Here is a 111,763-nt window from a genome sequence, read left to right as displayed (position 1 = left end):
TAGGTTGCCTGCGATTCAGGCCAGGAAAACGTGCCGCGGTCGGTCGGCCAGCACGTCCCGACCCCAGTCGACCGTCTCCGAGAAGTCGTCGGAGCGGAAGAAGGCCATCGCGTCCTCCTGTGAGTCCCACTGGCTCGCGATGAACATGTCGTTCTCGTCGTCGTGATTGAACAGCAGCGAGGTCTCGCGGTGGCCGTCCATCTCTTTGAGTAGACCACCGACAGTGTCGAACTTCTCGACGAAGTCCTCGTGGTATTCTGGCTTGACCGTGTAGAACATCCCCATCGTCCCGAACCCGTCGCCCTCGCCGTGGCGGCCGACGACGCCGGGGAGGTCAGTGAGGTAGTCGCTGGCAGTCTGGGCGGCGTCCTCGGTGTCCCACAGCGACGCGACGGCCGAGAGATCGCCGTCGGTATCGCCGTACACCGTCGTCTGGACGTGCGTGTCGTAGCGCTCGAACGCGCTCCGGAGGTCCGCGACTTCCGCGTCGAGTGTTTCGGCGTCAGCCTCGGAGTACACTACGAGGGCGTACACGTCCTCGCCGTGCGGTTGCCCGGCGTAGACGCCCGCCGATTCGAGCGTCTCGCGGATCGACTGGGACGATTCAGCGGTCTGGGCGTCGCTATTGTCCACGGTCTCGTCGCTCTCGGCATCCTCACCGAGGGAGCCGCCGAACTGTTCGTCGACACCATCGATATCCTTCAGGAAGCCGGCTGCCGTCTCAGCGGCGTCTTTCGCCGTCCAGATGCTGACGAGGTGCGTCTGACCGCTGTCGGCGCGCACGGCCGTCTGGACGTGGCGGTCGTAGTGGTCGAAGTTGCTTTCGAGGTCGGACACATCGTCGACGATGTCCTCCGCATCGGCCGAGGAGTGGAACACCAGCGCGTAGTCACCAGCGTCGTACGCGTCGCCTTCGTGCAGTCCAAGCCGACCGAGCCGCTGTGCGGCGTCGTCTATCTCCTCGAAGTCAGCTGAAACGTCCGGCCGGCCGCCTGAGCTACTCGACGACCCCGAGTCGTCCTCGTCGGACGACTCCTCGGAATGTGGATGGTCGCCCTCGCTGGCGCTCCCGGGGTGGGTACCGCCGTGGTTGTCGGTGTCTCCGCCGGCGTGTGCCCCCGTCTGTGCGCCGCCCGTCGTCGGCTCTCCGTCGTGGCTGTGACTCGTGCTGGCATCAGCCGGCGCGTGCTCGTGTTCCGCGACGTCCGCCGGCGTCTCCGGAACCGACTCGTCGTCGGTCGGGACTCGCTGGCCGGCCATCACAGCCGGTAATTCGGCGGGATCGAACTTCCGGCCGACGTAAAAGGGGCCAAACTCGGCGAACTGGGAGGTCGAGGGGTCAAAGCGCATCTCGGTCAGCAGCTCCTTGATGTGGCGCATATCGTCGCTCCAGAGTGTGATGCCCCACTCCCAGTCGTCGAAGCCGATAGAGCCGGCGATCATCTGGTTCACGTCGCCGCCGTAGGTACGGCCGATGTCGCCGTGCCGCTTGATGTGGGCTGCCCGTTCCTCGAAGGATGTGTCGTACCAGTTCTGGTCGGGCTGGCGGCGCTTGCTCATCGGGTAGAAGCAGACGAACTCCTCGTCCGGCACGTCGGGGTGGAGCCGGGCCTGAATGTACTGGGCCAGTCCGGAGTCGTCGTCTACTTCGCCCTCGAAGTACTCGCGGGACTTCTCGGTGTAGCCCGACGCCTCCGTCACGGAGACGTAGGAGAACTCCTGCTCGGTGAAGGCGGCGAACTCCGTCTGCTCGAAATGGCGCTCGGCCGCATCGAGGTCGCCCATCGTCGGCCGCAGATGGAGGATCATGATGTCGGCCTTGTGGCCCATGACGGTGTACACCGCCGTCTGCCCCTCCTCGGCGTCTTCGACGGCTTCGTACGCGTCGAGGAAGCCGATCCCCTCCGAGAGTGCACGATCGCGGACTCGCTGGGGGGCCTCGCGCCAGGCGTCCCAGTCGATACTCCGGCAATCGTGCAGCGCGTACCAGCCCTCTTCCGTGGCTGGCGGCTTGCGTTGGTCCATAGATCCCGATTGCAGGTCGACAGTAAGGAAACTTCTCATGTCGTCCCGGGACGGCGACTTCTGAGCCAGCAGTTCAGGCTATCCTTTTATTAGCCTAACGTGACAGCGAATCGATGTTGTCGCATGACTAACCCAATCGATAGACGGGTCGCAACTGCCCTCCAGTCGTACACGGTACTTGCGGTTATTGCCATTCTCATTGGTGCCGCCGTCGTGCCGTATGCGGCGTCGGTCGCCGAGGGTGACGAACAGTACGTCGCTGTAGTGAATGTCGACGAAACAATTTCCAGTTCTAGCGCACAGGACACGGTACAGGAGCTCCGTGAACTCCGCAGCAACGAGTCGGTGGAAGCGGTCGTTCTCCGGGTATCGAGTCCCGGCGGTAGTGCCGCCGCCAGTGAGTCGATGTATCTGGCCGTCAAGCGGCTCTCAGCGGAGAAACCGGTGTACACGAGCGTTGACCAGTACGCCGCCTCCGGCGCGTACTACACCGCGGTCCCGAGCGACCGCATCTACGTGACGCCGGCCAGCCTCGTTGGCCACGTCGGCGTCATCGGCACCGCGCCGAGCGACGGCCTGAGTGCATCTGCAACCACTGGGCCCGACAAGGCCCATCGAGGGATGACGCGTGACCAGTACTACGCGAGCCTCGAATCGATGAAGCGAGCATTCGTCGGTGCGGTCATGACTGAACGCGGTGACAGGCTCAACGTCTCCCGCGAGACTGTCGCTGAAGCGTCAGCCTATCAGGGCGGCCGCGCGGTCCAGACCGGCTATGCGGATGAAGTCGGTGGACTCGAAGCCGCGATAGCCGGCGCGGCCGAAGAGGCTGGTCTCTCAGAGTATCAGGTCGTATACCACAACCCCGCGGATCCACGAGGGCTGTTCCTCCTCACTGGCGGGAGTGGAGCCAGTGGGAACGCCACCATCGCCGCCGAAGGCGCCCCGTACACGTTCCAGGGCGTCGACACGGTCCACTTCCTCATGATATACGGCACGCCGGAGAATCAACAGGTCGTCTACAACAGCACCGCACAGGGAGGTGCCTGAAATGGCAGCCGATAGCTCACGTTCGAGTCCGGTCATCCGAGCAGGGTTTTTCATCGGGATACTCGTCCTCTCGGTGATTGTCGGCACCGTCGCGATTGGTGGCGGTGTGCAATCGGCCCCCGATGTAAGTCAGGTGAATGCCCCGTCGTTCAACAGCGGCGAGGGCGTCGCAACTCCGGCGGACGAGAGCGGTGACCTCTCGATGTCGGCCGACGCATCCGGGAAGGTTGTCGTTATCGACGTCGCTCACGCCGGCGATATCGACCGCGAAGCACTCACGCCGCTCGTCTCGACCCTGACCGAGAACGGAGCGACAGTGCGATACCACGTCGGTGAGCGACAGAGCGGGAGCGCGCTCAACGAGTCACTCCGTTCGGCTGACGCCCTCGTCGTTCTCGGCGCGGAACAGCGCTACACCGAGAGCGAACTGAACGGCCTCTCCGCGTTCAGTGACGCAGGCGGTCGCGTGCTCTTGCTGAACGAGCCGTCGCAGGCGAGCCCCGCAGGGCTGGGACTGTTCGGCCCGATTCGATCGGACAGCGTGACCATGCCGATGGCGCCGCTGGCAAGCCAGTACGGTCTCTCGTACGGGAACGGCTACCTGTACAATATGCACGAGTACGACACCAACTACCAGAACGTCTACGCCACGCCAACGGGAGATACGGAACTCACAGCGGGCGTCGACCGAACGGTCTTCTACGCCGCAATCCCCGTTCATGGCGGCAACACCGCGCTCACGACGACGGAACAGACAACGCTCTCGAAGACCCGGCGACAGGACACGTACGGCGTCGTTGCCCGCTCGGGGAATGTCGTCACCGTCGGTGACACGAACGTTTTCACGCAGGAGTTCCTCTACCGGGCCGACAACGAGCAACTGGTCGGGAACCTGCTTGATTTCCTCGTCACGGGCGAGAAATCACCCGCAGACGCGCCACAGACCGCAGAGTCTGGTGAGTCCGGACCTGGCGGATCGCTCCCCGGTACGGGAATCGGTGGCAGCACGTTGCCGTCCGAACCGGATTCAACCCCAGCCCCCGAGCCGAATGAGACCATGACGTCCGACGAATAGGGCGTCACCGGGCGTTTGCGTTGGTATACTAGCAGAACAGAACCGTAGCAATCGTTCGCGGCGAGTACAGTCAGTCGTCGAGATTGAACACGCGGCGCAGTTCGTGCTCGATTTCATCAATATATTCGGAAAGCACGGTGTCGAGTTTCTCGTCGTCGACGATGACCGCTGAAAGCCGTTCTGTCGGGTTCTCGGGTAATTCGACACTGAACTCGCCGTCCTCGTAGAACGGCTCTGACTCATTGAGGATCTGCTGGTCGATCGCGTGGACCAGTTCGGAGTCGTACGTGTCGTTCATCCGCTCGAAGGCGTTCTTGTAGGCCTTCTGCAGTTCCGGGAAGTAGTTCGCGTACTTGTCCTCAAACTTCTCGGGATCGAACTCTGTCATTGCCAGAACGGTATGGGGCTGGGGATAAAGATGGCCCGATGTTCAGCGTTGTATCGTGCGTGCGTCCTTCTGCGGGAGATACATCGTGAGGTACGCGACGAAACAGATGCCGAAGATGCCACCTAGGACGAGAAAGACGCGGATGTCCAGCCCGGCAATAGCTGCGATAATCTCCTGTAGCGTCGTCCGTGGGTTCGCGAAGCCGAACGTCTCAGTGTAGGCTAGCAGGCCGGCGACGACGACGAGTGCAATATCGAACAGGCCCCGAGAGTCCATCGTGGGGTGTTCGGAGAAGCGGACGTATAGCTTTTATTGCTGATACTGGCGGTGGAAGTCGTACGTTGCGCCGTCGCGCGTTCCGGGCTGTCGTCGCTACGACAGTTGGTCGCTGATAATTTCGTCAGCCGCTTGGATAAACGCCGACTCCTCTCCAGACGGGATAGTCGCACCCGCTGCGATATCGTGACCGCCACCGTCGCCGCCGACGGACTGGGCGGCGTCACGCATCACGACCGACAGGTCGACGCCCCGGCCGACCAGCGGGCCGGTCGCCCGTGAGGACACTTTGGTCTCGTCCTCGTCGGTGCTGGCGAAGGCGATGATAGGCTTGTCCGAATCAACACCATTGGTCCCCAGCGCCATCCCGGCAACGATGCCGACGATGGTCTCGCGGATGGCATCGCCTGCGTCGAACCACTGGACGGTCCCCGCCGGCGTGACGCCGCGCTCCTTGACGAGCGTGAGGCCCTCCGAGAGGTTCCGGCGGTGGTTCGACAGCAGCGTCCGCGCCCGCTCAAGCGGCGCGTCACGCTCGCCGAGACAGACGGCCAGTCCCACGTCCGCCCGCTCGTAGCGAGCGGTGGCGTTCAAAAGCGTCGAGAACTCGCTTGCGTCCCGGAGTTCCGTCCCGCGTGGTTCCGCGGTCAGCGTGTAGGTCGTGCCGATGAGCGTCTCTATCTTGTCCGCTGGGACGCCGCGCTCGACAGCTCGCTGGACCAGCCCACTGGCGACAGTCTGGCGCTCGTCATCGGAGAGGTCGGCCCACGTGCGCCAGTCATCATCGGATTTGAGATCCAGTCCGAGGCCTTCGAGGAACCGCGTCGCGCCGGCCTGATCGTTCGAGATGCCCGGTATCGGGACTTCCGTGGCGTACTCGAGCAGTTTCGGCAGCGGCCGGGTCTGTTTGCCATACAGCGAGAGATCGGTCCCTTCCTCAAGCACATCGGCGGCGATTCCATCCTCGACGAGCCCGGCGTTGGCCCCGACGAGTTCACCGCCGACGGCCTGCATGTCCCCGACCGCGCCGACGACCGCCAGCGCGGCGAGGTCTCGGTTGTCCGTCTCTCCGGTCGAGAGCGCACGGGCGAGGACGTATGCCGCGCCTGCACCCGAAAGCTCCGACGCGCCATTGATGCCTTCCAGCAGCGGATTGAGATGCGTCTCGAAGTCGGCGTAGCCGTCGGTGTCGACAACCGCGTCCGGGTGGCAGTCGCCCGGGTCCGACGGCTGGTGGTGGTCGGCGACGATTGCCTCAAAATCGCCTGCGGCGACATGCTCGGAGATCACGTCTAGCTGGCCCGAGCCGAAGTCGGTGAATAAGACGGTGTCGTACTCACGGGCCGCGATACTCTCAATTTCGGCGGCGTCGAGTTGCTTCTTGAAGACGGTCTCGACAGGGATCCCGGCCCGCGATAGCGCCGCGGTGGCGATGGCGGCGCTGGTCAGCCCGTCGGCGTCGATGTGGGAGGCCAGCAACACGCGGTCGGCCGCCCGGAGTCGGTCAGCGCAGGCGGCCGCGCGGTCGGCGAGCGCTGGAACAGGGCCGGTCGTAGTCATCGTACCGGGGATAGGTGCGCTCCGGCATAAAAACGTTCAGACGCACGGTTGTTCACGCCAGTGCGGCGTGCCCCATCAGATGACATCCCGCTGGTCGCTGATGGTGACGGTCTGGTCGGCTGTCTCGACGGTCGTTCGGATAGTTATCCAGCCATCCGCCTGTTCGATAGCGTAGGCGTCACTGAACGCCAGATCGACGCGCCGGGTCGTGGTGTAGGATCCGTCTGCTTCGAGTGTGCCAACGTCCTCGGAGCCCTGCCAGACTACGTCACCGTCGGTAGTGTTCCCGGCGTAAATCCGTGTGTAAACGGTGATATCATCCGCCGTGCTGTTCTGCTGGTTTGTCAGCGTGGAAGTCACATCACGACAGGTCCGGCCGCACTCCTCGATGGAGTCGACGGTGAACGCGAACGGCGGGGTGCTTGCTGCGCCGCCGTCAGAATCACCAGTATCGGTAATTGCGGTGTCGCTCTCAGTGGCTTCAGTTGTTTCCGTCGGGAACTCCGAGAGGTCCTCGCCGCTGCTTTCCGCCTGGAACGGGCCGAGATTGGTGACGAACGCCCCGCCAACACCCGCGAGCAGGAGTACGACGATGCCGATGACGGCGAGTAGCTTACCATCCATCTTAGCCACCGTTCTCGCCAGCCACGCCACTCACGGCCCCTTCAGGGCTGGCGCCGCTCTCATCGGTGAGGAACACCTGAATCGCTTCGATGATCGCCGTCACGAAGTCAGGGACCTGATCCGGGAAGCTGCCGGGCGGGCCGACGGCGTTCGTCGTATCGCCCCCACCAGCTGTGGGTACGGCCGCAGCCACGCCGATGAGGTGTGTCAGTGCGAGTGCCAGCGTCCCGGCCGTACGCAATAAGGATCGTGTCATCTTCACGTATTCGTTGCTCCCAGCACCCCTCAAGTAGCCAGACAGTAAGATCAGATAGTCACGGATCTCAGTTATGTTAGCGGATTAAACTCGGCTTAAACGGAGTGGTACCCTGTTATTATAATGCGTTCATTCATACTAGATAACATGAGTGCTGTCACGTCCGAGCCACAGTCGGAACCGAATCGAGTTATCTGTCTGCCGGAGCGGTCCCGATGAGCTTCCTCCAGCGGTTCGCGTTCGCTATCCGTGCCAAGCTCAACGCCCTCTTAAACCGAACCTCGGACCCAGCGGCGGAACTGGACTACTCATATGAACAGATGCGGGGCGAACTACAGGACGTGACGCGCGGTATCGCCGACGTGACGACCCAGAAGAAACGGCTGGAGATATACCGAACCCGGTTGCGGTCGAACGTCGAGAAACACGACACGCAGGCCCGGGCCGCCCTGCAGGAGGGCCGTGACGACCTCGCGCGCCGGGCGCTGGAAAAGAAGCAGGTGAACGTCAGCCAGATAACGGAGCTAACAGGGCAGATAGACGGCTTACAAGAGACACAGGACCGGCTGGTCGGCAAGCGGGCCGAACTCAGCAGCCAGATAGAACAGTTCCGGACGAAAAAAGAGACGATGAAAGCTCGCTATCAGGCCGCCGAAGCGTCGGCGCGGGTCTCGGAGGCGTTTACCGGCGCTGGCGATACGATGGCCGATGTACACCGCTCCATCGAACGCGCCACGGAGCGCACGGAACAGATGGAGGCACGTGCGGCCGCGCTGGAGGAACTCGAAGCGAGCGGCCAGCTCGAATCCGTACTCGACGAGGGCGATTCAATCGACCAGGAACTCGACCGCCTCTCCGGCGAACGGGCCGTCGAGAACGAACTGGCGGCGCTGCGGGCCGAGATGGACGAGCGCGAAGCCGTCGAAGAAGCCGCAGAATAGCTCGGGGGAAACGCCGAAACCGTATCGGAGCCGTTACTCGTGGTGGGTCGGCGCGGCCGCCTCAACGGCGTCGCAAGCCAGCGCCTCGAAGTCGGCTTGGTCGGGAACGACGTCGACCGAGATACCGGCGGCCTCGGCCGTTTCTCGCGTCGGCTGGCCGATTGCGCCGACGGTCGCCTCGTTCAGCCCGTGGATCGCAGCCTCGCGGACACCGAGGTCCGCAGCCGCATCAAGGAAGTGTTCGACGGTGAGCGAGGACGTGAACAGCGCCGCGTCGAGGTCACCACTTGCTGCCAGCTCCGCGGACTCGCCTGATTCCGGGGGCTGGATAAGCCGGTACAGCACGGTTTCGTGGACGTACGCGCCAGCGTTCTCCAGTCCGTCAGTCAGCACTGCGGAGCCGTGGTCCGACCGGGCGACTTCAACTCTCGTGCCGGCCACCGCTCCGGACAGCGTTTCGACGAGTCCCGTCGAAGAGTACTCCGCGGGAATTATGTCGACGCCATAACCGGCCTCGTGAAGCGCCTCGGCGGTCGACTCGCCGATGGCACACACCGTCGCCTCGCCGGGGTCCCAGCCGGCTTCGGCGGCGAGTTCGACACCGGTCTTGCTTGTCAGGACGACGTAGTCGGCGTCGGTACGGGGCGTTACTTGGCTGTCGGTGGCCTCGGAATCATCGGCCGTCGCCGGTTCGATCGCAAGCATCGGGTCCGGAACCGGGTCGGCACCGAGCGATTCGATGAGCTCGACTGCGTCGTTCAGGCGCTCATCATCGGGCCGGAAGGCGGCCACGCGTAGACGCGGTTCTTCGCGCATCAGTACCCCTCCAGGAACTCCACCACTTGCTCTCGCTCGCCGGCTACCTCGCCGATGACGGTGATAGCGGGCGGTTCGATGCCGGCCTCGTCACGAGCGGAGACGATGGTGTCAAGCGTCCCGGTGGCGACCTGCTGGTCCGGCCAGGTCGCGCGCTCAACGAGTGCAACCGGCGTGTCGGGGTCCATCCCTGCCTCACGCAGGGCTTCGGTGTACTGCGGGAGCTTGCCGACGCCCATCAGGACGACGAGCGTGCCGCCGGTCGCGGCCAGCGCCTCCCAGTCGACAGCCGATTCGTCCTTGGTGGGGTCCTCGTGGCCGGTGACGAAGGAGACCGAGGACGTGTAATCGCGGTGCGTGACCGGAATCCCGGCGGCTTCGGGGCCGGCGATAGCGCTCGTGATTCCCGGAACGATCTCCACGGGGATTCCGTGCTCCGCGAGATGGGCCAGTTCCTCGCCGCCGCGACCAAACACCATCGAATCGCCGCCTTTCAGCCGGACGACGGTGTTTCCTTCTTCGGCCAGTTCGACCAGTCGGGCGTTGGTATACTCTTGGGGCGTCCACTCGCCGCCGGCGCGTTTGCCCACGTCCTCACGTTTCTCCTCGGGGATCATCCCGATGATTTCCGGGCCAGGGAGCTTGTCGTGCAACACCACGTCGGCCTCCTCCAGCAGGCGCTTTGCCTTGACCGTCAGCAGGTCCGGGTCGCCGGGCCCGGAGCCGACCAGATACACTTTGCCGGGTGCAGCGTCCGTCATTCCTCGTTTTCCTCCCGCGCTGCCGAGGCGTCATCGGCGTCCGTCGAGTCCCGCTTGGCCTCGGCAATGAGGTCGTCAGCGCCCTGCTCGGCGAGTTCCGCCGCAAGGTCCTGTGCCGCGTCGATATGGTATTCAGCCGGGATGTCGCGACCGACCGAGACTTCCTCAGTGCCGTCCTGTGAGAGGACGCGAACTCGCGTATGGACAACGCCACCCTCTAGCTGGGCGTGGACGCCGATTGGAGCGACACAGCCACCGCCCAGTTCTTCGAGAATCGTTCGCTCGACGGTCGTCTCGACACGTGTCTGGGGGTCATCTAGCCGGTCTTTGATATCCAGCGCGAGGTCGCCATCGACGGCGGTCACCGCTAGTGCGCCCTGCCCCGGGGCCGGCACAAACCGGTCGGGGTCGAGATCAGACAGCCCGACGTAGCGCGTGAGCCCGGCGCGGTGGAGCCCCGCCTTCGCCAGCACGATAGCGTCGTATTCGGTGTCTGGGTCCCGCTCCATCGCCCGCCGTTCGAATTCGGTGAGGTCGTCGAACCACTCCTCGACCGTTCGGTCGTAGGGGTGTTTCTCGTCCCCTTCGTCGGAGTCCTCGGCGTCGTCCGTCTGCTCCTGTTCGGCCTCGTGGCGCTCCTGATGTTCCTGCTGGAGCGACGGAGCCAACAGCTTCGCAAGACGCGTGTCGACGTTGCCCCGGAGCGGTTCGACAGTGAGGTCGTCGCGCTCAGCGAGCAACTGCGCCTTGCGGCGCAGGCTCGACGTGCCGACGGTCGCGCCCTCGGGCAGTTCTTCGAGCGAGCGGCCGTCGGGCGTCACCAGCACGTCCTCGGCGGCGGCCCGCTCGGGGACCGCCGCGACAACGAGGCGCTCGGGCCGTTCGGTCGGCATGTCCTTCATCGAGTGAACCGCCGCGTCGAGTTCGCCGTCAAGCACCTTCTCGTCAAGGCTGCGCACGAACGCGCCGGTTTTCCCCAGTCGGTGAATGAGTTCGTCCCGTATCTGGTCGCCCGTCGTCTCCACCTCGACGAGTTCGACCGCCAGTCGGCGACTGCTCAGTGAATCCCGAACCGTCGCCGCCTGGCGCAACGCGAGGTCCGAGCCCCGCGTCGCCAGTTGCAGTGTCTCCCCGCGTGTTGTCATACCCGACATTCCTCGGTCAGCGCGTAAAAACGCACTTCTTCGTCGATTCGATGTCGTTACGCAGTCGTCTCAGCGAACACAGTTCCGAGCACGCACTGCGAAACGAAGCCCGCTATGAACGTTGTCGCGCCCCCGGCGACGAGGGCAAAGTCGATCAGTCTGTTGAGCGTGTCGACGGGACCGACACTTACTGTGAGCACTACGAACGCGTGCAGGAGCACGTACATGGCTGGCAGAAAGACCGCCGTACAGAGCACGCCGGCAGCCGTCGCGCGCCGAATGACCGGCGGGACACCGACCGGGAGGGAACTGGTCAGGGCCATCGAGTACGGCTTTGTGGTGGGTACACGTATTTCTGTGGTGCAGTCCGTGAGTCCATGCAGCGCGTTACCACGGCTCGTTTTTCAGGCCGAGCAGGTAGGCGATGCCGTTGGTCACGACATGTAGCACCGGCGTCGCGATGACGACCACGACTAGCACCGGGAGGGTGAACGTCTCGGTGAACCACGACGGCGCGGCCACGAGCGCACAGAGCAACGCTCCGACGACGAAGTCCAGCTGGTCCAGCCCGGGGAACGCGGCCCCGCGCTCACGGCCCGTCCGGCGTTTGAGGAAGGACGCGCCGATGTCCCCGAGCATCGCACCGAAGGCGAGTCCGAGTCCCGCACGGAGGGAAAACGTCGGGAGGTCGGTTCCCAGTGCAGTGCTCACGCTGGGCGCGACCTGCGTCAGTCCGAGCGCGAGTAGCGTCCCGGCGGCGGTGCCGATGAGCGTCCCACGCCAGGTCTTGCCGTCACCCAGCACTCGCCGCCCGCCCCACGTTCGGCCACCGTCTATCGGTCTGCCGCCACCGGCGAGTACCGCGGCGTTGTTCGGGATGTACGCCGGCAACATCGCCCACAGCGCCCAGACAACCGTGTCGACCGTCTCCATATCCCCGCCGTCTGCCCCCGTCGTCTTAATGTGTGTGACTCGCCGCTGTGGGGTTAGCGAGAGTGGCCACAGACTCCGGGACTTACACGGGCACGCCTATACGCGTTGCTGGTCAACGAGTCTAAAAAAGATCGAGAACTGGCCTCAGAACGGCGCTTCGGGGCCTTCGTCTTCGTCGCCGCCAACGTCGCCGCCGCGAGACTCACCGGGGAAGGACGGACTCATGCCGCCGCTTCCGCCGGACATGCCTTCCTGCTGTTCCATCCCAGTTCGGGCGGTGACCTCGTTGATCTCCGGGATCTCCTTGGTCATGCGCGTCTTGATGGCCTGAATGGTCATCGGCGAAATGCCACAGCCGGAACAGGCACCGCCGAGGCGGATCGTGACGCTGCCTTCCTCGCGGTCAATTTCCTCGATGGCCGCGCTTCCGCCGTGCATCTGGATCTGGGGGAAGTTGCGGCGCAGGAAGTTCGTGATTCGCTCGCGCAGGTCGTTGGCGTCCTCTGTCTCAGTGCTCATAGTGAATTGTATTCCGTCCCGGGAGGGCTTAGACCTTTGGACTAACATCTATATCACGAGGGAGAAACCGCGGCCCGCGGGCACCTGTCCGTAGTTACCCTGAACATACCTGAACCTTCTACGAGCGGGGCGAGTAGCCCGTGGTATGACACCCTCCGCTGATGAAGCGCAGATGTTCGAGTGCGCGACCTGTGGCGGCGTCGGCATCGGCGACAACCGGCCGGCGTGCTGCGGCGAGCCGATGGCGGCGACCGAGACAGGGGAGACGGCAGTCAGCGAGCCGTCGCTCGAAACCCTGCTGCAGACCGTCTTCGATATGTCCGGGACCGAGCTGGACATCTGTCTCTGCGTGATGGAGGGCGGTGAGTTGACCGTTGCAGCACTGGCCGAGCAGATCGGCTACGACCGGAGCGTGGTCGCACGGCATCTCAACCATCTCGCGGAGTTCGGCGTCGTCGAGAAGCGCCGGCGAATCAGGCCGGAGGGTGGGCACGTGTACGTCTACACGCCACAGCCGCCAGAAGTAGTGCGTGAGCGGCTCCGCGGGGCGTTCCTGTCGTGGGTCCGGCTGGCGACCGCGCAGTTGGACGACCTACAGCGTGAGAAGGTCGAGGCGATAGCCGACGCCGAAACCGACGAGCGGCAGTGGACCGTGTTTCAGGAGCGGTAGTGGCGACCGCGACAACTCAGGAACAGTCCGCTCTCAGATGCGGTCGGCAGTCACAGCGTAGACGACCGCGAGGACAGCACCGTAGACGACATGCCACAGCAGCGACGGCGGCGCGAAGTTCGGGAACGGGGGCGAGGCCGGTGAGCCGACCGCGCCGAGCCAGACTGGCATCAGAAGCGCGGCGAAGAGTACCCAGGTGGCGACGCCCCAGCCGACACCGAGTCCAAACAGTTTGCCGGACGATTCTAGACTGAGGACCCTCGCTAGCCCGGCGAACATTACGCCCATCACAGCCCCGTGTGAGAGGTGGACGACGAGGCCGGCCCCCGGACTCGGCGGCGGTGCGAGCCCGTACAGGGACGGGATTGCGACGGCGAGCGTCGCAGTGTTCATGACGAGAATCAGCGCGCCCATGACGGCGCTGCCGGCGATACCGCCGAGAACGCCGGCTTTCCAGTTGCCGGTACTGACATCGTACGTCTGTGTCGTTTCTGTCGTCGTTGACATGCAGGCGAACGGTCACGCCGTCTAGCAAAAGAGCCGGCGTGGCTGTTCGGCCTCGTGCCACGTCCCCGGAAGAACTATACGCTGGCTCCCGCCGGCCATGGCCAGACAGGCAACCAACTTTCAAGCCGGGGCCGGACGGACAGGTGGTATGGCAGACTCCGACACAGTGATGGCTCGGTTCGATACCCCAGACATCGACGACCTCCCCGAGGACCTGCAAGAGCGTATCGCGGAGGAAACCGACCGCGCCGGCTTCACGCCGAACATTTTCTCGGCGATGGCGTATCGCCCCTCGCATTTCCGGGCGTTCTTCGCGTACCACGACGCCTTAGTAGAGGAGACGGCGCTCGAACGCGAAGAAGTCGAGATGATAATCGTCGCTGTCAGCGGCGTCAACGACTGCCTTTATTGCATCGTCGCCCACGGTGCGCTCCTGCGGATCTACGCCGACGCGCCCAAGCTCGCTGAGCAGGTCGCCGCGAACCACCGGACGGCCGAGATTAACGAGACGCACAAGGCGATGCTCGATTTCGCCGTCAAACTGACCGAATCGCCCGCCCGTATCGAGGACGCGGACCTCGAACGGCTGGAGGAACACGGCTACAGCCGCCGTGCTATCTGGGACATCGGCAGCGTCGCCGCCTTCTTCAACCTCTCGAACCGCCTCGCACAGCTCGCCGACATCCGCCCGAACGACGAGTTCTACAACCTGGGCCGCTGATACGGTCGGCGTGCTGGACGCCCGCTCTCACGCCGCCTCGGCCGGCCGTACCGTTTCAGCGCCACACTCCGGACAGGTCAGGTCTTCGACTGTCGCCGCGCGCTGTGCGAACTCGGTCCCGCAGTCATCACAGCGGAACCTGTAGGGCCGTTCTCCGGAGCCGAACAGCTCGGAGACCGTGTCAAGCACACCCATACTAGTGTACTCAACGTCGAGCCCCCAAAATCTTCCGGCTGAAGTACATTTCCGGTGTGGTTTGATACATATAGCATGCATCACAGCGCGTATCTATACACCTAGTAGTTCTGGTCTTGCCTATCAGGGGCATCCACAGGTGTATGAACAAAACACTCTATCTGATGCAGAAGGACAGCGAAACGCGGATCGAAGTTGACGACGATGGCTACGACCGAATCATCGAGAACGGCAACGTTGTCGGCCACCACATGAGCAACCCCATCGTCAAGCTGACGTAAGCGCAACGCAGTCCCGAAGCATCGCTGCTGACGCACAACATCCGGGAGTTTTTGCCGCTGGCTGTTGAATCGGTGTCCAATGAGTGACGCCGACGGCGGTCCGAAACAGGTCTCGGACCCGGCCTACCACAGCGAGAACCACACGGCCGCCCAGACCTGCGGCTGGACAAAAAACGCCCTCCGCGGCGAGGGGAAGTGTTACAAGTACATTTTCTACGGTATCGAATCACACCGCTGCATCCAGATGACGCCGGTCGTGAAATGTAACGAGCGGTGCGTGTTCTGCTGGCGCGACCACGCTGGCCACGCTTACGAACTCGGTGACGTGGAGTGGGACGACCCGGCGGCAGTCGCCGACGCTTCCGTGGAACTCCAGCGAAAACTGCTGTCGGGCTTCGGTGGCAACGATGAGGTCCCGCGCGAGGTGTTCGATCAGGCGATGGAACCGCGCCACGTCGCCATTTCGCTGGACGGCGAACCCACGCTCTATCCGCACCTGCCGGAACTCATCGAAGAGTTCCACGACCGCGACATCACCACGTTCCTCGTTTCCAACGGGACCAACACGGAGATGCTAGAGCGGTGTGACCCGACCCAGCTGTACATCTCCGTCGACGCCGCCGACCGGCAGACGTTCGACTCGACGGTGCAGGCGATGGAGGACGACGCCTGGGACTCGCTCATCGACACGCTAGACGTGCTGGCCGAGAAAGACGACACCCGCACCGTCATCCGGACGACGCTGGTCAAGGGCCACAACATGCACCACCCCGAGTGGTACGCGGCGATGTGTGACCGGGCCGACGCGGATTTCGTCGAGATGAAGGCGTACATGCACGTCGGCCACTCGCGTGGTCGTCTCGACCGAGACTCGATGCCCGACCACAGCGAAGTCAGGGAGTTCACACGGGAGATGGGCGAGTACCTCCCCGACCATGACGTGCTGAAGGAGGTCGAAGACTCCCGCGTGGCGATGCTCGCCGAGGACGAGAACACCTGGGTCCCGAAACTGGAGAAGTCGAGCGATTTTTGGGAGCAGGACGCGCTTGTGGAGTACTGACTGCATCGTACAGCAGGGGACGCCCAATCACAGCAGTGTGATGGGCTGAACGTGTTAGGCAGCGGTTTAAATTGTATCCAGCAGGAACAGTAAGACGCGCTTCTGCTACCAACCCCGTACCAGTTTTCTACTGTTCCAAAAGTGGAATGCATTCCACCTTCGGTATGCTTATCCGGCGGGAATCCCTACTGCAGTGCATGGCTGAATCAATGGGACAGGGCGTCGGTCGGGACGAGTTGGCGACGCTAAAACTGCTCGCCCTCGACGGTGCGCTCGACGAGTCGACGAAGGTGTCTTGTGCCGATCTCGCCGAACGACTGGACGCCTCGAACCAGACCGCCTCGCGGCGGCTCCAGCGGCTCGAAGACGCCGGGCTGCTGGCCCGTGATATCGTCAGTGACGGGCAAGAGGTTGAACTGACCGGAGACGGTGAACGACGCCTCCAGTCCGAATACGCCGACTACCGACGGATCTTCGAATCCGACGCCAGCGTCGATCTGACCGGCGTCGTCACCTCGGGGATGGGCGAGGGTCGCCACTACATTACGCTCCCGGGCTACATGGAGCAGTTCATCGAACGGCTGGGGTACGAGCCGTTCGCGGGCACGCTCAATCTCGAACTCACAGCCGAGAGCGTCCGCAAGCGAGCGCGGATGAGCGCTATCGAGCCGGTCACCATTGAGGGCTGGGAGGACGACGAGCGGACGTACGGCCCCGCGTACTGCTACCCTGCCTCGATAGAGGGGAGCGACGGCGAGTACGAGCCGGCCCACGTCATCGCCCCCGAGCGGACCCACCACGGCGAGGAACAACTCGAAGTGATCGCGCCCGAGAAGCTCCGTGGCGTGCTAGAACTGGCCGACGGTGACGAGGTGATCGTGCATGTCTCGGAGTGAAGAAACCGCTGCCGACGCCGACAGCGTGGCCGACGCCGTCGCCGCATTCGCTCGGGGCGAGCCGGTGCTGATCCACGACGCCGCCGACCGCGAGGGCGAGACGGACCTCGTCTATCCGGCCGGTGCCGTCACGCCCGAAGCCGTCGCTCGGATGCGAAACGACGCCGGGGGCCTCGTCTGCGTCGCGCTCTCGGACCACGTTGCCGAGGCGCTGGAACTCCCCTTCATGCAGGAGGTCCTCGACCATCCGACAGCGGCCGACCACGACCTCGCGTACGACGAGCGCTCCTCGTTCTCGCTGACGGTGAACCATCGCGATACCTTTACCGGCATCACCGACGAGGACCGCTCGCTGACCATCCGGGAACTGGCCGCCGTCGCGGCGGACCCGGACCCGGACGCGTTCAGCGATGCCTTCCGGTCACCGGGCCATGTCCATCTCCTCCGCGCGGCTCCGGACGGGCTTTCCGACCGCGAAGGTCACACCGAACTCGCGCTCGCGCTCGCGACCGCGGCCGACCAACCCGAGGCCGCCGTGGTCTGTGAGATGTTGGACGACGAGACGGGTGCAGCGCTACCCCCGGCAGCAGCACGGACCTACGCCGACCGCGAGGGACTCGTGTACGTCGAAGGTGCCAGCCTGCTAGAGCGCTTCGACTGATACTGGCGGCTGTAGCTGAGACATAGTTAGTCGTCACTCCGTAGCGTCGGGATTATTGAGGGACGTACGTCCGACACCATGAGAAGCGGGCAGCCAGTGTTTATGTCCGACAATCATGGGGCTGGACCGGGTCGCGGGTCAAAAGGGGGTATCCGCGGCCGCGGCAAGTTGTCTGAGACCGCTGGCGACGAGGTACAGCGTCGCTCCAGTGAACAACGCGATACCCACCGAGAGAGCCCGGGGACCGGTGATTCGACGACACCGGAGAGATTGCGCGTGATGACCTCGGCCTGAATCAGGAGCAGGCCCAGCGGAAGCAACAGAACAGCGACGCTACGGTGGAGCGACCGCTTCAGGGAGGACATATGCGGTGCAGACGACCAGATTTCACTAAAGCGTTTGCGCTCACGGGAACAGTGATCCGTACTGGATGTGTCAGGCAGCGCGACCCTGACCCGCGGGGGTATCGTCAACACTCTTAACCAAGGGAATCAATGGGGTAGATATGACACACGACGAGACAGCAGGAGGCACCACCCGCGGACATCGCGACTGGCAACTCACTGGAGGGGTCGTGCGATGAGCGACCGTCCGGAGATGTTCGAGGGAACCGACCGTATCTGGATGGACGGCGAGTTCGTCGACTTCGAGGACGCACAGACCCACGTTCTCACGCACGCGCTGCACTACGGGACCGGCGTTTTCGAGGGTGTTCGCTGTTACGACACTGAACAGGGACCGGCAATCTTCCGCTGGGAGGAACACTTAGACCGCCTGTACAAGTCCGCGAAACCCTACGACCTCGACATCGAGTTCAGCAAAGACGAACTCACCGAGGCGACGACAGAACTCATCGAGACGGAAGGGTTCGAGTCGTGTTATATCCGCCCCATCGTCTACTACGGCTTCGACTCGCTCGGCGTGAGTCCGAAAGACTGCCCGACGAAGACCACCATCGCAGCGTGGCCGTGGGGCGCGTATCTGGGCGAGGAAGCGCTGGAGGAGGGCGTCGACGTGATGGTGTCGTCCTGGCGCAAGCACGCCTCCAGCCAGATTCCGACCAACATCAAGACGACCGGCCTGTACGTCAACAGTATGCTCGCCGGCGAGGAGGCTCGCCGCAACGGCTACACCGAGGCCATCGTCCTGAACAAGGAGGGCAACGTCGCCGAAGGGCCGGGCGAGAACATCTTCATGGTCCGGGACGGCGAAATCTACACACCCGGGCTGGCCGAGAGCATCCTCGAAGGCATCACCCGCAACACCGCAATCACGCTCGCCGAAGAGATGGGCTACACCGTCCACGAAGAAGCGACCATCTCCCGTGGCGAACTGTACACCGCTGACGAACTGTTCTTCACCGGGACGGCAGCGGAGGTCACCCCCATCCGGAGCGTTGACGACAACGAAATCGGCAAGGGGACGAAGGGGCCGGTCACTGACGAGCTTCAGTCGGCTTTCTTCGACGTGATTGAGAGCGGTGACCGCGAAGAGTGGTTCCACTACGTCTGAGCGGGAACTGAACTCCGCGGTTAATTGTCTGCGAGGTCGTCCTCGTCGGCGACCGGAATCGGCGTCGCGTTACTACGGTCCGTGTCGCCGAAGCCGGCGCTGAGGATGCGCGTCAGCGCTTCTTCGACGCGCTCATCAATTTCCTCGTAGCGGTGCGGTTCAACCTCGACGACGTAGCCGGTCGTGATGTTCGGCGCCGTCGGCAGGAAGAGCACCTCGCGGCCGTCGTCGGTCGTCTGTCCAGTTTTGAACGCCGTCATCCGCATCCCGTCCCACACTTCGAGTTTTACCGGCGCCTGGAGGTCTTCGGTTCCCCCGACGGCCGTCTCGACCGCCATCTTCGAGGCGTTGTACACCACCCGGAGGCCCGGCACGTGGTTCATTGCGTCATCGATTGCGCGTTCGACGATATCGCCGAAGGCCGTCCGCATCAGATAGCCGATAGAGAATACGATGAGGATAAAGATAATCAGCGTCGTGAACACCCGAGCGAGTTCAACAGACGGCTCTCCCGAAGGGAGTCCCAGCGTTGACAGCAACTGGCTGTCAATGGCGTCGATAACCGCTGCGGACGCGAGAATAGAGTAGAGATAGAGAATGACGTATGCTGTCACGAGAAGCGGCAGCAGGATAATAAGGCCGCTCGCGAAATCGCGCTTCCACGACGTTGAGGAGGCCATACAGGTACGTATCGGGCGCGGGATATGAGCCCTTTCCTTTGGTGCGTTCAATCACCAACGCGGTCGCTGACGGGGGGCGACAGAGGGAATCGCTGCCGGACTACCACTCGGCAACGCTGCCGTCGTCGTGTCGCCAGACGGGGTTGTGCCAGTCGACCTCCTGCTGGGACTGCTCCCGGAGGAACGCCTCGTCAATCTCGATTCCGAGACCGGGGTCGGTGGGTACGGTGACGAACCCGTCCTCGTAGTCGAACACGGACGGGTCGGCGAGGTAGTCCAGCACGTCGGTGGTCTCGTTGTAGTGGATGTCGATGCTCTGTTCCTGAATGAGCGCGTTGGGCGAGCAGGCGTCGACCTGAACACACGACGCCAAGGCGACCGGGCCGAGCGGGCAGTGAGGGGCCATCGCCACGTCGTAGGCCTCGGCCATCGACGCGATCTTGTACACCTCGGTGATGCCGCCGGCGTGGGAGAGGTCCGGCTGAATCACGTCGACAGCACCGTCCTCGAACACCTCCTTGTAGTCCCAGCGCGAGTACATCCGTTCGCCGGTCGCGATCGGAATCTCTGTATGGGCCGCAAGCGCCGGCAGCGCGTCGTTGTGTTCTGGCAGGACTGGCTCTTCGATGAACATCGGTTCGTAGGGCTCCAGCGCGGACGCCAGCCGCTTGACCATCGGCTTCGTGACGCGACCGTGGAAGTCGACGCCGATGTCCACCTCGGGACCGACGGCTTCCCTGACTTCCCGGAGCCGGGTGGCGGCGGCCTCGACCGTGGCCGGGGTGTCGACGCGCTCGATTTCGGGCGTTGCGTTCATCTTCAGCGCCGTGAACCCAGCGTCGACCTGCTCCCGAGCGGCGCTGGCTACGTCCGAGGGCTCGTCGCCACCGATCCACTGGTACACTCGAATCCGGTCCCGGGCCTGCCCGCCCAATAGCTGGTGGATTGGCGCGCCGAGTTGCTTCCCCTTGATGTCCCACAGCGCCTGATCGATGCCGGCGATAGCGGACATCAGGACCGGGCCGCCGCGGTAGAAGCCACCGCGATACATCGCCTGCCAGTGGTCCTGAATGTTCTCGGGGTTCTCCCCGATAAGATAGCTGTCGAGCAGTTCCTCGACGGCCGCACGCACGGTGCGGGCCCGTCCCTCGACGACGGGTTCGCCCCAGCCGACGGTGCCATCGGCCGTCTCCAGTCGAAGGAAGAGCCATCGTGGTGGCACCTCAAACAGTTCGTAGTCGACGATGCGGTTCCCGCTCGCGCCGGCCGCTGTCATTCCAGTGTCCTCCGCGCTGTGCCATGCACATCAGTCCCGTGGAGAGCAGTACGCGATGTTTCGAACCGTGCTTCGTCGGCGTGTGGAGTCATGTGAGACACACATAGGAGACGTGTATATAGTCATTGTGTGATTCCAGAGCGGCCGTCAGCGCCGATATCCCGGTGTTTGTGATAACGCAAACCCCCGCTATCGCGTCGGTAGCGGTCAGTTGCAGCTAGTTACTGCTCGCGGTGGCGCTCCCATGTGCGGACCAGACCGGCAAGCGTTTCATTCACGGGGACCGGCACCGTCGCAGTCTCGGCGACGTAGCCGTTGATGGCGTCTATTTCTGTCCGACGGCCGGCCGAGATGTCCTGATACATCGACGAGTGGTTGGCGGCAGTGTCACGGACGACACGCTCGACGAGCGACACCGCGCGCTCGTCGGGGAGGTCGATGCCCTGCTTGCGGGCAACGGCGGCCGTCTCACGGGCGGCGTCAGCGGCGATATCGTCGGCCGGTGAGTCGGCCAGCGCACCGTTCGGCACACGGGCGAGCGCTGTCACCGCGTTGATGCCGGCGTTGACTGCGAGTTTCTCCCAGAGCCGGGTTGGCATGTCCGCCGCGACGGTCGTCTCAATGTCGGCCGCACGGAACGCCGCCCCGATGTCGTCGGCAACTGCGGACCGGCCGCCGTTGCGGTTCCCCAGCACGATCTCGCCGCGGCCGGTGAACGCGACGGTACCCGGCTCTTGGAGTCGCGCGCCGTATGAACACGTCCCTGCCAGCACCGGACAGTCGAGTTCGGCAGCCAACTGCGATTCGTTGCCCATCCCGTTCTGGAGTGAGAGACACGCATCGAGCGTACAGTCGGCAAGGTCCGCTGCCGTTGCAGCGGTGTCGTATGCCTTGACTGTCACCAGCGCGAGGTCGGCACGCTGCGGAATCGGCGTCTGTGCGTTCGGGTGGACCCGGAACTGCTCGGCTCCGACCACCGAGAGACCGTTCTCGCTGACGCTGCCCACGTGTGGCTCTCGGCCCACGAGCGTCACGTCGTGTTCGCGAGCGAGCAGGCCACCGACGAGGCTGCCGAGGCTCCCAGCCCCGACGACGACGATATCCATACCGCCTCGCACGGACGGCCCAGACAAAAACCTACCACCGGCGTACCGGAATCAGCACGCACTTGCCCACGAGTGGCGAACGAGTGAGCATGGGCGACTCCGACGACGCCGAGGCAGTAGTTCGGGCCATCGACGAGATCGGTATCGACCGGTTGACCGAGACAATCGTCACGGCGTGGGAGGGCATCGGTGGCGACGGCGAACCGGGGCCGACCTGGCCGGAAGACGAAACCAGGCGTCGGTTCGAACTGGCCGACCCCGACGAGGCGGTCGGGCTGGACGTGCTCGCAGCGGTGCTGGACGCGTCACCTCGGTCTCCCGCAAAAGCGTTCGTCCACCTCGGTGCCGGACGGCGAGACACCCCCCAGCACGAACGGTTTGCTGTCGAGACACTCGCGGGCCACACCGACGTTTCGGCTACGGACACTCACACGACCGGAACGGTGCCGCTGACGACAGAAACGTTCGACGCGCTGGCGCGAGTCTACGGGGGGACACTAGTGTACGTCGTCATCGGTGACGAGGACGGGCACGCAATTCTCGAACTCGACTGGACGACGCTTCGGTTCTCGCTCCCGCCGTCGGCCGGCGAGACAGTGCAGGAAGCAGTCGGACCGGGCGTCGCCGAGCGATTCGAGCAAGCGTAACCACCGTCGCGGATGCAGTCGGTGATTCCAGACAGCCACCGAGCCGTCTCAATCCTCCTGCCAATAGTAGATATCCTCTTTTGGCGCGTTACAGGACGGGCATTCGTCGGGGATATCCTCTATTTGGCCCATTTCGCCGCATTCCCAGCAGCGCCACATCAGTTCGGCCTCGCCCGCGGCCCCAGCGCTGAGATGCTCGCTTGACATCGCTTCGATGCCGTCCTCAACCGTGACGTAGAACCCGTGTTCGTCGAACCCGCGGATGGTCCCGAGTTCGTTGCCGTCTTCGTCGTACACCGTCTGTCCGAACGAATACTCCTCGCTTTCGATGTTCGTGGTCATGTCAGCCATACATAGAGCTAGTCGGTCCGAGATGTGTTAAATGCTAGCGTGAGCCGAGAATTGCATGATCGACGAGCCGACCGAGGAGAGAAGATCGCCCAGTCAGCCCCTGAGATGCCTGCGTCGCTACCGCGAGAACAGGCTGTTGTGGACGGGTGCGAAGTCGCTCTCCTGACTGTCCTCGACCACCGAATCGGTGACGGCGTTACCGTCGACGCCCGCGTCGAGGAAGTCCGCGAGCGGCGGCCCGACGTTGTCCGGTTCGACGAGGAACGCGTCGTGGCCGTGGTCGGAGTCGATGACGTGGTGGGCGACGTTCGCGTCGGCCTCCCGGAGCGAGTCGGCTAGCGCCTCCGCCTGCTGGGTGGTGAAGTGCCAGTCGGCGGTAAAGGACATCACCAGCGCGTCGCCGTCGAACGCCGCCAGCGCGTCCGTGTCGGACTCGAACCCGGCGGCGAGGTCGTAGTTGTCCATCGCCCGCGTCAGATAGAGGTAGCTGTTGGCGTCGAATCGCTCGGTGAACTTCTCGGCGTTGTAATCGAGATACGACTCCACGTCGCGGTACGGAAAGAACGCGCCCGCGGCGTCAGTGGGGAACGTGCGGACGGCGTCCCGGCCGGCGGCGCGGCGGCCGAAGCGCCGCTCCATCGACGCCTTCGAGAGGTACATCACGTGGCCCAGTTGGCGGGCCAGCGCCAGCCCGTCGCTCGGCGGGTCTTGATCCTCGCCGTAGTAGTGGCCCTGATTCCAGTTCGGGTCGGTCGTGATGGCCCGGCGGGCGATAGCGTCGAGCGAGAGGCACTGCGTGTCCAGTCGCGCAGCCGCGGCGATGGGAACGATGCGGTCGACGTGGTCCGGGTGGCGCTTGGCCCACTCGATGACGTTCATGCCACCGACGCTGCCGCCGACGACAGCATGGAGGTGCGGAATCCCGAGTTCGTCAAGCAGCGCGCGCTGGGCTTCGGTCCAGTCTGTGACGGTGACCGGCGGGAAGTCGGTGCCGTAGGGCTCACCCGTCTCCGGGTTCTCGCTTTTCGGTCCCGTCGAGCCGTAGCAGGAACCGGGCACGTTCGCACAGACGACGTAGTACTCCGTGGTGTCGATGGCCTTGCCCGGCCCGACTATGTCGTCCCACCAAGCGCGGGCCTGATCGGCACTGTCGACCCGGTCGCGGCCGGCGACGTGGGCGCTACCAGTCAGGGCGTGACAGACCAGCACCGCGTTGTCGCCGTCGAACTCCCCGTAGGCCTCGTAGGTGATTTCCAGATCCGGAATCGTCTCCCCGCAGTCGAACTCGAACTCGCCGAGCGAGACGGTGTTGTGTTCGACGTTCATGTGACTCGTTCGATTGTGGCGTCGATGTCTGCGATGATGTCCTCTGGGTCTTCGATGCCGACGCTGAACCGGAGGAGGTCCGGCGTGACGCCGCTGGCACGCTGTTCCGCCTCACTGAGCTGGGCGTGGGTAGTCGAGGCCGGGTGGATGACCAGCGTCTTGGCGTCGCCGATGTTCGCGAGGAACTGGGCTAGATCCGTCTCCTCGCAGAACCGTCGGCCGGCGTCGTAGCCGGCTTCCAGCCCGAACGTGACGATACCGCCGAACCCGCCGGAGAGGTACTGCTGTGCTAGGTCGTGGGTCTCGTGGCTCTCCAGCCCAGGATAGGTGACCCAGGCGACCTCGGAGTGGTTTTCGAGGTGCTGGGCGACAGCCATCGCGTTCTCGCAGTGGCGTTCCATCCGCAGAGAGAGGGTTTCCGCGCCTTGGAGGGTCGCCCAGGCGTCGAACGGCTTCTGGCCGTCGCCAAGCGACCGGAGCGCGCGCTGGCGGGCGGCGACGGAGAAGGCGCGGTCGCCGAAGGCCTCGGAGAAGTTCTTGCCGAAGGCCTCATTTTCGCCGCCGAGTTCCGGGAACTTCTCGGGGTACTCGTCCCAGGGGAACGAACCGCCGTCGACGAGGACACCGCCGACGGTTGTCCCGGAGCCGTGGATCCACTTCGTCGTCGATTCCCAGAGGAGGTCCACGCCGTGGTCTAGCGGGTTACACAGGGCCGGCGTCCCGAACGTGTTGTCGACGAAGACAGGCACGCCGTGGTCGTGGGCCACCCCGGCGATTTCCTCCATGGGCGGGACGACCAGCGACGGGTTCCCGATGGTCTCGAAGTGGACGTAGGCCGTGTCTTCGTCGATGGCTTCGGCGTAGGCGTCCGGGTCGAGCGTGTCGACGAACCGCGTCTCGATACCCCGGCGGCTGGCGGTGTTGGAATAGTAGGAGTGGGTGCCGCCGTAGATAGAAGAGGCCGTCACGATGTTGTCACCGTTGGCCGCGAGGACGAACGTCCCGGCGTCGAGTGCGGCCATCCCCGACCCCGTCGCGACGGCGTCGACGGCGTTTTCGAGCGACGCGATACGGCTTTCGAGCATCCGGACAGTGGGGTTGTCGAACCGCGAGTAGACGTTGCCGTCGTCATTCAGGGCGTACCGGTCGGCCGCGGTGTCGGCGTCCTCGAAGACGTACGACGAGGTCTGATAGATGGGCGGCGCGCGTGCCCCTGTGGCCGGGTCCGGCTCCTCCTGGCCGGCGTGGACACAGCGCGTCCCGAATCCGTAGTCGTCGGTCATGTGCAGTATGCATATATCTCTAGCTATCTATAACTCAGAGTTACGGCAATTCTCTCTTATTGTGATAGGATACCACGGTATCGGTTCGCCGACCGGCGAAACCGAGGGAGAGGGTATTTGTCGGTGGCTATCTACACGCCGGTATGGACCACGACACTGCCGGACGAACCAGCCGACAGATTCTCGACGCCGTCGGCAGTGCCGTCATCGCTGACGACCACTTCCTCGAAACCGTCATGACCGGGATTCTCGCCCGGGGGCACGTCCTGCTCGAAGACGTGCCGGGCACGGGGAAGACGCTCACTGCCCAGTCGTTCGCGACGGCGCTTGACCTCTCCTTCAAACGGGTGCAGTTCACGCCGGACCTGCTCCCGTCCGACATCACCGGCTCGAACGTGTTCAACGAAGCCACCGGCGAGTTCGACTTCCAGCCCGGCCCCGTCTTCGCCAACGTCGTGCTGGCCGACGAAATCAACCGCGCACCGCCCAAGACGCAGGCCGCGCTGCTCGAAGCGATGGGCGAGAAGCAGGTCACTGTCGACGGTGTGACTCACGACCTGCCCGAGCCGTTCTTCGTCATCGCCACGCAGAACCCCGTCGAACAGGAGGGGACCTTCGGCCTCCCCGAGGCCCAGCGGGACCGCTTCATCGTCAAAACATCGATGGGGTATCCCGACTTCGGCGGCGAACGCGAACTCATCGACCGGCGGGCCGACCGCACAGCACAGGCCCCAAGCGTCACCAGCGTCATCGATGGCGAGCGGCTGCCGGCACTCCAGCGAGCAGTCGAGTCGGTCACTGTCGACGGCACGCTCCGGGACTACGTCGTCGAACTCGGCCGCGCTACTCGCGAGGACGACCGCGTGGACGTCGGCGTCTCCCCGCGTGGTATTCAGCGACTGTTCGAGGCGACTCGCGCCGCCGCGGTCCTCGACGGCCGCGACTACGCCGTCCCGGACGACGTGAAGGCCGTCGTCGAGGAGGCGTTCGCCCACCGACTCGTTCTGACCGCCGACGCAGGCGTCCGTGGCGTCAACCCGGCGACTGTCGTCGACGACGTGCTGGACCGCGTCGAGGTGCCGGCGGTCAGTCCCTAACCGTTCAGGTTCGCTCGGTCTCGCGCTGTCGCTCCCGCTCCTGCCCCCGGACCGCCGCGCCGTCCTCGATGTCTTCCAGCGTCTCCGTTTCCAGCAGTCGTTCCAGTTTCCGTTCGAACTGTTCGTCGGTCAGCTTCCCCTCGGCGTACCGACGGCGCAAGCGCTCCAGCGGTGTTTCGTCACCAGCACCGCTCGGCGGGGCTGAATCCGCTCTCCCGATATCGTCCTCCTCGTCTGTATCGCCATACAGCAGCTCCGTCAGCGGAACGACCACCACGTAGCCGACGAGGAGCGCCGCGAGCCACCACTCCTGTCCGGTGAAGAGGGCAACGAGCCAGAACCCGGTGACCGCCAGCGAGGCGAGTTCCGTCGCGTTGTCTCTGGCCCGTCGCAGCGGGGACCGGTCGGTCATACTACTGACTTGTCACCACGACACAATGGATTGTTCGGTGTGATCCTACCGTATCGCAGCCACTAGCGCCAACACGGCGACGAGACAGACCACGAGGCCGGCCACGGCGACCGATGGCTCAACAGCAATAGAACCGCGAGCAACGCCTGACAGCCCCAGCGTCGCCGCCGCGCCGACGCCGCCGACCGCGACGGTCCCGCCGGTGTGGACGAGTTCAGTGCGGCGCGTCGCGGCCCCGCTGCCGGCCTCGTGTCCCAGCGTCGTCCCGAAGGAGCCGGCGTCCCAGACGACGACGGCACCGACCAGACCCGCAAGCACCAGCCACGTCGGCGTCGAAAGCGTCGCGGCGAAGGCGCTCGCACCGAACAGGCCGGCCGCGGCAAGCGTGACGCCGGCCGTCCGCGCACGCAGATAGCTCATCGCCAGCGCCACCCACAGCTGACCGGCGACACCGATAAGCGAAAACAGCGCAACGACTGCCAGCGCCAGCGTGAGGGTCTCGGGGCCGTAAACGTCCAGTATCGGAACAAAGAACTGTTCAACGGCTGCCGCGGCCGGCGTCGCCCGGAGCGCTGCTTCGATGGCATCAATTGCCGGTCCCGCGACCGCCACCGCGCCGAGCGTGATAACGCCGCCGCCGACGTACGGCGCGAGGACGGTCCCCACGCGGTCGGCCGAACTCTGGACCGTCCGCCGGAGGAACCAGACAGCCACCGAGACGACTGTCCCACTGAGGAACAGCCACCAGAGGAGGCCGCGGAGACCCGGCGCGGCCGTGACTGCGACGATGAGGTCGTACAGCCCGGCCGGGAGTAGTCCAGCCAGTGATTTCTGACCGAGACCCAGTTCGAACAGACCGGCGACCGGCGCGACCAGCATGGCCAGCCGGCCAGTCCACCGGAAGGTTCGTTCAACGGCGGCGACGGCTCTGTCGATATTGGGCGCGTCGCTCGTTTCCGGGACGAGTTCGGAAAGCGGCAAGGCGTCGAGTCCGCGGGCCAGCGCCGTGGCGGCGAGAGCGAGCAACAGGCTGAAGATAGCGATATGCGTTCGTCCGGGCACCGGGTCGAAAATCGGTTCCAGCACCCGAGTGAGGACCTCGCCGGTCAGTTGCTGGATGCCCGGCGTCCCGGCGTTAGATTGCAAGAAGTCGATGGCCCCCCGCGTGAACAGTACGAGGGCAACAGCGAACGGAACGACGGTCGTCCGCACGACGGTGCCACCGTAGGTCCCCACCCGTTCGGTATCGACGACGCCGCGGGTGGCCGCGGTCGCACCGAAGACAGCGGTCAGACAGCCGAGAACGACGATTACTTGCGATAGCAGCGTGACGACTGCTGGTCGGACGCCAGCTTGGGAAGTGACGGGGAACAGTTCGGCACCGAGCGAGACGACCGCACCACCGGTGGCGATCGAGAGCCCGACGGCGACCGGCAGCGCGAGGGTGCTGGCCAGAACAGTGCCGACCGCCTGCCAGCGGTCCCAGCCGCTCAGCCACAGCGACAGTGCCAGCAGCACACCGGTGGCCACACCGACGAGCGCGGCCCGGTCGGCGGAAACGGTCCCCAGCAGTCCTGCGACCAACAGCGCCGTCACGCCGACGACGGTGGCGAGGCTGGTCCAGGGCATCCGCGTCGGGAGTGTGGTGTGGTCATCCATTGTTACACGCTGAACAGGTCGGCAAGTGAGGCACGAAGGGCCACGTCGATTGGGCTGTCGAGGTCCCAGTCGATGACGGTCGCGCCGGACAGTTCGGCCCGCTGGAGGCGGGCGGTGCGTTCGGTACCCGCGACAGCCGCGCCGAGCGAGTCTCCGCGGGCCAGCGACGGGCTGACAAGCGTCGTCGGGTACTCACGGACCGCAAGCGACGACACCAGCGAGACGGGCCAGTCGTCGGCGGCCGGCGAGAACACGACCACCTGCGCGGTCGGTGGGAGCCGAGCGAGCACCGCGAGCAGGGCCGGGTCCTCGATGGTGCCGCCGTCGGCCGTCGTCACCCTCGTAGCTCCACTCTGGGACGGCTGTGGTTGATCGTTCTCGGACACGTCGTCGTCGGCCGTATCGGCGTCCGACTGCCGGGCTGCGGCGCGGCCCACGCTGTCGAATATCTGTCTCGCGTGGGCGTCCGCGTGACCGCCAGAGGCGTCGACCCACGCCAAGCCGTCTGGACCGAGCCCGCCGGGGACATCCGCTTCGGCCAATCCGACGGCACAGACGCTTGCGACGACGCTGGTCCGGGAGAGTGCGTCGAACAGACGCTCGGCGGCGTAGGCCGACAGTTCGGCTCCGGTCGGGAACCCCGGCTCTGGTGTCACGCGGGCCGGCGGCCGGGCGTCAACGACCAGCACCGTCCTGACGGCCTGTTCCTCCCGGTAGTCGATGGTGGTCAGCTCATCGGTCTTTGCGTAGCGCCGCCAGTCAATGCGGTTGACCGGATCGCCGGGCTGGTAGCTCCGTGTCGAGTGGAACTCAAGCCCGCTTCCGCCGGTGTCGGTCGGGAGCGTTCCCGCCCGCGGGAGCGTGGCGTCGGCCATCGGCACCTCTGAGACGGTGTTCGAGCACGTCAGCGTCCCATCGCCGGCCACGGGCAGGTCGACAGTCACCTCGTCGCTGGCCGACAGCGTCCGAACCCGCACTGCGGCGGCGTCGAACGTGTAGGTCCCGCGCTTTGCCATCACGGCGTAGGACAGCGTCACGCTCTCGTTGGGCCGCAGCGACGTACAGAGCCGCGGCGACCCCTCAACGACTGCCAGTTCCTCGGGCACGCCGTCGATGACCCGCACATCGGTCAGCGAACTGCTGCCGGTGTTCGTGAGTGTGAGTTCGACCGCGACCGGCTCGCCCGGCGTTGGCTGTGCGTCGGAGACGGACCGTGCTGCTTGCAAGTCAGTTCCCGCCGGCACCCTCGAGAGCGCGCCGTAGGCGACGTAGATGAGCGGAATTGCGGTCGCCGCGAGTAACAGCGGCTCGGCAGTGAGCAGCGAGACGCTGACGAGAAACAGCGCGGCCGCGAGGCCGCCACTCCAGCGCCGCATGCGGCGGTGCATCGTCAGCGCTCACCTCCCGACACTTGTGCGATAGCGTCGACCGTCCGGCGGATTCGGCGGCGGCGCTCGCTCTCCGGGTCGAGCCATAGACGGAGTCGAGCCAGCAGCGACTGGGGCTCCGTCGGGGACAGCATCGCTGCCGCGACGGCGTCGTCGGTCCACGTCCCCGCGCGGACTGCCTGATGGGCGGACGCCTGCGAGACGCCGGCTCCAATGGCATAGGCCGTGGTCGCTGCCGCGGTGAGTCGCTCGGTAACCGTGTCCATCGCCGCGTCGTCGCCAGCGACGGCGTCGTCGATGGCCGCGTCGATGTCGGCGGCGAACAGCCGGCTCTCCGTCGCTGTCACGTCTTCCGGGGGGCTGTCGACGGCAACGTCGAAGGCGGTCGGTGAGCCACCGCTGAGAAGTCCACCGAGCCAGCCGGCAAGGACCGCACAGAGTCCAACGGTCAGACTGCCAGCGAGGAGGATGGTTGTCGGAGCAACACTACCGAACACAGCGACCAGCGAATCCCCGGCGGCCGTCGGCGCGAAAACGAGGGAGGCCGCGACGGCGGTCGCCAGCAGCCCCACGGTTCCGAAAACGACCGTTCGCAGACGCATCAGGGCCGCCCCTCCGTCGCGTCGTCAGTGTCGTCTGTCGGGCTGGACTGCTGCCCGGCGGCCGCCTCGATGGTTCGGATCGCGTCCTCAACAGCCGCGACGTGCTCCTGTGCGTCCCGCTGGCCGTACTCGACCGCACGGAACGCGTCCCGGACCGTCCGCACCGCGGCCGGCGGGAGGCCGTCCCGTTCGATGGCGTGGGTCGCGATTTCGCCGGGCGTCCGCGTCCAGTACCGCCGGAGCGAGACGTGGGTCAGGAAGCGCGTCCACGCTTCGCGGATGGTGACGCGAGCCGCAGGCGTTCCGTCGTCTCCGTTGGATTTGGTCGTGGAAACAGCCGCCACCGCATCGCCGGCTGCGTCTTCGGCCGCTGCAAGGCGTTCACTGACCCACGCTCGAAGCGCGTCAAACAGCGCCGCCGGCGACCGGTGGCCGGTAAGCAGGTCACGGAGCGCCGTGACAGTGAGTTCGAGTCGCGCTCGGAAACGGCCCAGCAGGTCATCAGCCACCACCGCAACGCCGACGAGCGCCCTGACGGCGAGTTCGCGTGCGGCCCGGACCCAGCCCCATATCGTCCCTGGCGTGACGTTCCGCCGACGAGCGCCGACAACCGCCCCGGCGATGAGGATGCCGAGAGCAACCACGACGCCCGCGGCGTTGACGAACAGGCCATTGACGGTCGTCGTGGCCGTCTGTCCGTACTTCGAAACGGAAATTTCGGCACTCGCCGTGAGCGGGAGACCGACCATCGCCTGACCAGTCGCGCCGGTCCGTGCTGTCGGCTCCCCGCCGACGGTAACTGTGGCGTTCGTGACCGGCTCCCCGCCCATCGTCGCGTTCACCGTCTGGCCAGCAACGGGCAGAGCCAGCGGGAGCGTCGGCGACGTTGCCACGGAAAGCCGTTCAAGAACCACAGTCGTGTTACCGCTGACAGCGTCCCGCTCGACGGCAATCGAGACGTTACCGGGCTCGCTTGGCAGAGTGACTGTTGCCCGCCCCTGCCGGTCCGTTGTCCCCATTGGTTCGCCATCAAGCAGGACATCGCCGTCCCGAACCGGGACGCCGTCGACAGTCGCAGTGACGGTCACCTCGCCGCCAGTGACCTGTTCGCCAGTGATACTCACCGACGCGGTTGTGTTCAGTTCGTAGCTCGCGTTCGTCAACTGCTGGGTCTGCGGGCCGATAACGGCGAAGGCACGAGTACTGTCATGCGGGACCGACGGGGCGATGAGTGAGTCCGCGTCGCCGACTGCATCGATGGTAATCGTCAGTTCGTCTTCGTAGGGAACCGTCCCGGAAACGGTGCCAGCCGGGCCCGTCGTTCCAACCGGCTCACCGTTGAACGAGACCGTCACGCCCTCCACCGGTGCGCCGTCACGGGTCACTGTCGCAGCCACCGCCGCGCCCGGCGTCGCCGTCCGGTTGAGTTCGATGACGAACTCGCCTGGCTGCGAGACTGTCTGTCCGTCGCCCGAATTACCGGTTCCGTCGCTCTCACCGGTCCCGTCTGCGCCCGTTTCAGTGCCCTCGGTTTCGTCGCTCTCTGACTCCTGTCCAGTCCCGTTTGGGACTTCGGTCCGTGGCTCGTCCGTCGGCGTCCCGACGGCGAACTCCTCATCGGGGCTTCCGGACTCCGCGGCGCTGTAATCCTGACTACTGTTTTGCATCGCCTGCTGTTCAGACGCAAGGCGCTCTTGCCCGGGCGTGGGGTCGAACTGCACCCAGCCGACGCCCTCGAAATACACCTCGACCCACGCGTGGGCATTCATTCCGCGAACAGTGTACTGGTTCTGGCCGGTCTGCTCGCCGGTCGAGTAGCCGACGACGTAGCGGGCCGGGATGTCCTGACTCCGGAGCATGACCACCATCGACGTGGCGAAGTACTCGCAGTACCCCTTGTCCATCTCGAATATGAACTCCGAGGCCACGTCGTCCTCGGGTGGCTGGCTGACGTTCAGCGAGTAGTTCTTGTTCGCCTCCAGCCACTGCTCGATGGTTGTCGCCGTATCGTAGGGCGAATCGCTGTCCTCAGTCAGTCGGTCGGTGAACGGGCCCACCTGCGCTGATGTCGACGCCGGCACGCCCGTGTAGCGTGATTCGATGGCCTCAGGGTAGTCGCGGCCACTCGTCCGCAGCACCGCCGGATCGTCGGGGGGTGTCACGCTGGTCGCGCTGTAGGTCGTTCCGGCGGGCAGCGGTCGCTCGGACGTGACCGCGCCGTACTCGGTGACCATTACGTCGTCACGGGACACCGATTTCGGCCGCCAGACGGTCGGCAGCGACGTGGCAGACTTTGCCAGTCGCACCTTGTAGTCAACCGTCGAGTCGGCCATCCCGTCAACCGCAATTGGCCCCTCATAGGCCTGTGGGTCCGCTTGCCCGTCCCAGCCCGTACCAGTGTAGGTTTCATATGCGCCAGTCCGCCAGTACGCCGGTTCCGAACTCGTGACAGTAAAATGCGGGTCCGTGTCCTGTGACTGGTACGGGCTGTCGCCGCTGTCGCCACTATCGAGCGAGCCCCCGACACTGGTCTGGCTTCCCGGGTTCAGCGCGCCGAGTTGGCCGCCGCTGCCGCCGGTCGAGGTGCCCCCCGCCGAGCCGAGCGGGTTCTCCTGCGGGAGCGGAATAAGAGACTCCATCGGGCTCTGTGTTCCACCGGGTGCCAGAATCGGGAGCGTCGCCGTCGCCAGCACCACGGCGACGACACACACGGCAGTGAGGAGGACACGGAGGTAGTCCCGGTCTGCCGACACATCGTCGAACGGCGAGTCGTCGGAGCCCACGTCGGATTACCGTATCGTCCTGTCGCTGTCGGCATAAATCTGCTGTCAGCGGCGGAGAAGTGAGCCCTGGCGTCGCGTTCCACAGATCGGAATCCCATGGTGCCACCAACAACGTGCTTCTGGAGACTCACTGGTCGGGGTCGGTTGGGGCTGATAATTCAGGTATGAACGAGTACGTACGGGTCAGACCGCTATTATAATCGATTATTGCGAGTGGCCGGGCAGCTGTACGTGGATGACTGTTGACACAAACGGAGCTGGTACCGGGTCACGACAGTCGGGCTGGCAGGCGTCACGTCGGTCCGTGCTGTCGAGTATCGGTGCGGCAGCGGGTATCGGGCTATTCAGTGGCACCGGACAGGCACAGACGGGAGCTGGACCACCGGGGACAGGAGCAGTCTACCTTGTCACGACAGGAGCCGGCCAGCCAAACAGCAACGGTAACGACAACGGGACAGAGTATCTGGTACTTGATGGCGGCGGCAGCGTCGCGTTCTCGACCGGCGGTACTGCCGATGAGGCATTCCAATATGCCTTCGATAACGTACCGGACAGCGGCGGGGCCGTTGTCGCTAGTGCCGACACCTTCCGCTTTGGCGGGCCGGCGACGATGGGCGACAAGACCGCGTTGACCGGACAGCAGGGGACCCGTTTCGTCGTCTCGCAGACGGGGACGGCTGAAGATCCCGCGCCGGCTGAATCACAGTCGAACCCACTGCCGGCCGGCCACGACCTCATTCGCGTGCGCGGTGACGCTACTTCGGTCACCAATATCGAGTTCGACGCCGACGGGACGCAACTGAACAACCAAGCTATTCAGGCCGATCAGTGCGACGGCGTCTACATCGCCCGCAACCGTACGGTAAACGGCTTCCAGATGGCGCTGTCGTTCACGCGGTGTACCGGCGTGACGGTCAAGCACAACGAGGTCGTCAATCCGAACTGGTACGGTATCACCAGCCGAGCCGCACCGACCGGCAGCGACCGGGACCTCCGGCAGTCCAGCGACGTGGTCATCACCGGTAACCGCGTTGTCGGCGTGAAGTTCAACAACATCGCCCCGTACAACGTCGCGAACTTCGCCGTCATCGGTAACGTCGCCGTCGACGGCGGCCACAGCCTCATCGCCTGCTCGCCGGCCCAGCGCGGAACCATCGTCGGGAACGTCTGTCGGGACCTGACTGAGTTCGCGCCCGACCCCGGCGGCGAGGCAGGCATCGAAATCGAGTACAAGGAGACCCACCTTCGGGACGAGGTAGCCGAGACCCCCGCAGCCCGGTCGTCCGATATCACCATCTCGGGCAATCAGGTCGACAACTGTCCGGTCGGGATACTCGCGCGAACAGTCCCAGCAGATGCAGACAACACCGACACACGGACAGAAGAGCGACCGTACAGTTTCACTATCACGGGCAACACGGTCAGCGACGCCTCGGCGGCCGGTATCCGACTCCGGTCGGGCGACGCGGGCGTGGTCGCGACGAATACGGTCCGGAACGCCGGGACTGCGATCGACATCGACGAGGAGTTCACCGCGGGCATCCAGCAAGGGCTGAACGTGACCCGGTAACGGCGGTTCGAGAGGGGTTGTAAGATATAAACCGCCGGCACGCAAACGGCATAGCAATGACTGACGACGAGGAGACGGTCCAGTGCTGGCTGGTCGAACGCTCCAGTTACGGCGACGAGCGCATGGTGACGCTCATCTACGCGCCCCCGGACGGCGACCGCCATCTGACCAAGCAGCTCTCGCCGAACCTGCTCAGGCGCAAGCGGATTACAGCGGCCATCGACGTCGAACCCGACCGACTCGAACCCGTCACCGACGAGGACACACAGGAGCGGTACGCGACGGAGGCCAAGCGGATGGCCGAGCGCCACGACCCCGACGCCGAAGTATAAGCGAGCGTTTCGGCAGCTACGACCCGTCTATCGAGTTTTTTGATTGATAACTGGAACACGAAAGACTATACACGCGGCCGTCACAAACGCGCCGTATGGCAGCGATAGAACTGGATGGCGTCACCAAGCAGTTCGGGAGTGTCACCGCACTGCAAGGGGTCGACCTCACCGTCGAGGAGGGCGAAATCTTCGGCTTCCTCGGCCCGAACGGGGCCGGGAAGTCGACGACAATCAACATCCTCCTTGATTTCGTCCGCGCGACCGACGGGTCGGCGACGGTGCTCGGCCACGACATCCACGAAGAACCGAAGCGAATCCGTGCCCGCACTGGAGTCCTCCCCGAAGGCTACGACGTGTACGACCGGCTCACCGGTCGCCAGCACCTCTCCTTTGTCATCGAGTCGAAAGACGCCGACGAAGACCCCGACAAACTAGCCGAACGGGTCGGCATCACCGACGCTATCGACCGCAAGGCCGGCGGCTACTCCAAAGGGATGCAGCAGCGCCTCGTGCTGGCGATGGCGCTTGTCGGCGAGCCCGACCTCCTCATCCTCGACGAGCCGACGACCGGGCTCGACCCGAACGGCGCCCGCCTGATGCGGGAACTAATCCGCGAAGAGAACGAACGCGGCGCAACCGTCTTCTTCTCCAGCCATATCCTCGGCCAGGTCGAGGCCGTCTGTGACACGGTTGGGATCCTCCAGAACGGCCGTCTTATCGCCAAAGACAGCGTCGCCGGGCTGCGCGAGGCCGCCGCCGGTGACACCGTCCTCCGCGTGACGCTTGCGGACGGCGACGGCACCGACGCCGCAGTCGCGGCTATTGAGGGGCTCGACGAGGTCTCGACAGTGACTGCGGATGGAACAACGCTCACCGTCGGCTGTGATAGCGACGCAAAGATGGGCGTCCTCAACGCTGTCGAGGAAAGCGGAAGCGCGGTCGCCAACTTCGAGACTGAAGAGGCCTCGCTCGATGAAGTGTTCGCCACCTACACCGAACAGCAAGAACAGGACCGCCCGGAGGCCGACGCATGAGCGCCGAGCAGAACCCCCTCAAGCGATTCCTCGGGGACATCGATACGAGCATCAAGAACTCCGAGTTCGCCGACTGGTACCCGATCTCAAAAAAGGAGTTCCGCGATACGGTCCGCTCACCGTGGATCTGGGTCCTCTCGTTCATTTTCATCGTCCTCTTCGCGTTACCGGCACTGCTTGGCCTGTATTTCAACATCGGCCAGCAGTTCGCTGAGGCTGGCGCGTCGCTGACAACGGACGCCTACGTCCGGTTCGCACTGCCGATCGCAGCGCCGCTGCTTCCCGCGGTCGCCATCGTCATCGGCTACGCTGCAATTGCCCGGGAAAGCGAGCGCGGCTCCCTGAAGATACTGCTCTCGCTCCCGTACACACGCGGTGAACTGCTCGCCGGCAAGTTCGTCGGCCGGAGTGCGATCACACTCATTCCGGTCACAGTCGGACTCCTGACGACGCTACTAGTGATACTCCCGTCGGAAATCGAAATTGCGTGGGAGTCGTTCCTGCTGTTCGCGCTCGCCACGATGGCGTACGGCGTCGTGTTCACGGCGTTCGCGATCGGTCTCTCGGCGGCGCTGAAAACTGCACGCCGGGCGATGGCAACGTCACTCGGGATTTATGTCTACCTGCAGGTGTTCTGGTCGAACCTCGGAGCAGGCCTCGGAAACCTGCTGTCGGACCACGCAAACATTGGGCAGGTGACCCAACTCCACGTCGAACTGTTCGTTTCACTCCTGAGCCCTATCGCGGCGTACCGCACGCTCGTTCAGGAGGTCTTGCAGGGAACGCCGATCCGCTCCCGGCTTCTCCTGACGTCGAACCCGCAGGTGACGTGTGAGGAAATGCTGGGTGGGACACTCGAGATAACACAGACTGGTGCGGAGTGTGCCAACGCCGCTTTGCCGCCCCAGTACAGCACTGTCGCGGTTATCGGCTACCTCTTGCTGTGGCTGGTCGTCCCGCTGGTGGCCGGCTACTACGTCTTCGAGAACAAGGACCTGTAACGGTCGTCGCTGTCGGCAGTCTCGTTCCGGCAACTTTGCAGCCACAACGAACGGCGATGGCAGTAGTCGAACGGGTACCAAGCCGGTCGCCTACCGTCGGCGACCGGACGAGTGTTGGTCCACAACGGCTCCAACAGGGAGTGCTACAGCGTTACAACGGATTCTTCACTCGGGAAACTCGACACCAGTGATTTCGAACCGAGCGCCCCCATCCTCGCTGTCGGTGACACGGATCTCCCAGCCGTGGACCTCGGCGATCTGTCTAGCGATCCGGAGCCCGAATCCGGTCCCGTCCTCGGCGGTCGAGTAGCCCGCCTCGAACACCTGCTCACGCTCATCGGCGGGGATACCCGGGCCATCGTCGGAAACGTAGAACCCTGTTCCGTCGTTGAGGAGCCCGACCGAAACGGTTACCCCCGGGCCGCCGTGTTCGATCGCATTCCCGAAGAGGTTCTCGAACAGGCCCGACAGTCGGTCGCTGTCGGCCTCAGCGATCCACTTCCGGTTCTCGTCGGTCGCATACCGTAGCTCGGCGGCTTCGTCGCCGTCCGCGACGATCGTCCATGCGGCGTCGATCGTCTCCCGGAGATCGACGGGCTCTGTCACCCCGATATCGACTCCCTCACGGGCCAGCCTGAGGACATTGTCGGCGATGTCGTTCATTCGCTGGAGCGCGTTATCGAGCGGGTCCAGATGCACACTGTCACACTCCTCGCGAGCGAGCATGAGTCGGCTGCGAGCCACCTGTAACGGGTTTTGAAGATCATGAGAGACAGCACCAGCAAACTCTTCGAGGCGCTCGTTTTGCCGAGCCAACTCCCGTTTTTGCTCCGTCAGGTCCGTGATGTCTCGAAAGGTCCACAGCCGGCCGAACCGCGTCCCGTCCTCGGCGACAACAGGTGCCGTATAGCGGTCGAATACGCGACCGTCGGCGAGTTCGAGTTCGTCTCTAGCAGACATTTGGGGGTGCTCATACAGTGCCTCGACATCCACGCGAAACGCCTCCGGTTCGGCGACTTGCTCCATTGCCCACTCCAAGGCGACTTCCTCGTCGCCACGTTCGACAATATCCCGCGGGATGCCCCACATATCGACGAACCGCTCGTTGTAAGAAACGATGGTCTCGTCTTCGTCGACGACGAGTATCCCGTCGATCACCGCCTCTTGCTGTGCTTTGAGAACCGACCGCTGTCTGGCTATTTTCATCTCGTGTTCCCGCTGCTCGGTCACTTCGCGGGTGACACTGACCACGCCCTCGACCGTCCCGTCGATTACAAGCGGCGTGAGCCGATACTCCAGCACCTCGTACCCGTGCCCGGGGAACTCGCCGCTCACCTCCCCGCGGAGTTCGTCGCGTTCACCGTCGATTAGGTCCTGGTACGGGTCCCCCTCGTACTCGCTCCGGATCTTCGGCAGGAGGCTACTCGGTTTCCCTTCCAGTTCGTCTCTGGTTGTTCCGTAGAACGAGGCTAGATACTGATTGACGAGTTCGAACCGCCCCGCCGTGTCGTAGATGCAGGCCGATTCCGGCATCGTGTTTACCATCCGCTTGTATCGCTCCAGTTTGCGCTCTCGCTCCCGGAGGTCGGTGATGTCCATGACGAACCCCTCCAGTGCGTCCGGTTTGTCCGCTGCCCCCGGAACTTGGTGTCCATGTTCCCACATCCACTTCTCGATGCCGTCGGCAGTGATAATCCGATAAGTCACCTCGAACTCACCCTGCGCCGCGAGCGCGTCCTGTACCGTCTCCCAGACCCGGTCGCGGTCCTCCGGATGGAGCACGTCGTCGCCCCAGACTACCTCCCCAGTTTCGAAGTCCGCAGCCGTGTAGCCGGTGAGTGATTCGATCTCGCCCTCGACGGTTTCCATCGGCCAGCCCGGTGCGTTGAGACGGCGATAGACCATTCCCGGAAGGCTGCTGATGAGCGACTCCAATCGCCGGGTTCGCTCGTCAAGCTCTTGCCGGGACCTGCTTGCGTCGACGGCGTTGCAGATCCGGTTCGCAAGCAGTTTGTACTGCTCGGTGCCTGACCCCTTCTGGAGGTAGTCGGTCACGCCAGCAGAGATCGCGTCGCTCGCGATCTCCTCGGAGCCTTTCCCGGTATAGAGAATGAATGGGAGGTCACCCTGGTCCTCACGAACGGCTTCGAGGAACTCGATTCCGTTCTGGTCCGGCATGTCGTAGTCCGAGACGATACAGTCGAAGCGCTCCACGGAGAGTCGCTCCATCGCCGCATCGGCACTCTTTGCGGTCTCGACACGCAATCGGTCGTCCTCGTGTTCGAGCACCGACGCCGTCACGTCTACGAGGTCCGAGTTGTCGTCGACGTGAAGAACGCGGACTGTCTCACCGGCGAAGTCCATAGTCTTCCAAGTATCACAGGAATACGCGAATAAAATAGATAGGGTCAAGACGGACCCAGACACGAGACGGATGGTAGCGTGACTGGTCGGTTCAAGCGTGTCCAAACGCTACCGCTACGGCCGACAGCGGCTCACTCGGGACCGTTCGACCCGCCTCTCACAGCACACCAGCGTCGTCCAGCAGTTCTTCCAACTCTGTTTCGGTGAGCGTCGTCACGTCGTTTTTTTCGGCGTCGTCCTGTTTTCGCTGGCCGGGGTTGTCACCGAGCACCAGATAGTCCGTGTTACCGGAAACGCTGCTGGTCGCTGACCCGCCGTTACGCTCAACCAGTTCCTGCGCGTCGCTGCGGGTGTAGCCGTCGAGTGACCCAGTGAAGACGAACGTCTGCCCGTCCAAGGCGTCACCGCCCGTCTCCTCGGCGGCCTGCGGGTCGACGTGATCGAGCAGGCGGTCAATGACGGCGCGGTTCCCCTCGCCCTCGAAGAACTCCACGATGGAGCGGGCGACTGTCTGCCCCACGTCCGGGACGGCCTCGAACGCGTCGGTGTTGCCCTCATCAGCAGCGTCGAGGATCGCCTCGAACGTGCCGAACTCCTGAGCGAGGTTCCGCGCCGTGACAGTCCCGACTTCGGGGATACCCAGCGCGACGAGGAAGTCCGCGAGCGGTGGCTCCCGAGCGCCGTCCATCCCTTCGACGAGGTTCCGGGCGCTGGTCTCGCCCCAGCCCTCCAAGTCGGTGAGATCCTCGACGGTGAGGTCGTACAGGTCCGCGGGGTCCGAGACGAGACCGGCGTCCAGCAACTGCTGGACGGCCTTCTCGCCGACACCCTCGATATCCAGCGCGTCGCGGCTGGCGTAGTGCTCGACGCTGCGCTCGCGCTGGGCAGGGCAGGTCAGCCCGCCGGTGCAGAACGCCATCGGACCGTCGCGCTCAACTGGGCTGTCACAGGCCGGGCAGGTCTCCGGGAACTCGAAGTGACCGTCGCCGTCGTCGTCAAGCACTTCGACGACATCTGGGATGACATCACCGGCTCGTTTGATTCGGACGCGGTCACCCACGTCGACGCCGAGGTCGGCGATGAGCGACGGGTTATGTAGCGAGGCACGCGAGACGGTGACGCCACCGACCTCAACGGGGTCCATGAGCGCGACTGGGGTGAGCCGACCGGTCCGACCGACCTGCACCACGATGTCCCGCACCGTCGTCTCCTCTTTCCGGGCCGGGAACTTGTAGGCGAACGCCCAGCGCGGGGCGCGTGCGGTCGAGCCGAGTTCATCGCAGGCGTCCATGTCGTCAACCTTGATCACGACGCCATCGATTTCGTAATCGAGGTCGTCGCGGGCCTGCTGCTGGTCGTTCCGGTAGTCGATGGCTCCGTCGATATTGTCAACGACAGTGGTCCGGTCACAGACCCGGAGCCCCCACTCGGGGAACCGCTCGTGCAGCTCACTGTGGCTCTCGAAACCGACCGAGGCGTCAAGGACGCCGAAGAAGAATATCGACAGTGGGCGCTCGGCGGTCACCGACGGGTCGAGCTGGCGAAGCGTCCCGGCGGCGGCGTTGCGGGGGTTCGCAAAGGGGTCCTCACCGCGCTCGACACGCTCGCGGTTGAACGCCGTGAAGGCGTCCCGCGGGATGTACACCTCGCCCCGGACGGCCAGGAAGTCGGGGTAGTCACCGCGGAGTCGCTGGGGGACGCTGGAGATGGTACGGACGTTCTCGGTCACGTCCTCACCGACCTCGCCGTCGCCCCGGGTCGCGGCCCGCTGGTAGACGCCGTCCTCGTAGACAATCTCGACAGAGAGGCCGTCGAACTTCGGCTCACAGAAGTACTGGACGTCATCATCGAGGCCACTGCGGACTCGTTTGTCGAACTCCCGCACATCGGCTTCCTCTCCGCCCTGGTCGATAGAGCCCATTCGGGCGACGTGTTCGACATCGGGGAGTTCGTTCAGTGGCTCACCGCCGACACGCTGGGTCGGACTGCCGTCAGTGTCGAGGTCGAACGCCGATTCAAGTCTCTGAAGCCGGGAGAACAATGCGTCGTAGGCCCGGTCGCCGATGACCGGGTCGTCCTCGACGTAGTACCGGTGGTCGTGGTAGCGGAGCGCCTCGCGCAACTGGTCGGCTTGCTCGCGGGCCGTCGCCTCGTCGACATCTTCGACCGGCTCGAACTCAGTCCGCGGGTCGGAAATATAGGGGTTCCCAGCGACATCCTCGGCAGTGGTCATACTGACGGGGTGTTACATCTCGCGTACAAAAACGGCTCTGCTCCACGTCTCAGAGTCGACAAAAAGCGCGTATCACATGAATTGTGGCAGACCCGACAGACCGGCCAGAACCATCGAAACAGCGACGCAGAGACAAACTTGACAGTTGATTACCCGGAGAGGCTAGAAAAACCGGCAGACAAGAGTGTAACAGCCATAGAAACTGCAGTTATCGGCCGATACTGGAACTGGGGGCCTTGATCACGAGTTCCCCGTCGCTTCGGACAGTGACGGAGTGGCCGGCATATTCAAACGAGATACTGACAGGTGTCGATCGGCCTGACGAATCAACGAGTGAATCGAGTGCCTCAGGGTCGATAGTCTCGTACAGCGGTGCGAAGTCAGTCTGTTCCCGGCCGGTCATGGCGGAGATGTACTCAGTCACTGCCGCGCTCGGCCGTGTCTCGCTCCAGTCGAACTGTTTTCTGGTCACGTTCATCTGTGTTGCGGTGTCGCTGTCCCTACTCCGCCTGTTGCTTTTACTCATATGGTTCGTCTATCTATAGCAAAGTAGCAAACAGTAATATAGTCTTCCCAGCATTATCAAACTGTGAAAATACCGAGTTGTGGCACCGAATCTCGACAAATCGATACATAACCCCGTTCTTCGTCGATTCTCACGTGAGCTACAGGTCGGCCACGTCTTCGATTGCGTCGGTTAGCTCTTTGATACTCTCGACGGTGTGTTCGCCCATGTGTCCGATACGGAAACTATCCTCGCTGATGTCGCCGTAGCCGCTGGAGAACACCATGTCGTACTCCTCGGAGACGGCTTCGACCGTCTCGGCAACGTTGATGTCCCGCGTGTTCTCGATGCAGGTCACCGTCTGGGACTCGTAGCCTTCCTCGGGATAGAGGTCGAAGTGCTCGCGGGCCCACTCGCGCGTGTACTCGGCCATCTCCTGATGGCGCTGGTCACGGGCGTCGTGGGTCTCATCAAGCATATGCTTCATCTGCTTGCGGTAGGCAAGCATGAGCGGAGTCGCCGGCGTGGAGTGGGTCTGGCCCTTCCGGTCGTAGTAGTCCAGACAGCGCTGGAAGCCGCCGTACCACGACGCAGAGTCCTTCTCCAGTTCCCGCTCGTAGGCGGCATCGCTGACGGCACAGACGGCCAGCCCGGGCGGCATGGCGAAGGCCTTCTGTGTAGACGTGAAGATGGCGTCGATGCCGTGGGCTTCGATGTCGATCTGGTCACCGCCAAGACAGGAAATGGCATCGACGATGAAGTAGGTGTCCGGGTACTCTGCGACCACGTCACCGATTTCCTCGATGGGGTTCCGGACGCCGGTCGAGGTCTCGTTCATCACGGCCCCGACAGCGTCGTAGTCACCGGATTCCAGCGCGTCTCGGATATCGTCTGGCTTGACCGCCGTACCCCAGTCGTACTCGATGCGGTCGACGTTCTTGCCGAGGCGCTCGGCGACGTTGGCCTGGCGCTCGCTGAACGCGCCGGAGGTCGGCACGAGCATACTGTCTTCGACCAGATTGAGCGTCGTCGACTCCCAGAACTCCGTCCCAGATGCCGTGAGCACGATGACGTCGTTGTCGGTGCCGAGGAACTCCTTGGTGTCCTCGACGATGGTGGTGTAGAGGTCGGTCATCCGGTCCATTCGGTGGCCGAACATCGGCTCGGCCATCGCCTCGATAACGTCCTCGCGCACCTCTGTCGGCCCCGGGAGATACAGCGTCTTGTCCTGATACTCGTCTTTGTATTCGCGTTTTTCGGTCACAGAACCACCTGTAGTAGGTAGCCTCTCGAATCCGGGAGGCATGGTAGTTTTGATACCGGACGGAGCGAACCGGTGCGCGCCCTGAAGCGGGCGGACCGCTCACGGGGAGGATACTCAGATAGCGGTTGTACCCTCCACGAAGTATTTATCAATTGAACAACCACCTTCGACCATGGGTTGCCACACCCCGCTCACAGACGCCCAGCGAGCGGCCGTCGCCGATAGAGCGGTCGAGCAAGTCGCCGACACGCTAGTCGAGATGCACGACGGCTCGCAATCGCACCGGCACAAACCCCTCAGCGTCGACGATACCAGCGGATACCGTACATGACCAGCCCGGCATAAATCGCAGGACCGAACAAGGCCGTGGGGTCGGTCGCTACCATTCCACTGAACAGGTAGCTGAGGAACACGTCGATAAACACCAGCACGAAGGGGGCGAGAGCGAGGGCCTTCCCGCCGGTTCTGAGCGCCGCGTCGAACGTCGACTGTGTCGCAGCAATTGCCCCGACGCCAGCGACGACGAGGAGATACAGCGCGGCACCCGGAGGCGAAACGAGTGGGAGCGTGAACAGTGCGATACCGGCGAGTACGACACCGACGATTGTCGGCCCGTTGTCACTCTGTGCGAGCGCGTTCTGGATACCGTCGAGGTCACCGGCGTTGAGGGCCGCTTCGAGGTCCGACGTGGTTTGACTGCCGCCAGCGTCGAGGACCGTTGTCCCGGTTCCAGCGTCGACCGGGCTCTCGAAGTCCCGGCCACAGTGCATACACCACGTCGCGGTCGCACTGACTTTCTCCGAGCAGTGAGGGCAGCGGGGATCGGCGGTCATACTGTCATGTTCGAGGGCGCACAGTTAGCGGTTACGGGGGGAGAATATACACGTCTCCGGGGTAAACGGGGTGTATGGATTGGGTCGCACGGGCCGAGAGCCTCCTGTACGACGGTGAGGTGATCGAAGCGGACGTTCGGCTGGACCGTGGCGGTGTCGTCGTGACGAGCCACCGTGTCCTCGTGTTCACGCCCGACCGCGAGGGGTCGAACTACCGGCAGGTCGACCGCCCCAACGTCGAGGGCGTCGACGTTACCACGAGCGGCGACTGGTCGTTCCTCGAACTCGGCGTGAAGGCGCTGGTCGTCGGTATTGTGCTGGTAGCCGCCGGGATGACCGTGAGCCTCGATAGCCTCGTCGGCAACGTCTCACTGGACAGCGGGGGGGCTGCGAGCGCCGTCGGCATCGGCGGGATGCTGGGGATGCTCCAGACGATGCTGACGCTGATGGCGCAGCTAGATGACCTGATGCGCCTGTTCGGTGGCCTCGCACTGGCCTTTGCCGCCGTCGTCCTCGGGGTCTATCTCTGGAGCCGCGACCGACTGCTCGTCGTGCGTGTCGCCGGCGACGACGATATCGAGTTGACTGCACCAGAGGACGAGAGCGTCGTCGATCGGATCGAAGCTGCCATCGTTCCGGAGGCCCCTCCTTCCGAGACCGAAGGGACGGCACAGCCACCGCCCGACGACCCGCTCCCGTGACGTTCAACCCCGCCGAGCGCTAACCCCAGAGTAATGGACGCCGACGAGGTTCGAGAGCGCGCGGGGTCGTTGCCACGGGAGCCCGGCGTGTACCTGTTCGAACAGGGCCGGGACGACACACGCCGGGTCCTCTACGTCGGGAAGGCCGTCGACCTCCGCGACCGCGTGCGCTCCTACGCCGACCCGCGGAGCGAGCGCATCGCCAAGATGGTCGAGCGAGCCGAGACCATCGACTTTGCCGTCACCGATACCGAGACACAGGCACTGTTGCTCGAAGCGAACCTCATCAAGCGCCACCGGCCGCCGTACAACGTCCGGCTGAAAGACGACAAGTCCTACCCGCTGGTCCAGTTGACCGACCATCCTGTCCCGCGAATCGAGGTGACGCGTGATCCCGCGGACGGCGCGACCGTCTACGGACCGTTCACCGAAAAGGGTCGGGTGGAGACAGTGGTGAAGGCACTGCGGGAGGCGTACGGCCTGCGGGGCTGTTCCGACCACAAGTACAGCAACCGGGACCGGCCCTGTCTGGACTACGAGATGGGCATCTGTACCGCGCCCTGTACCGGCGAAATCGGCGAAGCCGACTACGCCGAGGACGTCGAAGCGGTCACGCGATACTTCGAGGGTGAAACGGGCGTTCTTGCGGACCCGCTACGCCGCGAGATGGAAGCCGCCGCACAGAACCAGGAGTTCGAACGCGCAGCGAACCTCCGTGACAAGCTCGGGGCTGTCGAGGCGCTCCACGGCGAAGGCGACACCGCCGTCAGTGACTCCAGGGGATACCAAACAACAGACGTGCTCGGGGCCGCCGTCGAGGGCGAGCGGGCCATCGTCGCTCGGCTCCACGCCGAGGGCGGCAAGCTCGTCGAGCGGGACCGACATACACTCGAAGCACCGGACGGCGAAGGGACCGCCGGCGTGTATCGGGCGTTCATCCCCCAGTACTACGCCGAGCGGGAGCTACCCGACCGGATTCTCTGTGCCGAGGACCCCGCTAACCAAGATATCGAAGCATGGCTTGAGAGCGAGGGCGTCACGCTCGGTGTGCCCGGGGCCGGCCGAGAGGCGACGCTGGTCGACCTTGCACTGAAAAACGCCCGCCAGCGCGGTGGGACCGACGACGAGAGCGGTCGTCTGGCCGACGCGCTAGGCATCGACCGGCCGAGCCGTATCGAGGGCTTCGACGTGAGCCATGCGCAGGGCCGGTCGGCCGTCGGCTCGAACGTCACGTTCGTCGACGAGACGCCAGAGAAGAGCGACTATCGGCGGAAGAAGCTCACTGAACAGAACGACGACTACGCGAACATGCGCGAACTCCTCCGCTGGCGGGCCGCACGCTCCGTCGAGGGCCGGGACGACCGGCCAGACCCAGACCTGCTACTCATCGACGGCGGCGACGGCCAGCTCGGGGCGGCTCGCGACGCGCTCGCCGAGACCGGCTGGGACGTGCCAGCCATCGCGCTCGCGAAAGACGAGGAACTGGTCATCACGCCCGACCGCGTGTACGACTGGGATGACGACGCCCCGCAACTCCACCTGCTCCAGCGGGTTCGTGACGAAGCGCACCGCTTTGCCGTCCAGTACCACCAAACACTACGTGACGAGGTGTCGACAACGCTTGACGACGTGCCCGGCATCGGCCCCGAGACGCGGAAGCGGCTGCTCCGACGCTTCGGTAGCGTAGACAGCGTCAGAGCGGCCTCCGACGAAGAGCTGACGGCTATCGACGGTATTGGCGAGCAAACTGCGGAGACGATTCGGACCCGGCTACAGTAATTTCGTATAGCAGATGGTCGTTTATCAATACCGAGTGGTCAGATCTACTACTCTGCCGTATAGGTGTCGCAAAAAGCCGCTACACTACGATTTCAACGGTCGAATAACGTTACGGTTCGGCAACCGAGTTGCGGAGCGTCCCGACGCCCTCATAGGTTATCTCGATTGTGTCGCCGGGCGCGACCGTGCCTGGGTTGGCCGGGCTGCCGAACGCGACGACGTCGCCGGGCCGGAACGTGAACCGCTCCGAGAGGTACGCGACAACTTCGTGGGGACCGAACAGCATCTCGCTGGTGTTGGCAGACTGCCGGCGCTCATCGTTGATGTCCGTGTACATATCGATGCTGGTTGGATCAACGTCAGTCTCGATCCACGGCCCCAGCGGCCCGGAACCATCGAAGGCCTTTCGGGCGGTTCGACCCTGCTGGTCCAGCGCATCGACATCGTTCAGGATCGTGTATCCCCTGACCGCGTCGGGAACGTCAGCCGGATCGATATCGTGACACCGCTTGCCGATGACTGCAGCTAATTCACCGGCATAGGTCAGCTCATCGGTGAACGGCGGGTAGGAGATCTCCTGCTCGTGGGCGAGTAGCGCCGTCGGAGGCTTGATGAAGAAGTCCGGCTCCTCGGGGGGGTCGTAATCCATCTGATCATTGGTGGCGGCGTAGTTCCGGCCGACGCAGTACAGCGCGGTTGGTTCACACGGCGGGAGCAGTCGTCCATCGCGGCCGACCGTGTACTGGCCATCGTCAGCGTGGACGACACCGTCGGCGTATTCGCCGGTGACCGGTCCATCCTCGGTCAGAAGTCGTGCGAGTCGCATACTGAGTAGTCTGTGTGGCGGTGGAAAAAGGCGTGTCGGCTACCGTGTGCGCCACCGACTCCAATCACCATTTCAAGCCCTGAGACGCTGTTTTATCGCCGATACAGCAAAGTAGCGACCTGTTTTCCGTAGATGAGGTAAATCTAATGTCGCTATATCAAATAGCCCGATGATTGCGAAGCTGGCATCGAAGCATTCGAAGGACCGATCGGTGGTGGCACCACCGAAGCGGTTTTTTCCCACAACGGCGTACCGGCGAACATGGCTGTGACCCGACGGCTACTCATGGCCGTCGTCGGACTGTTTTCGCTGCTGGTCTATCTCGTGGCGGCATACGTCGGGTATCTGCTGCTTCTGCCAGTGTGGGACAGCCGTCCATCACCACTGATAGCCGCTCTAGTCGCTCTCGGGACGGCGATTGCGCTCGGCGTTGTGAACTACTGGGCTGCAACGGCGCGGCTCAAGCGCTCCCTCGATGCGGTCGAACTCTCGCGAACGCGTGCGTCAGAGATCTACCGCCGGCTTGACACGCTTGTCGATCAGATGGATGTCGAGACACCGACGCTACTGCTGGCAGAGCTGCCGGTCCCGAACGCGTTCGCCATCGGCGGCGGCACTGGCACTATCGTTGTCGACAGGCGGCTGTTCCGGCTGTTGTCCACAGAAGAATTCGAGGGACTTCTCGCACACGAACTCGCGCATCTTGAGACCCGCGATGCGCTCGTTCAGACTGTCGGATATAGTCTCGTCCAGACGCTTATCGGACTCATCGGCCTCATGTTGTTCCCCATCGTGGTGCTAACCGGTGGTATCGCCCGTTCATTCGCATTACTGCGCGGCGACCCGTCGTCGTGGTCGCGATCCTGGCTTGGCCGGGCACAACGGTACTCGCTGCAGGTCGTTTCCGGTCTCGGATTCGCCGTAACGCTGCTGATACTCGGCTACTCCAGACGTCGCGAGTTGGCAGCCGACGGCCGCGCGGTCGAGATAACAGGGAATCCTGTTGGACTTGCCCGGGCCCTCGCAAAAATCGAGCAGGCGTCGAAGCCGGAACCCGGTCTCTTGCGACAGTTATACGTTCACAGTGAAGCGGATAGCAAGCTTTCGCGCCTCCTATCGACGCATCCACCGACAGACGAACGAATACGACGATTACGGGAGCGAGCGCAGCATGGTAATGTTACGAGGGCGAGCGAACTATCGAGCAGCCGTTGGTAGCCGCGCCGTTGAGCGACATCCGAGAGGGCGTATATATTCAAACTAGACTATTCAGCCATATATATTCCATTCGGCGAACATATAATGGGAATATAGCTAAGAATGCAGTCATTTTCGCAGCAGGTACTGCTCACAGTACGTTGGCTTCGGTGGGCTGTATGACTAGCGGAAGTCCCGTTCGGTGCGCAAGAGAGGTGCACGGACTGTGAGACTTGTCGCGGCGCTGGACCAGAGGTGAGGTGTGTTACCGGATAGTGTTGGTTCCGATGGAGTTCTTAGAGAAGGACTCTATATACACAATGAGAGTGACATAGCGGTCCTAGAAACTGCTATGTTCAGCACGGAACAACACCCGCGTATGCAAGCTAGCATCCCGGAGCGAGCGACCGAGGCGGCAAAGAGCCACACATACGGATGCCCGTTGTGTAACTGTGGCGCGGACAGTGAAGACGATATTTACTGCCATCTGCTGGTCTCACACCGGAAGAGCGAACTTGTTGGTGCGCTTCTCGAAAGGGTGGACAACGAGCAGGCCCGTGTTTAATTCCGGGAAGATATCCGGGCCGACATACAGTACCAAAATATCCAGGTGTATGTGTTTTTACGTGATTTTGATACCGTATGCGCCATTTTGGTATTATATTTTCGAAATCTAAAATAGGATAGTCAAATGGTGTCGTTAGAGTAGTCTGTTTAGCCGAGTTCGGGAGAAATGGCCGGATTATAGCGCGTTGACTGAGGTTCACTGAACGGTGTGTTTTGCCGGTATAAACCCAATATCGCTATATCAAATTATAGAGAGTTTCTCACGACGACCACTCCAGCGGTACGACTGTCAACAGCAGACCGATAACACGCATACACATGTTATACTATGAAATAGATTTATATACTAGGAGAAGTCAGATAATCGATCAACGATAGTATCACAGCAACAGAATTCGAGCATCACAGAGAGAACAGTATTTCCAGTGTCACAGGAATCACAAAGCAGCCACTACCCATGTGACAGATCTGCCAACACACAGATCCTGTGTTGTTTGCTGTTTTGACAGCGATAGCTATTTCTGGGCGTTTGCGGTTCCGCTGTAAATCAGTCATCGGGTCCGGGATTGGACCGGCGACGCCGGTTATACTGGCTACGGTGCTTGTCATGCATATTACCACAGTGACACACCGGCATCAGCTGTCGTTCCATACCGTCGAACGACGCGGCACAGCGAAGGATGGGAAACGCGTAAGTATTGGGAATGAGATGAATCAAACGTATGACGCAGACGTACGAGAACTATATCGGCGGTGAGTGGACCGGAAGCGGAGAGACACAGGAGGTCACGAATCCAGCAGACGAGACTGACGTCGTCAGCACGGTTCCGGTGGCCTCGGCGGCGGACGCGGACGAAGCGGTTGCGGCCGCGGCAGCAGCAACAGACGAGTGGGACGGGATGCCCGGCCCAGAGCGCGGTGCGATCCTGCGTGAGACCGGTGAAATCCTGAAGTCCCGGAAAGACAAACTTGCGGAGACGCTGACCCGCGAAGAGGGGAAACCGCTCGGCGAAGCCGAAGGCGAGGTACAGCGTGCGATTGATATCTTCTATTACTATGCGGAGAAGGCTCGCGACTTCGGGGGCACCGTCAAACAGCCCAGCGGCGGTCGCGCCGGGCTGCAGACGAAGAAAGAGCCGATGGGCGTCGCGGCGCTCATCACGCCATGGAACTACCCCATCGCAATCCCGGCCTGGAAGATCGCGCCGGCACTTGCGGTCGGCAACACTGTCGTCATCAAGCCCGCGATGCAGGCACCGACCGTCGGCGCGATGATCGTTGAGGCGTTAGACGAGGCCGGGATTCCGGACGGCGCTATCAATCTGGTGTGTGGCCCCGGGAGCGAGGTCGGCGAGCGGTTGACTACCCACGACGATGTCGACGTGGTGTCGTTCACGGGCAGTGCTTCGGTCGGCGAGCACGTCTATGAACAGGCAACGAGCCACGGAAAGCGCGCACAGGCGGAGATGGGCGGGAAGAACCCGACGGTCGTCATGCCGAGCGCCGACGTGGACAAAGCGGCTGACATCGTCGGAGCCGGCGCCTTCGGCGGAACAGGCCAGGCCTGTACGGCGACCTCCCGGGCTATCGTCCATGAGGACGTGTACAACGAGTTCCTTGACGCCATCGTCGATTACGCCGAGTCCCTCGAAATCGGGGATGGCCTCGACCGGGCCGGCATGGGTCCCCACGTCAGCGAAGACGAGCTCGCGGGGAGCCTAGAGTACATCGACATCGCACAGTCGGAAGGGGCGACCCTCGAAACGGGCGGCGAGGAACTCACCGGTGGCGAGTACGACGCCGGGAACTTCATCTCGCCAGCCGTCTTCTCCGACGTCGAGCCCGATATGCGCATCGCACAGGAAGAGGTGTTCGGGCCAGTGCTCGCCGTCATGTCTGTCTCCGACTTCGACGAAGGTGTTGAGGTCGCCAACGACATCGACTACGGCCTCTCGGCCAGCATCGTAACCGACCGAATTGAGGAGGAAAACGAATTCATCGAGCAGTCCGAGTCCGGCGTGGTCAAGGTCAACGAGAAGACGACCGGGCTGGAACTGCACGTTCCCTTCGGCGGTCTCAAGCGCTCCTCGACGAACACCTACCGCGAGCAGGGTGATGCCGGACTGGAGTTCTTCAGCTACATCAAGACGGTGTACCGCAACAGCTAATCGAGGCGGCCACCACCGCTAACTGCGAAGTGGTATTTTTGTCACATAGTTTTTATATGGTACTAATCGCTATTTTCCATTGCTCTTGTCAACCACAAGAGCGTGCAAAGTCATGGTCGTAGCCCAACCGACCAGCGGTGGTGGACCGGTCCCAGCATCGGCGCTGTCTGTCCCATACAGACGCTCCACTCTCGGTAGTAGCGCGCCGGCAGCCAGGGAGGTTCGCTGCCGTTAATGCCACTGGCTGGACCCACCTGAGTATGGCGAGAAACGAGACCAGTATTCGGTTGGGCACAGCGCCACTTCGTCGTCGGCTATAGCATTTGTTCTGTCCACAGAGAACGCGTCGAATGAGATGGAGTTTCAAACAGCCCCTATCAAACGAACCGTGGTGCTCCGCTCACGGTCGTCCATTCATAATGGTGGAACGGCTTCCATAACGGTTGTACTGTCGTTATTCTCGATACCGAAACCGGAAAGCGGGGACGAAGACAGGCCACAGACAGCCAGTGAAACAGCATTTTCCCCGCGAATTATCGACCGGTTGGTGTCGAAGTTCTGCGGCTGAGAATAGTAGCTTGTTCCACTATAGCAAACGACTATATCTTCTTTCGGGATATCTTTACGTCTGATATGAACTATCATTCGCTACACTGGGACAGTGCAGGCTGACACGGGCGTGCCAACACAAAAGATAATATCCAGCCAATTGACCACAATGGTATGAACGTTGACGCGCTCACGGGAGGATTCGACCGTCGAGACTGGCAAGAACAGACAGCGACCGACGACCCAGTTCGGTTCGCGATGATCGGCGTCGGCTGGTGGACCACCGAACAGGCGATGCCCGCCGTCGACGCGGCGGAGCTCTGTGAAACGACTGTGCTGGTCAGCAGCGACCGCGAGAAAGCGGCGGACGTGGCAGCTAATTCGGAGACAGTCGAACACGCGATTACGTACGAGGAGTTCCACGACGGGGCCGCAAGCGACGCGTACGACGCCGTCTACATCGTCACCCCGAACGCGCTCCACCTCCCGTACGTCGAGACGGCAGCAGAACTGGACAAGGCGATCCTCTGTGAGAAACCGATGGAGGCCACCATCGAGCGCGCCGAGCGAATGGTCGAGGTCTGTGAGGAACACGACGCGACATTGATGATCGCCTATCGGATGCACACCGAGCCAGCCGTCCGGCGGGCGAAGGACCTCATCGACGAGGGCTACATCGGCGAGCCGCTGTTCGTCCACGGCAACATGACCGAACCCATTCTCGAACTCGTCCCCGACCCCGACCAGTGGCGGCTGGACGGGGAGCTGTCCGGTGGGTGTGCCGTCATGGATATCGGCATCTATCCGCTGAACACGAGCCGATTCCTGCTGGATGCCGACCCCGTGGCCGTCCGGGGAACCGTCGCATCGGTGCAAGAGGAGTTTGCGGACGTGCCCGACGAACACGGGGCGTTCCAGCTAGATTTCCCCGGCCACGTGTACGCGGTGTGTACCGCCAGCCAGAACGCCCATCTCGACAGCCACATCTCCGTACTCGGAACCGAAGGCAAGGTCCGCGTCGAACCGGCCTTCTACCCCTGGGACGACCGTGCGCTCCAGCTTTCCCACGAGGGAACGACAGTCGACATCGACTTCGAACAGATCGACCAGATGGAAGAGGAGTTCGAGTACTTCTCTCACTGTCTGCTGACCGACACTGAGCCCTACGCCGACGGGGAACACGGCCTCGTCGACATCAACACGATCAAGGCCGTCTACGAGGCCTCGGAAACGGAGTCGACGGTCACGCTCGATTGAACGCGGTGCGAGATTTTTTGACCCGGCCAAGTGTAGTTCAGCGCATGGTTCAGTCAACGTGGGACGACTGGTTTGTCCGCGACGAAATAGAAGCGACAGACCCCGGTGACGGCGTCGTGATCTGGTATCTCGGCTGTAACGGTTTCGTACTCCGCTCGCAGTCGACGACGCTGTACATCGACCCCTACTTCGGGACTGGCGACCCACCGAACCTCATCCGCATGATTCCGGTGCCGATGGACCCCGACGACGCGACACAGTGTGATGCCACACTCGTCACACACGAACACATCGACCACATGCACCCGCCGTCGTACGGCCCACTGGTCGAGGATCTCGGCGCGGACCTGTATGCGCCGTCGGCATCGTATGACTCTCCGGACTATGACGGTGAGCTGCAGGTGCCCGACGAGCAGCGCAACGAAATCGCCGTCAGTGATGAGTTTGCTGTCGGTGATTTCACCGTGCACGTTACTGGGACGAACGATCCTGACGCCATCGAACCGGTGGGGTACGTCATCGAGCACGACGCCGGGACGTTCTTCCACGCCGGTGATAGCCGACCCGCAGAGGAGTTTTCCGACGTGGGCGAGCAGTTCGATATCGATGTGGGCGCGCTGGCGTTTGGCACTGTGGGCTCCATCTACGAGCCCGAGCCCGACTCCGGTGTCAGAACGAAGTGGTATATGGACGAAAACGAGATTATCGAGGCCGCAAATCAGCTCCAGCTATCCCGGTTGCTCCCCTCACATCACGATATGTGGCAGGGCGAAGCCGGCGACCCGAAGGTACTCCACGAACACGCGGTGTCGTTCGACTATCCCCGAGTCATCGAACCGCTGTATATCGGCTGTTCGGTTCGGCTGGGTGAGCCCGGTATTCGTCGTATTGACGCGCTGGACTGAGTGAGACCGTAGGTCCGGTCGCTGCTGTGTCGGTCACTCAAACAGGGCCTCGGGTTTGTCGCGGGGTAGCTTTAATACCCCCACCACAGTATGTCCGGCAAATGTCGCCAACGATAACGAAGATCGAAAGTCGAGAGTTCGAGTACCCCCTCGAAGACGTGGGGACCGACAAGCACGGCTTCAATCTGGTCTATGCGCCGGGCGAAACAACCACACGGAAACTATTCGGCATCCAGATTCATACTGACGAGGGAATCACCGGCGAGTACGTCGGCGGTAACTCGCCGGCAGCCGCCCAGTACAACATCACCGCCCAGTACCTCATCGGCAAGGACCCGCTGAAACGCGAGAAACACTGGTCCGAATGCAAGCGCGCGCTCCGAAAATACGATCGGATGGGCATCGGCCCGATGGATATCGCGCTGTGGGACTTCGCCGGGAAGTACTACGACGCCCCGATTCACGAACTGCTGGGGACCTACCGTGAGCGTATTCCCACCTACGCGTCGACGTACCACGGCGACGACGCGGGCGGGCTGGACTCACCGGAAGCCTTCGCCGACTTCGCCGAGGAGTGCCGCGAGGAAGGCTTCGGCGGCTTCAAGATTCACGGCTGGGGTGGCGGCGACGACGCCCGAAGTCTCGACCGCGAAGTCGAGGCGGTCCACGCCGTCGGCGAAGCCGTCGGCGACGAGATGGACCTGATGCACGACCCGGCCTGCGAACTGGAGACGTTCGCCGACGCGCTGGAACTTGGCCGGGCGCTCGATGAACAGGACTTCTTCTGGTACGAGGACCCGTTCCGCGACGGCGGTATCTCACAGCACGCCCACAAGAAGCTGGCACAGAAACTCGACACCCCGATTCTCCAGACGGAACACATCCGCGGACTGGAGATCAAATCCGACTTCGCCGCCAGCGAGGCGACTGACTTCCTCCGGGCCGACCCCGAATACGACGCGGGCATCACCGGCGCGATCAAGGTGGCCCGCATGGCCGAAGCGTTCGGACTGGACGTGGAGTTCCATGCGCCTGGTCCCGCCCAGCGCCATTGCATCGCCGCCTGCCGCAACTCCAACTACTACGAGATGGCGCTTGTCCACCCGGACTGCCAGAACACTCAGCCGCCGGTGTACGAGGGCGGCTACTCCGACCTAATGGATGCTGTCGACGACGACGGAACGGTCAGTGTCCCTGACGGCCCCGGTCTGGGTGTGGAGTACGACTGGGACTACATCGAGAACAACACGACCGGAAGCGTCCACGTCTACGAATAGCGGCACATAACGCATCCCGTCTGTTTGCATCGCTCAGTAGCGGAAGCGCCTCGTCGCCAGCGAGGACAGGCCGCCAAACGTCGTCCTGTTGGATGTCAGGCAAATATTTATGCCGAACTCGTCCGAACGGACAGTAGTTGATGACGGACGGAGACAGGACCCTGACCCGCCGGGAAGCGCTCCGCGCAGCCGTCGCGGTCGGAGGGTCGGCAGGGCTCGCAGCCTGCCTCAATCTAGAGAGCCAGCCAACGGAGACGGGGGAGGCCAACCGTAATACCGACCGGCCAGACGGCACCGAATCGGCGGCTGAACTACCGAATCGACAGCACGCATGGAACGAGTTCTCTCGAACCGATGAGCATGGGAACCCGGTGCTCGCTCGGCATCACGTGTTGCTACTGGCTAACTATGTTGGCGATGGACCGGTCGACGACGTAGACCGGAAGCAGGCTGCGAACGCGTTTGGCGAGCTAGAGGAGACGTATCGGTGGGCCTCCGACGGGCTGCTGTTTACTGTCGGCTACTCTCCAGCATACTTCGACCGATACGACGAACCGCTTTCGGAGTCGGTTGACCTGCCCCGGCCGGCGGCACTAGCCCCTTTCGAGGACCCGTCGTTCGATACTCCGGATCTCCTCGTGCATCTAGCAAGCGACCGTGCTTCGGCGGTGCTCGAGGCCAAGCAAGCGCTATTCGGTGAGTTGGAAACGGCAAACGGGAGCGAAGTCACCGAAACCATAGATGGGATAGTCGAGTTGGTCGACCGGCGGACGGGATTTATCGGTCCGGGGCTCCCGGCGGAACACGACGACGTGGACGGCGTTCCGGACGGAGCGGTCCCCGAAGATGCACCGCTGTTCATGGGTTTCAAATCGGGGTTTGTAGAGAATCAGGCAACAGAAGACAGCGTAACGATCACCGAGGGTCCGTTCGCGGGCGGCACCACGCAACACCTCTCACTGCTACGCACAGAACTGGACCAGTGGTACAACCAGGACTCCCGGAAACAGCGCGTCACAAAGATGTTCTCGGCGACGCACGCGGCGGAGGATCTGGTCGAGGGTGTCGGCGACAACCTCGGTGATTCGTCGCTCGTCTCGGAGACTGGCGTCGGTGACCGAGTCAGTGACGACGCATTTGAGGAAGGCGTGGTCGGGCACGCCCAGAAGCTCGCACGTGCGCGAGACGAGGACGGCGACCCACGGCTCCTCCGACGCGACTTCGCGACGGTAGACGATGGCCGGACCGGTGTCCACTTCCTCAGTCTCCAGGAGAGCATCGCGGACTTTATTCAGACCCGGACCGCCATGAACGGCACCGATGTTGCGAATGTCGGCGGCGTCGGGACGAAAAACAACAACGGGATACTGCAGTACATTACCACAGTTCGACGCGGGAACTACTTGCTCCCGCCCCGCTCGAAGCGCTCGTTCCCCCGTCCGTCGTGACCCGACCGGACCCCACAGTTCTCCCGAGCGACGGCGATAGTGTGTCCCTGACAAGGTTTTATATCCTTTCCGAGAGAGTAATCACCATACAACCATGTGGCCCGGGAGAGACCCTACGCGCCGTGAGTTCATCGCTACGAGCGGGGTAGCACTTGGGATGAGTGTCGCCGGCTGTGCAACGGGGGATGACGCCACGAGCGAGACTGAGACTCCATCCGGGGCTGCACCTGGCGGGGCCGAAGCAACGCCCGAGGGAACCGACGCGGGGCGGGAGAATGAACTCCCGACAGCTACTGCGCAGGAACGTCCATTGGTACACATCCCGGCACATCAGGACGGAATGCGGATGGTCGGTATGACCGAGGTAGGGCCGTACATGGTGGCGATGTCCTATACACTGCTTCACGACTTCTGGGTATTAGCTGGCCAAGAGAAGAGTTACGTACGGATCAACAATGGGCAGGGTCTGCATCTTATGGCAACCGTGTGGGACCCGGAGTACAACCAGCGTATCCCACTGGGTAGCCCGCCAGTCGAGGTTCGAGACGCCGCGAGCGGCGACAGTGTGGCCGAGAAGTCGCTGTGGCCGATGCTGTCCCAGCAGATGGGCCCACACTTTGGAGACAACATCGCGTTTCCGGACGAGGGTGAGTACACGGTGCAACTCTCGTTTGACCCGGTTTCGGCGCGGCAGCTAGGCGAGTATCGCGGGCGGTTCACCGACTCGGTGGACGCCGAGTTCGACCTGCTGTTCAGAACCGACATCACGAACAACATTCGCGAGCGGTTCGTCGACGAGGCGGGACAGGCGGGGGCGCTCGAACCGATGGAAACGAACATGAAACCCAACGGATCGCTGCCGGATGCGAGGGCGCTACCAGGAGAACACGGCGGTATCGTTGAGAGTGGGGCCGCGAAATTTGTGGTCCAAGTTCTTCGAAATGCTCCGGCAGGAATTGACAGCTCTGGCCCGTATCTCGCGGTGTCCGCTCGAACACCGTACAACCAGTATCCACTCCCGTTCATGGGCCTCCGAGCAACTGTTTCCAGCGCCGGTGAAGAGGTCCGCAAGCCACTGAAGGCAGCCATTCACCCCGAACTGGGGTACCATTACGGTGCCCCGTTCCCTGCTATCGCGATGGGTGACGAGGTGACGCTGGAAGTCGGAGCCCCGCCGCAGATCGCGCGGCACCGCGGCTACCAGACTGCGTTTCTGGAGTTCGACCACATGACACTCACATTCGGAGAACAGTAGTCAGGGGCCGTTCGGAGACACAGCGAAGAGACAATATTTCTCACGTGAGGTGTGGCTTGGCCGTGTCCCGCCAGCTACGAGCGAGATGAAACACCGAGACGGAGCGTCAGACCAGAAAAGCGTCTGCTAGCGCCGAGACAGTACCGGTTGGCCCGAGTGAGTCCATATCTGTCTGTTACGCTGTCGTGATGCGGCCTTCGACCGACGGCGAAATCGTCCCGTCCTCCTTGATTGCGTCCTCAAGAATGACCGACAGCAGCTCGCCCTCGTTTGCGTCGATAATGCGTGGAGCGTCCTGGAACATCGTGTAGCCGTCGCCGCCGGTGGCGGTGAAGCCGTTTGTTGCGACGGTGTAGGTTGCTTCGGTGTCGAGTGGCTCGCCGCCGACCGTTACCTCAGTGACGCGGTCGCCCTGCGATTTGTCCGGGTCGTAGGTGTATCGCATACCGCTCACTTGCAGGAATCCGCCCCCGCCGGTCGAACTGAGTTCCAGCGCCTCGACCAGCGTGTCACCGGTAACCTCGATGGTCACCTGGTTGTTTCCGAACGGGAGAACGCTGTAGACCATCCGTCTCGTGATGTCTCCTTCGGGGTAGAGTTCGTCAGTCCGGATGCCGCCACCGTTCTGGATTGCGATGTCCGCATTGCCGTGGCTGCGGAGCGCATCGGCAATGTAATTCCCGAAGTTCGATTCCTCGGAACGGACAGTGTCCTCGCGGGCATCGAGCGGAACGGTTGTCTCCCCGATGACGACATCGAGTTCGTCACTGAGCTGGCTTTCGTAGTTCTGGGCGACTTCGAGCACGTCTGGATGCGGTTCGACACGGTCCTCCTCAACCGCAGCAGCGGTGTCGTACACCGTCAGGCTGTGGTCGGTCCGCTCCCCGTCTTCGACAGTGAGCGTCAGTTCGCCAAGATAGTCGTACTCGTCGCCAACGAACGAAAGCACCGTGTTGTTCACGACTTGGGGCTCCTCTGAGAACGTCGCGGCGTGATCGCCGACGATAGCGTCGATCCCGTCGACAGACTCTGCAAGCTCGACAGCGGCCGGGCTCGCCACGTGGGACAGCACGACGACGAGGTCGGCACCGTCGTCCCGCATTTCGGTCACGACCTCGTCGACGGGTTCCTCAAGGCCCGGGACCTCAGTAGTCTCGCCCATGGTGGTGATCGTCGGCGCTTCGACGTTGATGATTCCCGTGATACCGACGGTCACGTCGCCGGCCTCGACGAGTTCGTACTGGCTCGCCCCCTGTTCAGCACCGAACACGTCGCCAGTCTGTGTGTTGCGGGCGTTCGCGCTTACCCACTGGAACTCGCTGTCGATAATACGGTCCCGCAAAACAGCCGGCCCTCTGTCAAAGTCGTGGTTTCCGAACGTGTCGAATTCCAGCCCACCCTCGTTGAACGCGTCGACAATGTGTTTCCCGTCGAACTGTGCGGAGAGAATGGAGGTGGCCAGGTCGTCCCCGGATCCAACCTTTATCGAGTGTTCGTTATTGTCCGCAATCTGATTCATCAGATCGAAGTAGGTGGCGATGTTCGCCGCCTCTTCGAGGTCGCCGTAGCTACCGTGTACGTGGGTGTCGTGGACGAGCGTCACCTCGCCCGTTGCAGGTTCAGATTCGGTCTCGGCAGTTCCAGATGAAGTCGCGGTCTCCTGAGCGTCTTCGGATTCTTCGTCGGTCTGCTCGGTCCCGTCCTCGGTACTGGAAGAACAACCAGCGAGACCCACAGCGCCGAGTGCAGCAGTAGCCGAGAGGAACTTCCGCCGGTCGACGGGTCTGTTCTTCGTATCGTTCTCCGTTCGGTCCGCTGAAGGTGTTTCTACGTCGTCTTTGTTGCTTCGTGCCACAGTATCCATTAGATTGAACTTTTATATAAAATGTTTGCCGGGATCGATCTCGATAAGAGTCCGACAATCGATCGACACAGACGCTGGTGCGGGACTCTGGCGCAAAATAAGCCACAGAAGTTGTGCCATATTTCGCCCAGTCGGCAACGGCACAGTAGAGGGCCGAATACGCGTGATGCAACGGGTCAGTCGCCTGTGTTTCTGTGGTCTGGTTTCGATGTAGTCTTGTATCGCTCTAAGAGGAATTTATACCAGCAAAACCGACACAGAAAGCGGCTGTTACTGCGTTGCGTAGGCCTGAATCCCCGTTTCGAAAACCTCGCGATAACGGTCCACAGCGATGTCAACAGCGACACGACTGTTAGGGTCGTTGTCGGTCGTGCCGTGCTCGTCGCAGATGACGGCTCCGTGGCAGGGTCCGCCGGTCGTGTCCACCTCAAGGTAGTACTCCTCGAAGGTGAGCACCGAGTTGTCGATGATGTCGGCGACGACAGCGGCGTCGTGGATGGCCGGCGCATCGGCCAGCGGGTAGGTTCCGGAGTCGGGCCGGTAGTCGAGCCACTCGGCGATGGTCCCGCGAACGCCACCGGCCGTACGGAATTCCTCAATGAACTCGGGGGCGACGGTGGCGCGGTTGGTCACATCCAAGCCAACCATCCGCGTGTTGGCGTCCTGCAGGACGCGGCTGGCCGCCGCAGGGTCGTTGTGGAAGTTGGCCTCGGCCATCGGCGTGACGTTCCCTGTCGTCATCGCCGCCCCACCCATGAGATAGATATCCTCGACGAGATCGGGTAACTGGGGTTCCTTTGCCAGTGCGAGTGCCAGATTCGGAAGCGGACCGACGGCCGCAATCGTCAGTTCGTCCCCGTACTCGTGGGCGGCTTCGACGATTGCGTCGGCCCCGTGAATGTCCCGTGTGTCGCCGTCGGAGTCGGGGATATCGCCGTGGAGCCCGTTCTCACCGTGAATCCACTCTGCGGTCGTGAGTTCGTCGACGAGCGGGCGGCCACAGCCACGGGATACCGGAACGTCGTAGCCCCCGATATCCAGTATCGCGTGGGCGTTTCGCGTCGTGTTCTCGATAGTCGTGTTCCCACAGACAGTCGAAAGACCGACAACATCGATTGCATCGTGACCGAGCGCCATCGCCAGCATGACCGCGTCGTCGCAACCAGGGTCCGTATCGAAGAAGACTTTGCGTGACATACCTCCGAAATTCCGCCGGTCGGGTCTTAAAGGCTGGTACGTGCCGGTCGTGACACGGAAGCACCGCTATAGACAGACCGCAGTATTCTGTGGGAATCTGTTGGGCTGTCGTCGCTACCACAATCGGTGTGTCGGAATGTGTGGCCGACAGATCAGGTGTGTCAGTCAACGCCGTCTTATACTGGCCAAGCGGTGTGATAGCAGGGGACAGTTAAGAGTAGGTTCTTCTCAGTGTCGAAGTCCGGGCGACGGTTTGCAGAGCCGAGATGAAATCGGTCGTTCGTTACAGAGAACGGTCAGTATCCGGAAACAGTGCGTCTATCATAAATTTTAACTATATAGTCACAATACCGTATAGGAAGTGATGGACAGAAATCACATACGGCCAGTACTACTCAGCGTACTACTCGTTTTGTCGGTTGTCAGCACCGGCTTCATCGGAAGTGCCGCTGCTGCACCGAGCGAACAAAACGAGTTGGTAACGGCGAATAGCCAGACAGCAACACAGACGGCCGCAGCCGGTGGGGCGACCTGTCAGCTTGACAGTAGTTGTCCAGTTCCTGATAATTCAGTCGATCTCAACAACAGCGGTGCCGGGGTCGATGTGTTGATCGACGGGAGTCATCAAGGCTCGACGTTCACGAAGTTCGCAAACCGACTCAGCGAACGCGGATACGACGTCGACACGAAACGGTCGACGTCAGGCGGGCTAACTTCGTGGAACAGTTCGGCCGCGAACGGGCTGTCGGACTACGACGTAGTCATCATTCCCGTCCCCCAGACGGCCTATAGCGAGGCCGAACAGGAGGCAATCGACGAATACGTCAGAAACGGCGGCAGCCTGTTCGTCGTCGGTGAATGGACCTCACCACTGCAGGGCCACGCCGGCAAGCTCAACGACATTACCGACCCGTACGGGCTCCACTTCAACGGCGAGAGCGACAAGTGGCTCCGGAACATTCAGGATCCGACCAATAAGACAGTCGAGGACTACGAGTGGCGAGTTGTTCTGCACAACACGGGCCAGCATCCCATAATGAACAACGTCGATACCGTGGAGTACGACGGCGTCAGTCTCAACGTGACCGATACGGAAAACGGGACGCAGGCCCCGTTGCTGTACGGTGACAGCGATACCTACGAGTACACCTACTCCACGACAGAGAAAGAGTACCCCCGTGGCGAGCGCATCGTCGGTGCGGCCGCGACGTGGGACATCGGTAACAACGGCCGCGTCGTCGCCTTCGGCAGCCAGAAGTCGGTCACGACGTATCTCACCGACGAGTGGCAGGCCGAACACCAGCAGACCGATACACGGCCGTTCCTCTTCCGGACGGTGAAGTGGCTGGCCTCGTCGGGGCACGTCGAGCGACCGGAGAAGCCGGTCGCCGTCACCGGCGAGCGAATCAAGGGCGGCGAGACGCCGGCGAACGAGACGATCGTCCTGAAAAACAGCGAAGTCGCCGCCGCCATCGGCACCGAGACGAACGGACCCTTCGGCACGCTGCCGGGCGGTATCTACGACGCCAACGCGTACGGGCTGACGACCGACCAGATCGGCGTCGCCGAGTTCGCGTTCAACAACTTCGGGACGTGGCCGGACTACGAATCCTTCGAGCGCCAGAACGCCACCGGGCCAAACGGCGCGGCAGTCGTCACCGCGACCGGCCACGTCAGTACGAATCCGAACGTCTCGATTACGACGACGTACACGCTTCCGGCCAACTCCAGCCACATCTGGATTAACACCACGATGGAGAACGGGGGCGACCAGCGCCTCCCGGTCAATGACTCCGAGCGCCTCCAGAGCGGGGCCGCACTGAGTTCCGAGGGGCAGTCGACCTGGCTCCCCGGTTCGGGGACGGTCGAGGAGACGCGCTCGCCGCCGGTGAGTGCCGACACACTCGACCAGCCCTGGGCCGCGCTCACCGGTGACCGCGTGAGCTACGGCGTCTGGGGCGGAAACGGCTCCTTTACCTCGTACACGGGTTCCACGACCTGGATTGACCCGTGGCTCGAACACCGTCTCGATTCCGGCGAAACGCGGTCAGCGGAGTTCGCCCTCTTCGTCGGCGAGGACGGCGCAAGTAGCGGAACCAGCGAGTACTACAACAAGCAACAAGGAACCGAGACGGGGACGGTGACCGGCAGCATCGAAAGCACGGACAACGAGTCCGTGTCACAGGCCACAGTCACCGCCTCGAAGGGCGACCGTGCGTTCACCTACACCGTCGGATCGGAGACCGGAACGTACGAACTCGAACTCCCCGCCGGCGAGTACACGCTGACGGCCGATGCCAGTGGGTTTGCGGCATCAGATCCTAAATCCGTCACCGTCAGCAGCGGCGAAACGGCCACCGCCGATTTCGACTCGCTGGAGGGGCCGGCCCCCGTCAACGTCAGTGCAACAATAGACGACGAGGGCGAGGTCAGTCCCGCCGATGCCCGGATTACGGTGCTCGACGGCGGCACCGCGGTCCAGACCGTCTACACCGAAACGACGCCGGCCGGCACGGCCTCGTTCCAGCTCCCGCCCGGCAACTACACGCTGGTGTTCAACCACGGGACGGGCTACATCGCCGAACCAGTCGAGAAGAACATCTCGGTGACGCCCGGCGAGGCAGTCAGCGTCAACGCGACGTTCACCGAGGAACTGGACCCCAGCGAACGCAACTGGGTCGGCATCGACCCACACGCCCACAGTAGCGTCAGCTTCGACGGCAAGACGCCCATTGACAACTTCGTCGCCATCCAGAAATCGGCAGGCGTCGACGCGGTGTTCATCTCTGACCACAACGCCATCGGCGGCTGGGGGGCGATGCAGTCACAGGCACAGGAGCGCGAGATCATGTTCGTCCGGAGTGAGGAGATCACCACGGGCGACCTCGGGCACTTCAACCCCTATCCGCTGCACGGCGAGGAGATGATCGATTCTGACGGGACCCTTGTGGAGTTCATCGAGGAGTCCCGCAGCCGACACAACGCGACGGTGTTCCAGATCAACCATCCGGGTGACCGCTTCGTCAGCCTCGACAGCGCGCCCGGACAGCACGAGGAGTACCTCCCGATGGTCGACGCCATCGAGGCGTACAACGGCCCGTACGGCGAGTCCGACGCCGCGAGCGTGCAGGGGCTGTTTACCCTCTGGAACAACGGCTACGATATCACGGCGACCGGGGTCAGCGACGACCACTGTTCGCAGTGCTTCCCGGCGAAATATGGGAGCGCCCGCACCCGAGCATATGTCGAGGGGACCGTCACACCCGACAAGTGGGCCCAGTCAGTGAAAGACGGGCACACGTACGCGACGTACGGCCCGGCCGTAGAGTTTACTGTCGACGACAGGATGCCCGGCGAGACCGTGAACACGACCGCCGGGTCGTCCGTGGAAGCGTCCGCAACGGTCCGGAACCTCGATGAGTTGGCCTACGCCGAGGTCATCCGGAACGGCACGACCGTCTCGAACGTCACGCTCGACGGCACGAACGACACCATGAGCACCGACGTTGACATCGACGGGAACGCCTGGGTCGCCTTCCGCGTCGTCGACGAAGACGGCGACCGAGCGCTGACCAGCCCGGTCTGGATTTCGGCCGGCCAGCAAGCCGAATCCGGGACTGACGGCAACGGCGAGTCCGGCGGTGCCACGGCGACCGCCACGCCAGACACCGAGGACGAGTCGGCGGGAACGATGGCCGATGACACTGCAACCGCGGAATCGGAGACGACCGCCGCGTCCGGACCCGGGTTCACTGCCGTTGTCACGCTGCTTGCACTCATCGGTGCAGCGCTGCTCGCAACGCGGCGGGGGACCTGAGCCATGCGGGACACCAGCCAGCGACGGAGTCGACGTGGGTTCCTCGGAACCCTCGCGCTGGCTGCGGTGACCAGCGCCGGCTGTAGCAGCCTCGGCGGCACACAGAACGGACAGCCCGTCGACACCGGAGCTGGCGGCTCGGCAGCGACATCCGGGGCAAGTGAAACGCCCGCACAGGCAGGCGATGGGGCACACCACGACGAGGCGAACGGCCACACGCATACAGACGGCAGTCACGATCACGGCGATGGGCACAGCCACGACGACGAACACGCAGGTAGCGACGGCAAAGGCGACAGTGCTGACGACACCGAACTCGCCGCGTTCGAATCCCACCTGCGCGAGTGGTTCGTCGATATCGATTCCCTCGCCGTCGAAGATAGCCGAATCAGGCTGACCTACGTCACCAAGAGCACGCGCAGCCACGAACTCGCGGCCGGCATCGAGACGGTCGTCGTCTCGTTCATTCAGGCGTACACGGACGACTGGGGAGTCGATGGCCTCGATGCGGAGGTAATCGAGCCATCCGGCGACGTGATGGGCTACTGGCGAACCGAATCGCGGTGGGTCGAACCGGTCGCCGAGGGCCACGAAACACGGACCGAACTGCTCGAACGGACGCTCGACACGTACCACGGCCGCCGCACTCGCGACCACGACCACGCTGGAACCGACCACAGCGGGAACGAAAACACTCACCAGCACAACGGGACCGAGCACGCGGACCACTGACGGCAACAGTGTAGTCACTGCCGTCACCACCGTTCTGGGAGCGGGGTAGTATGATTCGGTTCAAAAAATCCGTATAGTTGCTCAGACTTTCAGCAACGACAGCAGATTGACGCCGACATCGAAGTACTTGATGAGTCGATAGCCGACGAGAATTCCGAGGATTCCCATGACACCGGCGAGATTCGGCGGGGCCGGAATGGGAACATCCAGCAGTCCGAACACGACGCCGGTAGCGACGCCGGTCATCGTCGCGACGATAACGAGTGAGAGATTCATCGGTCGGTCACCACTGCCCTACAGCGAGGACCCACGCAGTCGCGTGTCGGAGCGACCTGAGAGCGGCCGATGGGTGTGTTTGAAGTGTGTGCCATTGGTGGCATAGAGAACGGATTCAAGCGGTAAGTATGCTCCTCATCAAGCCAGCAATGGTGAATAGTAACACACAACACCCAAATGTAGTTCTGTAATTTCGGAAAGTACAGCCAGATGGACGATTTCTCCGCTCTTTTAGATGTATTTTCTCTATTCTCAAATCATATTCCGGGCATCTCGACACATAAAGTACGGGTGGCATCTTAGTCGCGGTGAATAGAAATATTCCGCATATTATGAGGATAGGTTGTCTGTGAGTAGCGATGGTACAGAACAGCCATACACAGAGTAAGTAGGCACAGTGGTGCAATCATGACCAGTATAGTCCGGGAGGCTGGCGTTTATAACCAAGCCACGGGAAGTGATAACGATGCAAGCCGTTCAGTTCGACAGTCACGGCGACCGTGATGTACTCGAGTATGGCGAGTTTCCCGATCCCGAACCGGACCGCGACGAGGTGGTCATCGACGTAAAGGCGGCCGCGCTAAATCACCTCGATATCTGGACGCGGCGCGGGCTCCCCGGCATCGACCTCGATATGCCACACATTCCGGGTAGTGACGCCGCGGGTGTTGTCGACGAGGTCGGCGACGGTGTCTCGCGGTTCGAACCGGGCGACCGGGTGGCCGTCCTCGCCGGTAAAAGCGGCGGTGGCGACGAGTTCAGTCGAAAGGGCGACCCGACACTCGCGCCGGACTACCACATCATCGGCGAACACGTCCGGGGCGTCCACAGCGAGTACGCCGCCGTGCCGGCGGAGAACCTCACACCGGTCCCGGAGGGCGTCGACTGGGAGACAGCCGCCGCGTCGCCGCTGGTGTTCCAGACCGCCTGGCGGATGCTGCGCGACCGTGGCGACCTGAAGGCCGGCGAGTCCGTCCTCGTCCTCGGGGCATCCGGTGGTGTAGGCCACGCCGCCGTCCAGATCGCCGACCACGCCGGCGCTGAGGTGTTCGCCACCGCCAGCAGCCAAGAAAAGCTCGACTACGCGGAGGAACTGGGTGCGGACCACACGATCAACTACGAGGAGACGGACTTCGCGGGCGAGATCCGGGACCTGACTGACGGCCGCGGCGTCGACATGGTCGTCGACCACATCGGCGCACAGACCTGGCAGGACTCGCTCAAGAGCCTCGTCAAGGGCGGCCGGGTCGTCACCTGCGGGGCGACGACCGGCGGCAACCCGGAGACGGACATCAACCGCATCTTCTGGAACCAGTTGCAGGTCATCGGCTCGACGATGGCCACCCCGGGGCAGGCTGACGAAGTGCTGGATCTGGTCTGGCAGGGTGAGATGGAGCCGCGAGTCCGCGAGACGCTGCCGATGAGCGAGATCGCCCGGGCACACGAAATAATCGAGGACCGCGAGGGCTTCGGGAAGGTCGTGGTCGTTCCCGACAGCGAACTGTAGATCCGCCCTCTCGTTTTTGTCGTTACTCCACTCGAAAGTGGGCTGTCGCGAACTGTTCAAAGAGAATCGAGTACTACCGCAGCATTGATCCGAGAATGTGCATCACAGCTGCGTCGGTCAGGGCAACGCCGGGAATAATTAGAGCGAACCCGCCGCAAGTGGCCGCCCCGAGGCCGACACGCATCGACCGGCGCGAGGCGACCGGGATTGCAGCCAAGCGTCGGTATGATCCGCTTTTCAGTGTGCTGAACAGACGGTCGTCGATAGCCGATACGACGGGGTACCCAAAGGTATTAGTGGGTTCCTGCCAACGTTCAGGCAAGCCAACTTTCGCTAAAACAAGTTGAGTTGTTTTAGCGTTGGGAGCTACCAATGCCACACGACACACTCCTGCTCATCGGTCGGGACACGTCACGCGCTACGCCCTACGAAACACACGCTCGCCGTCTGCGCGAGCGCGGCGTAGCAACCGACGTAACGGTGCTGACCTACGACCACGAACCTCGTCGGGAGTTACGCGACGAACTGGTAGCCATCGACGCCGACCGCGTATTCGCGCTGCCGATGACCGTCGCGCACGACCACACCACGGTGACTGACGTGCCGGCGGCACTCGACGAAATTGACGCCGAAACACACTACTGTGAACCAGTCGGTCGCAGCCCGCTACTGACCGAAGCGATCCGTGACCGTGCCGCCGCGGCAGTCCCGGAGGCCCCCGATTCCTCCGTCGCGCTCGTCGCCTTCGGCTCCAGCGGCAAGCCGTATCAGCGTCAGGTGACGGAGTACCACGCCGAGCGCCTGCGCGAGCGCTCAGCCTTCGGCGAGGTGGAACCGTGCTATCTGCTCCAGAACCCCGCTGTCGAATGTGTCAGGTACAACCTCGCCCACGACCACGCCGTCGCCGTGCCGCTCTTTCTTGCGCCAACCGACGCGACCGAGTCGCAGATCCCCGCCAAACTCGACCTCGATAGGGGCGGGCTCGCCTACACTGACACGCTAGATGACCACCCGCTCGTCACTGAGGCCGTCGCGACCGCCGTCGAGACAGCGCGGACGATGGCCGACACGAGCACACCACAGACCTTCGAGGCGACGCTGGCCGCGACAAACCGGCCGATGGCAACCGACGGCGAGGGCGATTAGGACTGTCGCAGCGACAGGACCAGGGGCACCGGACGAGAGGAAGCGATTTGTACCCACGGTACGTTCTGGCACGTAGATGCTTCGCCGACGAGTAGCGCAGACGCGGGACCAGGTCAAAGAGAAGCTAGTGGCTGCGTTGATAGAAGACCACTCACCGCGAGAGGTTGCGGTGAGCTTCAGCGTCGGCGTGTTCCTCACCGCACTGCCGACGCTTGGCACCGGCTTTCTCGCCTTCCTCGTCCTCGCGTACCTGTTCAAACAGCTCAGCAAGGTCGCGCTGTTTGCGTCTGTCCTGATACTCAATCCGCCGGTCAAGTGGGGCGTGTACGCGTCGAGCTTCTGGCTCGGCAACCAGATTCTGGGGCCGGTACCCGGCCTGTCGTTTGACGGCGTCTCTGTCTCAATGGGGAGCGACGTGCTGGTCCGACTGTGGACAGGAAACGTCATTCTGGCCGTCGTGTTCGCCGCCGTCGGGTACGTGCTCGCGTTCCGGTTGATCAACGAGTACAGGCGACGGCAGGCCGGATCGGCCGCGGTCAGTTGAACTAGCCGGGTACGAATGCGACGGTAAGTGAAGTGGTTGCCAGCGGCAGCGATGGCCGGCGAACGTGACAGCCGCTTACTGGGAGAGTCCTGTCGAAACTACGACATATGTATCCCTTATCTGGAAGGGTAGGGCCGCCTTCGGGGATATAGTATCGCCACCTTTTCATATTTATACTGATAATACGCCGGGCGAACGATGCAGGACGTCGAATTGAGCCGACGGCAGGTTCTGACGACACTCAGCATTGGAACAGCAGGAATAGCGGGTTGTAGCTTCGGATCCAGTAGCGACTCACCATCTGGCACCGAACCCGAGCAGACAGCCACATCGACGTCACAGGGAGTGGAGTCACCCCTTTCCATCGACGCCCCGGGCGAGTATTTGCGAGACGAATCGGTGTCGATCAGGGTGACCGGTGCCGAGCCCGGGAGCGAGGTGACAGTCCGCGCGACGATGGAGGATGGAGAAGGAATCGAATGGTCCTCCGAAATGCTGGTCGAAGCCAACGGGCAGGGTGTGGTCGATCTATCCAAACAGGCCCCAAAAGATGCGAACTACGATGGAGTCGATCCGATGGGGTGGTGCTGGTCGATGCAACCCGACGGCTCCGACGGCGAGTTCCGGACGGGATGGGACAGCGCCGAGAAGACCGTTCGTATTACCGCAGAGACAGACACAACAGAGACGGTCCACAAGCTACAGCGACGGATGCAAGCCGAGGGGGTAACGGAGTCGAGTATCACGTCGGACAGCAAGGGATTCCTCTACGAACCAGCTGGCGATGGACCGTACCCGGGCGTGCTGGTGCTGCACGGGAGCGGCGGGATGCCATTACGAAACTGGGCCCGGCTGCTCGCCTCACACGGCTACGTAACCCTGTCGCTCCAGTGGTACGGGACTGACGATATCACGCCGACAGAGACGTATTCCGGGGTTCCACTGGAGTATTTCGATACCGCTGCCACGGTTCTTCGCCAGCGCGATAACGTCGTCGACGGACCGGTCGGCGTGTGGGGAACCTCGAAAGGCGGTGAAGCCGCACTGTTGCTGGGCGCGCGGTTCGACTGGGTTGGTGCAGTCGTCGCCCTCGCTCCGAGCAGCCTCGTGATGGTCGGTGAAAACTTCAAGACATCGACATGGAGCGTCGATGGAGAACCAGTTCCGTACATCCCCGCACCCGATAGAGCCACCGAGACAGCAACGAGTGACGAGTCTGGGGTCGTCATTCGAAAGTTCTACGAGGCTGCTGTCGACCAAGCGTCCGAGGAAGCAATCAGGGACGCTACGATTGCGGTCGAACAGACGGACGCGCCGCTCCTGTTAGTGTCCGGGAGAGACGACCAGCTCTGGCAGTCCTCCGCGCTGAGTGAACGTGCGATACGCCGACTGGAGGACAGCGACGTGTCCTTCCCATACGAGCACCTCGCCTTCGAAAATGCGGGTCATGCGATCGGACCGCCACATAAACCCACCACACAATCGATGAAGTACGGCAACTGGGTCTACGGTGGAACGCCAGCCGGGAATGCCGAAGCGAACGCGAAACACTGGTCGACGGGCCTCGACTACCTCGAACGTGGGTTAAAAACCGAGGGGTAGGGTAGCCACTTTTCTTCCGTCCCAACAGCGCTTGACCGCTCACATATGATGGCTACAGGACACACAGATTCCACTCCGAAAACCTCGACTCATTGTTGACGGTCCTGGAGACGAGCGGCAAATATTGCAGATCTCAGTCCCGCCGAACGACGAATACGGACAGGTCCGAGAACCGCGTGTCCTCTCTGCTGTCACCGCCGGCATCCTCTGCGAGGTCGCCGAGCGTCGTCGCTGTCTGGGCCTCATCGTCGTGGGTGAGCCGCTCGTAGACCAGCGCCGGTAGCTCGGGGTCGCCGCCGGCATCCAACAGTTCGGCCGCGATGTCCTCAGGCATCAGGTCGAACGGGCGCGGCAACACGAGCAGGTGTCGGTCGCCGACATCGCTCCGAAGCCGGTCGAGATCGGATGAGAGGTCACCGCTCTTGTGTAGCGTGACAAACGTCGTGTCCTCCATCGGCGTCCGTGCCCGACTGGCAGCGATCTGGAGCGAGGAAATGCCCGGCACGATACGAACCGGACAGTCGACAGCACGCTGGACCTTCCCCACGAACTGATAGCCCGAGTGATTCGGGTCACCCATCGCGACCGCAGTCCCGCGCTCACCGTCGGCCACGCGCTCGGCGAAAGCGTCCAGGGTGTCGAGTTCGTCCCGGTAGCCACAGGTCAGCAGGTCCGCGTCGGTCCGGTCGGCGACGAAATCGACCACCGTCTCGAAGCCGACGACGACATCGGCCTCGCGGATCGCCTGCTCACCGCGCGGCGTCAGGAAGTCAGTGTTCCCCGGGCCAATGCCGACAGCATGGACCGGCCCGTCCGCGTCAGGGTCCTCGGGCGCTCTCGCCGCAATATCGGCCGGGTCCGGGCCAGAGTCGAGGTCGTAGTCGTCCTCAGTCATCGAAAGAGACCTCGCCCTCGCGCACGTCGCTGGCGACATGCACCAGTTCGTTCGTCAACCCGGCTGCCAGCCCGCTCCCGCCGCGGCGGCCGACGTTCGTGATAGTCGGGACACCGTGCTCGGCGGCGACCTCGCGGAGCCGTTCCCGGCTCTCGGCCGCCTTGACGAAGCCGACAGGCGTGGCAACGACCACTGCCGGGCGCGTGCCGTCCTCGATGCAGTCCGCGAGTGCGAGCGCGGCGGTCGGCGCGTTCCCGACGACGGCGATGGCTCCGTCGTAGACGCCCTGTTTGTCGAGTTCGAGGACCGACGCGGCCGTGCGGGTCATCCCGGTTTCGGCGGCTAGTTCCGCGCCGTTGCCGATGGCCTTCTTGACTGGACAGTCGTGGCCGCGGCCGGTGATGCCGGCCTTGACCATCGTGATATCGGTGACGATAGGCTGTTCGTCCAGCACCGCCTGCGCGCCGGTCCGCACCGGCTCGTCGTCGTCCGCCCCGGTGAAACGAACGAGGTGCTGGAACTCGGGGTCGCCGGTCGCATGGACGGACTTCTGGCGAATCCGGTCGGCCAGCGTCTCGTCCGGGACGAGTTCGCGCACGCGGTCCATCGACGTCTCCGCGATGTCCATTGCGTTCGAGGTGGTCGCACCGAGGTCGGCGTACTCCTCAAAGTCATCGTCGCTGTTCGCGTCACCGTCTGTCGCATCATCTGCGTCGGCGGTTTCACCGCCTCCGTCTCGCGACGCCTCCGGCGTCGCGCCATCAGTCGTCATCTGAGGACACCTCCGGTCGTTCCGCTCCGCTGTTGCGTGCTTCGAGGTCACCATCGACTTCCAGATTCAGGTCTCGCAGGCGATCCCGGGTGTCGTCGTCAGCGTCCCAGAGCCCGCGGTCGATAGCTTCGAGTAGCGTGTCAGTGATCGAGTCCAGCGCCCAGGGGTTCACGTCGCGGAGCCAGTCCTGACGGTCCTCATCGAAAGCGTAGCGCTCGGCCACGTCCTCCCAGAGGGTGTCGCTGACCACGTCGGTCGTGGCGTCCCAGCCGAGCACCACGTCGACCGTCGTCGAGAGGTCGCCAGCGCCCTTGTAGCCGTGTTCCTCCATCGAATCGAGCCACGCGGGGTTGAGCACGCGGGCGCGCATCGCCTTCCGGACTTTCTCCTCGTTGGTGTACACGTCGACATTGTCCGGGTCCGAGGAGTCCCCGACGTAGGAGTTCGGTTCTTCGCCGGCGATCTCCGTGACTGCGGAGATGAAGCCGCCATGGAATGCATACCAGTCCGAGGAGTCGAACTCATCTTGCTCGGCGGTGTCCTCGATTTTGACCGTCGCGTCGACGGAGGAGAGGCGGCGCTCGAAGGCGTCGTGGGCGTCGCTCACTCGGCCGCGCGACCCCATCGCATAGCCGCCCCACTGGACGTACACGTCGGCGAGGTCAGAGCGATCGTCCCAGTTGCCCTCGTCGACGGCCTTGTTGGTCCCGGCTCCGTAGCCGCCGGGTCGGGTCGTGAAGACGCGGTGTTTCGCCGCGCTCTCGGCGTCGCCCTCGTCCATGCCGTCGGCGACGAGGTCGTCGGTCTCCTCCTCGACGTGTTTCTTCACGTAGTTCATCTCGTGGGGTTCATCAAGGTCGACAACGGCGTCAACGGCGTCGTGGACGACCCCTGCAGCCGCAGGGAACGCATCACGGAACAGGCCGGAAACGCGCGTCGTCACGTCGATTCGCGGGCGTCCGAGTTCGTCCAGCGGAATCGGCTCCACGTCCTCGACGCGGCCGGCGTCGGACCAGACCGGTTCGACGCCCATCAGTGCAAGCACCTGTGCGATGGTCTCACCGCGGGTCCGGACCGTCGGCGTGCCCCAGACGACGACGCCGATTTCCTCGGGGTACTCGCCTTCGTCCGTTTCGTGGCGCTCCAGAACGCCATCAGCGACCTCGCTACCCACGTCCCAGGCCGTCTTGGCCGGGACCTTCCGCGGGTCCAGCGTGTAGAAGTTCCTGGCTGTGGGAAGCAGATCGACGCCGCCGCGGGTCGGCGCGCCGGAGCCGCCGGGCGGGACGTACTCGCCCGCCAGCGCGTCGGCGGTGCAGGGAATCTCGTCGGCCGCGCCGGCCACCCGCGGGGCCGCCTCGTCGCAGATGTAGGCCAGCGCCTCGCGGAGGTCTTCGTGTGCGCCCGACCGCACGCGGGCATCGCCGAGCGGTTCGATATCGACCACGAGGAGGTTCATATTCACCTCGGAGGTGCTGTCTTCGAGTTCGCTCTCGGGCACGTCAAAGTCGTGCTCGGCCAGCGTCCGGACGAGGTCCTTGCTCGTCTCGTGGACGTGGTCGGCGGCCTCAGCGTAGGTCATCCCCAGCGCCTCGTCGTACTCGCCGGGGGCGTTCCGGAGCTTGTCGTAGTCGACGCCGAGGACACCCGCGACGCTCTCACGGAGCGACGGCGCGCCGGGGTTTTCGAGCCGCGTGAGTGCGACCAGATAGTCGACCAGTCGGTCGTCTGCGGGCGGTTCACCCATCGTGTGCAGGCCTTTCCGGATCTGGGTCGTTTTCACATCGGTGAGATACTCGTGGACCCGTTCGACGAGGGCGTCGATGTCGAGTTCCGCACCGTCCACGTCACCCTCCGCCAGCGTCGACCCGGCTTCGTCCGGGCCGCGCACGTCGGCTTTCTCGTCGATCTCACCAGCAATACCGAGTTCCACGGCGAGGTCCAGTTCGTCGACAGTCTGGTGGATCTGCTCGGCGAGGTGCTCGCCGTCGTCGGTCCGGGCGTCCTCCATGCCGGCCTCGCGGTAGCGGTCAGCCAGTTCCTCCAAGTCGGCGAGGTCGTCGTAGGTCCCGGCGTTGGCCATTACCGGCGTCAGGTAGTCAACGATGGCGGCGTAGGACCGGCGCTTCGCCTGCGTTCCCTCGCCGGGGTTGTTGACGATGTACGGGTAGACGTTCGGAATGTCGTCGATGAGCTGGTCCGGCGCGCTCTCGCCGTCTAGCCCGACGGTCTTGCCGGGCAGCCACTCCAGACTGCCGTGGGTCCCGAGGTGGACGACGGCATCCGTCTCGTAGCTGTTGCGGAGCCAGCGGTAGAAGGCGACGTAGTCGTGGGGCGGCTGGAGGTCCGAGTCGTGGTACACCTTCGACGGGTCCATGCCGAACCCGCGCGGGGGCTGGACAGTGACGAGGACGTTGCCGAACTCCACGCCGGGAATCGCGAACGGGCGGTCCGGTGGGTCGCCCCACTCCTCGACGACGTTCTCGCGGAAGTCTTCATCAAGCGTCTCGAACCACTCGCCGTACTGAGTCGGCGAGACGGTGTCGACGCTCAGCTTACGGACATCCTCCGGAGCGACCCAGCGGTCGTCGAGGGTGAGCTGTGCGGTCAAGCGCTCGACCAGCGACTGGCCGCTATCGGGCATCGTGTCACCGAGGTCATATCCACGAGCGTCCAGTTCCTCCAGCAGATTCACTGTGCTCTCTGGCGAGTCCAGCCCGAACGCCGTGCCGATACCGTCGTCGCTGGGCGGGTAGTTGTGCAGCACGACGGTCACGTTTTTCTCATCGTTCGGGGTGTGGCGCAATTCGGCCCAGTTGACCGCCAACCGTGCGACGTGGTCGATACGGTCGTCGATGGGGAAGTGTTGTTTCGGCGCGCTCCCGATATCGGCGTCGTCGTCGGTCCGCTCCTTGCCCGAGATGGGGTGTGTGATGACGTTGCCGTCGAACTCCGGGAGTGCGACCGAGAGCGCGAGCTCGAAGCCCATCACGCCCGTGTCGCTGCTGTCGTAGCGCGAGCGCGAGCGCATCGTCGTCACGGTCTGGATGACCGGGACGCCGAGTTTGTCGAGGAACACGTCCTGTGCGCTCTGGCCCTCGTCGTCGGCGCTGCGGCCACGTTCGTCCATCGACAGCGAGAACATGAACGACGAGCAGACGGCGTCGACAAGGGGCGAGCCATCGTCATCCAGCAACCACTCCTCTGTGACCTGCTCGGCGTTCCACTGGCCCTCGGCGTCGGTTGCTGGCTCACAGAAAATCGGGAGCGCGTTCGCGCCTTGGGCCTCGATGGCGCGGACCTGCGCGTCGACGTACCGGGTGTTCTCGTGGGTCCAGTGTGACTCATAGAACCAGACGGCGACCGTCGGTTTCGCCGGGTCGAACGTCGCCCGCAGGTCCTCGATGCTCGCGCCGGGGTGGTCGGGGTGATACACCCCTTCTGTCGGGAGTGTCACCGGGTCGTCGTACGAGGGGTCGGCGTCGCCGTACTGCGCGACGAGGTAGCGAACACAGTTGGCGACGTTGCTCGCCCCGCCCTTGTCGAGGTAGTCGTAGACGGTCTCTCGGTGCTCATCGGGGACCGATGTGTCCTCGAAGGCGAAGGCGTCACCCGTCGCTTTCACCACGAGCGGGACGCCGGCCTCGCGCAGCCGCTCGACGGCGAGGTCGTAGCCGGGCATGCTGTCCTCGGCCCCGTGGAGCCAGAGGATGACGGCGTCGGCGTCGGTCAGTTCATCGACGAACGCCTCGACCGCTGGCTCGTCGTCGAGGTCGCTCTCCGAGCGCACGACGAGGTCGGCGTCGACCTCGCCCGCAGCCCGTTGGACGGCCCCGAGTTCGTTCTCCGTCGCGGTGTAGAGTCCTAGCTGTGGCATAACGTTATTAAATCTCCGTTTGCACTAATACAAGTATGGTTGTATTCGGCGCGGGCAAAAAAGCTTCGCAGGGACCGACGTTCGCGGCCGTCGTCGGCCAGCGCGACCTCAAGGACGGCCTGCTGGCCGTCGCGACGGACGACGACCTGGACGGCTTGCTGGTCCGCGGCGAGAAGGGAACGGCGAAGTCGACAGCGGTGCGCGCGCTCGCCGATCTGCTGCCCGAGCAACGCGCGGTCGCGGACTGTCCCTACGGCTGTCCGCCCGACCGCCCTGACGAGCAATGCGAAGACTGTCGAGCGCGTACGGACCCACCTGTCGAGACGCGGCCGGTTCCGCTGGTGACGCTTCCACTCGGCGCGACCCGGGACCGGGTCGTGGGGACGCTGTCGGTGGCCGACGCGCTCGACGGCGACCACGAGTTCGACCCCGGCCTGCTCGCCCGCGCGAACCGCGGCATCCTCTACGTCGACGAGGTAAACCTGCTGGACGACCACCTCGTGGACGTGCTGCTCGACGCGGCCGCAAGCGGCCAGAACCGGGTCGAGCGCGACGGCGTCACCGTCACCCACCCCGCCGAGTTCACGCTCGTCGGGACGATGAACCCCGAGGAGGGCGACCTCCGTCCGCAGTTGCGGGACCGTTTCGCCCTCCAGACCGAGGTCAGCGCCTGCGAAGACATAGACGACCGCGTCGCCATCATCGACCAAGCGCTCGGGGAAGACGGCGACGAGGAGACACGGACCGAACCCGACCGCAGTCCGGGCGAGCGGCTGCGGACCGCCCGCGACCTGCTCCCAGAGGTCGACCTTGCCCGCGAGTTCCGAAAACAGATCGCCGAACTCTGCCGAGACGCAGGTCTCGACGGCCATCGCGGCGACATCGCCACAGCGCGGGCAGCCCGGACGTTTGCCGCGCTGGACGGGCGAACGACAGTCCTGGAATCGGATATCGAACGCGCCGCCGAGTTCGCACTCCCCCACCGGCTCACCTCTCGGCCCTTTGAGGACGCACCGGACGTGGACGACGTGCTCGACGATCACTTCGAGGACGAGGAAGGCGAATCTGAGGAGGAGTCCGCCGAAGACGGAGAGCACGGTGGTGAGGAAGGCGACGCGGACGACGAGGAAGAAGCGGCCGGCGGCGAACCGGCAGATGACGGGAATGATTCTGCGGGCAATGGAGATGAGAACGAACAACAGGAACAGCAGCCAGACGACGAGGAGCAATCCACTGAGGACGGCGACAGCGAGTCAGACGAGCGCGGCCAGCAGCCGACGCCCGCTTCAGCCGACAGCGACGGCGAGCAGCAGGAGTCTGAAGCCAGCGACGGCGAGGGAGAGGCAGGGGACGATGGTGACGAGCAGGGGGAGTCCGACCCCGAAAACGCGACCCCGCTGCTGCCGGGCCAGTCCCGTGCCGCAGTCGGCGACAGCGGCGCACCCGACGTGGACGCCCCGTCGGTCGACACGGACGGCGGGAGCGCGAGCGGCCGTGCGAGCGCAACGGGAACGAAACGCGGCGCAACGGTCCGCACCGAGCGCGCCGGCCGCGACGACGAGGTCGACGCCGCGGCGTCGGTCCGAGCGGCGGCCAGCCGTGGGAGTGGTCGCGTCGAGTCACGAGATCTCCGGAAGTCCGTTCGCGCAGGCGACGCCGAAACGCTGGTCGTGTTTGCCGTCGACGCGAGCGCGTCAATGCGCCCAGCAATGAAAGCCGCGAAGGGTACCGTGCTGGAACTACTGAAAGACGCCTATCAGGCCCGCGATCAGGTCGCGTTCGTCACCTTCGCTGGCGAGGGCGCGGACGTGGTCCTCCCGCCGACCGACAGTGTCTCGCTGGCGGCCCGGCACCTGAAGGACCTCCCGACCGGCGACCGGACGCCGCTGCCGGATGGGCTGACGGCCGCCTGCGAGGTACTCGACCGGGCGGACCCGGACGCCGGCGTCGTCGTTGTCGTGACTGACGGCCGGGCGAACACCGCCGACGGGAGTCCGGTCGCGGCGACCAGAACCGCGGCGCGAACGCTCGGTGAGGAAGCCAACCGGACCGTTGTGGTGAATGCTGGCGACGCGGGGCGCGCTGGATTGCTCGACCTTGTTGCAGAGGAAACGGACGCGTCAGTTGTCTCATTGGACGCGTTGACCGCCGAGCGCGTCAATGCCGTCGCCGGCGACCAGTAGCTCTTGATCGGCGCTGTATCAGGCGGAAGTTTTACAATCTTACTTGTTCTTAATACAAACGAGATTTCAATGCAGGATGACACTGATACCAAACACGCAACGGATAGCGTGTACGACCGTATCGAACGCGCAAAGGCGTCACTGACTGGCCCACAGATCGCCATCGCCGTCGCGCTGGTGGCGGCGCTCGGCTTCACGCTGCTGTTCGTGCAAGACCCAATGTTGCACGACTCACTACACAACTTCCGACACAGCGCCGGCATCACCTGCCACTGATGGCGACTGACTACCTCGAACGCGGCGCGATGGCCGGCGTGGCAGGTGGGCTGGTCTACGGCCTGTTCGTCGCAACGGTCGGGAACGCCTTCACCGCCGGGCTGGAGACGTTCGAACACAGCCACGGCGGGGGCGGCCCCGTCGTCTCCGAACTCACGACGACCGTCGCGAGCATCGGCGGCGGCGTCCTCTGGGGCCTGCTGTTCGGCGTTGCAGCCTTCGGAATGGCGTACTTCTTCCTCGAACCCGCGATCCCCGGTTCGGGGGCGACAAAGCGACTGGCGCTTGCGGGAGCCGGCTTTCTCACCGTCTCCGGCGCGCCGTGGCTCGTCTTGCCGCCACAGCCACCGGGCGTCGAACAGGCGCTCGGGACAGAGACACGCCTCGCCTGGTACGCCGGCCTGATGGCACTGGGTGCGCTGGTCGCAGTGCTCGCCGGACTCGCGTATCAGCGGACGGCGCGCCACCATACCGCCGTTCGATTGGGAGCCATGGCGCTGCCGCTCGCACTGCTCGCGGTTCCAGTCGCGCTCGCACCGGCAAACCCGGTCCATGGTGACGTACCTGCCGCGCTCGTCGCGGCCTACCGCTGGACAGTCGTGTTCGGTCAGCTAGTGCTGTGGGCCACCATCGCTGGTGTGCACTCCTGGCTCGGCGAGAACGACACCGCCGCTGTGGACGACCTAGACTATTCCGCGACGGCAGACTGACGACGCGATTCAGATTTTTCCGGCAACTGTTCCGAGATTCAGCGCCAGCCCAACAATACCGATAACAGCGGCGAGAACGAGGTTCGCTGTCGTCCCGCCGACGCTGAACGGGGCCGTGCCGGCCGATGCCAGCGCGCCGAACCCGATGCCGGCGACGACGAGCGCCACGCCGGCTAGCCCGACGAGCATCGTGCCGGTCGGGCCGAACCGACCAGCTGACCGGTCCGCCTCGTACCGGTCCAGTGCATCGTGCATCGTCTCCGTAATCGACGCTTCCACATCCGCCATCTGCCCCGAAAGGTAGGTGTTTAGCGTCTCCTCGTGCTCGTCGAGTTCCGTGGCACGTTCGGACAACTGCGCATCGTACTCCGTCAGTTCAGCCTCGCGCTCGTCGAGGTCGGTCTCGCGGTCGTTGAGAGTGGCTTCGCGTTCATCGAGCCGGTACTCCCGCTCGTCCAGTTCCGCCTCTCGTCGGTCCAGCTCCGCCTCATGGGTATCAATCTTCTCTTCGCGCCGGTCGAGTTCCGCGCTCCGCTGGTCAAGGCCCATCTCCCGCTCGTTGAGCCGTCGCTGCATCTGCGCGAACTCTCGTTCGCGCTCGGTTGGGCGGTCGTCGACGGTGCTGTCGTCGTCAGCTTTGGCGTCCGCTGCCGGCTGTGCCTCCTCGTGATCCGGGTCTGTATTATCGGCCATACTGGGCACCCATACCGAAATGCTACGACTATCGAACGGTTAGTTTGACACCACATAACACAGTAATCGGAGCCAAACCGGGGACAGGACATCTGAGCAAAAAGTCGTCTGGAGTGCCGTTAGAGTACAAGTCGCTACGTCGACGCATCAGCGACGGATGTCTCGATTCGATGCAACCGGTACGCACCACGCTCATGACCCTCATCGTGGTAGACGACCGGTTCCTCGACAGCAACAGCGGTCCCGTTAGAGACTGCGGCCGCCGTCACGACGCCATCCGTATCCAACGTGTCGACGGGACCGTCAACGACATCGAACAGTCGAAGCGCGTGGTCGTCGGCATCGCGGTCCCGGAAGTTCTGCGCGCCGGGAACAGCCAGCAACGAGCCGTCGGTGCCCAGCCCGCTGGCGAAGCCGCCCACGGGCGCGTCCCAGCGGCGGTCACCGTCCGGTGAGACACCAACGGCGGTGTGCTCGTCCGGGTGACGGGCGTCGGTCTCACGACCGTCCTCTGGATACGTGTTGCCGGTGACGAACACCGCGCCGTCGTCCGTCGCGTGGACGTGGTTCGGGTACGCGTAGACGGTGTCACCGGCCACGTCGGTCGGCGTCGCCAGTGGAACACGCCAGCACTCTCGGCCGCCGCTGTCGAGCCGGTAGCCGCGGTAATCGCCGTGACTGGAGACGACAGCGCCGTCAGCCAGCAGCGCAACGTCGCCGACGCGGCGCTGGCCGTCGGTCCCGGGGTCCCACATCCAGCGCGGGTCGCCGTCGTCGGCGTCAAGAACGACGAGGCCGTGCTGGTGGTCGCCGGGACATCGGTTGTACGCGACAGCAACGCGGTTCCCGTCGGCGTCGATCGAGATGGGGGAACCGTCGGTCTGGTAGGTCCAGTCGACAGTGCCGTCGGGTGCAAAGGCATAGACGAGGCTCTCGAAGTGGCGGAGATCATTCCCGTCATCGTCGGTTCGGCGTTCGTACCGTCTGGCAGCGGCGTAGAGACGGTCACCGTCAGTGGCGAGGCTGGCGACGAAGGGAAGCAGAAACCGTGTGTCCTGCTGTGGGTCACCCAGGTCTGTCCGGGTTTCGTACTGCCATCGCAGGTCGCCATCGGCATCGTGACAGCGGATCTCGCCGCGGACGCTGCGTTCGCCAACGACGACGCCGTCGTCGAAGGGTACCGCCGCGACGACGCTTGGTTCGCCATCCGTATCGTACTGCCAGCGCCGGTGTGGCGGGCTGGAGTCTGCCGACACGTCGAACACCTGCAGGCCCCCGTCGGCGGTGCCGACGACTGCGAGGCCATTGGTCAGCGTGACCGCCGAGCGGCGGCCCTGATGGCGCGAACGGGCCGGTGCTACGTCCCCGAGATCTGCAGTCGGGGCGCGCTGGCTACTCATCGATCGGGAAAGCCTCGTGAAGCACGTCGTGGGCCTCACCGAGCCCAGCGAGGACATCCTCGCCCTGCATGGTGATGCGCGACACCGCCCGCTCAGCGTCGCGGACAGCGACGAGTCGGCCCCGGAGGTAGTCGTACTCGGGGTCGTCTTCGGGGGTTGCGGCGATCTCTTCTTCGAGATCCACGAGCGCGGCGTCGAGGTGGCGCTCGATAGCGGCGAGCGTCTTCGCGCCCGCAAGGGCCTTTATCGGGCCGGTCATGTGGCCCTCCAGCTCCTGTTCCGCGTGCTGGCGCGCGTGGTCGTCTTCGGTGCCGAGAACGTTCATGAGACCCAGTCGGAGGGCCTCGATTTCGTAGCAGCTCATGTGTGTCTTGAATCGGGTGTGTACTTTCAAAGCGTCTGGTCGACGAGTTCGCTTACAATGCGGTCGCGGTCCAGATGTGAGGAGACAATCTCGGCGGCGTCCTCGTCTTCGACGCCGCCGTACCAGACGCCGTCGGGGTAGACGGCGACCATCGGCCCCTCGCCACAGCGACCGAGACACGACGACCGCGTGATGCGGGCGTCGCACTGGTCGCTGTCGCGGGCGGCCTGGCGCAGCCGTTCGAGGACTGCCGGCGCGCCGTCCTGAGCGCAGGTCTGGTTCGTACAGACGGCGACGTGTTTCTCCGGGGCGTCGTGGACGTGAGGGTCATCGTCGACGTTCTCGCGGTCGGCGTGTTCGGCCTGATGGGTCAGCGCCCGGAGCATCGCGCGAGCGCCGCCCTGATCCTCCTCGTAGCCGTCGAGTTCCACCTTGTACTTGCAGGTGTCACAGGACATCTCGACGCTCCCCGTTCTTGCTTCCTGCCAGCGGTCACCCAGCACATCCAGCAAGCGGGTATCCGTTCCGAGCGGTTCGCCCGGTGCGGCGTCGACGTAGGGGTACTCCTCGTCGAACTCGCGTGCGCCGTCCTTGATGCGGCCGGTCAGCACGCCGTCACCGAGCATGTACGGGATGACGACGACCGCGTCGGGCCGTGTCTTGGCGATGTCGTGTAGCGTGTCATCGAGCAACGGCTCGGTAACGCCGATGAACGACGCCTCGACCCGCGAGAACTCGCGGCCCTCGTACAGCAGCCGGGCGAGCTTGTGTACGTCGGCGTTGGCGTCTGGGTCGCTGGAGCCACGGGCGCAGACGACGGCGGCCACGTCGTCTTCCTCGCGGTCGACGCCGAGTTCGGCCTCAACGGCCGCCGCGCGGTCATCCAGCAGGTCCAGCAGGGCCGGGTGGACACCGAGATGTGCGCCGTTGTTGATGGTCAGTTCAGGGTGGGCCTCACGTGCCTGTTCGACGGCCAGCGGCACGTCGTTTTTCACGTGACTGGCGGCAAACAGGGAGAGGTGGACCACCGACACCTCCGAGACGGCTCTGGCCAGCCCCGCGATGGCCTCGTCGATGGCCGGTTCGGCCAGTTCGAGAAAGGCCGCGTCGACCGGGATGCCGAGTCGGCCCTCCAGTTCGACCGCAAGGTCGCGGACCTGTTCGTTCGACTTCTCGCGCCGGGAACCATGACCAGCAAGCAGCACTGCTTCGTCGTCCAGCGTCTCGGGTGCGGAGATAGCTTCGCTCATCGGACTCGTTCGATGCTTTTCCGGAGCTTGCGCCGCCGACTCGGTGCAAACAGCCCCGTCTCCTCGCTGCCCTCGTACAGCCAGTCACCGAGAGCAGGTGCCGCATCGTCGTCCACGCCGAACCAGTAGCCCGACGACGTCTCCGAGAGGTCGTCATACGGCGCATCCACCGGACAGCGGTCGAGCAGCGTCTGGATCGTCCGGAGGAGTCGTTCGTCCTCATGGACAAAGGAGATACCGACCGCCTCGTCATCGGACTTGAAACACACCGTGCCACAGCCTTCAAGCAGGCCGCGGAGGAGCGGGCGGTCGTAGTCAGCCAGCGCGTCGAAGCGGTAGCCGCCCGAATCGCCGTCAAACGGGAGCCCAAGTGCGGCGCTGGCGCGGTCGGCGAGCCCGCCGACGACCTGCACCGTGAACTCCTCCTCCTGCCGGGTAATCGAAGTGTCGTGGGCATACGCACGCTCGACAATGCGGCGGTCGGCCCGCTCCGCACCGGCGATGGAGGCAAGCCGCCGGGCGGCCGTCTCGTCGTTCGTCCGAACAGTGATACAGCCGTCCTCACACTCGCCGTCGCCGGCAACCCGGCCCCAGAAGTACGCCGTTTCGGGGTGCGCTGCGAGCATATCGTTCGGTGCACCGGTTTCGACGCTCATGGCTGGACCTCCTCGCGGTCGGTGGCCGGTACGTCAACGGCTCCAGCGTCCTCCTCGACAGATTCCACGTGAATCGCGTCCAGCGGACAGGCCGCGGCGGCCTGCTCGGCGTCGTCCCGCCGGTCGTCGTCGAAGGTGGCTTCGATCGCCGCCTGATCGTCCGTCTCGATGGCCGCCAGGCCCTCGCTGTCCTCAACGAAGCGGTCATCGCGGACGAGGCAGGCGAAGACCCCGTCGCAGGCGTCGCGGTCGATAGTGATTCGGTACATTAGTAGTCGTACTTAGTCTCGTAGCCCCGCGGGGTCACCATCCGGTCGTCCCAGACGTAGGTGTCCTCGTTGCCCACGAGCAGTGTGGTGGTCATGTCGACGAGGTCGGTTTCCCCGAGTTCGGGCAGTTCGCCGAGTTCCATGATTTCGACTTGTTCGTCCTCGCGGCCGGCGGCGTGGACAACACCGACCGGCGTCTCGGGGTCACGGTGTTCCAGCAGGATCTCACAGCACTTCTCGTAGTTGTCCCGGCGCTTGCGGCTCCACGGGTTGTAGATGGTGATGGTGAAGCCCTCCTTGGCGACGGCGTGGAGTCGCGACTCGATGGTCGGCATATCGGTGAGGTGGTCCGACAGCGAGATGGAGACGGTGTCGTTGACCAGCGGCGCGCCGACGCGGGCCGCACAGGACTGGGCGGCCGGGACGCCCGGAACCACGTCGAAGTCGAGCATCGTCGCCGTCGCGCCCTTGGATTCGATGATCTCCAGTGCGAGGCCGGCCAGCGCGTACACGTTCGGGTCGCCGCTGCCGATGATGGCCACGTCGTTGCCCGCAAGCGCACGGTCGATGGCTTCCTCGGTCCGGGACACCTCGCCGCACATCGGCGTGTTGTAGATGTCGTCGGCTCCGTCGGTGATTTCGTCGGGGAGCAGTTCGACGTAGGTCGTGTAGCCCACGATGTGTTCGGCGTCCAGTAGCGCGGAGCGGGCGCGGGCGGTCATCCCTTCCGGCTGCCCAGGACCGAGGCCGACAGCGATGAGCTGGCCCGGTTCCGCGTCGAAGTCGTCAACGGTCGCACCGACTTCTTCCTCTTCGTCCGACTCACTGGACGAGGACGCGCCGCAGGAACTACTGCTGGACGAGGACGACGATTCGGACGATGATGACGCGCCACACTTCGAGGCGCTGTCGTCGCCTGTGTCCGGCGTTGTCTCCGTCGATGAACTCGCCGAGCTTGCGCCGCACTTGGAGGCGGTATCGGTCTCTGTCTCCGCCTTGCTCTCTGTCTCCGAGGCGCTACGCGCCTCGCTTGCGCCGCACTTCGATTCTGTCTCGGTACTTGCGTCAGTGGTGTTGTCAGTACTCATTGTTAGAAATCGTCGACGTCACGCCCGCCGCGCGGGGTGACGAGGAACTCCTGGTAGTCGTTGCGCCAGACTTCGGTCTCGTGGGTGCCGACGACGATGGACGAGCCCATGCCGCCGACCTTGTCGTCGTGCTCGGACAGGTCGCCGAGCGTGGTGATGGTCTCCGTCTCGTCGTCGAGATTTCGCCCGGCCTCGCCGCGGCCGGAGTCGTTGACGATAGCGGCGGGCACGTCGTCGGCCCGTTCTTCGCGGAGAACATCGACGGCCCGCTCATAGTCGCGCCAGCAGTTGTAGAGGACGACGACGAAGCCGCTGATTGCGGCCGCCCGGAGCTTCTCCTCGATTTCGTCCCAGCCGCGCCACTTGTCCGACAGCGAAATCGTACAGAAATCGTTCGATAGCGGCGCGCCGAGGTTCGCCGCCCCCGACAGCGCCGCGGTCACGCCGGGAACAATCTCGATGGGGACATCGTCGGCGTCGTCGGCGTCGGCCATCGTAAACAACAGGTCGGACTTCCCGTAGACGTTCGGGTCGCCGCCGGAGACGTGGGCGATGTCCTCACCGGCGCGAACCCGCTCGAATGCCTCGCGGGCGAGTTCGACCTGCTTGCCCATCGACGACCGGATAAGTGTCTGCCGGCTGCCGTCGGGTCGCTCCAGTACGGCCCCTTCTTCGCCAGCGATTTCGCCGTCATCGGTTTCGCCGTCGAGTTCAGCCGACTGAGGCGGGAGCGTGCCGTCCTTCCGGAGGAACTCCTGATAGAGGTTCGAGGCGATGATGCAATCAGCGGTCTGGATGACGTCTTTTGCCCGCTGAGTCATGTCGTGGGGGAGGCCCGGCCCGATGCCGACCACGTACAGTGTCCCGTAGTCGGCTGGACGCGTCGCCTCGGCCGCGGCCGCTGTCGACTGGCGTCCGTCGCTGCTCATCCTCGGTCTCCGAGAACCGCCGGTCGAATCTCGATACTGTGGCGCATGGTGAGTACAACGCCGCTTTCGCATAAAACAATTGTGCTTGTACTAGTCCAAGCGCAGGTGTTGGGAGGGGATAGTTTGGTTGTATTCGAGTTCGGGAAGGAGTCGACAGCAGTGGCTGTTCAACCGTCCTCGCATCTGCGAATCACACCGCAAACAGTGCAATAGCTGCTTCGGTCAGGTGTTCGTCAGTCCCCCATCGACTACAACGCTCTCACCGTTGACGTAGGAGGCCATATCGCTGGCGAGGAACGTCGCCACGTCGGCAATCTCCTCGGGTTCGCCGAAGCGGCCCGAGGGAATGAGTTCTTTCAGCATCATCTTGGTCGTGTCGTCAATGCGCTCGTCCTCGAACATCTGGGTCTTGCTGTAGCCCGGATGGATGGCGTTGACCCGGATATCGTAGTTGCTCAGGCGGTCCGCAAGCGCGTAAGTGAACAGGCGGACTGCGCCTTTCGAAGTGCAGTAGTTGACCAACAAGCCGGTCCCGCGGATGCCGCCGGAGCTAGACATATTGATGACGGTGCCGCCGCCGTTCTCCCGCATCGCCTCAGTCGCGACCTGCGCACCGAAAAACACGCCCTTGGTGTTCACGTCCATCAGACGGTCGTAGTCCTCCTCCGTGGTCTCGTAGAAGTCCGCTATCTCGGAAATGCCGGCATTGTTGACCATGATGTCGATACCGCCTAGTTCCTCGGCCGCGGCGACGGCCACCTCCAGATCGTCGGGGTTGGTTACGTCACACTCGACGAAATGCGCCGTCCGGTCGGTCTCGGCTTCGACCAGTTCGTGGGTCGGTTCGCCGCCCTCGCGAGGGTCCTGCTGTCGGTCCGCAACAATAACGTCTGCGCCGTGCTCCGCGTACCGCCGGCAGATGGCCCGGCCGAACCCGCTTGCGCCGCCCGTAACGACCGCCACCTGGTCTTCGAGTAGTGTTGTCATGCGTCATTTGTCATCACAGGCGCACATAATAAATAAGTTTAGAGTTGTACAGTGACAGGAACCCGGGACAGTTGTAGGATGGCTGCCAGAGATAGACCAGTAGCTGCTCGGTGACGAAAAGACGAGACGAAAACCCAATTTCTGCAGAAAGCGAGGTTAGCGCCCGATAGCAACGGTCACGGCCTCAGCGTAGCGGCTCTTCTCAGCCAGCAGGTCATGCTCGCTGCCGGCGGCGATAGCTGACGCCTCGGCGATGCCCGGCCAGCCGATGAGTTCCTTCGACCGCGAGGGGGTCGGTCCCTCGAACTCCTCCAAGGTCTCCTTCTCGAAGGCGATGACGCCCAGTCCCCACTCTTCGGCGGCGGCGAGCATCCCTTCCTCGTCGGCCTTCCGGGTACCCGTCGCGATGAACTCCACGTCGTCGCGGTCGAGGTCAGCCTCGTCGAGTGCCTGCTCCCAGGCCGCGTGGAACTGCTCGACATCCGCTCCGGCGACGCTGCCACACCCGAGCACGACGCCTTCGTCTTTGTTGCGTTTGAGCACCGTCACGTCATCGTCGACCAGCACGGCCTTTGGTCCGTCAAGGCGCTCGATAGGACCGAGTTCGTCGTCCAGCACGGCGAGGTTCGTCGCGACCGTCGAGTCGCCGTTGACGACGTGAGCGTCCAGCGCCTTGGCTTGCTTCTCGACGCCCTGCTTGTCGGCGGCCTCGCTCGCGGTCGTCATCGCCGGCACCGCGCCCATGCTTGCGAGGTCGTCGGCGACCTGATTCGCACCGTGGTGGCCGCCGGTGATGGGGATGGCCCACGTGAGTTCCTCGTCGACGACACAGATGGCTGGGTCGTCCCACTTGTCGTCGAGCAGGTGGGCGGTCTTGCGCATCGCGATACCGCTCGCCATCAGCCCGATGAAACAGTCGTACTCGCCCCAGTACTCCTCGAACACGTCGCCGTGGTATTCGAGGATGTCGATGGATTCGTAACGGTCGCCAATGCCGTCGACGATGTCCTCGGCCGTGTCCATCTTCCGCCCGAAGGCCACGATGGCGAGGTCGTCGGCTACTTCACCGTCTGAATCGGGTGCTTTGCAACCATGCGAACCGGACTCGTCGTCTGTGTCAGTGCTCATCAGTCATCAGCCTCCTGTGAATCCGCGTCGCTCCCACGATTCGCCCAGTCGCCGTAGAGGAACGACCGCTCGTAGTCCTCGCCGCCGACAGCGTCACCGATGACAACCATCGCGGAAGCGCGATAGCCCGCATCCTCCAGCTTCTCACCGATGGTAGCTATCGTCCCCTCGATGACATCCTCGTCGGGCCAGGACGCGTGATAGATGGCCGCTACCGGGGTTTCGGGGTCGTGGCCGTCTTCGAGCAGCCGGTCCATCGTCTCGCTGACGGCGTGGGTGCCCAGATAGATACAGGTCGTCACGTCACCCATGCCGACGAACTCGGAGATGTGGTCCTCGTCCTCGTCCAGTGTCTTGCCCTGCGGGCGGGTGAAGGCGACGTGGTTGGCGACCTCGTTCAGCGTCAGCTGCGTTCGCATCGTTGCGCTGGCGGCGAAGGCGGAGGTGACGCCGGGGACGATGTAGGTCGGGACGCCCTCGTGTTCGAGCGCGTCCATCTGCTCCAAGGCCGCGCCGTAGATGGCGGGGTCGCCGCTGTGAAGGCGGACAACGGTGTCGCCGGCCTCGTAGGCGTCCCGCATCAGCGGAATCAGCTCTTCGAGGTCCTTGCCGATGGAGGATACCGTTTCGGCGTCCTCGCAGTACTCCTCCAGCAGTTCGCTGTTGACGAGCGATCCGGCGTGGACCACGAGGTCGGCGTCGGCTAGGAGTTCCCGGCCAGCGACGGTCAGCAGCCGAGGGTTGCCGGGCCCGGCTCCGACGAAGGGAATACCCTCCTGCTCGTCGCCAGCACTGTACTCGTACACGCGGTCGTCTCGGTTCCCGGCGACGGAGTCGATTGCCGTCTGTGGGTCCGTCTCGCTCGGTTCCTCAGTCATGCTTCACCTCGTCGCCGCAGAGAACGGCTTCAGAGCGTTCCTGTCTCGCCAGTTCACCGATAGACTGCTCGCCGCCGTCGGTCACGACACCGCTCTCGTCGGCCGCTTCGAGGAAGGCGTCGGTCGCCTGCTTGACGCGCGTCTCGGGCTTCTCGGCGTAGGCCAGCGTGTAGTAGTCTCGCTCGTCGATGTCGGTCGGGTCGTCGGTCACGACCGTCTCGCCCTGTTCCATGAACAGCCGGCGGCCGTACACCACGTCGTAGCCGGCCTCGACCAGTCCCTCGTGAGTGGCCGGCGCGTCGGTCACTTTGAACAGAATCATCCGGTCAGGGCCGGTCGGCGACGCGCCGCGGTCGGCCTCCCGTAGCGCCAGACTCGACCCGGCGGTGATTTCGACGCCTAGCGCGGTCGCAAATGCCGACATAGCACTGACGCCGGGCACCACTTCGAGATCGACCTCAGGGTGGAACGCCGCGAGCGTTCGCCGGAGGTGGCCGAACGTCGAGTAGACGTTCGGGTCCCCCAGCGTGACGAAGGCGGCGTCGCCGTCGCGGGCGGTCGGCGCGATCTCGGCGGCGGCTTCCTTCCAGGCCGTCCGGAGCTTGTCCTCGTCACGTGTCATCGGGAAGTCGAGATCGCCGATGCGCTCTTCAGGGACGTGCTCGGTCGCGACCGACCGCGAGAGCCGCCCTGGCGAGTACACCACATCGGCCGATTCGAGTGCGCGCTTCCCGCGGACAGTCACCAGATCGGGCTGGCCGGGACCGAGGCCGATGCCGTAGAGGGTCATTGCTGGCCTCCGTCGGTCGCCTCAGTCTCAGACGGTGACCCGCCGTCGGCGGCAACGTCCTCGCTGGCGCTGCCGACGAGCATGTACACCGGGTTCTCCGAGTTGAAACTCGTCGCGCCAGCGAGTTCGTAGCCGTGGCTCACCTGGAACTGGACGACCTCCTCCAGAATGTCGCGTTCGCGGAAGGCCTCCGTCGCCGCACCGGCGACTTCGAGCCGCGAGACGTTCATTACGATTCGGTCGACGCCGGTCTCGACCGCGTGATCGAGAATGGCTTCGTAGTTGCGTGATCCGCCGAGGAAGAGGGCGTCGGCGTCGTCCGGCAAGCCCTCCGGGGCCTCGGCCTCGCGCAACTCGACGTCGGCGTCGACATCGTTGGCGGCGAGGTTCTTGCGAGTCACGTCGAGTCGATTCCCCTTGCGTTCGAGCGCAGTGACCCGCCCGGCCTGGCGCGCCGCCGTGATGGTGACGGCGCCGGTACAGGAACCGACCTCCGCGAAGTGGTCGGACCCGGTGAGAGCGAGTTTGCTAGCGAGGACGGCCCGGACCTCCGGCTTGGTGGGACCGGCCTTCGCATCGTGTGGGAGCGAGACGCGAGACATCACGCTATACAACTGCAGTAGCGCGTAAAACAATTTTGGTTGTGTTAATCCAAGTACGGATTACAGCGGCGTCGGTGGCGGAGACGGAAGCGAGTCGGCAGGCTGGTTGACAGCAGTGCAAGCAGAGTATGCCAGAGCGGAGCCCAGAACCCGAATCAGAACTCCGGCCCAGGTGCCGGCACGCCGTCGCTGTCGTCACCGCCGTCTAGGTCGAACTTCTCCCGCAGTTCCCGGATACGGTCTCTGATGTCCGCCGCCAGTTCGAACTCCAGATTGTCTGCGGCCTCCTGCATCCGTTCTTCCAGTTGTTCGATCTGGCGAGCGGCTTCGTCGGCGTCGCTCGCTCCGTCACCGGAGATGCCGCCAGTATCGGTCTTGCTGCCCGGCAAGTTCGTCTCGCCGACTTCCTTCTCAATGGTGGTCGGTTCGAAGCCGTGTTCCTCGTTGTACTGCTGCTGGATGCGCCGGCGGCGCTGGGTCTCCTGAATGGCCGACTGCATGGCGTTGCTGCGCTCATCGGCGTACAGCACGACTTCACCGTTGACGTTCCGGGCGGCCCGGCCCATCGTCTGGACGAGCGTCGTCTCCGACCGCAGGAACCCCTCCTGGTCGGCGTCGAGAATCGCCACGAGCGACACCTCCGGGATGTCCAGTCCTTCCCGGAGCAGATTGATGCCGACCAGCACGTCGATATCGCCCAGCCTGAGCGAGCGGATGAGTTCGTGCCGTTCCAGCGTGTCTGTCTCGTCGTGCATGTAGGCGACGTTCACGCCGGACTCTTCGAGATACTCCGTGAGGTCCTCGGCCATACGTTTCGTGAGTGTGGTCACAAGCACCCGTTCGTCGCGTTCGATGCGGTCGTCAATGCGCTCTAGCAGGTCCTCGACCTGTCCCGTCGCCGAGGCGATTTCGACGGCGGGGTCGACGAGATGGGTCGGACGGACAATTTGCTCGACGACCTGGTCGCTGTGTTCGCGCTCGTAGTCGCCCGGCGTGGCGCTCACGTACAGCGTCTGGTCGGTCTTTTCCTCGAATTCCTCGAAAGTGAGCGGGCGATTGTCGAACGCCGTCGGCAGGCGGAAGCCGTTCTCGACGAGGCTCTCCTTGCGGCTCTTGTCGCCCTCGAACTGGCCGCGGATTTGGGGGAGTGTCTGGTGGGACTCATCAACGACGGTGAGGAAGTCATCGGGGAAGTAATCCAGCAGGGTGTAGGGAGCCTCGCCCGTCTCGCGGTCCGAGAGGTGGACCGAGTAGTTCTCGATGCCCGAGCAGTAGCCCGTCTCCTGCATCATCTCGATGTCGAACGTGGTCCGCTCCTCGATGCGCTGGGCGGCGACGTGGTCGCCCTGCCGCTCGAAGTAGCTGATTCGCTGGTCCAGCAGTTTCTCGATTTCGTCGATAGCTCGCTGGAGCCGCTGTTCCGGAATCGAGTAGTGCTCCGCCGGGTGCAACAGAGCGGCTGGCTCCTCGCTTTTGACCTCGCCCTCCAGCGGGTCGACCTTCAGCATCCGGTCGATCTCGTCGCCCCAGAACTCCACGCGCAGGGCGTAGCGGGCGTACATCGGGTAGATTTCGAGTGTGTCCCCGCGCACGCGGAAGGTTCCCTGCGTGAAGTCCACGTCGTTGCGCTCGTAGTTCAGGTCGACCAGCCGACCGAGCAGTTCATCGCGCTCGATCTCCTGTCCGACTTCGAGCGAGAGGGACATGTCGATGTAGTTGCGCGGGTCACCGAGCCCGTAGATGGCTGACACCGACGCGACGACGATGACGTCGTCCCGGGTAAGCAGCGAGCGCGTCGCAGAGTGGCGCAGCCGGTCGATCTCGTCATTGATCGAGGCGTCCTTATCGATGAACGTGTCCGTCTGCTCGACGTAGGCCTCGGGCTGGTAGTAGTCGTAATAGGAGACGAAGTACTCGACGGCGTTGTCCGGAAACAGCTCGCGGAACTCCTCGTACAGTTGCGCTGCGAGGGTCTTGTTATGGGCGATAACGAGGGTCGGCTGCTGGATCTCCTCGACGACCCACGAGACGGTGTTGGTCTTCCCGGAGCCGGTCACACCGAGCAGTGTCTGTCGGTCCATCCCCTGGCGATAGCCCGACGCCAGCTGTTCGATGGCCTCAGGCTGGTCGCCCGCGGGGTCGAACGGGGCGTCGACACGGAACTGGCGGTCGACATCTGGTCGGTCGATAGAGAGGGGGCCGCCGGTGTCGCTCATTACTCATACATCGGGCTGGACGGACTTGAGCCGCGTGGTTCATGTAAGACCGGACCAGTCGGCCTGTGTTGTAAAGGTGATACGACAGCCCGGAGACGGGAAGAAGATGCAACAGTGTTAGTCTCGAAAGTAAGCATCCAATACGATTCAGGCGGAGTATAAACAGTCTTGTAGTTTTATTCTGTTTCATGTCCGAATATCTGACATGGGTGAGACAGAAACATCGACCGAGAGCGAGAAGATCCCCCTCAGTGGGCACTGGTCGGTCGGAAACTGGGCCGTTATCGGGCTGTTCTTCGTTCTGACCGCTGTCGGCATCGCGATGGCAGCGGGAACGGGCGGCCGTGAGCTACTCACCGGAACGGTCGGCCGTAGCGGGCCGGGAGTCATCATACCGGTGGCTGTCTTCCTGTATTCGGGCCTGGGTGCGCTGGGCTATGTTTTCACGAAACTGATGACCTCACTCGACGACTATGACGAGTGGAGCGACTTCGAAAACCTCGCCGAGATGTTGATGCGGATTCCCGCCGCCTGGCTCCTGGCTGTCGGCGTCTACCAGTTCGGCAGTCTGGCACTCGGCTCGACGGAACTCGCGTCGTCGCAGTTGGCCACCGGTGTCCCGTTCCTCGTCGGCCTCTACGTCAATGTCGCGTTCAAGTGGCTAGGCGGTCTGGCGGACCGGCTACTCGGACAGCAGGCAAAGCGGTCAGGGTGAGTGGATAGCAACAGCGGGCCAAGCGGCGGCCAGACCGCGGCTGATGGTGGGCCCGCCGAGCGGAGTCCAGACTCCGGACAGGGGCCAAGCGGAGACGACTGAAGCGTCGTTATCTGGCGCTCCCGCAACGAGGCGCGGACACGAAGAACCGTCAGCAGACCGGTTTCGGGTTCACACCAAGGTCTTCCAGCGTCTCGAAGTACTCGTCGTAGGCCGTCGAAATGACATCAATAGCAGCCGCCTCCGCGGCGTCCCAGTCGTCGTCATCCTCGCAGACGGAATCGAGCAGTTCGGCGGCCTCATCGCGGAAGTCCACCACGTCGCTGCCGGCGCTGCGGAACGTACTCGCCGTCTGTGGGTCCGCCTGGCCGGTGAAGAAGCCGGTGTACTGTTCCTTGACCTTCTTATCGACAAGCGTCCAGCCAACGAAGCCGCCGAGGCGTTCGACCGTCCCGTTGAAGTCGTCAAGCACGTCGTGCATTGCCGGCGTCCGGTCGACCGGCTCGGCATCAGTGCTGTCACGGCGCTCGGCCGTTTCGGCTGCCGCATCGACAAACAGCGCCGCCGCGTCGTCGTGCTCGTCGTCGCTCCAGGCATCGAACGTGTCGTGGGCCGCCTGCTCGCGGGCGGCTGCCGCCGCCAGTACCACGTCCGGTTCCATCTCGCCGCGGGTGTCGGCGTACAGTGTCTTCGAAGACCCTAGTCGGGAGAGTTCCGTCTGCTGGTCGTCACGAACTGCGTCGATAAGGTCGGCTGCGGTCATACTCTGGCCTGTGGCCGGCGCGGGCTTGTAACCATCGGACCCGCCGCTAGAAGGCTCATGTGGCTGCGGGGAGTAAGCCCCCTTCTGTTCGGGCCAGCATTCGGCTGAGCGGCCACGTCCAGCGCTTGCGCGCAGCGTCGGACTACCTGTCGACGCGGCCTTGCACCGGTGAGGTTTCGCCGTTCCATCGGTCCGTCGCCGGAAGCGTGGGGCGTCTCAGACGGCCCACGGAATGCGTGGGGCATCGAAGATGGCCCACGTGTGGAGCACAACTGTGATCCACGAACGCGCGCCCCGGAGTCACCGGGTCGCGACTGCCCTCGGTGGGTTACCTCTCCCTCGCTTTGGCCGCGTGCCGCACCGTCTGGTGGGGCACGACCAGCCTCGCTCGGGATTCGCACACCTCATCGGTCCGGCGACGACGTGTCGTTGCTGTTCCAGAGCCGACGGTCTTCCGCCCCGGGCTTGCGCCCGGTCACCTGTCCGACAGGTGGGGGGACTTTCCTCATGGCTTGCGCCACGGGAGCCGGCCTCCCGCTGCCACCAACAGGTACGCCAGTGCCGCGAATAAGGCTTACCAACGACCTTTTTCGGCGTCGGGTTCGCGCTTCGCGCGAACCGCTCCTTGAAAAACGTCGATGAAAAAAGCGCGAATCGTAACGCGATTCGCGTGAAACCGCTCGCTTCGCTCGCGGTATGCTCGTAAACGACAACTACTGATTTTGTGTATTCGAACGAGCCTGCCCTTCCCCCGTCTTCGTGAGCGGAGCGAGCGAAGGCTCGTCAGAGCAGCGCTCTGACGGAGGGTCGCGCGACGGAGCGCGCTCCCGGCCACAGGCGGTGAAGAAAGGGATTCAAAATACGGACAGTTGTACGATTCGCAAAAGTCGAACCGGGAGTGCCCAGCAGTGCACCTTAGTCGTCGGAGGGCAGGGGCTCACCAGAGCCGTCGGTCGGCGCGGGCGAGGCCTGCATGTCGTCGTCCTCTGCGTAGGGGTACCACGTCATCTTCGTGTTGTGCATGTACGGATCATGGTAGTCCGTCTCTTCCGGTTCGACCATTTCGGCCAGCGTCTCCTCGTCGCGGTCCTCAACGAAGTCACGGAAGGTCTCGCCGCCCTCACGGGCGTCTTCGAAGTTGTTGACGAGGTTCTTGATAGCGCCGGGGACTTCGTCGGCCGGGACGCGCATCTCCACCCAGTCGGCAAAGCGCGGGTCGTCGCCGAGGCCGCCGCCGAGGCCGATGTCGAGCGCCTCGACCGGTTCGCCGTCCTTGCGGGTCTTCATCCCGCGCAGGGATACGTCGGCGATCTGGGGCTGGGCACAGGAGGCCGTACAGCCCGAGAGGTGGATGTGGAAGTCCTTGTGGTCCTCGGGCAGTTCGACGTTGTCCTTGAGCCAGCGGGCGTACCGCACTTGACGGTTCTTCGTCTCGACGATAGAGAGCGAGCAGTACTCCGTGCCCGTGCAGGCGATGGAGCCGCGCATGAACGGCGACGGGTCCGGGGAGTAGTTCTCCAGCAGGGGTTCGCTGGTGAACTCGTCAAGATTCTCCTCGGGCACGTCGGTGACGATGATGTTCTGGCGCTGGGTCAGTCGGACCTCGCCGGAGCCGTACTCGTCGGCGAGTTCCGCGAGTTCCAGCACGTCGTCGGCACCCATGCGACCGACCAGCACGTTCAGGCCGATGTAGTAGTTGCCGTCTTTCTGCTCGTGAATCCCGACGTGGTCGTTGTGCCCGTCCTGAGACCCAGTGTTGTAGCTGTACTGGTCGCGCATATCCTCGCCAGCAGTCGGGAGTTCGAAGTCGACGTACTCCTCCTGCAGGACCGAGCGCATCTTTTCGGGACCCCACTCGTCCATGAGGAACTTGATGCGAGCGTTGAAGCGGTCCTCGCGGTCACCGTAGTCACGGAAGAGCGAAGACATGCCGTGGGCCACGTCAGCGGCCTGCTCCGGCGGGACCCACACGTCGATATCGCGGGCGAGACGCGGTTCCTTGCGGGAGAGGCCGCCGCCGATACGGACGTTGAATCCGAGTTCGCCATCCTTCTCAGCGGGCTCGAAGGCGAGGTCGTTGATATCGCCCTGTCCACAGCCCTCGTCACAGCCGGCGATGGCGACCTTCCACTTGCGCGGGAGGTTGGAGTAGTCGTCGTTGCCCTTGAACGTCTCGTGGAGGTCCTCGGCGACGGGCCAGGCGTCGACGTGCTCGTGTTTGTCCTTACCGGCGACGGGACAGCCGACGATGTTCCGCCAGGAGTCGCCACAGGCCTGCTGGGTTCCCAAACCGACGGCTTCGAGCTTCTCGAAGATTTCCGGGATGTCCTCCAGTTTGATCCAGTGGAGCTGGATGCTCTGGCGGGTCGTCCAGTCACAGTAGGCCTCGCCGAACTCGGGATTGTCGACGGGACCGGTCGCGTACTCCTTCGCGATTTCGCCGATGACTTCGAGCTGGCCGGGCTTGATGACGCCGTTTGGCGTCCCGATACGCATCATGAAATACGACTCTTGGCCGGAACGCTGGTGGTACAGGCCCCACCACTTGAAGCGCTCGAACCAGGCGTCGTGTTCGTCTTCCGGGATGGCATCCCAGCCCTGCTCTGCGAACTCCATCAAATGCTCCCGGATCTCGTTACCGTAAACCTCGTCCTTCCAATTCTCGACTTTCGTGGGCATAGCTAATGTGTTCTTCCACAAGTCTCACTGACTTATACAACACACTTTGCCGTCAACCGTCTCCCCCACTCCCCGAAACAAGAGATTGTTGCCTATTCTTTTGAACAGGCAAGCCGGGTTCGCTTCGCCGGGAAATGGACGCTCTCGTGGACGACACCGTGGAACTCGCCGGAATCTGGGTCCACGACGCGCCCGACCGTCAGCCAGTCGGTCACGCCGCTTTCACCACAGGAGATACACTGGCCGGCTATTCGCGCCTGGATATCTAGATAATCAACGCCCACTTCCACGAACCCCTCAGCGAGTAAATCCGTCGTCTCACACCCACAGAAGTCGCTTTGAGCCAACAACCACAGGTCCGAGACGTTCACTTCCCGCGAGTCGTTGACGGAAATCCAGGCCCCGTCGTCGAGCTGGTGAACGTCAGTCGTCATTACATCTCATTAGATTCTCGAAACACCTGAGGCCATCGGCGGGTGCAAGTATCACCGGGTCGAGTCGAATCCGCCGCAGTCATGCGGTGTGTGTCTCATGATAATAACCCGCTATTTGTCGGGCTCTGTACGAGATACACACATATGTTGCCTGTAAGTCGCAGTGCGGGCCAAGCTTACAGCAGAGTCCGTCCTTAAGATAGTGGGGCTATTACAGAGGAGTACGACATCCCGTGGCGGCCACGCTGGTCGTCGCTGTGAGAGAAACGATGACGAACGCACAACAGACCCACGACGACGATGCCGAGCGCGAAGAGCCAACGACAGACCACCTCGACAATGTCGAGGACGGCTGTGGCTGCACAGAGATTTGGGAGCACATGAGCGAAGAACGCGAAAGCGAAAGCGCATCCGACGACTGACACCCCTGTACGGGGTACTTTTGTGCGGCGCTTCCTAAACACATATCGATGCCAGAGGGGCCCGATAACTACGTTCCATCGACCGACCGTGAATCACCGGTCGGTAAGCCGGTCATCCGCGGCGACCCAGCACTCACTGGACAGCGACCCGAGGAGGCCATCGAGTTCGATCCCGACGACCCCGAGAGCCTCGAACTCGCCGCGAAGACAGTCAAAAAATTCTCCGAGAACACCGCCGGCGCCGACGATAACGTGTTCATTCTGCGCGGCGCAGCCGCATGTGCGGCCCTGGTCCGTGGTGAAGGATCCTACAAGGCCGCTGCCGAACGGGCCGGCGGGGAGGCGTCGGTCTCATTCATCCGGAAATGGTCCCGCGTCCACGACCTCCCCCGGTCTGTCCGTATTCACGTCGCGATGGGGCATATCGCGCCAACGGCGGCCAAACACATCGCCAGAGTCTCAGGCGAGTCCCGCCTTCTACTGGCGTGGGCCGCCCTCGATCACGATCTCACCGTCCGCCAGATCCGATCCGTTGCCAGCAGTGTTAATGACGGCGCGTCCGTAGACGCGGCGCTCGCCAGAAACGGGTACGCGCTGGGTGAAATGCGGACGCAACTCGACCGCGACGCCTACTGTCGACTCCGCCGGCAGGCCGCACTCGATGGGGTCTCTCCCGGAGAAGTCATCAGTGAGGCTATCGAGTCGTACTTCGACGACGGACCGTAAGGCCTTAATCGCCGCTCCCCCGAGCGAATAGCGAGGGCCGGTAGCTCAGTTAGGCAGAGCGTCTGGCTTTTAACCAGATGGTCGGGGGTTCAACTCCCTCCCGGCCCGTTTCCCTGCAAAACGACAGTGAATAGTGGTAACGCTGTGGGGGAGTTGAACCCTGCCAGTCGCGTGCAACGGAGAGCATATCTGGCTCCGGTGCAACTCCCTCCAACTATTCTATGTACAAAAGAAGCGGCGCAACAGTACATAGTCCGAGACCGGTTCATTTACCACCGAGACAGCGAATGTCACCAGTATGGACGAAACTACCGGTACAATTCAGCGCGCACTCGCGCAACCGCTGCGCCCACTGGGCGCGACTGTGGGTGTACTGCTCGTCGTCGCCACGCTCGCTGCGGTCGCCAGCACGCCGTGGCAGACGAACCCGTCAACTGGAGCGGTGGCCATGCAACTGGTCGCGGCGGTCCTAATGGGTGTGATCGGTGTCGGACTTGCGTACATCACCTGGGCAGCCGACGCGTAAGTCAGTCGTCAAAAAGCGTAAAAAGACGTCGTTATTATCCGCGGACGGGCATATACGCCATCCCTAGCATCAGTACGGCCGCGATGCCCGAGAGGATCGAGATGCCCCAGATGCCGTTCTTGCGCTCGTGGAAGTAGTCCTGCTGGTCAAGTGTCTCCTGATACTGATCGTACTGCTGAATTGAGACGATCTGGACGGTATGGTGGTCGGGGAAGTGCGTGAAGAACTGCTGTCCGCTCAGCGTGACGTTCCCACCCTCCGAAAGTTCGACCGTGTTTTCGCGCGGGGCGAACCATTCGAGCGTCGCGCCGTCGACGGTCACTTCGGAGATTGTGGCCTCCTGCGTGCCGCTGTCGGTCGCATGCGGGTAGGTATCACCAGTGGTGAACGACACCGTCTCCGGCTCTGGGAGCCACTCACTCAGCGGGACTTGCGTGTTGTTCGACCGGTAGACCACGTATTCAGTCCCGTTCTGGGTCGCCAACGTGTTCTTGACCGAGGAGTCCTCAGCGAGGAGCGCGCTGACGTTGAGCTCTTCTTCGAGCGTCACCGTACTCTCGTTGCTGTCAGTGTGCACGCGGTAGGTGTCGTTCTGGTAGGTCGTCGTAGTATTATGCTCTAATGTCGCAGTATACTGTGACGATTCGTTCGTCCACGAAAGGTCAGCTGCCATACTGCCGCCACCGCCGCCGTGGCCGCCACCGCCGCTGGACATATGAATGTTCGTGGCTGTGTATTCCGTTCCGTCGACAGTGAATGCACTCTCGTTGGTCAGTTCGGCGTCAGCGTCAAGCGACACCGCCGGCCGCTGACTCTCCGCGACGCCGATGTAGGCGTACGCAGCAACACTGATAACGAGGAAGAACGCGAAGTACGCCGCCGCGGCTCGTCGTTGCATATCAGGAGGGTCAGTCGCCGCGCCGTTTAATGATTACTTTTCGAGTGTATCGGTACGTGGGTGGCACGGCCGTTTCGCCCCGGCAACGGCGGTGCAGATGCATCACACTGGTCAGGCTGTCTCAGATTCGCCAGCGAGAACGTCGTAGCTGTCGAGCGTCCCTGCCATCGGGGGGGGGGGCATCCGGATCGTCTTTCCGCTGAGTGCCGTAGTCCATCCACACGCCGCTCGTGTAACTGTACATCTCGAATGCGGCGTCGGTCTCGACGACGATATCGATGACTGCGTCCTCGGGGGCATCATCAAGAACGACGGCCGACCGAACATCGTTGTCGTGGTGCATCACCCAGACCGCGACAGCACCGTCGGTATCATCTAGTAGGGCACTGGCTTCCGCCGGCGAAAACGGGCGGTGAGGCCAGTCATCGACGGGTTCTGGCTCGTTCATACCGGTAGCACGGACCGCAACGGTATCGGTGTTCCCCTGTTACATGGGGTCACCCCACCGTCAGTCGGCGAAGTAGCTGGTGAAAAAGCCGGACAGGAACGACGAGATAGCGACGGCCATGGCCATATCAGTCAGACTCCACGGCGCGTCTTCGTCGTCGGCCAGCCAGACAGTGACAGCGACACTGATTACCAGTGAGACGATCCCGTTGAGGAGGTGCTTGTTCTTGAGCAGACTCATACGCCTGTCCGTTGGTGCGGGGTTCGTATAGAGATTACCCACAGGCGATGTGTCACTGACTGAAACGGAGTCACTGAATTCGGTTGGCGGGTGGGCGCTGGGACGGCTAGCCGTCACAGCAGACCGTGTACCGAACGTCGGCATTGACAAGCGATTGAACCTGCGCAACAACGCTGTCGATCGTCTCGAACTGCCCGAATTTGCTCACGACCGACCCGTCCGCACGTAACACGACCGTCCACCGGTGGCCGTCCGGACCATCGGCCCGTTCAAACGCGATTTCGCGGTCAGGCAATCGAGCGACGACTGGGCCGTCAGTGGTGACCGTCCACGATACGCTATCGGCAAGCGCGCCCTCCAGTGCCGTTTCGAGTCGTCGCCCGAGTCTGGCCGTCGGTTCGTCCTGTGCGTCCATACAGAAACACCGGGGTGCAGAAGCATAAGCCGTTGTGGCACTACACAACGTTCAAACGGCCCAAACCCATACAGAGGATGTGACTCAGTCGCTTCTCGTCTACGACGGCAGTACCGACCTGTTCCGGCGCGCTGCCGAGACGGTAACCCGCTGTGCCACGGATATCACGCCTGTTCCCTGGGAATCCGATGCGATTCAGGCGTTCCTCCGGGCACAGTTCGGTGATCTCCCGTTCGCGTTCATCCTGATCGAAGGGGAGTCAGTCCACGTCGGCGAAGCGGCCGTGAAGGAAGCGCTGGAAGGACTCGATATCGCGGCCCCCGTCGCTCGGTTAGCTGAGCAGGTGTACCCCACCGCAGCCGGGCCGTTTGGGCGTGTTGTCCACGGCCAAGTTCCGGCCGACATCCACGGGACCTTTCCACTGGACGAGACAGCGAAACGCCACATCGAACCGCTCCGGCAGGTCCATACGATACCTGTCGAAACGGAGTAATCAAGCCAATAGGTGGCATAGCCGACCAGAACTGGCCTGCCATGCGGTCGGTTTTCCCACAAGAACCAAAGATACTACAACTACCGTTTGCGGCGTGTTCGGATGATACGCCACCAAGTACGCTGCGTTGCGCTGAACAATCCCATTGCCCAGTCACAACAGCCTACGCTTTACTCGCAGATACAGCGGGATATCCCGGTCGGTGTCGCGGACACGTCGTTTGCTTGTCCCGAGCAACCCGATGACGAATGCCAGCACAGCCACGGTGAGCGCCGCATTAATCACACCCAGTGCCACCAGTGGGTGAATGTCATGCATTGCGATAATAACGGTAGGGGGCAGCAAAACGATGTACCGGTACTCAGAGACGGTCACAACCTTCTGTTCGCCTCGTGGCGGTGCGGGGGCATACAACGCTGTTGAGTCCGTCTCACCGCCAGGGACATCGAGCCACCGATTCTCGATTGTCGTCTGACCGGACGCGTTAAACACGACGAGCATCGTCACCAGCGCATCTTCGTTGTTGGCGACAAGCGTGGCTTCAACCGGCTCACCGGGGGCGACGTTGTTCCCGGTTGCGATCTCACCCGCCGGGATCTGGTGGGTCGAGCTCGGAGCTACCATTGCGATGTTGGCTGGCACGATGATGATTGCAGTCAGAAAGAGCGCGGCGTATCGCGGATCGAAGGTATCCTGCCCGCGCGAGCGGGCTCGGTCACGCGAGGAACCGTTCACAATCCCACTACTGAGGCTTATTGCAAACAGTATCACGCCGGAGACCAGCATCACCGATCCTGCCTGCCAGGACTCGGCTGCTTGCTCAACCCCGAGGACCGTCGTAACCGCAGTCAGAATGTTCGTGACGACGACGCGGCCGGCGAGGATGGCCGTGCCGAAATTCGGAATTGTCACCACCTGTCCACCGGGTTGCCAGGCGACCGCGACGATTTGGCTTTCAGACACTGGGGGTTCAGCCCCGTCCTGGTCTGTGAAGGGGTTCGCGTCTCCCCGGGTGATGTACCCCCGCTCAGTCTCGCCGACGACTCGGTGTGTCGTCAGCTCCCCACCGCGGATCTCCTGTGACTGGAACACGATAACGTCACCCTGCTCGATGTCGCCTGCGACTTGCTCCGGAATCGCGACGAAGCCATCGCCTTCCTGAATCGTTGGCGACATACTCCCGGACACGACGAAGCTCAAAAGCACTGGCTGCCCGACCAGTGCACCCACGACGAGTGCCAGAACCAACACGAATCCGGCGAGTGTCAGTCCCCTCACCACATACATTCGGAGCATACCAGTGTGTCGCTACGCGATGTAGACCAGCAGAATATAAATCGGTGTTGCTCGGCCAGGGAAAGCGATGTGAGCGCCGTATCGTCACAGGATATCGTGTTTCAAGTCGTCAGCTGTGCCAATCGCAAGCGGTGGCTCCCGCTGTCGATATCTATCTCCTGCCGCGGCCGCGAAAATAGAACAGCGCAAACACTGTCGGAGCGATCAGCAATTGCGGGACGTGGCCGGTCGATGGCGTCACCCGTCGTTCGAGTCGCGCGTGTCGCTTTCATTAGGATGTGTCGCATCAGCATCCTCGGTCGAGTCGTTGAAGAGCAGGCTCGAAAGCGACGCTGTCGCGTCGTCTCTGTCTTCCGAGGCGGGCTCGGTACCCCTCGCCACTGGTGACGAAAGTGGGTCGACAGCCGGTGGCGCCGTGTACGTGTAGATTTCATTGTCGACGAGGACTGCATACTGATCACCATCTTCGAGGACGCGCCTGTCACTATCGATAGCAATGTCAACGAGGTCTGCCAGCGAGTTCGTCGGGACAGGTGTCCGGTCGTCGGTATCCGGGATTCGTGCCGTCGAGATCCACTCGTCAAAGTCATTACGTGCACGCTCGAACTCGTTGCGCGCTCGCTCACGGTCAGTGACTACAAGCCAGCCACGCCAGCGTGCGGTCCCGAGGAAGGCCATACACACCAGTCCGAATACACAGAGCACAGGCCCGCCGTACAGTTCCAGCCGTGTCGGTTCAATAGTCCGGGTTACCGGTTCGGTCGCGTCGTAGGAGGTCGCTCCGGTTGTGGTAGTGCTGACGCGGTACACGCTCTGTCCGGGCACAATCTCGATGCGGTCGGTGCGAGTATCGGTAAACGTCTCTCCGTCGACTGACGATTCGACAGTCGTGTCGGCGACAAGGAGGACTTCGGTCTGTCCGGGGGCAGCCCCGAGGTCGTTCTGTATTGCTTCAGTGCGATTGAGGATTGTCGGGATGTCCACACTGACTGTAGTGGCTGCCGACTCGCCGTCCTCGATTTCGACAGCATCGAGCGTGTCGAGCGAGTCGCGCGTCTGCCAGTGAACCACCTGATTCCCGTTTCGCTCCTCGACCGCGCGGATGATCAGTGACAGGTTCGTCGAGGTGACTGCCGCGTTCCCGTCGGTGTTGTCGTGTGAAACCGTGTACGTGCCATCGAGTTCGGGCGATGCCGTCGTAAAATACAGCGACCGGTTGCTGAGTTGCTCACCCGCACTGAAAACCTCGGTATCACGCGTCACTGTTGCACCGTGTTCGAACCCGCTTTCCACCGTCCACGTGCCGACAGTCTGCTGTTCAGTAACTGTTTCCGCTCCGTCGACATGGCTGTCGTAGGTGACGTAGCCGCCAGCAAGCGTTAGCGCAAGTGTAACGAGCAGTATCAGCACGAACCACCTGCTAAGCGCAGAGCGAACCGAAACTGAAAGCAAGTTATCCATTTTCACTATTGACACCCGGTAGTCTGCGATGCGACGTGACTACTGGCCCCCTTGAGACCAGCAAATTAGTCTTTTCTGCTTCATTTGATTCGCTGTTGGCCAGATATTGTTTCGTTGCATGCGCTACGGACAGTGTGGTTTGGATAGATATGCTCATAGAACTCAGCCGCCTATACTGCCGCTGTCGCCGTTTTTGCTTGTCGCGTAGAGATTTTGAACCTGCTCGCTGGTGAGCGCGGTGTCGTAGGCTTTTGGCTCGTCCATGAAACCATCAAACGGAAAACTGAGATCGTCATTACCGTCAATCCCGTTGCCTATCCGGAGTGGTTCATCGGACCCAAACGGGTCTTTTAGATCGCCGCTGTATCCATCATTTTCGTAATCTCCATTTACATATACTCTGTCTTCAGATGGGTTAGACGACCGGTGGGTCCAGACAACATGGTTCCAATTACCTTCACCCACTGTTGCACCTGTCTTTATTTCATTCGTCTTTCCACTTCTCTGCCCGGTTTCTATTCCGATTTCAAATTTATTATCAGATCTATCGTCAGTTTCGCCGAGGAAAAACTGGTATCCCTTCTCAGCGTCAGAATCTCGGTTATTTCTGGGGGAATCCCATTTACTGAACAGTCGCGCGTACAAATTCGGAATTGAAGTCGGTTTTATCCAGATGGACAGTGAAAAGTCATCGGTGAAATCTAATTCAGAGTTAGACACTGTAATAACGCCTCTCCCGCCGGAGTACCTGTCGCCGCCGAACTCAAGTACGGTGCCACGATTACCACCGTCTGCTGGGTCTGGCTCATAACCATAGTAGGTGCCGCGACTCCATCCTACTGATTTACGGCTGGCGTCGTTGCCGCTCCAGATATCTGAGACTGTTTGTCCCCCTATTTGTTCAAAATCCCAGTACGAAACCCGCGGGTCTTCGTATGTAACGGTCGGTGTTCGATTCAGCGTTATTGTTTGGTTTTCGTTTTTGGCTCCAGCAGTAAAATCGAGCGGAAGGTCATATTCGCGGTCGGAGCCAATGGACACATCCGGGAGAAGGTCAAGTGTTGCCTCGATCGTCCCCTGCTTTCCCGGTCCAACGCTATCGGGCGTATCAAAGTAATTAGCAGGATCCGTTCCTTCACCTTTGAACAGATCGGCCACCTCAGTGGTATCATCACTGTCGACTGTGGCCGCATTCAGGTTTACTCCAACTTCTTCGTCTAGATTGTTCTGGAACGTTATTAGCGATACCCTCTGACCGGGGCCCCCACTATCGGCCAGTGATTTAATCCCAAACAGCGGACCATCGGAGCTATCTTCAGTTGTGTCGATATTCACCTGACGGTCAGCGGTCACGTCTGTGAACCCACCAGTCCCCCACGTCAGGAGGCCAGCACCGCTACCGATCAGCGCGAGTGCACTCCGGCGAGTCCACTTCTTGCTCATGTTTCAACATCCGGGGGCGTCTCGCCCGCTCCCAGACGGAGTTGCTGGCTCTGCCAGACATGATACAGCCCGGAGCAGAGAAACAGCATGACGACGAGCCCAGCCCACGCGAGGTCAGGAATACTGGCTGGAAACACATTCAGTCCGGCAGCGCCGACAACAGCACCCGACAGCACTGACAGCCCGAGGTAGTACTGTCCCCACGGGATGGAGTCTTCCGGCACAACATCCATGTACACGTCGAGGTCCGCTGCCTGTTCGGTCAGCCTGACCGTTCCATTGTCGTATTCGATCACGCCCGCGCGGTCCATCGCGGGCAGATGCGTCTGTTGCATTGACGTGTACACGCGATGGCGCTCACTGGACGTGATCTCACTCTGTGGTTTCCCGTTTTCCCACGCCGCCACCTGTTCAGCAATATCCGAGAGTTCTGAGTCACCGTCTGTCTGCTTCGCTACGTGTAGCGCGTATCGCCGGCGGTGATTACTGAGTAAGTCGAATACTTCGTCCCGTGTAATCGCGTCACCAGCCCCTGTCTGGTTGCGTTGCTTCCCACCCACTGCCATTGTCGACATATTAGTTTATAATATGTAAAAGCGTTCTGGAATGTCAATGGTAACAAAATTGTATGTAGATTAGGCTGTTAGTAGACGGGACATGGTGTTGACAGCTTCAGAGCCGGTAGTACAGATATTAATATATAGAATTTATGATAATACAGCAGATGAGTCCGTGATTCTATGAGCGTTGAATACTGTCGGGTGCCAAGATGTGAGTAGGCGACGCGGTGTACTAGCTACAGTAAGTAGATTAAGATAGAGGCAATGTTACAGTTCATCAGTGGCAAGACGCTCCGAATCTGGTACCTGCGCTGTATGCGATTACTCGACATCTACATCATAGCAGTCATTGACAGATAGAAGTAAGCTAAATAGCTTCCTAGGTTGTCAATGCCAGTCTGCGATTCACGTCTGAGTTTTATTGTTCTGTAATGCTGATGTCGAGGTCTTCGTTGTTAGCCGAGGTTTCTGTCGTGATTTCGGCACCGGAAGAACTATTCGAGGAGACTGAGATGACTGCTCCATCGGTAACCGATTTTCCGTCGACCTGCGTAAGCACATTGCCGCCATTTTCTCCCCCGAACGTAACGTCAAACGTACTGTTACTGTCAGCGTTTGGCACGAATTTAAACAGACCAGTGTACCCGAGAGTCGAGTTCGGTGGGAGGCCATTATTTTCGCCAAAGACGATTTTCACATCATTAGCAACGAGGCTCACGTACTTGTGGCTCACATTGTCGTACGTTCCATCTGTGCCCGGGTTTGCTCCATCCTGAGCATCCGGATTAGAGGGGAACAGGTTTGTTGCATCAACGGAGTTATCCCCGGGGCCTTTGACTGAGACATCACTTGATGACGTATCGACAAGCACGTCAACAGCGTTGCTTGTGATTGTGTCTGCGATATCGTCTTCGGTAGTTTGGTCTACACCGTCTACGAGCCCGTCCGTGCCACTATCTGCACCGAAAACGTTCACTTCGACTGAACGCGTTGCAGTAACGCTCGTAAACGCGCCCGTACCGAAGAGCGCCCCACCACTGATTGCCAGTCCACCAAGTCCCGTAAGTACGTTTCTACGATTCATATGTTAGTCAGCACGTTATGGCCGTGCCGTACCAGCTACGACAGTTCCCGGGGACTTACTATTGTGCTGCTTGAGCCGGCTTACAGCCATGCTTGAGCCGCTAATGGACGGCATTAACACCGCTCAGGCAGGTCAATAGTAACTGGTGGGCTATCGTTGTGTAGCATAACAGATGAGACTAAATCGACGAAGTGTCCTGCTCGGGCTCGGGACAATCAGTGCGACTGTCGGCGGCGCGTTCGGCTCCGGTGCATTCTCCTCAGTTGAAGCGACGCGGACAGTTAAACTGAATACCAGTGGCGACTCAAGTTCCCTTCTGAGTTTTAAGCAGAATCCGAACAACAACACTGCTGAGAAGATAATTACTACTGAATCTGTTGGATCCAGTAGTAACGACGTGATTAAGATTGAGCAGATCGATCTGAATGAAAGGGCAACAACGCGGTTTGAGGATGTTCTTCGCGTAACAAACAACGGAAACAAAGAGGTCTATCTTTCGGTGAATGATGACGGAGGGAGCAGTTCGACAACGCCCGACCCTAATAACCTTATTGGGGACGTTCTGGATATCCGGTACAACAAAAACACAATCGTCGATAGCTCCAATGACGGTGATAATGCTGTCTCCCTAAGCGCGGGCAACTCCATGGATCTCACAGTTGTCGTTGATCTTCGAAACGGCAACAAAGGAGAGGACATCAGTTCGATCAATGAAATCGTCTTCGCGGCGCGGACATCAGAAGCAAGCGAGAGCAACTGAGGTCTGTTGTCACACGATAGGTGGTCGGGATCACGGTAGTGATATGCAGTATTGTACGCCATGACATGAAATGGTACTTCGCTCTTGGGCTGGTGTTCATCGTCTGCGGGACAGTCATGTCCACGGCCGCAGTCCCGCTCTCCGAACCCGTTGATGAACTCGCCCCAGCGGAAGACACCGGGGTTGCGCTGGCCCCAGCTGACACGCCCAATGGCGACCGCTACGCATCGTTTGACAGCAACGGCGAACTTGTCATTTCTGTTGATGTTTTTTCAAGCACCGAGACCGTATTCGACGACGTGTTCGTCGTTGGTTTTGCGGGAGTCAACGGTAGCGACGAGGCAGCGACGATCCGTATCAAGCACCAGAGCGAGTGGTTGGGCATCTACAGGAACACAGACGCAGGCACACGCAAGTCGGTCGATGAAGCGAGTAACACGCTTAGGCTTGACCCGGGCGAGCAGGCAACGCTCGGGTTCGCCGTGACGACAGATGCCGACAGCCCGGCGTCCCTCTCCGAGACACTGACTTATACCATGGAGATCCCAGATTCTGAGTCAAGCACTGGTGGGAGTGGCGCCGGTGGAAGCGGTGGCGGTAGTGTGGGCGGCGGAGGCAGTGGCGATAGCGGCAGCAACACTGAGACAGGCGGTGCTGGTGGCGGGGATACCAACGCGAGCGACGGGGATGGCACTGACAACGGGAGCACTGACAGTCCCGAGACTGTGACGGCGACTGGCGAAACGACTGAAACACCCACTGATGAAGGCGGCGGTGGCAGCGGTACTGGCGTTGAGACATCGACCGACGATCCGACTGATACGCCGACCATCAACGAAGAGGAAACCCAAACTGTGGCCGGCGGTGGCGCTGAGCCTGTGCCGTCGACACCCGAAAGCCAGCAGTCAGCCGAGCCGAGCGAATTCGCGCTCGGTTTCGATCCGGCATTTGGAATTAGCTGGGGACTGTGGGCGTTCATCGCTGGCCTGCTCGCTGTAGTGACAAACTACCTCGTCCAGACACGATATCATGATGTCCTCCCGGTACTTCAGACACAACCGAGTGACCGCCGTCACCGGTTCCGCCGCGTCGCTGTCCGCGAAGCAGCGGTCGGTCTTGCTGGGATTGTGCTCACAGTTCTGGTTGTGTCAGCGGCTTCAAGTGCCGGCTTTGACCCAGTCGCACAGTTGGCTACAGCACTCGCGTTCTCCGCTGCAGTCGGTACAGTGACTGGATACCGACTACTCCCGGAACTCGATACAATGCTCGAACCGCAAGCCGCCAACGGCGGCACCGAAGAGCAATAAAATAACTCGGTCACGCCGATGTCTCAGCGTCACTGTTGCCCACAGTGGAATTAGTTCCGGGTTTTAGCGGAGGCCAGTACCGAAACAGTCGGTCACCAGTGTACACGATAAATGCAGAATCGCTATCTGACTCGATGATACGTTCATGAGTGTCGATTGCGATATCTACGAGCCCGACGAGCGAATCGACGGAAGTCGTCCAGGCATCGTCGACTGGATCAGCCTAGCCGACAGTTATCCATTCGTCAAACTCCTCACGGGTGGACTTGTATGTGACCCATCGGCGCTCGGCGTCGGTGAGTGTGAGATAGTCGGTCGTGCGCCCATAGACGAGGGCAGCAGCGCCACCAAGGCTACCAAGCAGGAGCACCGGGCCACCAAGAGTCCAGAGCGGTCCGTAGGTCTTCTCTACCTGTGCTTCGACAGTTCGGTCACCACTGTTCGTCACCGGACCAGCGTTTTCGATACGATAGCTGCTCTGGCTCGGGATAATCGGAAGGCGGTACGTGCGAGTTGTATCGACCGACTTCCCGTTACGTGTCCCCGAGAGAGTTACCTGTGAGACCACCCCCATCTCAAGTCGGCCGGACGTCTGACCATGTTCCAAATCGATGCGTCGAATGGTTTCGGCTGCGCGACTGACGTTCAGCGAGAACGGAGCCGTCACACGTTCACCCGCAGCCAGCGACTGTACAGTACCCTGTGTCAACGGTCGTTCGACTTCCCAGTAGACGAGCTCACCGTTTTGCGTCGATTCGACGGACCGATACTGAACGACCACATCAGCCGCGGCGGCGAGATCGCTTTCGTTGCTGGCGCTGTACGTGTACGTGAACGCTCCGTATAGTATGGGAGCGACCTGCTGGAGGTATACGGATCTGTCTTCAAGCACTTTACCCTCTGGAAACGCTGAGATCCCGTTGTGAACTGTCGCGTTGCGAGAGAACGATCCGGACGATTGCCACGACGAGACCTGCCGCGTGGTTGTGTCCGTTCCTGGGGCAATGTACTCCGTATACTGAGATATCCGCCAACTGCAGCGATAGCAACCAGACAAATCAGTAGCAGTTCGTAGTTGTCGACGACTGTCCGCCGCGTCTTCTGACCCAACAACCCCATGGCAACTGTAACACTGGTGTCGACAGATAAAGGATGATACCAAGTCAGCAGCGAGATATCTCTTTCTTCGCAGCCCTCATCGCCACTAACCCCGACGTTCGAATGTCCCGGAAATCTGTTTGTGGCCGCATTATTAGTTTGTGCGATCCTGCTCCGTCAGTTGTTGCCCTGGAAAAGAGAGTTCATAAACAGCCTGCCAACACTGTATCCTTCGACAGAGGCTTGCTCCTGTGCTTAGTTTTCGAGCAACAGTTCATAACGTCGAACATAAAAAGGCAGAAAGCAGTAATTCACCAGGGTTTATCAGGCTTAAGCAACTGAGAAGCCAAGGGCCGGATTTGAACCGGCGATGGGCGGCTCTGCAGGCCGCTGCGTTAGGCCAGACTCTGCCACCTTGGCGCAAATAGAGGTAGTCAACTCGGTCGTTTAAGCGTAGCGAATTCGATTTGCTATCACTCTCTGACTGACTCGGTTCACTGGCTCCTTCGAATGGGGTGTGCTGTAGACTGACGATTGTGTCTCATCCGGAGAGCAGAACTGCTTGTCATTGGCGAGCAGTGCAACCAGCGGTTCGAAGCCAACGGCATACGCGAACCGTACAGCGTCGGACTCCGATCAAGCCATCTCGCCCGACAGCAGGTACGTCACGGTTAAGCGATACATTCATTGAACGCGACTTCGCGAGTCATACGGGCTCTTTCACCCCAGCCACATAGCTGTCAGCTTGTGTAAATACGGAAAGCCCACTCGGGAGAGATCCCTCTCCTGAGTGGGCTGTG

Annotated in this window: 106 protein-coding genes, 2 tRNA genes, 1 other RNA gene and 2 pseudogenes; 44 read left to right on the top strand and 67 right to left on the bottom strand. The window is 62.8% G+C overall.

Annotation, left to right across the window (positions count from 1 at the left end):
* Positions 1-15: 15 nt before the first annotated feature.
* Entirely contained in the window at positions 16-2,025 is a 2,010-nt protein-coding gene (locus tag RBH20_RS00555; protein WP_306704448.1) for a heme-binding protein, read from the bottom strand.
* A 123-nt stretch (positions 2,026-2,148) separates the two neighbouring features.
* Here RBH20_RS00555 and RBH20_RS00550 point away from each other — a divergent pair, with 123 nt between their 5' ends.
* Both RBH20_RS00550 and RBH20_RS00545 read left to right on the top strand, forming a co-directional pair.
* Complete coding sequence (locus tag RBH20_RS00550) at positions 2,149-3,075, top strand: S49 family peptidase (protein WP_306704446.1); 927 nt, start codon at positions 2,149-2,151, stop codon at positions 3,073-3,075.
* A gap of 1 nt (position 3,076) precedes the next feature.
* Positions 3,077-4,150 (top strand): DUF4350 domain-containing protein, encoded by a 1,074-nt coding sequence (locus RBH20_RS00545; RefSeq protein ID WP_306704444.1) that lies wholly within the window; start codon positions 3,077-3,079, stop codon positions 4,148-4,150.
* Between the two features lie 70 nt (positions 4,151-4,220).
* On the opposite strand, the gene RBH20_RS00540 is transcribed toward RBH20_RS00545, so the two are convergent.
* The 5 genes from RBH20_RS00540 to RBH20_RS00520 form a co-directional block, all read right to left on the bottom strand.
* Positions 4,221-4,538, bottom strand: a complete 318-nt coding sequence (locus RBH20_RS00540; protein ID WP_306704442.1) for a DUF5783 family protein — start codon at positions 4,536-4,538, stop codon at positions 4,221-4,223.
* Positions 4,539-4,580: 42 nt separating this feature from the next.
* Positions 4,581-4,814, bottom strand: a complete 234-nt coding sequence (locus RBH20_RS00535) for a hypothetical protein (RefSeq protein ID WP_004594051.1) — start codon at positions 4,812-4,814, stop codon at positions 4,581-4,583.
* 96 nt (positions 4,815-4,910) lie between these two features.
* Entirely contained in the window at positions 4,911-6,374 is a 1,464-nt protein-coding gene (locus RBH20_RS00530) for a DHH family phosphoesterase (protein ID WP_306704440.1), read from the bottom strand.
* Between the two features lie 75 nt (positions 6,375-6,449).
* Positions 6,450-6,998, bottom strand: a complete 549-nt coding sequence (locus RBH20_RS00525) for a hypothetical protein (protein ID WP_306704438.1) — start codon at positions 6,996-6,998, stop codon at positions 6,450-6,452.
* A gap of 1 nt (position 6,999) precedes the next feature.
* Positions 7,000-7,254: a hypothetical protein gene (locus tag RBH20_RS00520; protein ID WP_306704436.1), complete on the bottom strand. Its 255-nt coding sequence runs from the start codon at positions 7,252-7,254 to the stop codon at positions 7,000-7,002.
* Positions 7,255-7,469: 215 nt separating this feature from the next.
* On the opposite strand from RBH20_RS00520, the gene RBH20_RS00515 reads away from it, so the two are divergent.
* Positions 7,470-8,195 (top strand): PspA/IM30 family protein, encoded by a 726-nt coding sequence (locus RBH20_RS00515; RefSeq protein WP_306704435.1) that lies wholly within the window; start codon positions 7,470-7,472, stop codon positions 8,193-8,195.
* Positions 8,196-8,228: 33 nt separating this feature from the next.
* Here RBH20_RS00515 and RBH20_RS00510 read toward each other — a convergent pair whose 3' ends face one another.
* The 6 genes from RBH20_RS00510 to RBH20_RS00485 form a co-directional block, all read right to left on the bottom strand.
* Positions 8,229-9,011 (bottom strand): uroporphyrinogen-III synthase, encoded by a 783-nt coding sequence (locus tag RBH20_RS00510; RefSeq protein ID WP_306704432.1) that lies wholly within the window; start codon positions 9,009-9,011, stop codon positions 8,229-8,231.
* Entirely contained in the window at positions 9,011-9,772 is a 762-nt protein-coding gene (cobA, locus tag RBH20_RS00505; RefSeq protein ID WP_306704430.1) for a uroporphyrinogen-III C-methyltransferase, read from the bottom strand. Before cobA ends, RBH20_RS00510 begins: the two co-directional genes overlap by 1 nt.
* On the bottom strand, positions 9,769-10,917 hold the full coding sequence (gene hemC / locus RBH20_RS00500) for a hydroxymethylbilane synthase (protein WP_306704428.1): 1,149 nt from the start codon (positions 10,915-10,917) through the stop codon (positions 9,769-9,771). The genes cobA and hemC overlap by 4 nt, the downstream gene beginning before the upstream one ends.
* A 56-nt stretch (positions 10,918-10,973) precedes the next feature.
* Entirely contained in the window at positions 10,974-11,240 is a 267-nt protein-coding gene (locus tag RBH20_RS00495; protein ID WP_306704427.1) for a hypothetical protein, read from the bottom strand.
* 64 nt (positions 11,241-11,304) lie between these two features.
* Positions 11,305-11,850: a CDP-2,3-bis-(O-geranylgeranyl)-sn-glycerol synthase gene (locus tag RBH20_RS00490; RefSeq protein WP_306704425.1), complete on the bottom strand. Its 546-nt coding sequence runs from the start codon at positions 11,848-11,850 to the stop codon at positions 11,305-11,307.
* A 144-nt stretch (positions 11,851-11,994) separates the two neighbouring features.
* Positions 11,995-12,369, bottom strand: a complete 375-nt coding sequence (locus tag RBH20_RS00485; RefSeq protein ID WP_058993009.1) for a NifU family protein — start codon at positions 12,367-12,369, stop codon at positions 11,995-11,997.
* Between the two features lie 145 nt (positions 12,370-12,514).
* Here RBH20_RS00485 and RBH20_RS00480 point away from each other — a divergent pair, with 145 nt between their 5' ends.
* Entirely contained in the window at positions 12,515-13,039 is a 525-nt protein-coding gene (locus RBH20_RS00480; protein ID WP_306704419.1) for a helix-turn-helix domain-containing protein, read from the top strand.
* A 33-nt stretch (positions 13,040-13,072) separates the two neighbouring features.
* On the opposite strand, the gene RBH20_RS00475 is transcribed toward RBH20_RS00480, so the two are convergent.
* A complete protein-coding gene (locus RBH20_RS00475; protein ID WP_306704417.1) occupies positions 13,073-13,546 on the bottom strand; it encodes a DUF6789 family protein in 474 nt (157 codons plus the stop codon).
* Between the two features lie 148 nt (positions 13,547-13,694).
* Here RBH20_RS00475 and RBH20_RS00470 point away from each other — a divergent pair, with 148 nt between their 5' ends.
* On the top strand, positions 13,695-14,267 hold the full coding sequence (locus RBH20_RS00470) for a peroxidase-related enzyme (RefSeq protein WP_306704415.1): 573 nt from the start codon (positions 13,695-13,697) through the stop codon (positions 14,265-14,267).
* Between the two features lie 27 nt (positions 14,268-14,294).
* Here the strand turns inward: RBH20_RS00470 and RBH20_RS00465 are convergent, their stop codons facing one another.
* Positions 14,295-14,462: a zinc ribbon domain-containing protein gene (locus RBH20_RS00465; protein WP_306704413.1), complete on the bottom strand. Its 168-nt coding sequence runs from the start codon at positions 14,460-14,462 to the stop codon at positions 14,295-14,297.
* A 143-nt stretch (positions 14,463-14,605) separates the two neighbouring features.
* On the opposite strand from RBH20_RS00465, the gene RBH20_RS00460 reads away from it, so the two are divergent.
* From RBH20_RS00460 to ribB, 4 genes are all read left to right on the top strand, one after another.
* Positions 14,606-14,743 carry a hypothetical protein gene (locus RBH20_RS00460; protein WP_306704411.1) on the top strand — a complete coding sequence of 46 codons (138 nt, stop codon included), beginning with the start codon at positions 14,606-14,608 and terminating at the stop codon, positions 14,741-14,743.
* A gap of 79 nt (positions 14,744-14,822) precedes the next feature.
* Complete coding sequence (gene twy1 / locus RBH20_RS00455; RefSeq protein WP_306704409.1) at positions 14,823-15,803, top strand: 4-demethylwyosine synthase TYW1; 981 nt, start codon at positions 14,823-14,825, stop codon at positions 15,801-15,803.
* A 197-nt stretch (positions 15,804-16,000) separates the two neighbouring features.
* Complete coding sequence (locus tag RBH20_RS00450; protein ID WP_306704407.1) at positions 16,001-16,699, top strand: DUF120 domain-containing protein; 699 nt, start codon at positions 16,001-16,003, stop codon at positions 16,697-16,699.
* The gene (ribB, locus tag RBH20_RS00445; protein ID WP_306704405.1) at positions 16,686-17,360 is read left to right on the top strand and encodes a 3,4-dihydroxy-2-butanone-4-phosphate synthase; all 675 of its coding nucleotides are present in this window, start codon (positions 16,686-16,688) and stop codon (positions 17,358-17,360) included. Before RBH20_RS00450 ends, ribB begins: the two co-directional genes overlap by 14 nt.
* Positions 17,361-17,473: 113 nt before the next feature.
* Here ribB and RBH20_RS00440 read toward each other — a convergent pair whose 3' ends face one another.
* The gene (locus RBH20_RS00440) at positions 17,474-17,725 is read right to left on the bottom strand and encodes a hypothetical protein (RefSeq protein WP_306704403.1); all 252 of its coding nucleotides are present in this window, start codon (positions 17,723-17,725) and stop codon (positions 17,474-17,476) included.
* 214 nt (positions 17,726-17,939) lie between these two features.
* On the opposite strand from RBH20_RS00440, the gene RBH20_RS00435 reads away from it, so the two are divergent.
* Positions 17,940-18,872 (top strand): branched-chain amino acid transaminase, encoded by a 933-nt coding sequence (locus tag RBH20_RS00435; protein ID WP_306704401.1) that lies wholly within the window; start codon positions 17,940-17,942, stop codon positions 18,870-18,872.
* Between the two features lie 20 nt (positions 18,873-18,892).
* On the opposite strand, the gene RBH20_RS00430 is transcribed toward RBH20_RS00435, so the two are convergent.
* From RBH20_RS00430 to RBH20_RS00420, 3 genes are all read right to left on the bottom strand, one after another.
* Entirely contained in the window at positions 18,893-19,552 is a 660-nt protein-coding gene (locus RBH20_RS00430; RefSeq protein WP_306704399.1) for a DUF502 domain-containing protein, read from the bottom strand.
* A gap of 100 nt (positions 19,553-19,652) precedes the next feature.
* Positions 19,653-20,828 carry a galactonate dehydratase gene (gene dgoD, locus RBH20_RS00425; RefSeq protein ID WP_306704396.1) on the bottom strand — a complete coding sequence of 392 codons (1,176 nt, stop codon included), beginning with the start codon at positions 20,826-20,828 and terminating at the stop codon, positions 19,653-19,655.
* A gap of 221 nt (positions 20,829-21,049) precedes the next feature.
* Positions 21,050-21,934: a ketopantoate reductase family protein gene (locus RBH20_RS00420; RefSeq protein ID WP_306704394.1), complete on the bottom strand. Its 885-nt coding sequence runs from the start codon at positions 21,932-21,934 to the stop codon at positions 21,050-21,052.
* Between the two features lie 89 nt (positions 21,935-22,023).
* On the opposite strand from RBH20_RS00420, the gene RBH20_RS00415 reads away from it, so the two are divergent.
* Complete coding sequence (locus tag RBH20_RS00415) at positions 22,024-22,581, top strand: hypothetical protein (protein ID WP_306704392.1); 558 nt, start codon at positions 22,024-22,026, stop codon at positions 22,579-22,581.
* Positions 22,582-22,629: 48 nt separating this feature from the next.
* Here the strand turns inward: RBH20_RS00415 and RBH20_RS00410 are convergent, their stop codons facing one another.
* The 3 genes from RBH20_RS00410 to RBH20_RS00400 form a co-directional block, all read right to left on the bottom strand.
* Positions 22,630-22,932, bottom strand: a complete 303-nt coding sequence (locus RBH20_RS00410) for a rubredoxin-like domain-containing protein (protein ID WP_004594080.1) — start codon at positions 22,930-22,932, stop codon at positions 22,630-22,632.
* A gap of 117 nt (positions 22,933-23,049) precedes the next feature.
* Positions 23,050-24,258 carry a homoserine O-acetyltransferase gene (gene metX, locus RBH20_RS00405; protein WP_306704386.1) on the bottom strand — a complete coding sequence of 403 codons (1,209 nt, stop codon included), beginning with the start codon at positions 24,256-24,258 and terminating at the stop codon, positions 23,050-23,052.
* Positions 24,255-25,541 (bottom strand): O-acetylhomoserine aminocarboxypropyltransferase/cysteine synthase family protein, encoded by a 1,287-nt coding sequence (locus tag RBH20_RS00400; protein ID WP_306704384.1) that lies wholly within the window; start codon positions 25,539-25,541, stop codon positions 24,255-24,257. Before RBH20_RS00400 ends, metX begins: the two co-directional genes overlap by 4 nt.
* Before the next feature lie 143 nt (positions 25,542-25,684).
* Between RBH20_RS00400 and RBH20_RS00395 the strand changes: the two genes are divergently transcribed.
* Positions 25,685-26,638 carry a MoxR family ATPase gene (locus RBH20_RS00395; RefSeq protein ID WP_306704382.1) on the top strand — a complete coding sequence of 318 codons (954 nt, stop codon included), beginning with the start codon at positions 25,685-25,687 and terminating at the stop codon, positions 26,636-26,638.
* A 4-nt stretch (positions 26,639-26,642) separates the two neighbouring features.
* On the opposite strand, the gene RBH20_RS00390 is transcribed toward RBH20_RS00395, so the two are convergent.
* The 5 genes from RBH20_RS00390 to RBH20_RS00370 are packed head-to-tail and all read right to left on the bottom strand — an operon-like array spanning position 26,643 to position 33,482.
* A complete protein-coding gene (locus RBH20_RS00390) occupies positions 26,643-27,050 on the bottom strand; it encodes an SHOCT domain-containing protein (RefSeq protein ID WP_306704380.1) in 408 nt (135 codons plus the stop codon).
* 45 nt (positions 27,051-27,095) lie between these two features.
* The gene (locus RBH20_RS00385; RefSeq protein WP_306704378.1) at positions 27,096-28,709 is read right to left on the bottom strand and encodes a hypothetical protein; all 1,614 of its coding nucleotides are present in this window, start codon (positions 28,707-28,709) and stop codon (positions 27,096-27,098) included.
* Between the two features lie 2 nt (positions 28,710-28,711).
* Positions 28,712-30,097: a DUF58 domain-containing protein gene (locus RBH20_RS00380; protein WP_306704376.1), complete on the bottom strand. Its 1,386-nt coding sequence runs from the start codon at positions 30,095-30,097 to the stop codon at positions 28,712-28,714.
* A gap of 2 nt (positions 30,098-30,099) precedes the next feature.
* Positions 30,100-30,699: a hypothetical protein gene (locus RBH20_RS00375; RefSeq protein WP_306704374.1), complete on the bottom strand. Its 600-nt coding sequence runs from the start codon at positions 30,697-30,699 to the stop codon at positions 30,100-30,102.
* The gene (locus RBH20_RS00370) at positions 30,699-33,482 is read right to left on the bottom strand and encodes a transglutaminaseTgpA domain-containing protein (RefSeq protein WP_306704372.1); all 2,784 of its coding nucleotides are present in this window, start codon (positions 33,480-33,482) and stop codon (positions 30,699-30,701) included. The genes RBH20_RS00375 and RBH20_RS00370 overlap by 1 nt, the downstream gene beginning before the upstream one ends.
* A gap of 235 nt (positions 33,483-33,717) precedes the next feature.
* Here RBH20_RS00370 and RBH20_RS00365 point away from each other — a divergent pair, with 235 nt between their 5' ends.
* The 4 genes from RBH20_RS00365 to RBH20_RS00350 all read left to right on the top strand — a co-directional run bounded on the left by RBH20_RS00365 (position 33,718) and on the right by RBH20_RS00350 (position 37,419).
* Positions 33,718-35,052, top strand: coding sequence for a right-handed parallel beta-helix repeat-containing protein (locus RBH20_RS00365; protein WP_373567945.1), 1,335 nt, complete (start codon positions 33,718-33,720; stop codon positions 35,050-35,052).
* A gap of 56 nt (positions 35,053-35,108) precedes the next feature.
* Positions 35,109-35,384, top strand: a complete 276-nt coding sequence (locus RBH20_RS00360) for a hypothetical protein (RefSeq protein WP_306704370.1) — start codon at positions 35,109-35,111, stop codon at positions 35,382-35,384.
* A gap of 95 nt (positions 35,385-35,479) precedes the next feature.
* Complete coding sequence (locus tag RBH20_RS00355; protein WP_306704367.1) at positions 35,480-36,418, top strand: ABC transporter ATP-binding protein; 939 nt, start codon at positions 35,480-35,482, stop codon at positions 36,416-36,418.
* A complete protein-coding gene (locus tag RBH20_RS00350) occupies positions 36,415-37,419 on the top strand; it encodes an ABC transporter permease (protein ID WP_306704365.1) in 1,005 nt (334 codons plus the stop codon). The genes RBH20_RS00355 and RBH20_RS00350 overlap by 4 nt, the downstream gene beginning before the upstream one ends.
* Positions 37,420-37,584: 165 nt before the next feature.
* Here the strand turns inward: RBH20_RS00350 and RBH20_RS00345 are convergent, their stop codons facing one another.
* From RBH20_RS00345 to RBH20_RS00330, 4 genes are all read right to left on the bottom strand, one after another.
* A complete protein-coding gene (locus RBH20_RS00345; RefSeq protein WP_306704363.1) occupies positions 37,585-39,783 on the bottom strand; it encodes a response regulator in 2,199 nt (732 codons plus the stop codon).
* Positions 39,784-39,940: 157 nt separating this feature from the next.
* The gene (gene ligA, locus RBH20_RS00340; RefSeq protein ID WP_306704361.1) at positions 39,941-42,016 is read right to left on the bottom strand and encodes an NAD-dependent DNA ligase LigA; all 2,076 of its coding nucleotides are present in this window, start codon (positions 42,014-42,016) and stop codon (positions 39,941-39,943) included.
* 208 nt (positions 42,017-42,224) lie between these two features.
* Positions 42,225-42,542 (bottom strand): HalOD1 output domain-containing protein, encoded by a 318-nt coding sequence (locus RBH20_RS00335; protein ID WP_306704359.1) that lies wholly within the window; start codon positions 42,540-42,542, stop codon positions 42,225-42,227.
* A gap of 139 nt (positions 42,543-42,681) precedes the next feature.
* On the bottom strand, positions 42,682-43,785 hold the full coding sequence (locus RBH20_RS00330) for an alanine--glyoxylate aminotransferase family protein (protein WP_306704357.1): 1,104 nt from the start codon (positions 43,783-43,785) through the stop codon (positions 42,682-42,684).
* 172 nt (positions 43,786-43,957) lie between these two features.
* Here RBH20_RS00330 and RBH20_RS00325 point away from each other — a divergent pair, with 172 nt between their 5' ends.
* Positions 43,958-44,116: a hypothetical protein gene (locus tag RBH20_RS00325; RefSeq protein WP_306704355.1), complete on the top strand. Its 159-nt coding sequence runs from the start codon at positions 43,958-43,960 to the stop codon at positions 44,114-44,116.
* Here the strand turns inward: RBH20_RS00325 and RBH20_RS00320 are convergent.
* Positions 44,082-44,555, bottom strand: coding sequence for a hypothetical protein (locus RBH20_RS00320; protein ID WP_306707418.1), 474 nt, complete (start codon positions 44,553-44,555; stop codon positions 44,082-44,084). The two genes, RBH20_RS00325 and RBH20_RS00320, sit on opposite strands and share 35 nt — an antisense overlap.
* Before the next feature lie 137 nt (positions 44,556-44,692).
* Between RBH20_RS00320 and RBH20_RS00315 the strand changes: the two genes are divergently transcribed.
* Both RBH20_RS00315 and RBH20_RS00310 read left to right on the top strand, forming a co-directional pair.
* Positions 44,693-45,319, top strand: a complete 627-nt coding sequence (locus RBH20_RS00315) for a hypothetical protein (protein ID WP_306704354.1) — start codon at positions 44,693-44,695, stop codon at positions 45,317-45,319.
* Positions 45,320-45,352: 33 nt separating this feature from the next.
* Entirely contained in the window at positions 45,353-47,098 is a 1,746-nt protein-coding gene (locus tag RBH20_RS00310; protein WP_306704352.1) for an excinuclease ABC subunit C, read from the top strand.
* A gap of 109 nt (positions 47,099-47,207) precedes the next feature.
* On the opposite strand, the gene RBH20_RS00305 is transcribed toward RBH20_RS00310, so the two are convergent.
* A complete protein-coding gene (locus tag RBH20_RS00305; protein WP_306704350.1) occupies positions 47,208-47,924 on the bottom strand; it encodes a fumarylacetoacetate hydrolase family protein in 717 nt (238 codons plus the stop codon).
* Positions 47,925-48,185: 261 nt separating this feature from the next.
* On the opposite strand from RBH20_RS00305, the gene RBH20_RS00300 reads away from it, so the two are divergent.
* The 8 genes from RBH20_RS00300 (at position 48,186) to RBH20_RS00265 (ending at position 58,547) form a co-directional block, all read left to right on the top strand.
* On the top strand, positions 48,186-49,142 hold the full coding sequence (locus RBH20_RS00300; RefSeq protein WP_306704348.1) for a M48 family metallopeptidase: 957 nt from the start codon (positions 48,186-48,188) through the stop codon (positions 49,140-49,142).
* 358 nt (positions 49,143-49,500) lie between these two features.
* Positions 49,501-49,686, top strand: coding sequence for a hypothetical protein (locus tag RBH20_RS00295; RefSeq protein WP_306704347.1), 186 nt, complete (start codon positions 49,501-49,503; stop codon positions 49,684-49,686).
* Between the two features lie 724 nt (positions 49,687-50,410).
* On the top strand, positions 50,411-51,856 hold the full coding sequence (locus RBH20_RS00290) for an aldehyde dehydrogenase family protein (protein WP_306704345.1): 1,446 nt from the start codon (positions 50,411-50,413) through the stop codon (positions 51,854-51,856).
* 723 nt (positions 51,857-52,579) lie between these two features.
* On the top strand, positions 52,580-53,662 hold the full coding sequence (gene gfo6, locus RBH20_RS00285) for a D-xylose 1-dehydrogenase Gfo6 (RefSeq protein ID WP_306704342.1): 1,083 nt from the start codon (positions 52,580-52,582) through the stop codon (positions 53,660-53,662).
* A gap of 44 nt (positions 53,663-53,706) precedes the next feature.
* Positions 53,707-54,567 (top strand): MBL fold metallo-hydrolase, encoded by an 861-nt coding sequence (locus tag RBH20_RS00280; protein ID WP_306704340.1) that lies wholly within the window; start codon positions 53,707-53,709, stop codon positions 54,565-54,567.
* A gap of 101 nt (positions 54,568-54,668) precedes the next feature.
* Positions 54,669-55,844: a mandelate racemase family protein gene (locus RBH20_RS00275; RefSeq protein WP_306704338.1), complete on the top strand. Its 1,176-nt coding sequence runs from the start codon at positions 54,669-54,671 to the stop codon at positions 55,842-55,844.
* A 140-nt stretch (positions 55,845-55,984) separates the two neighbouring features.
* Entirely contained in the window at positions 55,985-57,292 is a 1,308-nt protein-coding gene (locus tag RBH20_RS00270; RefSeq protein ID WP_306704336.1) for a Tat pathway signal protein, read from the top strand.
* A gap of 94 nt (positions 57,293-57,386) precedes the next feature.
* On the top strand, positions 57,387-58,547 hold the full coding sequence (locus RBH20_RS00265; RefSeq protein WP_306704334.1) for an iron transporter: 1,161 nt from the start codon (positions 57,387-57,389) through the stop codon (positions 58,545-58,547).
* 175 nt (positions 58,548-58,722) lie between these two features.
* Here RBH20_RS00265 and RBH20_RS00260 read toward each other — a convergent pair whose 3' ends face one another.
* Both RBH20_RS00260 and RBH20_RS00255 read right to left on the bottom strand, forming a co-directional pair.
* Entirely contained in the window at positions 58,723-60,411 is a 1,689-nt protein-coding gene (locus RBH20_RS00260) for a bifunctional UDP-sugar hydrolase/5'-nucleotidase (RefSeq protein ID WP_306704329.1), read from the bottom strand.
* Positions 60,412-60,681: 270 nt separating this feature from the next.
* The gene (locus RBH20_RS00255) at positions 60,682-61,608 is read right to left on the bottom strand and encodes a nucleoside hydrolase (RefSeq protein WP_306704327.1); all 927 of its coding nucleotides are present in this window, start codon (positions 61,606-61,608) and stop codon (positions 60,682-60,684) included.
* Positions 61,609-61,972: 364 nt separating this feature from the next.
* On the opposite strand from RBH20_RS00255, the gene RBH20_RS00250 reads away from it, so the two are divergent.
* Positions 61,973-65,425, top strand: a complete 3,453-nt coding sequence (locus RBH20_RS00250; protein WP_306704325.1) for a CehA/McbA family metallohydrolase — start codon at positions 61,973-61,975, stop codon at positions 65,423-65,425.
* Positions 65,426-65,428: 3 nt separating this feature from the next.
* Positions 65,429-66,157, top strand: coding sequence for a hypothetical protein (locus RBH20_RS00245; RefSeq protein WP_306704323.1), 729 nt, complete (start codon positions 65,429-65,431; stop codon positions 66,155-66,157).
* Between the two features lie 81 nt (positions 66,158-66,238).
* Here the strand turns inward: RBH20_RS00245 and RBH20_RS00240 are convergent, their stop codons facing one another.
* The gene (locus RBH20_RS00240) at positions 66,239-66,433 is read right to left on the bottom strand and encodes a XapX domain-containing protein (protein ID WP_306704321.1); all 195 of its coding nucleotides are present in this window, start codon (positions 66,431-66,433) and stop codon (positions 66,239-66,241) included.
* A 466-nt stretch (positions 66,434-66,899) separates the two neighbouring features.
* Here RBH20_RS00240 and RBH20_RS00235 point away from each other — a divergent pair, with 466 nt between their 5' ends.
* From RBH20_RS00235 to RBH20_RS00220, 4 genes are all read left to right on the top strand, one after another.
* A complete protein-coding gene (locus RBH20_RS00235) occupies positions 66,900-67,940 on the top strand; it encodes a zinc-binding dehydrogenase (RefSeq protein WP_306704319.1) in 1,041 nt (346 codons plus the stop codon).
* Positions 67,941-68,312: 372 nt separating this feature from the next.
* On the top strand, positions 68,313-69,086 hold the full coding sequence (locus tag RBH20_RS00230; RefSeq protein WP_306704316.1) for a CbiX/SirB N-terminal domain-containing protein: 774 nt from the start codon (positions 68,313-68,315) through the stop codon (positions 69,084-69,086).
* Positions 69,087-69,162: 76 nt separating this feature from the next.
* Positions 69,163-69,630, top strand: coding sequence for a DUF2062 domain-containing protein (locus RBH20_RS00225; protein ID WP_306704314.1), 468 nt, complete (start codon positions 69,163-69,165; stop codon positions 69,628-69,630).
* Positions 69,631-69,828: 198 nt separating this feature from the next.
* The gene (locus tag RBH20_RS00220) at positions 69,829-71,232 is read left to right on the top strand and encodes an acyl-CoA thioesterase/bile acid-CoA:amino acid N-acyltransferase family protein (RefSeq protein WP_306704312.1); all 1,404 of its coding nucleotides are present in this window, start codon (positions 69,829-69,831) and stop codon (positions 71,230-71,232) included.
* Between the two features lie 133 nt (positions 71,233-71,365).
* On the opposite strand, the gene RBH20_RS00215 is transcribed toward RBH20_RS00220, so the two are convergent.
* From RBH20_RS00215 to cobN, 3 genes are read right to left on the bottom strand one after another with little or no spacing between them, the layout of a single operon-like run.
* A complete protein-coding gene (locus RBH20_RS00215; RefSeq protein ID WP_306704310.1) occupies positions 71,366-72,127 on the bottom strand; it encodes a cobalt-precorrin-7 (C(5))-methyltransferase in 762 nt (253 codons plus the stop codon).
* Positions 72,120-72,899: a precorrin-8X methylmutase gene (locus RBH20_RS00210; protein WP_058993117.1), complete on the bottom strand. Its 780-nt coding sequence runs from the start codon at positions 72,897-72,899 to the stop codon at positions 72,120-72,122. Before RBH20_RS00210 ends, RBH20_RS00215 begins: the two co-directional genes overlap by 8 nt.
* Positions 72,889-76,776, bottom strand: a complete 3,888-nt coding sequence (cobN, locus tag RBH20_RS00205) for a cobaltochelatase subunit CobN (protein ID WP_306704306.1) — start codon at positions 76,774-76,776, stop codon at positions 72,889-72,891. The genes RBH20_RS00210 and cobN overlap by 11 nt, the downstream gene beginning before the upstream one ends.
* A 35-nt stretch (positions 76,777-76,811) precedes the next feature.
* Here cobN and RBH20_RS00200 point away from each other — a divergent pair, with 35 nt between their 5' ends.
* The 3 genes from RBH20_RS00200 (at position 76,812) to RBH20_RS00190 (ending at position 79,945) form a co-directional block, all read left to right on the top strand.
* Positions 76,812-78,959 (top strand): VWA domain-containing protein, encoded by a 2,148-nt coding sequence (locus RBH20_RS00200; RefSeq protein ID WP_306704304.1) that lies wholly within the window; start codon positions 76,812-76,814, stop codon positions 78,957-78,959.
* 69 nt (positions 78,960-79,028) lie between these two features.
* Positions 79,029-79,235: a CbtB domain-containing protein gene (locus RBH20_RS00195; protein ID WP_058993123.1), complete on the top strand. Its 207-nt coding sequence runs from the start codon at positions 79,029-79,031 to the stop codon at positions 79,233-79,235.
* Complete coding sequence (locus RBH20_RS00190) at positions 79,235-79,945, top strand: CbtA family protein (protein ID WP_306704301.1); 711 nt, start codon at positions 79,235-79,237, stop codon at positions 79,943-79,945. Before RBH20_RS00195 ends, RBH20_RS00190 begins: the two co-directional genes overlap by 1 nt.
* Positions 79,946-79,954: 9 nt before the next feature.
* On the opposite strand, the gene RBH20_RS00185 is transcribed toward RBH20_RS00190, so the two are convergent.
* The 14 genes from RBH20_RS00185 to uvrB all read right to left on the bottom strand — a co-directional run bounded on the left by RBH20_RS00185 (position 79,955) and on the right by uvrB (position 93,195).
* Entirely contained in the window at positions 79,955-80,638 is a 684-nt protein-coding gene (locus RBH20_RS00185) for an Rnase Y domain-containing protein (protein ID WP_306704299.1), read from the bottom strand.
* 134 nt (positions 80,639-80,772) lie between these two features.
* Complete coding sequence (locus RBH20_RS00180) at positions 80,773-82,038, bottom strand: PQQ-binding-like beta-propeller repeat protein (protein WP_306704297.1); 1,266 nt, start codon at positions 82,036-82,038, stop codon at positions 80,773-80,775.
* Complete coding sequence (locus tag RBH20_RS00175; protein ID WP_306704295.1) at positions 82,031-82,402, bottom strand: DUF3209 family protein; 372 nt, start codon at positions 82,400-82,402, stop codon at positions 82,031-82,033. Before RBH20_RS00175 ends, RBH20_RS00180 begins: the two co-directional genes overlap by 8 nt.
* Before the next feature lie 26 nt (positions 82,403-82,428).
* Positions 82,429-83,652 carry a CbiX/SirB N-terminal domain-containing protein gene (locus RBH20_RS00170; RefSeq protein ID WP_306704293.1) on the bottom strand — a complete coding sequence of 408 codons (1,224 nt, stop codon included), beginning with the start codon at positions 83,650-83,652 and terminating at the stop codon, positions 82,429-82,431.
* Positions 83,649-84,308 (bottom strand): cobalamin biosynthesis protein, encoded by a 660-nt coding sequence (locus RBH20_RS00165; protein ID WP_306704291.1) that lies wholly within the window; start codon positions 84,306-84,308, stop codon positions 83,649-83,651. The genes RBH20_RS00170 and RBH20_RS00165 overlap by 4 nt, the downstream gene beginning before the upstream one ends.
* Positions 84,305-84,577 carry a ferredoxin gene (locus RBH20_RS00160; protein ID WP_306704289.1) on the bottom strand — a complete coding sequence of 91 codons (273 nt, stop codon included), beginning with the start codon at positions 84,575-84,577 and terminating at the stop codon, positions 84,305-84,307. The genes RBH20_RS00165 and RBH20_RS00160 overlap by 4 nt, the downstream gene beginning before the upstream one ends.
* Positions 84,577-85,665, bottom strand: a complete 1,089-nt coding sequence (gene cobJ / locus RBH20_RS00155; protein WP_306704288.1) for a precorrin-3B C(17)-methyltransferase — start codon at positions 85,663-85,665, stop codon at positions 84,577-84,579. Before cobJ ends, RBH20_RS00160 begins: the two co-directional genes overlap by 1 nt.
* 2 nt (positions 85,666-85,667) lie before the next feature.
* A complete protein-coding gene (locus tag RBH20_RS00150) occupies positions 85,668-86,594 on the bottom strand; it encodes a precorrin-3B C(17)-methyltransferase (protein ID WP_306704286.1) in 927 nt (308 codons plus the stop codon).
* 222 nt (positions 86,595-86,816) lie between these two features.
* On the bottom strand, positions 86,817-87,581 hold the full coding sequence (locus RBH20_RS00145; RefSeq protein ID WP_306704284.1) for an SDR family oxidoreductase: 765 nt from the start codon (positions 87,579-87,581) through the stop codon (positions 86,817-86,819).
* Positions 87,582-87,737: 156 nt separating this feature from the next.
* Positions 87,738-88,709 (bottom strand): cobalt-precorrin 5A hydrolase, encoded by a 972-nt coding sequence (cbiG, locus tag RBH20_RS00140; RefSeq protein WP_306704283.1) that lies wholly within the window; start codon positions 88,707-88,709, stop codon positions 87,738-87,740.
* The gene (locus RBH20_RS00135; protein ID WP_004964950.1) at positions 88,709-89,587 is read right to left on the bottom strand and encodes a cobalt-precorrin-4/precorrin-4 C(11)-methyltransferase; all 879 of its coding nucleotides are present in this window, start codon (positions 89,585-89,587) and stop codon (positions 88,709-88,711) included. Before RBH20_RS00135 ends, cbiG begins: the two co-directional genes overlap by 1 nt.
* Entirely contained in the window at positions 89,580-90,377 is a 798-nt protein-coding gene (locus RBH20_RS00130; RefSeq protein WP_306704282.1) for a cobalt-factor II C(20)-methyltransferase, read from the bottom strand. The genes RBH20_RS00135 and RBH20_RS00130 overlap by 8 nt, the downstream gene beginning before the upstream one ends.
* Positions 90,374-90,979 carry a precorrin-6Y C5,15-methyltransferase (decarboxylating) subunit CbiT gene (gene cbiT, locus RBH20_RS00125; protein WP_306704281.1) on the bottom strand — a complete coding sequence of 202 codons (606 nt, stop codon included), beginning with the start codon at positions 90,977-90,979 and terminating at the stop codon, positions 90,374-90,376. Before cbiT ends, RBH20_RS00130 begins: the two co-directional genes overlap by 4 nt.
* A 155-nt stretch (positions 90,980-91,134) precedes the next feature.
* On the bottom strand, positions 91,135-93,195 hold the full coding sequence (gene uvrB / locus RBH20_RS00120; RefSeq protein ID WP_306704280.1) for an excinuclease ABC subunit UvrB: 2,061 nt from the start codon (positions 93,193-93,195) through the stop codon (positions 91,135-91,137).
* 205 nt (positions 93,196-93,400) lie between these two features.
* On the opposite strand from uvrB, the gene RBH20_RS00115 reads away from it, so the two are divergent.
* Entirely contained in the window at positions 93,401-93,910 is a 510-nt protein-coding gene (locus RBH20_RS00115; RefSeq protein ID WP_306704279.1) for a hypothetical protein, read from the top strand.
* A 151-nt stretch (positions 93,911-94,061) separates the two neighbouring features.
* On the opposite strand, the gene RBH20_RS00110 is transcribed toward RBH20_RS00115, so the two are convergent.
* The 4 genes from RBH20_RS00110 to RBH20_RS00095 form a co-directional block, all read right to left on the bottom strand.
* The gene (locus tag RBH20_RS00110; RefSeq protein WP_306704278.1) at positions 94,062-94,673 is read right to left on the bottom strand and encodes a rubrerythrin family protein; all 612 of its coding nucleotides are present in this window, start codon (positions 94,671-94,673) and stop codon (positions 94,062-94,064) included.
* A 61-nt stretch (positions 94,674-94,734) separates the two neighbouring features.
* Positions 94,735-95,215: RNase P RNA component (gene rnpB, locus RBH20_RS00105), an RNA gene on the bottom strand.
* Positions 95,216-95,588: 373 nt separating this feature from the next.
* Positions 95,589-97,352 (bottom strand): nitrite/sulfite reductase, encoded by a 1,764-nt coding sequence (locus RBH20_RS00100; protein WP_306704276.1) that lies wholly within the window; start codon positions 97,350-97,352, stop codon positions 95,589-95,591.
* Positions 97,353-97,444: 92 nt separating this feature from the next.
* The gene (locus tag RBH20_RS00095) at positions 97,445-97,786 is read right to left on the bottom strand and encodes a hypothetical protein (RefSeq protein ID WP_306704274.1); all 342 of its coding nucleotides are present in this window, start codon (positions 97,784-97,786) and stop codon (positions 97,445-97,447) included.
* Between the two features lie 233 nt (positions 97,787-98,019).
* Here RBH20_RS00095 and RBH20_RS00090 point away from each other — a divergent pair, with 233 nt between their 5' ends.
* The 4 genes from RBH20_RS00090 (at position 98,020) to RBH20_RS00075 (ending at position 99,460) form a co-directional block, all read left to right on the top strand.
* Positions 98,020-98,208, top strand: coding sequence for a hypothetical protein (locus RBH20_RS00090; RefSeq protein WP_004964979.1), 189 nt, complete (start codon positions 98,020-98,022; stop codon positions 98,206-98,208).
* Between the two features lie 48 nt (positions 98,209-98,256).
* On the top strand, positions 98,257-98,934 hold the full coding sequence (locus RBH20_RS00085; RefSeq protein ID WP_306704272.1) for a hypothetical protein: 678 nt from the start codon (positions 98,257-98,259) through the stop codon (positions 98,932-98,934).
* Between the two features lie 34 nt (positions 98,935-98,968).
* Positions 98,969-99,042 (top strand) — tRNA-Lys (locus RBH20_RS00080).
* A 190-nt stretch (positions 99,043-99,232) separates the two neighbouring features.
* Positions 99,233-99,460: a hypothetical protein gene (locus RBH20_RS00075; protein ID WP_306704270.1), complete on the top strand. Its 228-nt coding sequence runs from the start codon at positions 99,233-99,235 to the stop codon at positions 99,458-99,460.
* Positions 99,461-99,494: 34 nt separating this feature from the next.
* Here RBH20_RS00075 and RBH20_RS00070 read toward each other — a convergent pair whose 3' ends face one another.
* The 4 genes and pseudogenes from RBH20_RS00070 to RBH20_RS00055 form a co-directional block, all read right to left on the bottom strand.
* Positions 99,495-100,358 (bottom strand): hypothetical protein, encoded by an 864-nt coding sequence (locus RBH20_RS00070; protein WP_306704268.1) that lies wholly within the window; start codon positions 100,356-100,358, stop codon positions 99,495-99,497.
* Positions 100,359-100,469: 111 nt separating this feature from the next.
* Positions 100,470-100,806: pseudogene (locus RBH20_RS00065) on the bottom strand (hypothetical protein).
* Between the two features lie 60 nt (positions 100,807-100,866).
* Positions 100,867-101,046: a hypothetical protein gene (locus RBH20_RS00060; protein WP_306704266.1), complete on the bottom strand. Its 180-nt coding sequence runs from the start codon at positions 101,044-101,046 to the stop codon at positions 100,867-100,869.
* Positions 101,047-101,152: 106 nt separating this feature from the next.
* The gene (locus RBH20_RS00055; RefSeq protein WP_306704264.1) at positions 101,153-101,461 is read right to left on the bottom strand and encodes a hypothetical protein; all 309 of its coding nucleotides are present in this window, start codon (positions 101,459-101,461) and stop codon (positions 101,153-101,155) included.
* Positions 101,462-101,540: 79 nt separating this feature from the next.
* On the opposite strand from RBH20_RS00055, the gene RBH20_RS00050 reads away from it, so the two are divergent.
* Entirely contained in the window at positions 101,541-101,954 is a 414-nt protein-coding gene (locus tag RBH20_RS00050) for a hypothetical protein (RefSeq protein ID WP_306704262.1), read from the top strand.
* A 153-nt stretch (positions 101,955-102,107) separates the two neighbouring features.
* On the opposite strand, the gene RBH20_RS00045 is transcribed toward RBH20_RS00050, so the two are convergent.
* From RBH20_RS00045 to RBH20_RS00025, 5 genes are all read right to left on the bottom strand, one after another.
* Positions 102,108-103,250 (bottom strand): signal peptidase I, encoded by a 1,143-nt coding sequence (locus RBH20_RS00045; RefSeq protein WP_306704260.1) that lies wholly within the window; start codon positions 103,248-103,250, stop codon positions 102,108-102,110.
* Between the two features lie 237 nt (positions 103,251-103,487).
* Positions 103,488-104,660: a DUF5305 domain-containing protein gene (locus RBH20_RS00040; RefSeq protein WP_306704258.1), complete on the bottom strand. Its 1,173-nt coding sequence runs from the start codon at positions 104,658-104,660 to the stop codon at positions 103,488-103,490.
* A 213-nt stretch (positions 104,661-104,873) separates the two neighbouring features.
* On the bottom strand, positions 104,874-106,154 hold the full coding sequence (locus RBH20_RS00035; RefSeq protein WP_306704257.1) for a LamG domain-containing protein: 1,281 nt from the start codon (positions 106,152-106,154) through the stop codon (positions 104,874-104,876).
* A complete protein-coding gene (locus RBH20_RS00030) occupies positions 106,151-106,720 on the bottom strand; it encodes a hypothetical protein (protein WP_306704256.1) in 570 nt (189 codons plus the stop codon). Before RBH20_RS00030 ends, RBH20_RS00035 begins: the two co-directional genes overlap by 4 nt.
* A gap of 412 nt (positions 106,721-107,132) precedes the next feature.
* Complete coding sequence (locus tag RBH20_RS00025) at positions 107,133-107,798, bottom strand: hypothetical protein (RefSeq protein WP_306704255.1); 666 nt, start codon at positions 107,796-107,798, stop codon at positions 107,133-107,135.
* A gap of 172 nt (positions 107,799-107,970) precedes the next feature.
* Here RBH20_RS00025 and RBH20_RS00020 point away from each other — a divergent pair, with 172 nt between their 5' ends.
* Both RBH20_RS00020 and RBH20_RS00015 read left to right on the top strand, forming a co-directional pair.
* Complete coding sequence (locus RBH20_RS00020) at positions 107,971-108,558, top strand: hypothetical protein (protein WP_306704253.1); 588 nt, start codon at positions 107,971-107,973, stop codon at positions 108,556-108,558.
* Between the two features lie 65 nt (positions 108,559-108,623).
* Entirely contained in the window at positions 108,624-109,865 is a 1,242-nt protein-coding gene (locus RBH20_RS00015; RefSeq protein WP_306704251.1) for an ATP synthase subunit I, read from the top strand.
* 10 nt (positions 109,866-109,875) lie between these two features.
* Here the strand turns inward: RBH20_RS00015 and RBH20_RS00010 are convergent.
* Positions 109,876-110,532: pseudogene (locus RBH20_RS00010) on the bottom strand (DUF5305 family protein).
* Positions 110,533-111,307: 775 nt separating this feature from the next.
* Positions 111,308-111,383: transfer RNA gene (locus tag RBH20_RS00005), tRNA-Cys, on the bottom strand.
* Between the last annotated feature and the right edge of the window lie 380 nt (positions 111,384-111,763).

This window comes from Haloarcula sp. H-GB4 (genome assembly GCF_030848575.1).
In the GTDB taxonomy this organism is placed as follows: domain Archaea; phylum Halobacteriota; class Halobacteria; order Halobacteriales; family Haloarculaceae; genus Haloarcula.
The sequence above is the reverse complement of the archived record's forward strand: the minus strand, read 5'-3'. Positions and strand labels throughout refer to the sequence as shown.

Bases quoted from the DNA above. Each gene is read 5' to 3' on its own strand.
- RBH20_RS00555 (WP_306704448.1), bottom strand. From the start codon at position 2,025: ATGGACCAACGCAAGCCGCCAGCCACGGAAGAGGGCTGGTACGCGCTG.
- RBH20_RS00550 (WP_306704446.1), top strand. From the start codon at position 2,149: ATGACTAACCCAATCGATAGACGGGTCGCAACTGCCCTCCAGTCGTAC.
- RBH20_RS00545 (WP_306704444.1), top strand. From the start codon at position 3,077: ATGGCAGCCGATAGCTCACGTTCGAGTCCGGTCATCCGAGCAGGGTTT.
- RBH20_RS00540 (WP_306704442.1), bottom strand. From the start codon at position 4,538: ATGACAGAGTTCGATCCCGAGAAGTTTGAGGACAAGTACGCGAACTAC.
- RBH20_RS00535 (WP_004594051.1), bottom strand. From the start codon at position 4,814: ATGGACTCTCGGGGCCTGTTCGATATTGCACTCGTCGTCGTCGCCGGC.
- RBH20_RS00530 (WP_306704440.1), bottom strand. From the start codon at position 6,374: ATGACTACGACCGGCCCTGTTCCAGCGCTCGCCGACCGCGCGGCCGCC.
- RBH20_RS00525 (WP_306704438.1), bottom strand. From the start codon at position 6,998: ATGGATGGTAAGCTACTCGCCGTCATCGGCATCGTCGTACTCCTGCTC.
- RBH20_RS00520 (WP_306704436.1), bottom strand. From the start codon at position 7,254: ATGACACGATCCTTATTGCGTACGGCCGGGACGCTGGCACTCGCACTG.
- RBH20_RS00515 (WP_306704435.1), top strand. From the start codon at position 7,470: ATGAGCTTCCTCCAGCGGTTCGCGTTCGCTATCCGTGCCAAGCTCAAC.
- RBH20_RS00510 (WP_306704432.1), bottom strand. From the start codon at position 9,011: ATGCGCGAAGAACCGCGTCTACGCGTGGCCGCCTTCCGGCCCGATGAT.
- cobA (WP_306704430.1), bottom strand. From the start codon at position 9,772: ATGACGGACGCTGCACCCGGCAAAGTGTATCTGGTCGGCTCCGGGCCC.
- hemC (WP_306704428.1), bottom strand. From the start codon at position 10,917: ATGACAACACGCGGGGAGACACTGCAACTGGCGACGCGGGGCTCGGAC.
- RBH20_RS00495 (WP_306704427.1), bottom strand. From the start codon at position 11,240: ATGGCCCTGACCAGTTCCCTCCCGGTCGGTGTCCCGCCGGTCATTCGG.
- RBH20_RS00490 (WP_306704425.1), bottom strand. From the start codon at position 11,850: ATGGAGACGGTCGACACGGTTGTCTGGGCGCTGTGGGCGATGTTGCCG.
- RBH20_RS00485 (WP_058993009.1), bottom strand. From the start codon at position 12,369: ATGAGCACTGAGACAGAGGACGCCAACGACCTGCGCGAGCGAATCACG.
- RBH20_RS00480 (WP_306704419.1), top strand. From the start codon at position 12,515: ATGACACCCTCCGCTGATGAAGCGCAGATGTTCGAGTGCGCGACCTGT.
- RBH20_RS00475 (WP_306704417.1), bottom strand. From the start codon at position 13,546: ATGTCAACGACGACAGAAACGACACAGACGTACGATGTCAGTACCGGC.
- RBH20_RS00470 (WP_306704415.1), top strand. From the start codon at position 13,695: ATGGCAGACTCCGACACAGTGATGGCTCGGTTCGATACCCCAGACATC.
- RBH20_RS00465 (WP_306704413.1), bottom strand. From the start codon at position 14,462: ATGGGTGTGCTTGACACGGTCTCCGAGCTGTTCGGCTCCGGAGAACGG.
- RBH20_RS00460 (WP_306704411.1), top strand. From the start codon at position 14,606: ATGAACAAAACACTCTATCTGATGCAGAAGGACAGCGAAACGCGGATC.
- twy1 (WP_306704409.1), top strand. From the start codon at position 14,823: ATGAGTGACGCCGACGGCGGTCCGAAACAGGTCTCGGACCCGGCCTAC.
- RBH20_RS00450 (WP_306704407.1), top strand. From the start codon at position 16,001: ATGGCTGAATCAATGGGACAGGGCGTCGGTCGGGACGAGTTGGCGACG.
- ribB (WP_306704405.1), top strand. From the start codon at position 16,686: ATGTCTCGGAGTGAAGAAACCGCTGCCGACGCCGACAGCGTGGCCGAC.
- RBH20_RS00440 (WP_306704403.1), bottom strand. From the start codon at position 17,725: ATGTCCTCCCTGAAGCGGTCGCTCCACCGTAGCGTCGCTGTTCTGTTG.
- RBH20_RS00435 (WP_306704401.1), top strand. From the start codon at position 17,940: ATGAGCGACCGTCCGGAGATGTTCGAGGGAACCGACCGTATCTGGATG.
- RBH20_RS00430 (WP_306704399.1), bottom strand. From the start codon at position 19,552: ATGGCCTCCTCAACGTCGTGGAAGCGCGATTTCGCGAGCGGCCTTATT.
- dgoD (WP_306704396.1), bottom strand. From the start codon at position 20,828: ATGACAGCGGCCGGCGCGAGCGGGAACCGCATCGTCGACTACGAACTG.
- RBH20_RS00420 (WP_306704394.1), bottom strand. From the start codon at position 21,934: ATGGATATCGTCGTCGTCGGGGCTGGGAGCCTCGGCAGCCTCGTCGGT.
- RBH20_RS00415 (WP_306704392.1), top strand. From the start codon at position 22,024: ATGGGCGACTCCGACGACGCCGAGGCAGTAGTTCGGGCCATCGACGAG.
- RBH20_RS00410 (WP_004594080.1), bottom strand. From the start codon at position 22,932: ATGGCTGACATGACCACGAACATCGAAAGCGAGGAGTATTCGTTCGGA.
- metX (WP_306704386.1), bottom strand. From the start codon at position 24,258: ATGAACGTCGAACACAACACCGTCTCGCTCGGCGAGTTCGAGTTCGAC.
- RBH20_RS00400 (WP_306704384.1), bottom strand. From the start codon at position 25,541: ATGACCGACGACTACGGATTCGGGACGCGCTGTGTCCACGCCGGCCAG.
- RBH20_RS00395 (WP_306704382.1), top strand. From the start codon at position 25,685: ATGGACCACGACACTGCCGGACGAACCAGCCGACAGATTCTCGACGCC.
- RBH20_RS00390 (WP_306704380.1), bottom strand. From the start codon at position 27,050: ATGACCGACCGGTCCCCGCTGCGACGGGCCAGAGACAACGCGACGGAA.
- RBH20_RS00385 (WP_306704378.1), bottom strand. From the start codon at position 28,709: ATGGATGACCACACCACACTCCCGACGCGGATGCCCTGGACCAGCCTC.
- RBH20_RS00380 (WP_306704376.1), bottom strand. From the start codon at position 30,097: ATGCACCGCCGCATGCGGCGCTGGAGTGGCGGCCTCGCGGCCGCGCTG.
- RBH20_RS00375 (WP_306704374.1), bottom strand. From the start codon at position 30,699: ATGCGTCTGCGAACGGTCGTTTTCGGAACCGTGGGGCTGCTGGCGACC.
- RBH20_RS00365 (WP_373567945.1), top strand. From the start codon at position 33,718: ATGACTGTTGACACAAACGGAGCTGGTACCGGGTCACGACAGTCGGGC.
- RBH20_RS00360 (WP_306704370.1), top strand. From the start codon at position 35,109: ATGACTGACGACGAGGAGACGGTCCAGTGCTGGCTGGTCGAACGCTCC.
- RBH20_RS00355 (WP_306704367.1), top strand. From the start codon at position 35,480: ATGGCAGCGATAGAACTGGATGGCGTCACCAAGCAGTTCGGGAGTGTC.
- RBH20_RS00350 (WP_306704365.1), top strand. From the start codon at position 36,415: ATGAGCGCCGAGCAGAACCCCCTCAAGCGATTCCTCGGGGACATCGAT.
- RBH20_RS00345 (WP_306704363.1), bottom strand. From the start codon at position 39,783: ATGGACTTCGCCGGTGAGACAGTCCGCGTTCTTCACGTCGACGACAAC.
- ligA (WP_306704361.1), bottom strand. From the start codon at position 42,016: ATGACCACTGCCGAGGATGTCGCTGGGAACCCCTATATTTCCGACCCG.
- RBH20_RS00335 (WP_306704359.1), bottom strand. From the start codon at position 42,542: ATGAGTAAAAGCAACAGGCGGAGTAGGGACAGCGACACCGCAACACAG.
- RBH20_RS00325 (WP_306704355.1), top strand. From the start codon at position 43,958: ATGGGTTGCCACACCCCGCTCACAGACGCCCAGCGAGCGGCCGTCGCC.
- RBH20_RS00320 (WP_306707418.1), bottom strand. From the start codon at position 44,555: ATGCACTGTGGCCGGGACTTCGAGAGCCCGGTCGACGCTGGAACCGGG.
- RBH20_RS00315 (WP_306704354.1), top strand. From the start codon at position 44,693: ATGGATTGGGTCGCACGGGCCGAGAGCCTCCTGTACGACGGTGAGGTG.
- RBH20_RS00310 (WP_306704352.1), top strand. From the start codon at position 45,353: ATGGACGCCGACGAGGTTCGAGAGCGCGCGGGGTCGTTGCCACGGGAG.
- RBH20_RS00305 (WP_306704350.1), bottom strand. From the start codon at position 47,924: ATGCGACTCGCACGACTTCTGACCGAGGATGGACCGGTCACCGGCGAA.
- RBH20_RS00300 (WP_306704348.1), top strand. From the start codon at position 48,186: ATGGCTGTGACCCGACGGCTACTCATGGCCGTCGTCGGACTGTTTTCG.
- RBH20_RS00295 (WP_306704347.1), top strand. From the start codon at position 49,501: ATGCAAGCTAGCATCCCGGAGCGAGCGACCGAGGCGGCAAAGAGCCAC.
- RBH20_RS00290 (WP_306704345.1), top strand. From the start codon at position 50,411: ATGACGCAGACGTACGAGAACTATATCGGCGGTGAGTGGACCGGAAGC.
- gfo6 (WP_306704342.1), top strand. From the start codon at position 52,580: ATGAACGTTGACGCGCTCACGGGAGGATTCGACCGTCGAGACTGGCAA.
- RBH20_RS00280 (WP_306704340.1), top strand. From the start codon at position 53,707: ATGGTTCAGTCAACGTGGGACGACTGGTTTGTCCGCGACGAAATAGAA.
- RBH20_RS00275 (WP_306704338.1), top strand. From the start codon at position 54,669: ATGTCGCCAACGATAACGAAGATCGAAAGTCGAGAGTTCGAGTACCCC.
- RBH20_RS00270 (WP_306704336.1), top strand. From the start codon at position 55,985: ATGACGGACGGAGACAGGACCCTGACCCGCCGGGAAGCGCTCCGCGCA.
- RBH20_RS00265 (WP_306704334.1), top strand. From the start codon at position 57,387: ATGTGGCCCGGGAGAGACCCTACGCGCCGTGAGTTCATCGCTACGAGC.
- RBH20_RS00260 (WP_306704329.1), bottom strand. From the start codon at position 60,411: ATGGATACTGTGGCACGAAGCAACAAAGACGACGTAGAAACACCTTCA.
- RBH20_RS00255 (WP_306704327.1), bottom strand. From the start codon at position 61,608: ATGTCACGCAAAGTCTTCTTCGATACGGACCCTGGTTGCGACGACGCG.
- RBH20_RS00250 (WP_306704325.1), top strand. From the start codon at position 61,973: ATGGACAGAAATCACATACGGCCAGTACTACTCAGCGTACTACTCGTT.
- RBH20_RS00245 (WP_306704323.1), top strand. From the start codon at position 65,429: ATGCGGGACACCAGCCAGCGACGGAGTCGACGTGGGTTCCTCGGAACC.
- RBH20_RS00240 (WP_306704321.1), bottom strand. From the start codon at position 66,433: ATGAATCTCTCACTCGTTATCGTCGCGACGATGACCGGCGTCGCTACC.
- RBH20_RS00235 (WP_306704319.1), top strand. From the start codon at position 66,900: ATGCAAGCCGTTCAGTTCGACAGTCACGGCGACCGTGATGTACTCGAG.
- RBH20_RS00230 (WP_306704316.1), top strand. From the start codon at position 68,313: ATGCCACACGACACACTCCTGCTCATCGGTCGGGACACGTCACGCGCT.
- RBH20_RS00225 (WP_306704314.1), top strand. From the start codon at position 69,163: ATGCTTCGCCGACGAGTAGCGCAGACGCGGGACCAGGTCAAAGAGAAG.
- RBH20_RS00220 (WP_306704312.1), top strand. From the start codon at position 69,829: ATGCAGGACGTCGAATTGAGCCGACGGCAGGTTCTGACGACACTCAGC.
- RBH20_RS00215 (WP_306704310.1), bottom strand. From the start codon at position 72,127: ATGACTGAGGACGACTACGACCTCGACTCTGGCCCGGACCCGGCCGAT.
- RBH20_RS00210 (WP_058993117.1), bottom strand. From the start codon at position 72,899: ATGACGACTGATGGCGCGACGCCGGAGGCGTCGCGAGACGGAGGCGGT.
- cobN (WP_306704306.1), bottom strand. From the start codon at position 76,776: ATGCCACAGCTAGGACTCTACACCGCGACGGAGAACGAACTCGGGGCC.
- RBH20_RS00200 (WP_306704304.1), top strand. From the start codon at position 76,812: ATGGTTGTATTCGGCGCGGGCAAAAAAGCTTCGCAGGGACCGACGTTC.
- RBH20_RS00195 (WP_058993123.1), top strand. From the start codon at position 79,029: ATGCAGGATGACACTGATACCAAACACGCAACGGATAGCGTGTACGAC.
- RBH20_RS00190 (WP_306704301.1), top strand. From the start codon at position 79,235: ATGGCGACTGACTACCTCGAACGCGGCGCGATGGCCGGCGTGGCAGGT.
- RBH20_RS00185 (WP_306704299.1), bottom strand. From the start codon at position 80,638: ATGGCCGATAATACAGACCCGGATCACGAGGAGGCACAGCCGGCAGCG.
- RBH20_RS00180 (WP_306704297.1), bottom strand. From the start codon at position 82,038: ATGAGTAGCCAGCGCGCCCCGACTGCAGATCTCGGGGACGTAGCACCG.
- RBH20_RS00175 (WP_306704295.1), bottom strand. From the start codon at position 82,402: ATGAGCTGCTACGAAATCGAGGCCCTCCGACTGGGTCTCATGAACGTT.
- RBH20_RS00170 (WP_306704293.1), bottom strand. From the start codon at position 83,652: ATGAGCGAAGCTATCTCCGCACCCGAGACGCTGGACGACGAAGCAGTG.
- RBH20_RS00165 (WP_306704291.1), bottom strand. From the start codon at position 84,308: ATGAGCGTCGAAACCGGTGCACCGAACGATATGCTCGCAGCGCACCCC.
- RBH20_RS00160 (WP_306704289.1), bottom strand. From the start codon at position 84,577: ATGTACCGAATCACTATCGACCGCGACGCCTGCGACGGGGTCTTCGCC.
- cobJ (WP_306704288.1), bottom strand. From the start codon at position 85,665: ATGAGTACTGACAACACCACTGACGCAAGTACCGAGACAGAATCGAAG.
- RBH20_RS00150 (WP_306704286.1), bottom strand. From the start codon at position 86,594: ATGAGCAGCGACGGACGCCAGTCGACAGCGGCCGCGGCCGAGGCGACG.
- RBH20_RS00145 (WP_306704284.1), bottom strand. From the start codon at position 87,581: ATGACAACACTACTCGAAGACCAGGTGGCGGTCGTTACGGGCGGCGCA.
- cbiG (WP_306704283.1), bottom strand. From the start codon at position 88,709: ATGAGCACTGACACAGACGACGAGTCCGGTTCGCATGGTTGCAAAGCA.
- RBH20_RS00135 (WP_004964950.1), bottom strand. From the start codon at position 89,587: ATGACTGAGGAACCGAGCGAGACGGACCCACAGACGGCAATCGACTCC.
- RBH20_RS00130 (WP_306704282.1), bottom strand. From the start codon at position 90,377: ATGACCCTCTACGGCATCGGCCTCGGTCCCGGCCAGCCCGATCTGGTG.
- cbiT (WP_306704281.1), bottom strand. From the start codon at position 90,979: ATGTCTCGCGTCTCGCTCCCACACGATGCGAAGGCCGGTCCCACCAAG.
- uvrB (WP_306704280.1), bottom strand. From the start codon at position 93,195: ATGAGCGACACCGGCGGCCCCCTCTCTATCGACCGACCAGATGTCGAC.
- RBH20_RS00115 (WP_306704279.1), top strand. From the start codon at position 93,401: ATGGGTGAGACAGAAACATCGACCGAGAGCGAGAAGATCCCCCTCAGT.
- RBH20_RS00110 (WP_306704278.1), bottom strand. From the start codon at position 94,673: ATGACCGCAGCCGACCTTATCGACGCAGTTCGTGACGACCAGCAGACG.
- RBH20_RS00100 (WP_306704276.1), bottom strand. From the start codon at position 97,352: ATGCCCACGAAAGTCGAGAATTGGAAGGACGAGGTTTACGGTAACGAG.
- RBH20_RS00095 (WP_306704274.1), bottom strand. From the start codon at position 97,786: ATGACGACTGACGTTCACCAGCTCGACGACGGGGCCTGGATTTCCGTC.
- RBH20_RS00085 (WP_306704272.1), top strand. From the start codon at position 98,257: ATGCCAGAGGGGCCCGATAACTACGTTCCATCGACCGACCGTGAATCA.
- RBH20_RS00075 (WP_306704270.1), top strand. From the start codon at position 99,233: ATGGACGAAACTACCGGTACAATTCAGCGCGCACTCGCGCAACCGCTG.
- RBH20_RS00070 (WP_306704268.1), bottom strand. From the start codon at position 100,358: ATGCAACGACGAGCCGCGGCGGCGTACTTCGCGTTCTTCCTCGTTATC.
- RBH20_RS00060 (WP_306704266.1), bottom strand. From the start codon at position 101,046: ATGAGTCTGCTCAAGAACAAGCACCTCCTCAACGGGATCGTCTCACTG.
- RBH20_RS00055 (WP_306704264.1), bottom strand. From the start codon at position 101,461: ATGGACGCACAGGACGAACCGACGGCCAGACTCGGGCGACGACTCGAA.
- RBH20_RS00045 (WP_306704260.1), bottom strand. From the start codon at position 103,250: ATGCTCCGAATGTATGTGGTGAGGGGACTGACACTCGCCGGATTCGTG.
- RBH20_RS00035 (WP_306704257.1), bottom strand. From the start codon at position 106,154: ATGAGCAAGAAGTGGACTCGCCGGAGTGCACTCGCGCTGATCGGTAGC.
- RBH20_RS00030 (WP_306704256.1), bottom strand. From the start codon at position 106,720: ATGGCAGTGGGTGGGAAGCAACGCAACCAGACAGGGGCTGGTGACGCG.
- RBH20_RS00025 (WP_306704255.1), bottom strand. From the start codon at position 107,798: ATGAATCGTAGAAACGTACTTACGGGACTTGGTGGACTGGCAATCAGT.
- RBH20_RS00020 (WP_306704253.1), top strand. From the start codon at position 107,971: ATGAGACTAAATCGACGAAGTGTCCTGCTCGGGCTCGGGACAATCAGT.
- RBH20_RS00015 (WP_306704251.1), top strand. From the start codon at position 108,624: ATGAAATGGTACTTCGCTCTTGGGCTGGTGTTCATCGTCTGCGGGACA.